This is a genomic window from Lonsdalea quercina subsp. quercina (assembly GCF_000688655.1).
Taxonomy (GTDB): domain Bacteria; phylum Pseudomonadota; class Gammaproteobacteria; order Enterobacterales; family Enterobacteriaceae; genus Lonsdalea; species Lonsdalea quercina.
This window is the reverse complement of the sequence record NZ_JIBO01000010.1, coordinates 1-115,343: the sequence shown is the minus strand read 5'-3', so window position 1 is coordinate 115,343 and position 115,343 is coordinate 1. Positions and strand designations below refer to the sequence as shown.

General features: G+C 56.6%; 106 protein-coding genes, 3 tRNA genes, 2 pseudogenes and 1 riboswitch (1 of these 112 running past the window's edge). Of the genes and pseudogenes, 50 read left to right on the top strand and 61 right to left on the bottom strand.

The window, feature by feature from the left end; genetic code table 11:
- Window positions 1-265 carry the 5' portion of a 16S rRNA pseudouridine(516) synthase RsuA gene (rsuA, locus tag RZ35_RS11200; protein WP_026743385.1) on the bottom strand. The gene continues 434 nt to the left of window position 1, outside the view, so the window shows 265 of its 699 coding nt (coding positions 1-265); it begins with the start codon at window positions 263-265; the stop codon falls past the left edge of the window.
- A gap of 240 nt (window positions 266-505) precedes the next feature.
- Between rsuA and RZ35_RS17985 the strand changes: the two genes are divergently transcribed.
- From RZ35_RS17985 to rplY, 3 genes are all read left to right on the top strand, one after another.
- Window positions 506-682, top strand: coding sequence for a hypothetical protein (locus tag RZ35_RS17985; RefSeq protein ID WP_157755384.1), 177 nt, complete (start codon window positions 506-508; stop codon window positions 680-682).
- A 2-nt stretch (window positions 683-684) separates the two neighbouring features.
- Entirely contained in the window at window positions 685-2,445 is a 1,761-nt protein-coding gene (locus RZ35_RS11195) for a DEAD/DEAH box helicase (RefSeq protein WP_026743384.1), read from the top strand.
- 138 nt (window positions 2,446-2,583) lie between these two features.
- Complete coding sequence (gene rplY, locus RZ35_RS11190; protein WP_026743383.1) at window positions 2,584-2,874, top strand: 50S ribosomal protein L25; 291 nt, start codon at window positions 2,584-2,586, stop codon at window positions 2,872-2,874.
- 295 nt (window positions 2,875-3,169) lie between these two features.
- Here rplY and RZ35_RS11185 read toward each other — a convergent pair whose 3' ends face one another.
- The 4 genes from RZ35_RS11185 to yejK all read right to left on the bottom strand — a co-directional run bounded on the left by RZ35_RS11185 (window position 3,170) and on the right by yejK (window position 8,187).
- A complete protein-coding gene (locus tag RZ35_RS11185; RefSeq protein ID WP_026743382.1) occupies window positions 3,170-4,390 on the bottom strand; it encodes an L-lactate MFS transporter in 1,221 nt (406 codons plus the stop codon).
- 136 nt (window positions 4,391-4,526) lie between these two features.
- The gene (locus tag RZ35_RS11180) at window positions 4,527-5,261 is read right to left on the bottom strand and encodes a LytR/AlgR family response regulator transcription factor (RefSeq protein WP_026743381.1); all 735 of its coding nucleotides are present in this window, start codon (window positions 5,259-5,261) and stop codon (window positions 4,527-4,529) included.
- A 23-nt stretch (window positions 5,262-5,284) separates the two neighbouring features.
- A complete protein-coding gene (locus RZ35_RS11175; protein WP_455709711.1) occupies window positions 5,285-7,024 on the bottom strand; it encodes a LytS/YhcK type 5TM receptor domain-containing protein in 1,740 nt (579 codons plus the stop codon).
- Window positions 7,025-7,176: 152 nt separating this feature from the next.
- Window positions 7,177-8,187, bottom strand: coding sequence for a nucleoid-associated protein YejK (gene yejK / locus RZ35_RS11170; RefSeq protein ID WP_026743379.1), 1,011 nt, complete (start codon window positions 8,185-8,187; stop codon window positions 7,177-7,179).
- A 177-nt stretch (window positions 8,188-8,364) separates the two neighbouring features.
- Between yejK and RZ35_RS11165 the strand changes: the two genes are divergently transcribed.
- The 4 genes from RZ35_RS11165 to RZ35_RS18095 all read left to right on the top strand — a co-directional run bounded on the left by RZ35_RS11165 (window position 8,365) and on the right by RZ35_RS18095 (window position 10,926).
- Window positions 8,365-8,592 (top strand): YejL family protein, encoded by a 228-nt coding sequence (locus RZ35_RS11165; protein WP_026740527.1) that lies wholly within the window; start codon window positions 8,365-8,367, stop codon window positions 8,590-8,592.
- A 13-nt stretch (window positions 8,593-8,605) separates the two neighbouring features.
- Complete coding sequence (yejM, locus tag RZ35_RS11160; RefSeq protein ID WP_026743378.1) at window positions 8,606-10,360, top strand: LPS biosynthesis-modulating metalloenzyme YejM; 1,755 nt, start codon at window positions 8,606-8,608, stop codon at window positions 10,358-10,360.
- Between the two features lie 78 nt (window positions 10,361-10,438).
- A tRNA-Pro gene (locus RZ35_RS11155) sits at window positions 10,439-10,515 on the top strand.
- A 258-nt stretch (window positions 10,516-10,773) separates the two neighbouring features.
- Window positions 10,774-10,926, top strand: coding sequence for an integrase arm-type DNA-binding domain-containing protein (locus RZ35_RS18095; protein ID WP_394296484.1), 153 nt, complete (start codon window positions 10,774-10,776; stop codon window positions 10,924-10,926).
- 999 nt (window positions 10,927-11,925) lie between these two features.
- Here the strand turns inward: RZ35_RS18095 and RZ35_RS11145 are convergent.
- On the bottom strand, window positions 11,926-12,690 hold the full coding sequence (locus tag RZ35_RS11145) for a class I SAM-dependent methyltransferase (protein ID WP_455709710.1): 765 nt from the start codon (window positions 12,688-12,690) through the stop codon (window positions 11,926-11,928).
- A 586-nt stretch (window positions 12,691-13,276) separates the two neighbouring features.
- On the opposite strand from RZ35_RS11145, the gene RZ35_RS18605 reads away from it, so the two are divergent.
- Window positions 13,277-13,477, top strand: a complete 201-nt coding sequence (locus RZ35_RS18605; RefSeq protein WP_081825722.1) for an ankyrin repeat domain-containing protein — start codon at window positions 13,277-13,279, stop codon at window positions 13,475-13,477.
- A 236-nt stretch (window positions 13,478-13,713) separates the two neighbouring features.
- On the opposite strand, the gene RZ35_RS11140 is transcribed toward RZ35_RS18605, so the two are convergent.
- Entirely contained in the window at window positions 13,714-14,064 is a 351-nt protein-coding gene (locus tag RZ35_RS11140; protein ID WP_026743375.1) for a hypothetical protein, read from the bottom strand.
- A 549-nt stretch (window positions 14,065-14,613) separates the two neighbouring features.
- On the opposite strand from RZ35_RS11140, the gene RZ35_RS11130 reads away from it, so the two are divergent.
- The 3 genes from RZ35_RS11130 (at window position 14,614) to yniD (ending at window position 16,798) form a co-directional block, all read left to right on the top strand.
- Window positions 14,614-15,096: a cold-shock protein gene (locus RZ35_RS11130; protein ID WP_026743373.1), complete on the top strand. Its 483-nt coding sequence runs from the start codon at window positions 14,614-14,616 to the stop codon at window positions 15,094-15,096.
- 421 nt (window positions 15,097-15,517) lie between these two features.
- Window positions 15,518-16,057 (top strand): DUF2058 domain-containing protein, encoded by a 540-nt coding sequence (locus RZ35_RS11125; RefSeq protein ID WP_026743372.1) that lies wholly within the window; start codon window positions 15,518-15,520, stop codon window positions 16,055-16,057.
- Window positions 16,058-16,567: 510 nt separating this feature from the next.
- A complete protein-coding gene (gene yniD / locus RZ35_RS18600) occupies window positions 16,568-16,798 on the top strand; it encodes a small membrane protein YniD (RefSeq protein ID WP_394296483.1) in 231 nt (76 codons plus the stop codon).
- A gap of 239 nt (window positions 16,799-17,037) precedes the next feature.
- On the opposite strand, the gene cspE is transcribed toward yniD, so the two are convergent.
- The 4 genes from cspE to ompX all read right to left on the bottom strand — a co-directional run bounded on the left by cspE (window position 17,038) and on the right by ompX (window position 19,651).
- Window positions 17,038-17,250, bottom strand: coding sequence for a transcription antiterminator/RNA stability regulator CspE (gene cspE / locus RZ35_RS11120; protein ID WP_026740534.1), 213 nt, complete (start codon window positions 17,248-17,250; stop codon window positions 17,038-17,040).
- Between the two features lie 606 nt (window positions 17,251-17,856).
- Complete coding sequence (locus tag RZ35_RS11115; RefSeq protein ID WP_026743371.1) at window positions 17,857-18,198, bottom strand: GlpM family protein; 342 nt, start codon at window positions 18,196-18,198, stop codon at window positions 17,857-17,859.
- Between the two features lie 124 nt (window positions 18,199-18,322).
- Entirely contained in the window at window positions 18,323-18,853 is a 531-nt protein-coding gene (locus RZ35_RS11110; RefSeq protein WP_026743370.1) for a rhodanese family protein, read from the bottom strand.
- Window positions 18,854-19,135: 282 nt separating this feature from the next.
- The gene (gene ompX, locus RZ35_RS11105) at window positions 19,136-19,651 is read right to left on the bottom strand and encodes an outer membrane protein OmpX (RefSeq protein WP_026743369.1); all 516 of its coding nucleotides are present in this window, start codon (window positions 19,649-19,651) and stop codon (window positions 19,136-19,138) included.
- Window positions 19,652-20,738: 1,087 nt separating this feature from the next.
- On the opposite strand from ompX, the gene dps reads away from it, so the two are divergent.
- From dps to glnQ, 4 genes are all read left to right on the top strand, one after another.
- The gene (gene dps / locus RZ35_RS11100; protein WP_026743368.1) at window positions 20,739-21,242 is read left to right on the top strand and encodes a DNA starvation/stationary phase protection protein Dps; all 504 of its coding nucleotides are present in this window, start codon (window positions 20,739-20,741) and stop codon (window positions 21,240-21,242) included.
- Window positions 21,243-21,593: 351 nt separating this feature from the next.
- Complete coding sequence (gene glnH, locus RZ35_RS11095; protein ID WP_026743367.1) at window positions 21,594-22,337, top strand: glutamine ABC transporter substrate-binding protein GlnH; 744 nt, start codon at window positions 21,594-21,596, stop codon at window positions 22,335-22,337.
- Between the two features lie 26 nt (window positions 22,338-22,363).
- Complete coding sequence (glnP, locus tag RZ35_RS11090) at window positions 22,364-23,023, top strand: glutamine ABC transporter permease GlnP (protein WP_026740540.1); 660 nt, start codon at window positions 22,364-22,366, stop codon at window positions 23,021-23,023.
- Complete coding sequence (gene glnQ, locus RZ35_RS11085) at window positions 23,020-23,742, top strand: glutamine ABC transporter ATP-binding protein GlnQ (RefSeq protein ID WP_026740541.1); 723 nt, start codon at window positions 23,020-23,022, stop codon at window positions 23,740-23,742. The genes glnP and glnQ overlap by 4 nt, the downstream gene beginning before the upstream one ends.
- An 86-nt stretch (window positions 23,743-23,828) precedes the next feature.
- Here the strand turns inward: glnQ and RZ35_RS11080 are convergent, their stop codons facing one another.
- The 4 genes from RZ35_RS11080 to dinG all read right to left on the bottom strand — a co-directional run bounded on the left by RZ35_RS11080 (window position 23,829) and on the right by dinG (window position 30,613).
- Entirely contained in the window at window positions 23,829-25,103 is a 1,275-nt protein-coding gene (locus RZ35_RS11080) for an acid phosphatase (RefSeq protein WP_026743366.1), read from the bottom strand.
- Between the two features lie 267 nt (window positions 25,104-25,370).
- Window positions 25,371-27,236 carry a M3 family metallopeptidase gene (locus RZ35_RS11075; protein WP_026743365.1) on the bottom strand — a complete coding sequence of 622 codons (1,866 nt, stop codon included), beginning with the start codon at window positions 27,234-27,236 and terminating at the stop codon, window positions 25,371-25,373.
- 171 nt (window positions 27,237-27,407) lie between these two features.
- Window positions 27,408-28,379, bottom strand: coding sequence for a DNA-binding protein YbiB (gene ybiB / locus RZ35_RS11070; protein WP_026743364.1), 972 nt, complete (start codon window positions 28,377-28,379; stop codon window positions 27,408-27,410).
- 128 nt (window positions 28,380-28,507) lie between these two features.
- The gene (dinG, locus tag RZ35_RS11065) at window positions 28,508-30,613 is read right to left on the bottom strand and encodes an ATP-dependent DNA helicase DinG (protein WP_026743363.1); all 2,106 of its coding nucleotides are present in this window, start codon (window positions 30,611-30,613) and stop codon (window positions 28,508-28,510) included.
- A 144-nt stretch (window positions 30,614-30,757) separates the two neighbouring features.
- Here dinG and RZ35_RS17380 point away from each other — a divergent pair, with 144 nt between their 5' ends.
- The 3 genes from RZ35_RS17380 to RZ35_RS18335 all read left to right on the top strand — a co-directional run bounded on the left by RZ35_RS17380 (window position 30,758) and on the right by RZ35_RS18335 (window position 31,661).
- Entirely contained in the window at window positions 30,758-31,147 is a 390-nt protein-coding gene (locus tag RZ35_RS17380; protein WP_071999791.1) for an AraC family ligand binding domain-containing protein, read from the top strand.
- 126 nt (window positions 31,148-31,273) lie between these two features.
- Window positions 31,274-31,423: a hypothetical protein gene (locus tag RZ35_RS17980; RefSeq protein ID WP_157755383.1), complete on the top strand. Its 150-nt coding sequence runs from the start codon at window positions 31,274-31,276 to the stop codon at window positions 31,421-31,423.
- Between the two features lie 130 nt (window positions 31,424-31,553).
- On the top strand, window positions 31,554-31,661 hold the full coding sequence (locus tag RZ35_RS18335; protein WP_026743361.1) for a membrane protein: 108 nt from the start codon (window positions 31,554-31,556) through the stop codon (window positions 31,659-31,661).
- A gap of 117 nt (window positions 31,662-31,778) precedes the next feature.
- Here the strand turns inward: RZ35_RS18335 and bglX are convergent, their stop codons facing one another.
- Window positions 31,779-34,085 carry a beta-glucosidase BglX gene (bglX, locus tag RZ35_RS11050; RefSeq protein ID WP_026743360.1) on the bottom strand — a complete coding sequence of 769 codons (2,307 nt, stop codon included), beginning with the start codon at window positions 34,083-34,085 and terminating at the stop codon, window positions 31,779-31,781.
- Window positions 34,086-34,408: 323 nt separating this feature from the next.
- Window positions 34,409-35,749, bottom strand: coding sequence for an aspartate aminotransferase family protein (locus RZ35_RS11045; RefSeq protein ID WP_026743359.1), 1,341 nt, complete (start codon window positions 35,747-35,749; stop codon window positions 34,409-34,411).
- A gap of 554 nt (window positions 35,750-36,303) precedes the next feature.
- Between RZ35_RS11045 and RZ35_RS11040 the strand changes: the two genes are divergently transcribed.
- Both RZ35_RS11040 and RZ35_RS11035 read left to right on the top strand, forming a co-directional pair.
- Window positions 36,304-37,080: a DeoR/GlpR family DNA-binding transcription regulator gene (locus tag RZ35_RS11040; protein ID WP_026743358.1), complete on the top strand. Its 777-nt coding sequence runs from the start codon at window positions 36,304-36,306 to the stop codon at window positions 37,078-37,080.
- Between the two features lie 110 nt (window positions 37,081-37,190).
- On the top strand, window positions 37,191-37,877 hold the full coding sequence (locus tag RZ35_RS11035; protein WP_026743357.1) for a glutathione S-transferase family protein: 687 nt from the start codon (window positions 37,191-37,193) through the stop codon (window positions 37,875-37,877).
- A gap of 26 nt (window positions 37,878-37,903) precedes the next feature.
- Here the strand turns inward: RZ35_RS11035 and pbpG are convergent, their stop codons facing one another.
- Window positions 37,904-38,869, bottom strand: coding sequence for a D-alanyl-D-alanine endopeptidase (gene pbpG / locus RZ35_RS11030; protein WP_026743356.1), 966 nt, complete (start codon window positions 38,867-38,869; stop codon window positions 37,904-37,906).
- Between the two features lie 331 nt (window positions 38,870-39,200).
- On the opposite strand from pbpG, the gene RZ35_RS11025 reads away from it, so the two are divergent.
- Complete coding sequence (locus RZ35_RS11025; protein WP_026743355.1) at window positions 39,201-39,878, top strand: epoxyqueuosine reductase QueH; 678 nt, start codon at window positions 39,201-39,203, stop codon at window positions 39,876-39,878.
- 99 nt (window positions 39,879-39,977) lie between these two features.
- Here RZ35_RS11025 and cyaB read toward each other — a convergent pair whose 3' ends face one another.
- The 3 genes and pseudogenes from cyaB to RZ35_RS18330 form a co-directional block, all read right to left on the bottom strand.
- Complete coding sequence (gene cyaB / locus RZ35_RS11020; protein ID WP_026743354.1) at window positions 39,978-40,517, bottom strand: class IV adenylate cyclase; 540 nt, start codon at window positions 40,515-40,517, stop codon at window positions 39,978-39,980.
- Between the two features lie 385 nt (window positions 40,518-40,902).
- On the bottom strand, window positions 40,903-41,838 hold the full coding sequence (dusC, locus tag RZ35_RS11015; RefSeq protein ID WP_026743353.1) for a tRNA dihydrouridine(16) synthase DusC: 936 nt from the start codon (window positions 41,836-41,838) through the stop codon (window positions 40,903-40,905).
- Between the two features lie 150 nt (window positions 41,839-41,988).
- Window positions 41,989-42,158: pseudogene (locus RZ35_RS18330) on the bottom strand (helix-turn-helix domain-containing protein); the annotation flags it as partial.
- Between RZ35_RS18330 and RZ35_RS11010 the strand changes: the two are divergent.
- Window positions 42,157-42,514, top strand: a pseudogene (locus RZ35_RS11010) (EamA family transporter); the annotation flags it as partial. The pseudogenes RZ35_RS18330 and RZ35_RS11010 overlap by 2 nt on opposite strands.
- A gap of 49 nt (window positions 42,515-42,563) precedes the next feature.
- On the opposite strand, the gene rhlE reads toward RZ35_RS11010, so the two are convergent.
- The gene (gene rhlE, locus RZ35_RS11005) at window positions 42,564-43,922 is read right to left on the bottom strand and encodes an ATP-dependent RNA helicase RhlE (RefSeq protein ID WP_026743351.1); all 1,359 of its coding nucleotides are present in this window, start codon (window positions 43,920-43,922) and stop codon (window positions 42,564-42,566) included.
- 487 nt (window positions 43,923-44,409) lie between these two features.
- On the opposite strand from rhlE, the gene clsB reads away from it, so the two are divergent.
- Window positions 44,410-45,657: a cardiolipin synthase ClsB gene (clsB, locus tag RZ35_RS11000; RefSeq protein WP_026743350.1), complete on the top strand. Its 1,248-nt coding sequence runs from the start codon at window positions 44,410-44,412 to the stop codon at window positions 45,655-45,657.
- Window positions 45,654-46,637, top strand: coding sequence for a lysylphosphatidylglycerol synthase domain-containing protein (locus RZ35_RS10995; protein WP_026743349.1), 984 nt, complete (start codon window positions 45,654-45,656; stop codon window positions 46,635-46,637). The genes clsB and RZ35_RS10995 overlap by 4 nt, the downstream gene beginning before the upstream one ends.
- A gap of 82 nt (window positions 46,638-46,719) precedes the next feature.
- Here the strand turns inward: RZ35_RS10995 and RZ35_RS10990 are convergent, their stop codons facing one another.
- From RZ35_RS10990 to moaA, 6 genes are all read right to left on the bottom strand, one after another.
- Window positions 46,720-47,430: a Bax inhibitor-1/YccA family protein gene (locus tag RZ35_RS10990; protein WP_026743348.1), complete on the bottom strand. Its 711-nt coding sequence runs from the start codon at window positions 47,428-47,430 to the stop codon at window positions 46,720-46,722.
- Window positions 47,431-47,544: 114 nt separating this feature from the next.
- Window positions 47,545-48,003, bottom strand: coding sequence for a molybdopterin synthase catalytic subunit MoaE (gene moaE / locus RZ35_RS10985; RefSeq protein WP_026743347.1), 459 nt, complete (start codon window positions 48,001-48,003; stop codon window positions 47,545-47,547).
- Window positions 48,004-48,005: 2 nt separating this feature from the next.
- Window positions 48,006-48,251: a molybdopterin synthase sulfur carrier subunit gene (gene moaD, locus RZ35_RS10980; protein ID WP_026743346.1), complete on the bottom strand. Its 246-nt coding sequence runs from the start codon at window positions 48,249-48,251 to the stop codon at window positions 48,006-48,008.
- Window positions 48,248-48,730, bottom strand: a complete 483-nt coding sequence (gene moaC, locus RZ35_RS10975) for a cyclic pyranopterin monophosphate synthase MoaC (RefSeq protein ID WP_026743345.1) — start codon at window positions 48,728-48,730, stop codon at window positions 48,248-48,250. Before moaC ends, moaD begins: the two co-directional genes overlap by 4 nt.
- Before the next feature lie 8 nt (window positions 48,731-48,738).
- A complete protein-coding gene (moaB, locus tag RZ35_RS10970; RefSeq protein ID WP_026743344.1) occupies window positions 48,739-49,251 on the bottom strand; it encodes a molybdenum cofactor biosynthesis protein B in 513 nt (170 codons plus the stop codon).
- A gap of 32 nt (window positions 49,252-49,283) precedes the next feature.
- Window positions 49,284-50,273 carry a GTP 3',8-cyclase MoaA gene (moaA, locus tag RZ35_RS10965; protein WP_026743343.1) on the bottom strand — a complete coding sequence of 330 codons (990 nt, stop codon included), beginning with the start codon at window positions 50,271-50,273 and terminating at the stop codon, window positions 49,284-49,286.
- Window positions 50,261-50,403: riboswitch (molybdenum cofactor riboswitch) on the bottom strand. Its footprint overlaps the gene before it by 13 nt.
- Before the next feature lie 324 nt (window positions 50,404-50,727).
- Between moaA and RZ35_RS10960 the strand changes: the two genes are divergently transcribed.
- The 9 genes from RZ35_RS10960 (at window position 50,728) to RZ35_RS10920 (ending at window position 59,040) form a co-directional block, all read left to right on the top strand.
- Window positions 50,728-51,660 (top strand): gluconeogenesis factor YvcK family protein, encoded by a 933-nt coding sequence (locus tag RZ35_RS10960; RefSeq protein WP_026743342.1) that lies wholly within the window; start codon window positions 50,728-50,730, stop codon window positions 51,658-51,660.
- 340 nt (window positions 51,661-52,000) lie between these two features.
- Window positions 52,001-52,717 carry a GntR family transcriptional regulator gene (locus RZ35_RS10955; protein ID WP_026743341.1) on the top strand — a complete coding sequence of 239 codons (717 nt, stop codon included), beginning with the start codon at window positions 52,001-52,003 and terminating at the stop codon, window positions 52,715-52,717.
- The gene (locus RZ35_RS10950; protein WP_026743340.1) at window positions 52,717-53,478 is read left to right on the top strand and encodes an ABC transporter ATP-binding protein; all 762 of its coding nucleotides are present in this window, start codon (window positions 52,717-52,719) and stop codon (window positions 53,476-53,478) included. The genes RZ35_RS10955 and RZ35_RS10950 overlap by 1 nt, the downstream gene beginning before the upstream one ends.
- Window position 53,479: 1 nt before the next feature.
- Entirely contained in the window at window positions 53,480-54,253 is a 774-nt protein-coding gene (locus RZ35_RS10945; protein ID WP_026743339.1) for an ABC transporter permease, read from the top strand.
- Window positions 54,254-54,257: 4 nt separating this feature from the next.
- Entirely contained in the window at window positions 54,258-55,250 is a 993-nt protein-coding gene (locus RZ35_RS10940; RefSeq protein WP_026743338.1) for an ABC transporter substrate-binding protein, read from the top strand.
- 32 nt (window positions 55,251-55,282) lie between these two features.
- Complete coding sequence (locus RZ35_RS10935; protein ID WP_455709709.1) at window positions 55,283-56,287, top strand: quinone oxidoreductase family protein; 1,005 nt, start codon at window positions 55,283-55,285, stop codon at window positions 56,285-56,287.
- A 35-nt stretch (window positions 56,288-56,322) separates the two neighbouring features.
- Window positions 56,323-56,742, top strand: a complete 420-nt coding sequence (locus tag RZ35_RS10930) for a PaaI family thioesterase (protein WP_026743336.1) — start codon at window positions 56,323-56,325, stop codon at window positions 56,740-56,742.
- Window positions 56,743-56,749: 7 nt separating this feature from the next.
- Window positions 56,750-57,541 (top strand): VOC family protein, encoded by a 792-nt coding sequence (locus RZ35_RS10925; protein WP_036153237.1) that lies wholly within the window; start codon window positions 56,750-56,752, stop codon window positions 57,539-57,541.
- Window positions 57,538-59,040: a class I adenylate-forming enzyme family protein gene (locus tag RZ35_RS10920; RefSeq protein ID WP_026743334.1), complete on the top strand. Its 1,503-nt coding sequence runs from the start codon at window positions 57,538-57,540 to the stop codon at window positions 59,038-59,040. Before RZ35_RS10925 ends, RZ35_RS10920 begins: the two co-directional genes overlap by 4 nt.
- A gap of 218 nt (window positions 59,041-59,258) precedes the next feature.
- Here RZ35_RS10920 and uvrB read toward each other — a convergent pair whose 3' ends face one another.
- From uvrB to bioB, 5 genes are all read right to left on the bottom strand, one after another.
- A complete protein-coding gene (gene uvrB / locus RZ35_RS10915) occupies window positions 59,259-61,271 on the bottom strand; it encodes an excinuclease ABC subunit UvrB (protein WP_026743333.1) in 2,013 nt (670 codons plus the stop codon).
- 650 nt (window positions 61,272-61,921) lie between these two features.
- Window positions 61,922-62,605, bottom strand: a complete 684-nt coding sequence (gene bioD, locus RZ35_RS10910) for a dethiobiotin synthase (protein WP_026743332.1) — start codon at window positions 62,603-62,605, stop codon at window positions 61,922-61,924.
- Entirely contained in the window at window positions 62,598-63,362 is a 765-nt protein-coding gene (bioC, locus tag RZ35_RS10905) for a malonyl-ACP O-methyltransferase BioC (RefSeq protein WP_026743331.1), read from the bottom strand. The genes bioD and bioC overlap by 8 nt, the downstream gene beginning before the upstream one ends.
- Window positions 63,349-64,497, bottom strand: coding sequence for an 8-amino-7-oxononanoate synthase (bioF, locus tag RZ35_RS10900; protein ID WP_026743330.1), 1,149 nt, complete (start codon window positions 64,495-64,497; stop codon window positions 63,349-63,351). Before bioF ends, bioC begins: the two co-directional genes overlap by 14 nt.
- Window positions 64,498-65,535 (bottom strand): biotin synthase BioB, encoded by a 1,038-nt coding sequence (bioB, locus tag RZ35_RS10895; RefSeq protein WP_026743329.1) that lies wholly within the window; start codon window positions 65,533-65,535, stop codon window positions 64,498-64,500.
- An 89-nt stretch (window positions 65,536-65,624) separates the two neighbouring features.
- On the opposite strand from bioB, the gene bioA reads away from it, so the two are divergent.
- From bioA to RZ35_RS10870, 5 genes are all read left to right on the top strand, one after another.
- Window positions 65,625-66,926 (top strand): adenosylmethionine--8-amino-7-oxononanoate transaminase, encoded by a 1,302-nt coding sequence (bioA, locus tag RZ35_RS10890; RefSeq protein WP_036153233.1) that lies wholly within the window; start codon window positions 65,625-65,627, stop codon window positions 66,924-66,926.
- Window positions 66,927-67,036: 110 nt separating this feature from the next.
- Complete coding sequence (locus RZ35_RS10885; RefSeq protein WP_026743327.1) at window positions 67,037-67,456, top strand: CidA/LrgA family protein; 420 nt, start codon at window positions 67,037-67,039, stop codon at window positions 67,454-67,456.
- Window positions 67,450-68,145, top strand: coding sequence for a CidB/LrgB family autolysis modulator (locus RZ35_RS10880; RefSeq protein ID WP_026743326.1), 696 nt, complete (start codon window positions 67,450-67,452; stop codon window positions 68,143-68,145). The genes RZ35_RS10885 and RZ35_RS10880 overlap by 7 nt, the downstream gene beginning before the upstream one ends.
- A 177-nt stretch (window positions 68,146-68,322) precedes the next feature.
- Window positions 68,323-69,210, top strand: coding sequence for a cytidine deaminase (gene cdd, locus RZ35_RS10875; protein ID WP_026743325.1), 888 nt, complete (start codon window positions 68,323-68,325; stop codon window positions 69,208-69,210).
- A gap of 186 nt (window positions 69,211-69,396) precedes the next feature.
- Window positions 69,397-71,094: an NAD-dependent malic enzyme gene (locus RZ35_RS10870; RefSeq protein WP_026743324.1), complete on the top strand. Its 1,698-nt coding sequence runs from the start codon at window positions 69,397-69,399 to the stop codon at window positions 71,092-71,094.
- Between the two features lie 119 nt (window positions 71,095-71,213).
- On the opposite strand, the gene gsiD is transcribed toward RZ35_RS10870, so the two are convergent.
- The 4 genes from gsiD to RZ35_RS10850 form a co-directional block, all read right to left on the bottom strand.
- Window positions 71,214-72,119 carry a glutathione ABC transporter permease GsiD gene (gene gsiD / locus RZ35_RS10865; protein ID WP_026743323.1) on the bottom strand — a complete coding sequence of 302 codons (906 nt, stop codon included), beginning with the start codon at window positions 72,117-72,119 and terminating at the stop codon, window positions 71,214-71,216.
- A gap of 8 nt (window positions 72,120-72,127) precedes the next feature.
- A complete protein-coding gene (gene gsiC, locus RZ35_RS10860) occupies window positions 72,128-73,048 on the bottom strand; it encodes a glutathione ABC transporter permease GsiC (protein WP_026743322.1) in 921 nt (306 codons plus the stop codon).
- An 87-nt stretch (window positions 73,049-73,135) separates the two neighbouring features.
- Window positions 73,136-74,677: a glutathione ABC transporter substrate-binding protein GsiB gene (gene gsiB, locus RZ35_RS10855; RefSeq protein ID WP_026743321.1), complete on the bottom strand. Its 1,542-nt coding sequence runs from the start codon at window positions 74,675-74,677 to the stop codon at window positions 73,136-73,138.
- Between the two features lie 26 nt (window positions 74,678-74,703).
- On the bottom strand, window positions 74,704-76,602 hold the full coding sequence (locus tag RZ35_RS10850) for a dipeptide ABC transporter ATP-binding protein (protein ID WP_026743320.1): 1,899 nt from the start codon (window positions 76,600-76,602) through the stop codon (window positions 74,704-74,706).
- A 326-nt stretch (window positions 76,603-76,928) separates the two neighbouring features.
- On the opposite strand from RZ35_RS10850, the gene moeA reads away from it, so the two are divergent.
- The 4 genes from moeA (at window position 76,929) to RZ35_RS10830 (ending at window position 80,464) form a co-directional block, all read left to right on the top strand.
- Window positions 76,929-78,158 (top strand): molybdopterin molybdotransferase MoeA, encoded by a 1,230-nt coding sequence (gene moeA, locus RZ35_RS10845; RefSeq protein ID WP_026743319.1) that lies wholly within the window; start codon window positions 76,929-76,931, stop codon window positions 78,156-78,158.
- Window positions 78,158-78,928, top strand: a complete 771-nt coding sequence (gene moeB / locus RZ35_RS10840) for a molybdopterin-synthase adenylyltransferase MoeB (RefSeq protein WP_026743318.1) — start codon at window positions 78,158-78,160, stop codon at window positions 78,926-78,928. The genes moeA and moeB overlap by 1 nt, the downstream gene beginning before the upstream one ends.
- Before the next feature lie 154 nt (window positions 78,929-79,082).
- On the top strand, window positions 79,083-79,682 hold the full coding sequence (locus RZ35_RS10835) for a nitroreductase family protein (protein ID WP_026743317.1): 600 nt from the start codon (window positions 79,083-79,085) through the stop codon (window positions 79,680-79,682).
- A gap of 227 nt (window positions 79,683-79,909) precedes the next feature.
- A complete protein-coding gene (locus RZ35_RS10830; RefSeq protein ID WP_026743316.1) occupies window positions 79,910-80,464 on the top strand; it encodes a flavodoxin family protein in 555 nt (184 codons plus the stop codon).
- A gap of 69 nt (window positions 80,465-80,533) precedes the next feature.
- On the opposite strand, the gene RZ35_RS10825 is transcribed toward RZ35_RS10830, so the two are convergent.
- Both RZ35_RS10825 and RZ35_RS17375 read right to left on the bottom strand, forming a co-directional pair.
- Window positions 80,534-81,469 (bottom strand): lipid kinase, encoded by a 936-nt coding sequence (locus RZ35_RS10825; protein ID WP_235195108.1) that lies wholly within the window; start codon window positions 81,467-81,469, stop codon window positions 80,534-80,536.
- A 294-nt stretch (window positions 81,470-81,763) separates the two neighbouring features.
- On the bottom strand, window positions 81,764-81,928 hold the full coding sequence (locus RZ35_RS17375; protein ID WP_036153227.1) for a YqaE/Pmp3 family membrane protein: 165 nt from the start codon (window positions 81,926-81,928) through the stop codon (window positions 81,764-81,766).
- 406 nt (window positions 81,929-82,334) lie between these two features.
- On the opposite strand from RZ35_RS17375, the gene RZ35_RS10815 reads away from it, so the two are divergent.
- On the top strand, window positions 82,335-82,526 hold the full coding sequence (locus RZ35_RS10815; protein WP_026743315.1) for a YegP family protein: 192 nt from the start codon (window positions 82,335-82,337) through the stop codon (window positions 82,524-82,526).
- Window positions 82,527-82,692: 166 nt separating this feature from the next.
- On the opposite strand, the gene RZ35_RS10810 is transcribed toward RZ35_RS10815, so the two are convergent.
- Window positions 82,693-83,727 carry a hypothetical protein gene (locus RZ35_RS10810; protein WP_026743314.1) on the bottom strand — a complete coding sequence of 345 codons (1,035 nt, stop codon included), beginning with the start codon at window positions 83,725-83,727 and terminating at the stop codon, window positions 82,693-82,695.
- 401 nt (window positions 83,728-84,128) lie between these two features.
- On the opposite strand from RZ35_RS10810, the gene RZ35_RS10805 reads away from it, so the two are divergent.
- The 3 genes from RZ35_RS10805 (at window position 84,129) to RZ35_RS10795 (ending at window position 85,840) form a co-directional block, all read left to right on the top strand.
- Window positions 84,129-84,671 carry a hypothetical protein gene (locus RZ35_RS10805; RefSeq protein WP_026743313.1) on the top strand — a complete coding sequence of 181 codons (543 nt, stop codon included), beginning with the start codon at window positions 84,129-84,131 and terminating at the stop codon, window positions 84,669-84,671.
- Window positions 84,672-84,681: 10 nt separating this feature from the next.
- Complete coding sequence (locus tag RZ35_RS10800) at window positions 84,682-85,383, top strand: isopentenyl transferase family protein (protein WP_026743312.1); 702 nt, start codon at window positions 84,682-84,684, stop codon at window positions 85,381-85,383.
- 208 nt (window positions 85,384-85,591) lie between these two features.
- Window positions 85,592-85,840 carry a DUF883 family protein gene (locus RZ35_RS10795; RefSeq protein WP_026740600.1) on the top strand — a complete coding sequence of 83 codons (249 nt, stop codon included), beginning with the start codon at window positions 85,592-85,594 and terminating at the stop codon, window positions 85,838-85,840.
- Between the two features lie 264 nt (window positions 85,841-86,104).
- Here RZ35_RS10795 and RZ35_RS10790 read toward each other — a convergent pair whose 3' ends face one another.
- The 11 genes from RZ35_RS10790 to RZ35_RS10730 form a co-directional block, all read right to left on the bottom strand.
- Window positions 86,105-87,937, bottom strand: a complete 1,833-nt coding sequence (locus RZ35_RS10790; RefSeq protein ID WP_026743311.1) for an ABC transporter ATP-binding protein — start codon at window positions 87,935-87,937, stop codon at window positions 86,105-86,107.
- An 89-nt stretch (window positions 87,938-88,026) separates the two neighbouring features.
- Entirely contained in the window at window positions 88,027-89,727 is a 1,701-nt protein-coding gene (locus RZ35_RS10785) for a gamma-glutamyltransferase family protein (protein ID WP_455709708.1), read from the bottom strand.
- A gap of 99 nt (window positions 89,728-89,826) precedes the next feature.
- Window positions 89,827-90,702: an ABC transporter permease gene (locus RZ35_RS10780; RefSeq protein WP_026743309.1), complete on the bottom strand. Its 876-nt coding sequence runs from the start codon at window positions 90,700-90,702 to the stop codon at window positions 89,827-89,829.
- On the bottom strand, window positions 90,699-91,646 hold the full coding sequence (locus tag RZ35_RS10775; RefSeq protein ID WP_026743308.1) for an ABC transporter permease: 948 nt from the start codon (window positions 91,644-91,646) through the stop codon (window positions 90,699-90,701). The genes RZ35_RS10780 and RZ35_RS10775 overlap by 4 nt, the downstream gene beginning before the upstream one ends.
- Before the next feature lie 81 nt (window positions 91,647-91,727).
- Window positions 91,728-92,984, bottom strand: a complete 1,257-nt coding sequence (locus RZ35_RS10770; protein ID WP_455709707.1) for an ABC transporter substrate-binding protein — start codon at window positions 92,982-92,984, stop codon at window positions 91,728-91,730.
- A gap of 337 nt (window positions 92,985-93,321) precedes the next feature.
- Window positions 93,322-94,062, bottom strand: a complete 741-nt coding sequence (locus RZ35_RS10765; protein WP_081825720.1) for a FadR/GntR family transcriptional regulator — start codon at window positions 94,060-94,062, stop codon at window positions 93,322-93,324.
- Window positions 94,063-95,999: 1,937 nt separating this feature from the next.
- The gene (locus RZ35_RS10750) at window positions 96,000-96,986 is read right to left on the bottom strand and encodes a 5-oxoprolinase subunit C family protein (RefSeq protein ID WP_026743303.1); all 987 of its coding nucleotides are present in this window, start codon (window positions 96,984-96,986) and stop codon (window positions 96,000-96,002) included.
- Complete coding sequence (locus RZ35_RS10745; RefSeq protein WP_026743302.1) at window positions 96,976-97,857, bottom strand: 5-oxoprolinase subunit B family protein; 882 nt, start codon at window positions 97,855-97,857, stop codon at window positions 96,976-96,978. Before RZ35_RS10745 ends, RZ35_RS10750 begins: the two co-directional genes overlap by 11 nt.
- A gap of 1 nt (window position 97,858) precedes the next feature.
- Entirely contained in the window at window positions 97,859-99,238 is a 1,380-nt protein-coding gene (locus tag RZ35_RS10740) for an acetyl-CoA carboxylase biotin carboxylase subunit (protein WP_099049269.1), read from the bottom strand.
- A 53-nt stretch (window positions 99,239-99,291) separates the two neighbouring features.
- The gene (locus RZ35_RS10735) at window positions 99,292-99,540 is read right to left on the bottom strand and encodes an acetyl-CoA carboxylase (protein WP_026743300.1); all 249 of its coding nucleotides are present in this window, start codon (window positions 99,538-99,540) and stop codon (window positions 99,292-99,294) included.
- A gap of 29 nt (window positions 99,541-99,569) precedes the next feature.
- Entirely contained in the window at window positions 99,570-100,346 is a 777-nt protein-coding gene (locus tag RZ35_RS10730; RefSeq protein WP_026743299.1) for a 5-oxoprolinase subunit PxpA, read from the bottom strand.
- Between the two features lie 171 nt (window positions 100,347-100,517).
- Between RZ35_RS10730 and RZ35_RS10725 the strand changes: the two genes are divergently transcribed.
- Both RZ35_RS10725 and RZ35_RS10720 read left to right on the top strand, forming a co-directional pair.
- A complete protein-coding gene (locus tag RZ35_RS10725; protein ID WP_026743298.1) occupies window positions 100,518-101,432 on the top strand; it encodes a LysR family transcriptional regulator in 915 nt (304 codons plus the stop codon).
- A gap of 191 nt (window positions 101,433-101,623) precedes the next feature.
- Complete coding sequence (locus RZ35_RS10720; protein WP_026743297.1) at window positions 101,624-103,219, top strand: alpha-N-arabinofuranosidase; 1,596 nt, start codon at window positions 101,624-101,626, stop codon at window positions 103,217-103,219.
- Between the two features lie 292 nt (window positions 103,220-103,511).
- Here RZ35_RS10720 and RZ35_RS10715 read toward each other — a convergent pair whose 3' ends face one another.
- Entirely contained in the window at window positions 103,512-105,206 is a 1,695-nt protein-coding gene (locus tag RZ35_RS10715; RefSeq protein WP_071999790.1) for a thiamine pyrophosphate-binding protein, read from the bottom strand.
- Between the two features lie 1,109 nt (window positions 105,207-106,315).
- Here RZ35_RS10715 and RZ35_RS10710 point away from each other — a divergent pair.
- The gene (locus RZ35_RS10710) at window positions 106,316-106,534 is read left to right on the top strand and encodes a hypothetical protein (protein WP_026743295.1); all 219 of its coding nucleotides are present in this window, start codon (window positions 106,316-106,318) and stop codon (window positions 106,532-106,534) included.
- 174 nt (window positions 106,535-106,708) lie between these two features.
- On the opposite strand, the gene RZ35_RS10705 is transcribed toward RZ35_RS10710, so the two are convergent.
- Window positions 106,709-106,784, bottom strand: a tRNA-Asn gene (locus RZ35_RS10705).
- A gap of 107 nt (window positions 106,785-106,891) precedes the next feature.
- Window positions 106,892-107,686: a DgsA anti-repressor MtfA gene (gene mtfA / locus RZ35_RS10700; protein ID WP_036153221.1), complete on the bottom strand. Its 795-nt coding sequence runs from the start codon at window positions 107,684-107,686 to the stop codon at window positions 106,892-106,894.
- A gap of 91 nt (window positions 107,687-107,777) precedes the next feature.
- On the opposite strand from mtfA, the gene RZ35_RS10695 reads away from it, so the two are divergent.
- Window positions 107,778-107,867: transfer RNA gene (locus RZ35_RS10695), tRNA-Ser, on the top strand.
- Between the two features lie 130 nt (window positions 107,868-107,997).
- On the opposite strand, the gene RZ35_RS10690 is transcribed toward RZ35_RS10695, so the two are convergent.
- The 7 genes from RZ35_RS10690 to RZ35_RS10660 all read right to left on the bottom strand — a co-directional run bounded on the left by RZ35_RS10690 (window position 107,998) and on the right by RZ35_RS10660 (window position 115,062).
- Complete coding sequence (locus RZ35_RS10690; RefSeq protein WP_235195106.1) at window positions 107,998-108,327, bottom strand: hypothetical protein; 330 nt, start codon at window positions 108,325-108,327, stop codon at window positions 107,998-108,000.
- A 170-nt stretch (window positions 108,328-108,497) separates the two neighbouring features.
- Window positions 108,498-108,914 carry a putative periplasmic lipoprotein gene (locus RZ35_RS10685; RefSeq protein ID WP_026743292.1) on the bottom strand — a complete coding sequence of 139 codons (417 nt, stop codon included), beginning with the start codon at window positions 108,912-108,914 and terminating at the stop codon, window positions 108,498-108,500.
- 318 nt (window positions 108,915-109,232) lie between these two features.
- Window positions 109,233-110,717 carry an EAL domain-containing protein gene (locus tag RZ35_RS10680; protein WP_455709706.1) on the bottom strand — a complete coding sequence of 495 codons (1,485 nt, stop codon included), beginning with the start codon at window positions 110,715-110,717 and terminating at the stop codon, window positions 109,233-109,235.
- A gap of 299 nt (window positions 110,718-111,016) precedes the next feature.
- Window positions 111,017-111,946, bottom strand: a complete 930-nt coding sequence (gene lpxL / locus RZ35_RS10675) for an LpxL/LpxP family Kdo(2)-lipid IV(A) lauroyl/palmitoleoyl acyltransferase (RefSeq protein ID WP_026743291.1) — start codon at window positions 111,944-111,946, stop codon at window positions 111,017-111,019.
- A 336-nt stretch (window positions 111,947-112,282) separates the two neighbouring features.
- The gene (locus RZ35_RS10670) at window positions 112,283-113,701 is read right to left on the bottom strand and encodes a coniferyl aldehyde dehydrogenase (protein WP_026743290.1); all 1,419 of its coding nucleotides are present in this window, start codon (window positions 113,699-113,701) and stop codon (window positions 112,283-112,285) included.
- A 26-nt stretch (window positions 113,702-113,727) separates the two neighbouring features.
- On the bottom strand, window positions 113,728-114,405 hold the full coding sequence (locus tag RZ35_RS10665) for a type 1 glutamine amidotransferase domain-containing protein (protein ID WP_026743289.1): 678 nt from the start codon (window positions 114,403-114,405) through the stop codon (window positions 113,728-113,730).
- A gap of 9 nt (window positions 114,406-114,414) precedes the next feature.
- Window positions 114,415-115,062, bottom strand: a complete 648-nt coding sequence (locus RZ35_RS10660; protein WP_051625554.1) for a TetR/AcrR family transcriptional regulator — start codon at window positions 115,060-115,062, stop codon at window positions 114,415-114,417.
- Window positions 115,063-115,343 lie beyond the last annotated feature (281 nt).

Below are 115,343 nucleotides of genomic sequence, written 5' to 3'. Positions count from 1 at the left end.
CATCCATAAAGTATAGGATAGTCGGGTGGTCCGGATCGTCGGTAGAGCAAACATAGCCCTGCGGCTTATGCAGCATGAAATATCGCGGCCCGTGCTGCTGCTCGAGGGGACGACCGTCAAACTCGACGACCTGGTCCGGCAACAGCTTGAAAGCGCCGGTTTTAACAATTTCGCCATCGACCGTCACCCGCTGCGCGCGCAGTTCGCGCGCCACCAGAGAACGGCTGAGTCCTAACTGCTGAGATAAAAATTTGTCCAATCGCATTAACGGTTTACTGCCTATATTGCATATGTGGCTGGTNAGGGCTTGGCCCTGCGTGCAGGAGCGATCCATCGTGTCGCTGTGTTCGCCGCGTCGACTGCGAATGTTGCAGTCCAACCGACTCAACGCCTACCGTTGCTCGCTCCTCTCCTGAGTAATAGGCATAATAGAAGCAATTTCGCCCCTGTCCAAGCGGCCTAACCCCTCTACACGGCCGTGAGCATATTCCAAAGGAGCCTTATTATGTCATCAATTCAGCGTCATGAAGTACTACAAATGCTGATTGCAACCAGGCGCTCCATCGCGACAACCCTTGAGTTCACCACCCTTGCCGCCGTTTCCAGTCAGCGCGTTCGTCTTGATACCCCCGCAGGAGCACTTAAGTCCAGCCAGCATTCAACTCGTTTTCGCTATCGCTAATGATGCCGTTTACCCTACGTCCCTACCAGCGCGAGGCCGTCGACGCCACGCTGGACTACTTCCGTCATCACGCATCACCCGCCGTGATCGTTCTTCCTACCGGCGCGGGCAAAAGCCTGGTGATTGCCGAGCTGGCGCGACTGGCGCGCGGACGCGTGCTGGTATTGGCTCACGTTAAAGAGCTGGTGGAGCAAAATCACGCCAAGTACCGGGCGCTGGGGCTGGAAGCCGATATTTTTTCTGCCGGGCTGCGTCAACGTCAAAGCCAGGGCAAAGTCGTCTTCGGTAGCGTTCAGTCCATCGCACGTCACCTCGCGGATTTCGATCAGGCTTTTTCGCTGCTGATCGTCGACGAGTGCCACCGCATCGGGGACGCCGACGACAGTCAATACCGCCAGATATTACGCCATCTGCAAACCGTCAATCCCCGGCTACGTCTGCTGGGTCTCACCGCAACGCCCTATCGGCTAGGCAAGGGGTGGATCTATCAATACCACTACCATGGCATGGTGCGAGGAGGCGAGAACTGCCTGTTTCGTGACTGTATCTACGAGCTGCCGCTGCGATATATGATCAAACACGGCTTTCTGGTGCCGCCTGTTCGACTGGATATGCCGGTCATTCAGTACGACTTCAGCAAACTGAAAGTTCAGAGCCACGGTTTGTTCAGCGAGGCCGATCTGAACCGGGAACTGAAACGTCAGAAGCGCGTCACCCCGCAAATTATCCGTCAAATTCAGGATTACGGCGTCGACCGCAAGGGCGTGATGATCTTCGCCGCCACGGTGGAACATGCGACCGAAATCACCGGCCTGTTGCCGGAGGGCGAAGCCGCGCTCATCAGCGGCGAAACGCCACCTGGTGAGCGCGATACCTTGATTACGGCGTTCAAACAGCAGCAGTTACGCTATCTGGTTAACGTGTCCGTGCTGACCACGGGTTTTGACGCGCCTCATGTCGATCTTATCGCCATTCTGCGCCCCACCGAATCCGTCAGCCTGTATCAGCAAATCGTCGGGCGCGGCCTGCGTCTCTCTCCGGGAAAAACCGACTGCCTGATTCTGGACTACGCGGGCAATCCCTTCGACCTCTACACACCGGAAGTGGGCGCCAGCAAGTCGCACGCGGACAGTCAGCCGGTGCAAGTCTTTTGTCCACAGTGCGGCTTTGCCAACCTGTTCTGGGGAAAATGTACGGAAGACGGTACGGTGATCGAACATTTCGGCCGCCGCTGTCAGGGATTCACCGAAGACGACGACGGCCGACGGGAGCAGTGCGATTATCGCTTCCGCTTCAAGAGCTGCCCGCACTGCGGCGCCGAAAACGACATCGCCGCCCGTCGCTGCCATCAGTGCGACGCTGTGCTGGTCGACCCGGACGATATGCTCAAAGCCGCGTTAAAGCTCCGCGACGCCTTCGTGCTGCGCTGCAGCGGCATGAGCCTGACGCCTGGTCAAGATAGCAAGGGCGACTGGCTGCGCATCACCTATCATGACGAAGACGGCGCGGAGGTCAACGAACGCTTCCGGCTGCATACGCCCGCGCAACGGAACGCCTTTGAGTATCTATTCCTGCGCGTGCATCAACGCGCCCCTGGCGTTCCTTTCGCGNGGAAAACCAGTGCCGACATCCTGCAACAACAGGAGCGACTGCGCGCCCCCGACTTCGTGGTCGCCCGCCAACAGGGAAAATTCTGGCAAATCCGTGAAAAACTGTTCGATTATCAGGGCCGCTACCGACGCGCCAATGAGCTACGCGGCTGAGCGCGCGGCGGTTTTATTTGCCCGGAGCGCCAGATTCCGCTAGAATTCCGCCCGCTTTTGCTTCGGCATAAGCAGAATCATCCAACCTGTTGCTGGGTCGCCTGTAGCAGGATCACTTTTATATAAGTAGAGAAAGCAATGATTACTATCAACGCAGAAGTTCGTAAAGAGCAGGGTAAGGGTGCGAGCCGCCGCCTGCGCACTGCCGGTAAATTCCCCGCTATCGTTTACGGTGGTACGGAAGCGCCGATCGCTATCGAACTGGATCACGATCCGGTTAAAAACCTGGAAGAGCGTACGGGTGAGCCGTTCTACACCGAAGCTCTGACTCTGGTTATCGATGGCAAAGAAACTAAAGTGAAGGTTCAGGCTGTTCAGCGCCACGTGTACAAACCTAAACTGGCTCACATCGACTTCGTACGCGTTTAATTACGTCTCGAGTCATCCCGCTGTCTCAGCGGATAAAAAACGCCGCCTCGCGGCGTTTTTTTATGGCCCCAGCTCAGCCGCCCTCCCCCGTTATCTCCCCCCTCACCGCGCACGCTAACCAGTCCACGTTTCGCATCATTGCTCCTTCCTGAGCGTCGCTTTGGTTATGTGCTGACGACGGCGAAAGCGCCGTCGCCGACATGAGGTGGGCAGAAACCTCGTTGGCAGCATGTAAGCAGACACAAAAAAGCCTCCGGCTGGAGGCTTTGAGGAAGTGTGAGACGAAGCACACGACTTAGGCGTTGCTGCTCTGCGTCACCAGCTTGGCTGACTGCGAAGGCGTTGACTTAGGCGGTCTGATCACCAGCGTAATCAGCAGAGAGATGACCGACAGCACGGTGATAGCGATGAAGGTGCTCTGAAATCCTCCCAGCTGCGCGGCGATGAAGGAACCTGACAACGCGCCCAGACCAAACCCCTGATAAATCAACCCGTAATTTTTGCTGTGGTGACGCAGGCCGAAGAAGTCGCCCACGATAGCCGGGAAGACCGTGATGTTACCACCGAAGCAGAAGGCGNCCGCGCCAGTGCACAGGAAGAAGGTCAAGTGGTTCATCGGCAGGAAGGCCATGACGGAGACAGAGATCGCCGTGACCAGCAGCGTAAAATTGATCACCCGCAGGCGGCCGACTTTGTCGGACAGCGATCCCAGTATCAGACGCCCCGCCGTGTTGCAGATCGCGATGGCGGAAACGGCGTTAGCGGCGGTGACCGCATCCAGGCCCACCATGCGTACGCCAATATCTTTGGCGATACCAATCAGATACAGACCGCTCATGCAGGCAGTGAAGAACACGACAAACAGCATCCAGGACTCTTTGACCGCCAGCATCTCGCTGACGGTAAAGTTGATGTTACCCGCGCCAGTCGCATTGGGCGCGGAAGGCTGTACCTGCGCTTCTTTGAGCAACAGAGACCCTGTCACGATTAGCGCCATCGCCATCATGCCCCACCAGAAGAACGTCTGGGAGATGCCGACATGCCCCAACAATGCGCTGTTGATGTATTTGAACAGCAGGCTGCCGGTACCGTAAGCACCGACGGAGACGCCGGCAATCACGCCCTTACGATTGGGGAACCATTTGATCAGGTTCGACAGCGTGGTGATGTAGGCCGTACCGTCGGCGAAGCCGACCACGACCCCGACCAGCAGCCAGATCGCCGTCAGCGAGGTGACGTAGGCGCTGCACATCAGAGCCAGCCCCAGCACCAGGCCGGAGATCAACGTCAGTTTGCGAATGCCGATGCGTTCCTGAATGCGGCCGGCAAACAGGGTGGCGAAAGCCAGGAAGAAGCTGGTAATGGAGAAGGTCGTGGCGACAGAACCCAGCGACCAGTTAAATTTGTCGACCAAAGGCTGGTTGTAGAGGCTCCAGGTATAAATAGTCCCCAACCCCATTTGCGCCAGGATAGTCCCGACCACAATCACTGCACGATTTACCGGTTTGGCGTTCATTCCGGATCCCTCATTAATTTTCTGGTGTTGAAATGAGCAGGTAAAGGCACCTACTGAATGACACCATTATAAAGAGGTGGCTCATCCATGAGTTTAGACAGGGCATGAACTGCTGCGTGGAGGGAATGAACTGCCGTTAAAGGCGCATCAACTGCCGGAACTCTTTGACCTTGCCCCGGCTGACCGGCACCTGGAAATCCAAATCGCTGAGCTTAAGGATGTAGGTATTGTTGAACCACGGCTCGATTTCGCGGATTTTACTCAGGTTGACGCAGTAAGAGCGATGGCAGCGAAAGAAGTAAGCTTCGGGCAGTCGGCTACAGAACTCGGTGATGTTCATGGACATCACATATTCGTCCCGCTTGGTGTAGACGAACGTCAGCTTTTCGTGCGATTCCGCATAGTAGATGTCGTGAATATTGGTCACGATAATGCGCTTATCTTTCACCAGATTGATGGTCATCGGCGCCGACCGCCCTGCGCCGCCCACGGCGGTCGTGGTTTGTTGCTGGTGCCACGCCGTCTCAAGCTTCTGAAGCATGCTGACGATGCGCGTTTCGTGATAGGGCTTCAGGATGTAGTCGAACGCTTCCAGCTCAAAGGCTTCGACCGCATGGTTTTTATAGGCGGTAATAAAGACGATCAGCGGTTTGTGGGCGAACTGACTCATATTTTTCGCCAACAACACCCCATCCAGCGAGGGAATATTAATGTCGAGGAAGACAACATCCACCTTGTGGTGCTGAAGGTATTTCAGCACGTCGAGGCCGTCATCAAAGACCCCTTCCACTTCAATCTGACTATGCTCTTTGATTAGCCAGCTTAGCTCTTGCTGGGCAAGAAACTCGTCTTCAACAATAATCGCTTTCACTAAAATATCCTGATTAACTCTGCTCAGGGAGGGAAGGCTACCGCGCTTTCCGGCAGCGACGCCCCGTTTTTACTGATGTAGAACTCGATTTCCGTACCCGGATGCAACTGCCGGATGTGCAGACCGTCGCCATACAACAGCTTGATACGGTGATGCACATTGAGCAGCCCGATTTTATTACCCGGCATTTCATTCTTGGCGACCCGTTCAATCACTTCATCGCTGATGCCGCTGCCGGTATCGCGCACCGCAACGCGAATGCGGTCGCCCACGTCCTGGATACTCAGCACGACCACGCCGTTGCCCTTACAGGGACGGACACCGTGCACGATGGCGTTTTCAATCAGCGGCTGAATCAGCAAGCTGGGAATATGACAGCTGACGTCCTCATCGATGTCGTAAATGACCGTGAGCTTGTCCCCAAAGCGCGCCTGCTCGATGGCAATGTAGTCTTTGACCTGATAAAGCTCGCTTTTGATGTCGATGAGTTCGTCGTCGTTACGCTCCAGGTTGTAGCGCAGATAGCGCGACAAATTGATAATCAGCTGACGCGCCGTATCGGGGTTTAACCGAATGGATGTGGAGATGGCATTCAGCGCGTTGAACAGAAAATGCGGGTTGATTTTGCTTTGTAAGGCTCTCAGCTCCGCCCTGTCCGCCATTTCTCTTAGCTGCTCGGCGCGAGACACTTCCAACTGCGTGGAGATAATCTGCGACAAGCCGATCGCCATCTCTTTCAATGACCAGGTGATGCGGTAGGCGTGGCGATAGTAAATCTTTAACGTCCCCGTCACCTTGCCCTTTTCCCGCAGCGGAATGACGATCATCGAGTGGATTTCCGGCGTGCGATGCGCCTCATCGTTATTTTTAATGATGATTTTTCCACTCTTCAGCGCATGGAGCGTGGTCGGGCTCAGGTCGCGATCGCCGCTGTGATACTTTTCCTCGCCGACGCCGACGTAGGTCAGTACCTGTTGGGTGTTGGTCATCGCCACCGCGTCCGCGTTGATGTCAGTGCGGATGATGTCGCACACTTTGCGCAGCGACTCGATATTCACATGCCGGAACAGCGGCAGCGTTTTATTGGCGATATCCAGCGCCAGCTTGGCCTGTCGGGCGGCGATGGCCTCTTTCTCCCCTTCTACGCTGCGCACCAGCAGCACGATCAGTCCAATGCTGACGGTGCCAAGAATCATCGGGATCGCGATATGAGCCACGATATCTAATCCTAGCGCAATCGGCCGCGTCCACAGCACCACCAGCAGCATGGTCAGCGTTTCACACAGCATGCCGCCGACGATACCGATGCTCCAATGCTTGTTGCGGGGAATACGCTGGTGGATCCAGGCGGACATAAAACCGGCTACGATGCTGGTCACCAGACAGGGCACCGACGTAATGCCGTGAATATCGATAAGGTAGCGGTGTAACCCAGCGATGATACCCGTGGTGATGCCGNCCCAGGGGCCGAACAGAATCCCCCCGGACATCACGGCCACCACGCGCACGTTCACCAGCGAACCATCGACATTAATGCCCGACCAGGTGCTGAACAACGCGAACAGGGAAAAAATCGCCGTGACCACGAACAGGTCGAATGGCGAGTGCTCATCCTGCTGCAACAGCTGCCGGAAATGGCGTGTTCGGGTCAGGAAAAAGAGGCAAATCAGCATCAACGCGGCACGATCGTACACCGCCAGCAGCATATTGAAGTTAGATTGCACGGGAATCTCACGCAATGAAAACGGATGCAGAGCCGCCATCATAAGGCAGTCTGCATCCGAGTGACAAATACCATCAAAAGACCAAGCGCGACGCCGCGCCAGGCGATGAACAAAGAGGAAATCACGCCTTCAGTACCGAAGGCGAATATCGCCAGCGAACGAGGTAAGCCTTCGCCCGCCGTTCGGCTCCGTTAGCGATCGCCGCCGCTCAGTCGTCGCTGTAGCTGGTCACGTAGGTTCGGTGGCGTGCCCTTGATGGTCAGCGTGTCGGTCGCTGCATCCCAGAAAATACGTTCGCCTAAGAGCAACGCATCGAAATTGATGCTAAGACCGCCGCCGCTACCGGCGAACTTGGTCAGCTGACGTAGCGTACTACGATCGGCCGGGAAGCTGTCTGCCAGCTCATACCCCTGCTCTGTCGTGAAAGCTTCCAGCGTCTTGTCGCCCAGGGGCGGCAGTTCCTGAGACAGGGAGGACAGTGCGATCTCTTCCCCCGNCTGCAACTGTTCGTTGCAGTAGCTGTAGACCTGCTGACGATATTCCTGACGCTCATTCTTATCCAGCGCCGCTTCAGCACAATATTCATCGACCGCCTTCAGCAAACCACGGTTCTGCGCCTTGGTGTCCAGCCCTTCCGCCGCGCCGAGAAAATCCATGAAGAAGTCGGAGACTTTTCGTCCCACGCGGCCTTTGAGGAACGTCAGATAGCGCGTGGACTCAGGATTGGTGTCCCATTCGGTCAAATCGATGCGCGCCACGATGTCGGCGTGATTGATGTCCAGATAGTGGGTATTGCTGATATCCAGTTGTTCGTTGACGCGCAGGCTGCTGCAACTGTTCAGGACAGTCACCAGCAGGTACTCCACCGCCAGATAGCGATACTGGCAAAAAAGCACGACGCCGCCGTCGGCGAACGGGTACTTCGCCAGTTCGTCGCGCAAACGGCCGGTGGCCGCACGGGTAAATGCCAGGAAGTCCTCATCGCCTTTGCGACAGGCCCGCAGCGCATCCGCCAGCTCGCTTTGCTCGTTAAACAGACCGTAAGCTTTGTTTTTGGCGCTGTATACCCGGTGCAATTCGGCCATCATGTCGTTCACGGCGTCGTTGGGGGTCAGCAGCGAGTCGCGGAGCACTAAATCCAACGTTTGCTCATCGCGCTTGATTAACTGATGCAGGGCAATCTGGTCGATATCCAGACTCATGTTAGACTCTCCTTTTAGCAAGGTGCGTATTCAAGCACCTCAGCGTAGTTGCTGCAACCTTATCCGCCGTGGTCGCATCGTCCCGTCACTGACATTGCCTAAAGCAATAAAAGTGCGGAAAACGGTGCCTCTATACGGTAATATGTTCGACTTTAACCGTCTGAGAATCACCATTTTATGCCACAATCATCCCGTTATAGTGACGAACAAGTTGAACAACTGCTGTCAGATTTGGTCAATATTCTGGAAAAACATCGCGCACCAACCGATCTTGCTTTGATGGTGCTGGGAAATATGGTCACGAACCTGCTGAATACCAGCGTCGCCCCGGCCCAACGTCAGATTCTGGCGCGTTCCTTTGCCGAAGCGCTGCAGTCTTCGGTGAAAGCTGACAACACACATTGATGTCGATCTCTTTATGGTAACCAACCGCCCGCGCTACCGCGAAAAAGTCTCCCAGATGATTAGTTGGGGACACTGGTTTGCTCTTTTCAATATTCTCCTCAGTCTGGGACTGGGTAGCCGCTACCTGTTGGTTGCCGACTGGCCTGCCTCGCTGACCGGGCGTATCTACGCGCTGGTCAGTTGGCTCGGCCACTTCAGTTTTATCGGGTTCGCGATATACCTGCTGATCCTCTTTCCCCTCACGTTCTTCGTGATGTCGCAGCGACTGCTTCGGGTAATCTCCGCCACAGTGGCGACGGCGGGACTGACTCTGCTGATCGTAGACTCCGCCGTCTTTACGCGTTTCCACCTACACCTCAACCTGACGGTATGGGAGCTGGTGACCAATCCAGACCAGAGCGAAACCGCCCGAGACTGGCAGTTGTTATTCATCAGCGTCCCCATCATTTTTATGGTGGAAATGCTGTTCGGGACCTGGTGCTGGCAAAAGCTGCGCAGCCTCAATCGGCGCAGTTTCGGCAAACCGCTGGCCGGGGTATTCATCACGGCTTTTTGCGCATCCCACATGATGTACATCTGGGCGGATGCCAATTTCTATCGCCCGATTACCATGCAGCGCTCCAATCTGCCGCTTTCCTATCCCATGACGGCTCGCCGTTTTCTGGAAAAACATGGCCTGCTGGATGCGCAGGAGTATCAGCGTCGGCTGACGCAACAGGGTAATCCGGAGGCGTTATCCGTCGAGTATCCACTCAACGACATCACTTTCCAGGATGCGGGCAGCGGTTACAACCTGCTATTGGTGGTGGTCGACAGCTTGCCGGAAAACACGCCGCAGGCGATGCCGAATTTGGCGCGCTTCGCAGAAGAGAACGTCCGCTTCAGCCATCACCTCAGCGCGGGCAGCGAACCGAATGCCGGGCTGCTCAACCTGTTCTACGGCATTTCCAGCACCTACATGGACGGCATCCTCGCCAGCAGTAAGCCGTCCGCGCTCATTAGCGCGCTCGGACAGCAGGGCTATCAGTTCAGCCTGTTCTCGTCCACCGGATTCAACAGCCCGCTTTACCGACAAGCCTTGCTCTCCGACTTCTCGTTGCCGGTAGCTTCGGCGCAAAGTGCCGACGCCATCGCGACCCAATGGCTGAAGTGGCTGGACGGACACCCGTCAGGCGCCCATTGGTTCTCCTATGTCGAGCTGAATCATAACGTCAGCGCAAATCAATCCGCCTCTGAGCAGCAGCGTCGCTACTGTCAGGATAATGCGACGCTGGACCGCCAGATTGGGCGGATGCTCGATGGCTTACGCGACAAAAACCTGCTGGATAACACCGTCGTCGTCGTGACCGCCGCCCAGAGCACGCCCGCCAACCTGATGGACAACATGCCGAAACCGATGTCGCGTTCGCTTTATCAGGTACCACTGGTGATTCACTGGCCGGGCACGCCAGCGCAGACCATCAGTAAAATGACGGACCATAAGGACGTCATGACCACGCTGATGCAGCGTTTACTGCACGTACAGACGCCGGCGAGAGATTTCTCTCAGGGCGAAGACCTGTTCACGGCAGAAAGACGAAACGCCTGGCTGACCAACGGCAGCGACAATTTGCTGTCGATTACAACGCCGGAGCAGATCATTTTGTTGGGGACGCACGGCAGTTATCGGACGTTCGATCAGGAAGGTCGAGAGCTTACGTCGGATAAACCGCAGCTGGGNCTGCTGTTGCAAGTGCTGACGGACGAAAGGCGATTCATAGCCAACTAACTGCCTAAATCTAAAGCAGTCGTGACGTTCTACTATTGCAATCAGATCTGGAAACGGTAATATGTGCCTCCACAACGTCGGCACGTAGCGCAGCTTGGTAGCGCACCGTCATGGGGTGTCGGGGGTCGGAGGTTCGAATCCTCTCGTGCCGACCAAATACATATTCCGTTAGTACCAGTTATTAACGGAAACCCCACAGAAACCCGCATTCTCTCTGAGTTTGCGGGTTTTTTGTTGCCTGTTATCTACCGGGATACCCCGTTTACAGCCGAAAGGTTAGTTATACGCTTAGTTATACCGCCCCATATAACTATAAGAGCGCACAACTACCCCTCTGACAATACCGAGATCAAAGCGCCAAACCTGCCGAGAAGGAATACACGCTACAGGATGGGGATGGGTTATCTCTGCTGGTGAAACCGAGCGGTTCTAAAATCTGGCGATTTAATTATTACCCTCCCGATACGAAGAAACGTGCATCAATCAGTTTTGGTTCATTCCCTGCGGCTTCTTTGGCAGAAGCCCGACAACAGCGTGAAGCGGCAAAGGCAAACCATGCGCCATAGTCAAAGATATTTTGACAATACTAAACGTAGTTCACGCCAATTACTTTCATAGCCAGGAACGCCAGCATCTTTCAATGTCGCAATCAGTTCATCAAAATCGACACCTGTAATCCTTATCTGCTGATCGTTGTTTTTGGCAACCGCAACGACCTGCTTTTGTGAATCGTCAAAACTAACTTCAATACNCCAGCCGTTCTCCATGTTGTAGACAATGCACATCAACACCTCAGATTCAGATAACGTACGACCAAATGCTATATCCTTTTAATCAGTCACACTGTAACAGAAGGAACGACGCCCACGCTTCATGCAGTCAAAGGTAACAATTGGCTGATTCTGTCAGGGCTTAATAAACGATAAAAAATCGTGTTCACGGCTGCCATTTTTCAGAGTGACTTTTCATTTTAGTTATATGATAAAAACCAAACTCAAAATCAAGTCAATACAAACAAATAGTTAACCTACAAATTATACTTTTCTCGTGTAATCCCAGAAAAAAACCAACCAGTGACGGTTGGTTTTTTTCGCCTGAAATTTGCCGGCGAAAAAACTCATTGACGGTTTAGCCCTCAATGCTCAGCATTCGTCTTTATCTGCACGCCATCCCCCCAACAGCAATTGAAACAGTCTTGTCGCCAACGACGCGGTATCCTCCTCTGGATTTACATAAGTTAGTCCGAGTGGATTCCGGGTTATGATTGGCGTAGCAATACCTACTCAAGCGTATCGACATTGAGTGATTGCAGGTAGACCGTCGCTTACAAATGAAGTAATGATGGTTTCCTCTCCAATGGAGCGGGTCTTTCGGTGGTGAGATAGCGAAGAAAATTATCAACGGTGGGAATGTGAAATTTATTTATGTTATTACGTCTATAGCCCTATTCGAAACGCTCTTGTACCTGCACGGGCGCATGATTCCGGTGAACTGTCGTGGGCTGCCCCGTCCACGACAGCCATATCCCTTCGTAATTGAGACAGCTCGCGCATAGGCAGCCCTTTCTATTTGATTTGGACCCAGGCGCAAGCCTGACCTAAAAACTCCACTTGTGACCTTGCATTGAAGATATCTTCTTGCAACGATGCCAATAGCCTCGCAGGGTCCATGACCTCTCCATCTGCAAACACAATCCGCTCAGGTTGGTCGGATAAACTGCATAAGGTTTCAACAGCCCAAAGACAGAGATCTTCAGCATGCCCCCCCGCGACAGGGATCTCATAAGATACATTCGGTGTTGGCAGCCCGGCTTCGTCGAATGCCTGAACAAAACGTTGTCCTATATCGTACTGTGGACAGCCGTTTCTCAAACGGAGTAGAAGCTCTGTCATCGTTCGGTCCCAAAGCGCTACCGGTGGCTTAGATTGACATTGCCTACTACAGTCAATTTCATGGAATGCCAGGTACCCCCCTGGTTTGACCCATTTCACAGCTCTCCTGAGGAAAGAAATGACGTCATCCTGAAAAAGTAAAACCGTTCGCCCCACCACGATATCGAACTGTTTTTCAAATTCATATTTCTCAAACCNCCCCTGTACGAACGAGACATTCTTCAGGCCGGTGCTGCAAGCAAAGTTTAGCGCCGCCTCGCTCTGTTCTATACCAATGACAGCCCCCCCGTCGCCAACCAATTTGGCAGCCAATTGACTGACATACCCTGAACCACAACCAATATCTAAAATATCTTGTCCATCCCTTATTTCGGCGGCTTGCAACATACGTTTGGTAATAGGGTCAAGCATTCCGGCTTGAAAAGCGATCCTTTGCATTTCTCGTTCTGAATAACCCAGAACATAGCTTTTGCATGGCATAAATACCTCCTATTTTTTATTTAAAGGCTCAATGACCAGAGTGAATCAATAATTCATTGCTGATTAATTAACAGCGTTAGTCATTATCAACCTCAAACAAATGAAACGATACCCATCTCGATTTTTATTTTGTCAGATAAAATCGAGGATTATCTAATTGCACACTCCCTTGTCTTTACTATATATCATCGATTTTTTATGGCTAGTTGTTATGAATATTTCATAAAACTTGCGAGCACCGAAATTAATCTAAGTGTGAATTATTGCGTCATTACACAGGTGTGGAGATGACGTCCTGACAGCTAAGTATCACCTGCTGTGAGACAGGTACCCCGGCCCCATCATCGTACCAATCGTCTTAAACCACGCAAAGCGCTGGTAGTGTTTAGTTAAGAGTCATTATTCGTACAGTTGAAAATTGTCCCCCTCATAATTACAGACATGATTGGAACGAGCATCTATAAAAATGACGTTCTTGGTTAAAAGAGTCATTAAACTTCGAAAAGAAGAATCTCATCCAATACCAGCGCTATGACAAACCCTCATTCGAGTTTGTTATAGACCGCTGCAGTTAGCCAGCCTGAATGGCAATAAAGAGGTCGTGGTCTTTCTTTTAAAGAAAGGCGTTGATGTCAATGTCACCGACCGTGAGGAATATAGCCCTTTAGTCAGAGCGGAAGCGAATAACCATCACGATATAGTCGCGATCTTGGATAAACATGAGGGTAAGGCGCTAAAGCGATAGGCCTATAATTGGCTCAAAACATGATGCTTCAGTAAGGCTCGCTTTCGCGGGCTTATTCCATGCGCCGGTGGTCGATATTTCTGACAGGATGAGGGGAGTATCCAAAATATGACCAGCGGTGAGCTGTTGATAATGCGCCGACGGTAGATTATTCATGCATAAAGCCCACTAAGGTGAGCTTTATGTCCTTTTTCTCTTATTAACACACGGCTTATCAGGAGCGTTGCATGTGAGACTTATTTATCCGATTCAGTGGCAAGAATTTCGCATTCCGCTTCTCTCAGACGATGCAACGTTGCTAAATCTTGGTCGTCACAATAAGTCACAAGATCTCTTAATGCCAACTCAGCATAGTTATAACCTTCATCACGAATCAGCTGGCTTTGTTTTTTAGCTAATGAGGTTATTGGCGTATCCTCGCCCATTGCGTCTAAAGCCGCCAGGCCATCAGCCTGCTCTTTAATGGCCTGCCTCGTGTATATGTTTTCGTAAAGTGCAGGATGTTCAGAAAAGAAGTCTTTCATTGTTTTCGCCGAAACAGATGACGAAAAGATAACTATCGCGGCGAATACAACTTTCTTAATCATTACTCATTCCTTTTAACATTATTATTCGTTTTCCCAGGGATATCTGTACAGCACTATCATAGTTTAACCACAGCAATGCGCTGCCGCCAGCAGGACTTAACCGCCTGGTTCGAGGAACATTAATGTAATTCACGGTCAGCTCGGACGATTGCTTGGGCACAAGAGCGCATTGTTTATGAGTTTATGATGGAGATAGCTGCCCGGCACCTCTCCCCAGGCCGGATTGACAATGATGCTCGGGGCTTTTCAAAGCAAAACCGTCGGACGATTAAGGCGTTGGTTGCAGCTTTTCTTGTTATACTTCCAAGCATCCTCCTCTTCCCCCTCTTTGACTTGAGTCGCCCCACTAACCTGTTTAGCCTCACTGAGACTTCATTCCAGCCGTTATGGATAAACTTAGTGGCCCCGTCAGTTATCACCCGTGGCTGATGCCTTTGCCTATTAGAATTATATCATTGAGACTTGGGCCAAAGGCGTAGTCTGCGTAGTCATTGTGCTTTACACTGCGCGCTGCAAAAATAGCGTAGATTAACGATCAAATAGGCGGTAATGGCGATGAATGGAACAATCACAACCTGGTTCAAAGATAAAGGCTTTGGATTTATCCAAGATGAAAATGGGGACAACCGTTATTTTCATGTCATCAAAGTCGCCAACCCTGATCTCATCAAAAAAGATGCGGCAGTGACTTTCGAACCTACCACCAACAACAAGGGGTTGTCTGCCTACGCGGTGAAAGTCATACCAGAAAGCAAATATATCTATATCGCCGGCGAGCGAGTGAAGCTCGCGTCCATCAAGTCTTTCCTGGTTTACAGTGAAGAAGTCCCTGCCGATACCCGCATCGATAAAGAAAATACGGTGCTGTCTGTCGGTGCGCTGATGGGATGTATCAGGCCGAAATCAGAAGTTAAACCGGGTGAGATGCGTCCGTTGAGAAAACTCGCGATCACTACCTTCCAGGGTTCAACGTTAATCTTCACGGAAGATGAGATAGATATAGATGCCACGGTGAAATTGCTTAAGGTCTGAACCCTCTTGCCGAATCCCTCGGCATCCGTAGGCAGAATTTCGGTATGAATGACAGCCTGAGTGGCATCATCGTCGGCACGGTGACAAACTCAGCTATCCCATAGTTTATAGTCAGGGGAAGGCTTTTATCGTATTNGGCGACCCTTTCCTCTTCGAATATATGCTGAACAGAGGCGACTCATCTCAAGGTTCGCCCCCTGCGTCCCCTGAATCTGCGGTACTCTTCAGGACACCGTGCAAGGTTGGTATTCTGCATTTTCACCCCGTTAAGGCGTAATAATCGGAAAGAGGGTATTCGACACCGCCAGCCTTCATCGTTCCGGCCAAGCTCAAGCCAAGGGGGATGAAGTCCTGCAACCTGATACAGCCTCCGAAATTACAGGTATAATCACAATATTATTTAATGGATTTAGAAACGAAGATGACCAAACTGACCTTACAAGAACAGATGCTGAAAGCGGGATTAGTGACCAGCAAAAAAATGGCCAAAGTCCAAAGGACGGCTAAAAAGTCACGAGTTCAGGCGCGTGAGGCAAGAGCGGCAGTAGAAGAAAATAAAAAAGCGCAACTGGAGCGGGATAAACAGCTAAACGAACAGCAGAAACAGGCTGCATTATCCAAAGAGTATAAAGCTCAAGTGAAGCAGCTGATTGAAATGAACAGAATCAATATCTCAAGAGGCGATATTGGCTTCAATTTCACAGATGGTAATTTAATCAAAAAAATCGTGGTGGATAAGCTGACGCAAACTCAGTTGATCAGCGGTCGTCTTGCCATCGCTCGTTTAGTCAAAGATAACAATGGCGAGAGCGACTATGCCATTATCCCCGCCAGCGTGGCCGATAAAATTGCTCAGCGCGATGCGAACAGCATCGTGTTGAATAGCGCGCTCAGCCAGGAAGAGCAGGATGAAGAAGATCCTTACGCCGACTTCAAAGTACCTGATTACTTGATGTGGTAATTGATGTCGATGAATGAAAAGCTTCTATGCGCTTTTCATTCATCCATTGAGACAGCAACAAACGCCGTGTTCTTAGGGAATAAAGTCCTCATTGTTGACCCTATCCCGTATGGCCTACCCCATTTTTACGAATCGACAAGTGATTGAATCCCCCTCCTCCACCATCAATCTCACCGGCACATGTTGCAGTTAAAACGACGGACTTAACGACAAAGAAGGCCAGTATTTCACCTGACGCCAGCGCCTGTTCCTCAAGAATGAATGAGCGCAATGTGTACGCGTGACATCGCCAGCAAAATGCCGCAACGGCGCAGCCATTTCCAGAATAGGACTTTGGTCGGCACTGATAAGAAGGGAAAAGTGAGTTTGCTTTGATCGCAGCGCCAGTTTGGTGACCTAATCGTTATCGCGCATGACATAAAGCCAGCCCCCATATAAGGAGCGGCAAGTTAACAACCTTCAATCTTCAGCTTTTTGGCATCAATCCTTATACCTTCTCCGCCGAGGGCTATGAGCACGCAGGGTGATTTCGCTTTTGACCTAACGATATATGAAATTATGACTAAAATGGCATGTAGATCTGTCGAAAGAGTTCGAATGGAGCCTCTTCTTCGCCATCAACCCTCAGGAGGATGTATGTCCCGATTATTCGCCAATAAACACTGGAAGATGGTTCTTACACTAATATTGATTATTATCGTTCTGCTGTTGTTCCGCTGGGCAGCGATCGTTTGGGGATAATTGACGTCATTCGATTCGAGAAATGCTATATAATCAGCTCACCGACATAAGCATACAAAAAGCATAAAAAAAACGCCTCATGACAATGATGACATGAGGCGTTTTTTGTGAAATTAATCAATAACGCTGGGAATATTTTTATTAATATTTATGCGTTATTCATCATTTCAGATGATGCTGATTAACCGCTCCGGGCATTCCCTTCTTCGCTATCGTAACCAACATCAACATTAAAAAGATTATTCAGCAACAACGTTGACAGCTGAAGGACCTTTTGCACCGTTTTCAACGGAGAATTCAACTTTCTGGCCTTCGTTCAGAGTCTTGAAGCTATCACCCTGGATGGCAGAGAAGTGAACGAACACGTCTTTGCTACCATTGCTCGGAGTGATGAAACCAAAGCCTTTATCAGCGTTGAACCATTTTACTAAACCAGTCATTTTATCAGACATAAATACTTCCTTTATTTTCGAGGTCGCGTTAGAGCGACAAACATGGTCTGTTAGCAGAATTTATTTATAGGCGCTTAGGAGGAGACTCACGGAAAAGAGGTATCTATGTAGGATAACGCTTGAACTGAGAACTGCTTTACTAAAATGCTTTACATAAGGTCTGTATGCCAAACCGATGAATACATTAACGCATGTACCAAAAAGTTAAGCAAGGGTTATTTTCAATTGATTGTTCACAGCATGTATTTCATCACCGAAAAATAGTCTTTTTTTGGGGGGTGTCTACTTTACACAGTCAAACTGCTTTTCTTTTCTTAACAATCAAAAAACAGCTAGCCAACCTAAAGCAGGAATAGCGGACTGACTACCTCCCAGAAGAACGTCTTCTGATACGCTATACATGACATAGCGCGGTTTTGATGCGCATCATGATGAAGAACGAGAGGTAAACAATCATGTCATTGAGCGACTGGCTGTGGAGAAAAAAATTGATTCTTTTACTGATATTCGTCGTCTTAGCAGAAGTCATCATATATTTGATGACCTCTGAGTGGTTTCCCTGGGAGTGGTAAAAATCCCCCTCCCCTTGTTCGCTCTGTTGACGGGCTACAAAGCGTGATACCAGCTCCAGATCTTGATGAGTATTGCTGCGGAAATACACCAGCAGACCACGGCGGCCGCTAGCGCCTGCGCCAACTTCATCGAATCCGTGAAATAGTAGAGCGAAATGAGATAAATCAGGTAAGGGATAACAGACCAAATGCCAAACAAGATGGTCGAGCGCAGCGCATCTAACCCGCGTTCGCTGCCAACAATATAGTGAGCAATCAGGGCGAAGGTAGGGAAAAGCGGCACGAGTCCGGCGATATAATAATTACGTGTCTTTGCTAACAGTCCAATCAGCACAACAATCAGTGCGCCAAGTACAGCTTTTAGAAGGAGCCCCATTATTATTCTCTTTTTCTTTGTATTCTAGCACGTTACCTCGAATACAACTCAACGTGAAATAGGCAAAAACAATGGCATGACGCCTGAGTTCATCCCTTAATCAATCCGCATGCACTGGCCCAGTCTATCGTTCGCGATTCCACGGCATGCGCATGAGAGCACGCGCCAAACCGCAATAGCCACTGATCCCAGCAAACAGCAGTCCAGCCCCGAAGACCCCCGCCAGCCAATAAAATGCCGGATGCATCACCTGGCCCAAAATTACCCCCGCCAACACCGTGCCGCCCGCAACGATTTGAACTTGCCGCATGATATCGACCGACGGTCGCTCGCCTTTAACAATGGGTAAGCCAGCCCGCTTCCATGCCTGCAATCCGCCGGAAAGCAAATAGGTCTGAGCCGTTCCCGCCGCCTCGGCCAGCTGTGCGCGATGCTGATGAGATCGCATCCCCGAAAGGCACAAAAAAATCACGCTGTTCGCACCTGAGAGGACTTCTCGCAGCTTATCGGCATTCAATGATGCCATCGGGCAAGACACCGAATGAGGGATGTGTTCGCGCGCGTACTCGTCGATTAGACGGATATCCACCAACACCGCGCCCATCTTTAGCAATTGTTGCGCAATTTGCGGCGTCACAGATTGAGGCGAAGGCATGAGACTCTCCTTAAAGAAGTAGGCCGTAGTACCAGTATAGGCAACAGCCAGACGGCACGATACGTGTACAAAACGTAACCCCTCTCCACTCACGAGAAAAGAGATTGGTTGGGCAAAACAAGTCAAAATAAACGGAACGAAACGCCGATGAGGGGGTCAATTTCTGTAATGGGCGGACAAAAACCGGCATAAGCTATGATACTGAAGCATAAAAAAACCCGCTCCGAAGAGCGGGTTTTACAGATACATTTACCCTAAAAAGAGGTCAATGCTTCGATACGATTAGAAACGGTAGCCTACGCCAACGTTCCAGCTGCCAATATCCACACTGCGGATACGGCTTTGTTCGTAACCTACATCCAGCGCAATATTCTGCATTGGGTTGAACTGCAGACCGGCACCGTATACAACGCCAACATCATCGTTCTTGGCGTTGGCAGTACCGTTATCAGCGTTGTGGGTGTACTTACCGCTGCTCATACCGACAACACCATAGATGCTTGCCCAGTCATTGAAGCGGAAAGCAGGACCAGCGCTGAAGCCGTAATAAGTCCCTTTCTGATAGACGTTATTTACGGTTTGGCTATCTTGCAGGTAGGTGAATGAACCGATCACACCCAGCGGTGAGTTGTCGAATTCATAACGGTATTTCAGGTTGAAACCCGGGAGCTTGTTCATAACGCCTTGAGCATCGCCCTGGGCATAACCTGCAGATACAGTACTCTCGCCAGCCATCGCAGAACCGGCACTTACGGCTAAAACACAAGCCAAAGCTGAAAGACACGCAATTTTTTTCATATACAGCCTCGAATCACTCTTATGAAAGAATATTAAAGCGCTATAAATATAACAACAAATCCGCGTTGTTGCTGAGCCACAAATACTTTTCAATTAGGTTAAACATGTAACAAGGATTTTCTTAAACAAGGTAACCTCTTAAATTTCATTGAGTTAACAATGGAAACTTTGTCATGAAAACATAAAGTGCAAAGAATTAAAAATGCAGAAAATTCTGAATCATGTCTCTCACACAAAGTTAGTCTTTAGTACACAAACAATACGTAAATTAAAGTCAGCAATGGTAAATGATTAGCAAATAATTTATCCATTAATGATTTTGTTTTTCTTTTTGAATATTTATGCCCATTCTTTATACAGTTTCTTTCCGAAAGTGACTTTTCTGACAAAGAAAGATAGCCAATGAAAAGAATTATAAGAAAAATAAGGCTTAAAACTGGCAAGCTTTTAAATTTATGCTAGCGGGTGTCTAAACAAAGTTGACTCAAGTTTCGCATGCCAAAATATTTCCCTTACAGCTAAAAGTCATGCTATCAAAAATCAGCACGAGATTTTGCTATCATTAGCACGGCTCGAGTCCTTCGACAATCGGTCAAAAACCTGCTGTTACATTCCGTACGATTTTCTAAAAATTAATTCGTCAGGGCGATTTTATTCGAGATATCGGCCTAAATCGTTGTCGGATTGGAAGCTCAATTATCTACCGGTTAAAATGTCATCTCTAATTCAGGGGCATACATCCACCGCTAAGCATACTGTCGAAACGGAAGCGGTTACTTTTAAACGGACCGTCGGCTGACAAACCACGCCTTGGGAATGACGTGCCTTATATTCACCCTGAGTCCTTATTCTAACGTGAGTGGAGGAAGAACAAAGAAAATAGCTAATGAAAAACAGGCTGTTTAGCTAGACGCACTGCAAATGATAATGTGTGTAATTTGCGATAACATTATGATGTCATTAAACTTTAACGTTAGTGTCTATCTGTTCGATAGGCAAATTTATACAACTGCTTTCGGTGGAGCTGCTATAATTACCCTCGTTGAACATCAAATCTAATGATTATTGAATTAAGAGGGCAACACTTATGCGTACAGCTAAACTGGTAAAATCCACCTCTTCAGAACTACGTTACACGCTTAACGATCAGGATGATGAAATTAAAGTTTCCACCATCAAGCTGCTGAACCAATTGGTGGTTGATTTTACTGACCTATCTCTGATCACGAAACAGGCTCACTGGAACATGCGTGGCGCGAACTTCATCGGTGTTCACGAAATGCTGGACACCTTCCGCACCACTATCGTCGACCATCTGGATACCATCGCAGAACGTGTCGTACAGCTGGGCGGCGTCGCACTGGGCACCACTCAGGCGATTAACGCAAATACGTCGCTGAAAAGCTACCCGACCGATATTCATAACGTTCAGGACCACCTGAAAGCGCTGGCGGAACGTTACGGTATCGTCGCCAACGAAACCCGTAAAGGTATTGTTTCGACCGAAGACGACGATACGGCAGACATCCTGACCGCCGCTTCGCGTGACCTGGACAAATTCCTGTGGTTCATCGAATCCAACATCGAATAATCCTTAAGGATTAATGATGCTGTTGCAGACCGCCCCTATGGGCGGTCTGCTTGTTTCTGTCGCACCCTTTTCCCCGCCCCGCAGACTTTTCGCTTCCTGAAGAATTTCTCGTCAGGATGTACAAAAAAAAACCTCAAAGCCCGAATATTTAGCCTACAGGCGAATCAACAGTTGTCACTCCAAGTCAATTAAGTTAATCATATTGGTGCAGTGTGCACATAAAACGTCTGTGACAAAAACACAGGCGGTACCGCTCCAAAACTGCTGTACATGCTGTGTGGATCCCATTCGCAGCGACAGTATTACTCCTCAAAAGCAGTGAAATACAACTGTGTTTATAGGAAACAACCAATGAAGTCATTTCTCAAAGCTTCGGTAGCCGCACTTGTGCTCGCCTGTAGCTTCAGCAGTCATTCAGCTGATAAGCCGCTGATCGTAGCAACCGATACCGCGTTTGTGCCTTTTGAGTTCAAGCAAGGCGACAAATACGTTGGATTCGATATCGACTTGTGGGACGCCATCGCCAAACAGTTGAATGTGAACTATTCCCTGAAGCCAATGGATTTCAGCGGTATTATTCCGGCGCTGCAGACCCGCAATATCGACGTCGCGCTAGCCGGCATCACCATCACCGATGCGCGCAAACGGGCGATCGATTTCTCTGACGGCTACTACGACAGCGGTTTGCTGGTGATGGTGAAAGCCGATAATCAGGCAATCAAAGGCGAGCAGGATTTGACAGATAAAGTTGTCGCCGTGAAGAGCGGCACCGGCTCCGTAGACTACGCGAAGGCCAATATCAAAACCAAAAGCCTGCGTCAGTTCCCTAACATCGACAACGCCTATATGGAGTTGGCCACGAATCGCGCCGATGCGGTGCTGCATGACACGCCCAACATCCTCTACTTCATCAAAACCGCCGGCCACGGACAGTTCAAAGCCGTCGGCGNCTCCATCAAAGCCCAGCAGTACGGCATCGCCTTCCCGAAAAACAGTGAGTTACGCGAACGGGTGAACGGTGCGCTGAAAACCCTGCGTGAAAACGGCACCTATGCAGCCATCTATCAGAAATGGTTCGGTACTGAACCTAAATAATCGCCGTTAGTTTGTGGAGAAATTTCATGCAGTTTGATTGGAGTGCCATTTGGCCTTCCCTGCCCCTTCTGATGGAAGGGGCCAAAATGACCCTGTTAATTTCAGTGTTGGGTCTGCTGGGNGGCGTCATTATTGGCGTATTCGCGGGTTTCGTGCGCGTTTACGGCAACTGGATATCCAGCCGTATCGCGCTGGTGTTTATCGAAATCATTCGCGGCACGCCGATTGTCGTACAGGTGATGTTCATCTACTTCGCATTGCCGATGATCCTGACCTCGGTTCGCATCGACCCTTTCGCCGCCGCCGTCGTCACCATCATGATTAACTCAGGCGCGTATATCGCGGAGATTACCCGCGGTTCGGTCTTGTCGATCAATAAAGGCTTCTCTGAAGCTGGCATGGCGCTGGGGCTGTCTCGCCGCGACACCTTGCGCTATGTCGTTGCTCCGCTGGCGCTGCGCCGGATGCTGCCGCCGCTGGGCAACCAATGGATTATCAGCATCAAGGATACTTCGCTGTTTATCGTCATCGGTGTTGCTGAACTGACCCGTCAGGGGCAGGAGATCATCGCGGGGAACTTCCGCGCACTGGAAATCTGGAGTGCGGTCGCCGTGATTTATCTGGTTATTACGCTGGTGCTGAGCTTCCTTCTGCGCCGTCTGGAAAGAAGACTTAAAATTATATGATTGAATTTAAAAACGTTTCTAAACACTATGGGCAAACACAGGTTCTCCATGATATCGACCTGAAAATCAATCAGGGCGAAGTCGTGGTGATTATCGGCCCGTCCGGCTCTGGGAAGTCCACCCTGCTGCGCTGCATCAACAAACTCGAAGAGATTACCAGCGGAGAGCTGGTGGTCGACGGGCTGAAAGTGAACGACCCCAAAGTGGACGAACGCCTCATCCGTCAGGAAGCCGGCATGGTCTTCCAGCAGTTCTATCTATTCCCACAGATGACCGCGCTGGAAAACGTGGCTTTCGGTCCTATTCGCGTCCGGGGCGCCAGTAAGGAAGAGGCCGAGAAGCAGGCGATGGCGCTGCTGGAAAAAGTGGGGCTGTCCGAACGGGCGCATCACTACCCGTCCGAACTCTCGGGCGGTCAGCAGCAGCGCGTGGCGATTGCACGTGCGCTGGCGGTAAAACCGAAGATGATGCTGTTCGATGAGCCTACCTCGGCGCTTGACCCGGAGCTGCGTCACGAAGTACTGACCGTCATGAAAGATCTGGCGGAAGAAGGTATGACGATGGTCATCGTCACCCACGAAGTCGGTTTCGCCCAGAAAGTCGCATCGCGCCTGATCTTCATCGATAAAGGCCGCATCGCGGAAGACGGCGAACCGGACGCGTTAATCAGTCATCCCCCCAGCGAACGTCTGCGAGAGTTCCTGCAACACGTGGCATAATCGCCAAAAACAGAACGTATCCTCGCGGATACGTTCTGTTTTTATCTCACTTATCCCTACGTCTATGCGCCACAGGCGTCCCTGTTTTATCTCTGTTTGCTGGCCAGCACGGCATCGTGCAAGTTCACGCGCTGCCAGAAGTTACCCTCGCTGCTGCCCGACAGCGGATAGCCATCCGCCTCCGCCGTTTTCAGCATCAGCGCGCGACGCTGCTCGGCGCTTAGCTCCGGCAACGGTCCTTCCAACAGGACTTCAGCGCCTTTTGGCACGCTGACCGGACGCGCGGCCACTTTGGAGGCGGGCAGTCCATAGCTCATCGTGAAGCGATAAAGCTGACGCATGGCGGGGTGAGTGTAAGGATCGTCTTTACCCTGCGGCTGCGCGCACTTCGCCAGGCTCATACCACAGGCCTGTTCCAACGCGGTACGCATCTGAGCTTTGGCCTCTGTGAACAGCTTCTTGTACTCCGGATCGTTCATCAGCGTGGCAATCTGATTCTCCGCCGTCATACGGCCGCCCATCACATCCAGCGGATAATGCACGCCCAGCACAACGCGGGAGTAACCGTAGGTCGCCGCACGGTCAATCAGCGGAACGAAGCGCTCAGGCAACATTTCCGCCAGCAGCAACGCATCATTGTAGCCGCTATTGGTGTGGCCGCTCGGGAACGCATCGCCCGAGGCGGTGTAAGGTACGGAATCATTGACGACCGCCGTATCCGGCACCAGATGGACCGCGTTTCCCGGCCGTTTAAACGGACGTGGATAATGGTAAAACTGTTTCGCCGGAGACGTGCTGACGGCGCTGGCCTTGATCAACGCCGCGGCTTTGCCCATCTCACCACGCTGATAAACGTCGATAAAGGCATTGCCTAGCCTCGGTCCAAGCGCTTCCGCCAGCGCGTAAAAATAGCGGATGTTCTCCGCATCGATCAGCGCCTTTTGCCGCAGGGCGTCTGAGGCATCCTGATTGATTCGCTCCACCGTAGCGCGATTTTGACGCAGCAACGTCGGCGTCAGCGAGTGGAACGCCGACAACAATTTGATACTGTCTTGCTCCCGCGCATTCTTCTGGAAGTCATAGTCTGCGGTTTTCAGCCACGCCATATCTGCCTGCGGTGACTGCTGTTGCGCACTCTCCAGCTGCGCCCGGGTCAGCGCCTGCGCGTTGCCGCGCAGCATGTCCTGCAAATGCGTTTGCACCCGCTTTTCGAGCGCGACGTATTCCGAGCTGGCGTTGGCTGCGGTGGTGGATTGAACCTCTATCTTCGCCACATGCAGCGTAGGTTCAGGTAAGGCGGCCGCCGCCTGAGAGAGCGTTAACGCACAGCCAACGGCGACGAAGAGAGAAGAATAGCGCATGTTATTTCCTTGCATTTCAAATAGAAGGTCAGCCGTCTTTCCCGGCATAGAAAAAACGACGCAGAAAATTTACATGGCAAACAGCCTAGATCGTCATTGTGACCGTCCCGTGACAAGGCCGACATTTCGGCCATCTGCGATACGCCGTCATCGCGTGGCGCGGCTTGGACAAAGTCTCACAAAAAGGCCAGCCTTACGGGTTGTAAGGCTGGCCGACACGACGGAAATGACGCCGGGGAGGATGGCAATAGCCACGCGGGGGGACCGTTATTTCACGACCGGGTACTCGCGTTCAATTTCAGCGGCAAATGCCTGACACATCGTCGCATCGCCCTGGCGATTATCCGCCAGCACCCGCTCGCCGTCGACGACGCGGATATGCGCCTGCAAATCGAAATCCGCCGCTGGCTGCGGACGCGCCGCTGCTGATGTCATCATCTCCTGCGCCTCCTGCCACGCCTGCTCCACCGTCATGTTGCACGCCTGAGCCAGATAGTCAGGGTTGAATCCCTCGCCCGTCAGGCTGCGCAGTGTCTCATCGTGGCTGACGCTGTTGCCCGGCTGCCAGTAATGGCGGGCCAGATCCGGGCCGATAGCGGGGNTATCCGTCAGGTAGCCATCGCGACGCAGGAAAAAGGCCCGCGTCTGCTCGACGGCCATCAGCGCCAGCAAATAGCCCTGATACGAACACGCCGACTCCATCGACAGCAGATGCGGAATGGCTATCGTCGGACGCGGACTGCCTTCAATACCGATGATGCGTTGTTCCGTTTCCCGCGCCAACCGGGTGATGGCCTCCGGCGTCAGCTGCGCATCCTCCCATTGATAAAGCTGCCACTCGAAGTAAGGCACCAGCAGGATGTGACGCTCGTTGAAGGCGCGCATCGGCTGGCGCGTGCGGATGTCTTCCTGAATCAGCGCGTCGGGGATCGTCTCACCGCTGCGGCTGCGAGCATAACGTTTCAGCCAGTCGGCATCCTGCAACAGACTATCGCAGAACATGGACTGAGTTTCCGCATACGCCATAGACGTGGGCGGGTACTCCTGCGCGAAGCACGGCGCGTTTTGACGGATATTGGCGAAGTGCGCGGCGTGCCCGCCCTCATGAAACAGCGTATTGATCCCGTGCGCCCCGCTGCCGATCTGATCCGGTTTCGCCAGGCTGGTAAAATTGATACGCGCCGGGATCCACTGTCCCTGATTCACGAACGGCGGCACAGGCTGATGCATGAAGCCGTTCTCATACTTGCCTTTTCTCACCAGCAGGTCGAGGTTCAACACCGCACCGTTGAAACCGATATGCAGCCGTTTGAAGCTGTCGACCCAACGCGCCAGCGAAGCGGCGAAGGGGAAATAGGGATCCAGCTGACGCGTCACGTCGCCTGCGCTGGCGTAGCGTATGTTCCACGGCGACAGCGCTTCCGCGCCCTTTTCCGCCGCCAGCTGTTCCAAACTGCGCTGATTGGCGTCACGCGTCTCAGCTTCGAAACGGTCGAGAATAGTGAACAGCTGCTCCGGCGTCATACGCTCGGTTTTGTTCACCTTGTAGTCGAAATAGTTGCGATAGCCCATCTGTCGGGCAAAGCGGTTGCGCAGCCGGACCAGTTCAGGGAACCCATTGTTCAGCAGCCACTGCTCCAGATCGCGCAGCGCCTCCTGCGAGCTGCGGCGATAGCTTTCGTTATCATTCGTCGCCTGATTGGTCAGCAACTCGCCCAGCGACGCGGAGACACGTTCGCCGTCGGCGTTCAGGTGAGTAGGTTGATAGGTCTGACGACGCGCGTACAAATCGCTTTCCGCCGCGATCAGCGCCTCCATCAGCGACTGGGCTTCCGGATCTTCAATCACGTTGCAGTCGAAGAAGCGATACCACCCTTGCAGTCCGTGAAGCAGCGCCTGCTGCTGCGCTGATTCAGGTAGCGCCTCCAGCGCCGAGATCTGTTCACGCAGTTCCGCCAGTTTCTGCGGTTGGGCGATAAATCGCTTATAGGCGCTTTCTGCGGCGGAAAATCGCGCCGCCNCCTCATCGTCGCCAATGCCCATATATAGCTGCCAAAACAGGTCTTCTTTCGCCTGATGGACGGCGAGGTAATCGCTATTCAGCGCGTTGAAATAATCCACTATCTGCTGCATGGCTGCTCCTTAACGTCAATGCAGGTTCGGGCGCGGCAGCCGCTTTCCGCTACCGCGCCGCCCTCATCCAATTACTGTGATTGAACGGTCGTTCTCTTCGGAATGAATCTTTCAAGCATAGGACACGGTGGCGGCACGGGCGCGAAGACCCGAGTCGTTCACGACCGNCGGTTACNCCGCCAGCCGCCGTACAACTTCGTCCACGCCCTGCGCCAGTGAATCGATTTCACCGCAGCCGACCAGGCAACAGGCCAGCTGCATGATGATCGCTTGCGGCACCGGTTGCTCGCCCGTCAGACAGGCGGACGTCCACTGCGCTGTCGCGACGGCATCGGAGGAGGCGGGCAATGCCGACCGCTCGATGATCATATCCTGGCGGGCTTGCAACAGGTGCCGCTGCTGGCGATGAATAAAATAGGTTTCAGGAAAGCGCCGGGGATTGGCATAGACTTCGCCCTCAGTGCCCGGCATCAGCAGCGCGCGTCCGTCGATATCTTCAAAAAACGTTCCGACGCGCGCGATATATTCAGGGTGTGACACGCTGGCCAGCCGCAGCGCGGCCGAAGGCGCAAACGGCGTGGCGACTTTCGCCAGCGTATGTGCGCTATTACGTACGCCCATGCGCCAGCGCATATTTAGCTGCTGTTCCATCGGCGGACATAGCACGTCGATAGGCAGGAAAACCAGCTCGCCGCGATCCAACTGCCGTTGCGCCGCCTCCCGAGACTCCGCCGGCGCTAAGCCCATCTCGTGCAGGATGGAACAGGTCGTCACGCGCGTGGGATCGGTTTTGACCCCATGCACCACCACCGGCAGACCCAGCTTATGCAGCAACAACGCCAGCAGCGGGGTCAGATTGGCCTGTCGCCGTGCGCCGTTGTAGCTGGGGATCACCACCGGCAGCGGGCGACCGACCGGCGGCGTCAGTGATAACGTCCGTGCCGTCATCGCCTGATAGAAACCGCGCATTTCCGCTTCCGCCTCGCCTTTGATACGAAAAGCGATCAGCAATCCGCCCAGTTCCAGCTCCGGAACGGCGTCGTTCAGCATCGCCTCATAGAGCGCGCGCGCCGTCTCCTGATCCAGGTCGCGGGCATGATTTTTTCCGCGCCCGACCTCTTTAATGATTTTGGTGTAATCCATGACGTTTCTCAGCGTTAATACGACTCGTTTGCAGCGAAAATAGCATGTTTTGACCGCGTTGAGCAGCGTTTGCCGCGCGACGCACAAGCGAATGCGCGGCGGCTGACCGGCGGCGATGACAGAGAAAATCAGGGCGCGGGCATATCCCGCTGTTCGATAGGGAAGACCGGCAGCGCGGCCAGCAGCTGGGCGCCGTAGCCCTTGGTCAGCAGGCGGCGATCGTAGATGATGATTTCGCCGAAGCAGGTATGGCTTCGAATCAGACGCCCCACCTGCTGGATCAGGCTGAATGACGCGCTCGGCAGACTCTGTACCACGAACGGGTGCCGCTTTAGACTTTTCAGCCATTCCCCCTCGGTCAGGATCACCGGGCTGTCGATCGGCGGGAACGCAATTTTGTGAATATGCACCTGCGAGAGCAGCTCGCCTTTCAGGTCCAACCCTTCGGAGAAGGACTGCAGCCCGATCAACACGCTGGTGTGCCCCTCTTCGACCCGTTGACGATGGAGTTCCACCAGCCGATAACGCGGCTTGTCGCCCTGCACCAACAGCATCAGCCGCAGATCGGCGACCTGGGTCAGAAACTGCTGCATCGCGCGCTGGCTGGCAAACAGCATCAGCATCCCTTTATGCGCGTCGCGCTTTAGCTCGGCGCGGAAAAAACGCGCCATTTCGGCAATATGATCCTCTTCCTGCGCCATCAACGGTTCATAGCTCATTTTGGGGATCACCAGCTTGCCCTGATCACGATGATTAAAGGGCGAATCCAGCGCGATGAACGTATCGCCGTCCTCCTCTCCCAGCCCCGTCAGTTCTTGCAACCGGGAGAAACTGTTCAGCGAACGCAGCGTGGCGGAGGTGATCACCACATGAGACAAGTTGCGCCACAGCAGGCGGTCAAGCTGATCCGAGACGCGGATGCCCGCGCAGTGCAGGTAAAGATGAAGCTGGCCGTCGCGCACTTCCCGCACCAGCCACTTAGAGACCGGCGCCTGTGAGGCCTGTTCCAGCGCGGCAAGCCGCCACAATTTGCTCTGCGACTCGAAGTATCCCAGCAGCCGACTCATGCGCAGCATCGTCTGATGCAATCGCACGACATCATGCTTGCCGGTTTTTTCAGCCAGATCGTTCAGCATATACTCCGTCAGCCCGCGCAGGCTGTCGGTCAGTTTGAACAGGCGGGAACAAAGCTCACGCATCTCATCCGGCAACTTGCCCATCGGGAAGCGGTAGTCCGCCGACGGCGAAGCAGCCGGTAAAAACAGCGTGCTCATACGCTCAAAAGACTGGATCAGCTCGCGGATCTCGGCACAGTGTTCGGCCAGCCGGTCCGGCTGGCTCAGCCGCGGCGGCGATTTGGGAGCAAACTGCGCCAGGCAAACGCCCATCTGCTGGATGAACTGGTCCAGCTGGTGCTGCACCGCGCCAATTGTCACTTCGCCCGACATCTCCAGCGCGTCGCGGGCGACGTCTGGAATATGGTGGCCCTCATCCAGCACCAGCAGCAGGTTTTTAGCGCTCGGCAGGACCGAATCGCTCTCCATGGCCGCCATCACCAGCGCGTGGTTGGTGACCACGACATCCGCGTCTTCAATCTCGCGTCGGGCCAGAAAGAAAGGACAATCGCGATAATAGTGGCAGTTGCGTCCCAGGCAGTTGGCCTTGTCGGTGCTGAGCCGACGCCACAGCCCATCGCTGAGCGTTTTCTGGTGGTGGTCGCGCAGGCCGTCCCACTTGCCGGTGTGCAGATCTTTCTCCAGCTGCGCGCAGGTCTCCCGTTCTTCACGGCTGGACGGCGCCTGTTTTTCATCCAGAAACAGCAGCAAATCACCCTGCGCTTCAGCGTCGGTCGCGAGCACGGACAGGTTGCGCGGGCAGACGTAGCGGCCCCGGCCGAAAGCCGCGGTGAAGGTCAGATCGGGGATAAATTTACGCAGCAACGGCAGGTCTTTGCTGAAAATCTGATCCTGCAACGCCACGTTGGCGGTGCTGACCACCAGCGTCTTCGTCTCCGCTCTTCCCACCGCAATACCGGGGATCAGATACGACAACGTTTTACCTACGCCGGTCGGCGCCTCTATCGCCAGATGACGCGGGTAATCGCCCGCCAACGTGCGTGCGACCTCCGCGATCATCTGCCGCTGAGGCGGGNGAGAAACGAAGTCGGGGATCTGTTCCTGCAAGGCCTTGTACCACTGGCCTATCTGCTGTTTGATTGCGGGGGAAAGGGTCATGCCTGCTCAACATCTGATTTCATTCGGCCCGTATTGTCCCACAGACCTCCCCCCTACGTCAGCCTGTAATGCCGCGACGCGGCTCGACAAAAACGCCAATACGGATTAGGTTGATGAGCCGATTCATTTTCCCTGCCGACCGCCATGCCCCCCATTCGAACCCTGCAACAGCGCTATTGGTTTTCTCCCCAATTCCCGTTTCTGGAATGTCGTTCCACCTGGCAGAGCCGGCAGCCGTATAAAGTGCATAGCCATGCACAGCTGTCCGTCGGCTGTCTGGAACGCGGCAGCACACAATGCCGCGTGGGAGAACAGACTTGTTTGCTCAACGCGGGCGACGTTGTCGTCATTCCGCCGGGCCTGCCGCATAGCTGTAACCCGCTGCCGGGGAAAACCCGCCGCTATCATAGGTGTACCTCAACGCACAATGGTGCGACCATCGGCTCAAAAGAGGTGATAATGACAGCGGATCGCTCATTAGTGACATTGTCACTTACTCATCTGGAGTGCTCTTTCAGCAGATTATGCAGATAATCAGCCGTCTTCACGCGTCACCGTTGGCCGGGATTGAAAGCGCGCTGATGTATTCACAAAACAGGCGGTTCTCTCTCAGCATGACGACGCCTCTCAGCCCGCAGGCGATGAGCAGAACGTTATAGGGTGCTGAGGGTACTGGTATGGGATGTGTCTATCGCCATGCTGATTGCGCGTCCATCGCTGCAACGTCGTCTCGCGGGCTCGATACATTGGCTGGAACGCGGCGCGGGCGTCGTGCTGTTTGGGTTGGGCGCGTACCTGCTGCTCAGGTAAAACCGCGCGCTCAAACACGCTCGCCAAACGCGTCGCTGTTTGAATGTCGAGTGATGACCCCACAAGCCGTCAGCTTGTATCCCCGGGCTGAAAATCTATAATCGCAGAGGACACATAAAAGGATAAGCGGATGAAGTTAAGCAAGCTGTGTGCAATCGGCGTATTTGGGCTGTGTGCGCTGGGAGGGATTGGCGGGGTCATGCTGGTCGGTTATATCGTCCTGACTTCCGGCACCTGACGGTCAGCCGAATGGCGTTTTACGCCCCCTCCTTCCATCACGACGCTGCCCTGAATCCAGAGAGGCATTCAGGGCAGCAGTTTTGACGGCCGCGATTTCCGGCCGCCGCGCTCTAGGTTACAGTAGCGTAAAGCGTTGGCTTTTCACCCGCTGCGAATCTAAACCAATCATCACATCGACATCGCCCGGCTCGACGACCTGTCGCAACTGCATGTTGTAGAACATCAGGTCCTGCGGCGTCACCGTAAAGCTGACGGTCTTCGTCTCTCCCGGCTGCAACATCACCTTGCGATAGCCCCGCAGCTCCTTCACCGGACGGCTTATCGAAGCGACGACATCATGCAAATAGAGCTGTACGACCGTCTCCCCCGCGCGCTTACCGGTATTTTTCACGCTGACGGAAGCCGTTACGGTGCCGTTGCGCGGCATCACCGGACGAGACAGCCGCACGTCGGACACGTCAAACGTGGTGTAGCTCAGCCCATAGCCGAAGGGATAGAGCGGCCCGTTGGCCTCATCATAATAGTGGGACGTGTACTTGCCGGGATTTTCCGGGGTATAGGGACGTCCCGTCGGCAGGTGATTGTAGTAAATCGGGATCTGCCCCACCGAACGCGGGAACGACATCGGCAGCTTGCCCGACGGGTTGTAATCGCCGAACAGCACATCGGCGATGGCGTTACCTCCCTCGGTGCCGCTGAACCAGGTTTCCAGCAGCGCATCCGCCTGCTGGTCCTCGCGCACCAGCGACAATGGCCGCCCGTTCATCAGCACCAGCACCAGCGGTTTGCCGGTCTTTTTCAACGCGTCGATCAGCATTTTTTGGCTGTCCGGCAGCGTGATATTGGCGCGGCTGGAGGCTTCATGCGCCATCCCTTGCGCTTCCCCGACCACGGCGACGACGACATCGGCCTGCTCTGCGGTTTTCACCGCCTCATCCAGCATGACCTGCGGAGTGCGCGGGTCCGTTTTCACCGCCGCTTCATACTGGTTGAGATACTGGACGATCCCCGCATGGTCCGTCACATTGGCGCCTTTGGCGTACAGCAAGCGCGCCCTGTCGCCCACGACGTTGCGCATTCCCTGATATACCGTGACCGACTGTGCGGCGACGCCCGCGGCAGACCAGCTCCCCATGATGTCGCGTTTGCTGTCGGCCAGCGGCCCGATGACCGCAATGGNGCCGCCCTTCGCCAACGGCAGCGTGTTGAGCCGGTTTTTCAGCAGCACCAGACTTTTCCGTGCGACGTCACGCGCATCCCGCCGATGCAGACGGCTTTCCGCGTTGGTGTCGGGCGGGTCAGACTCCGCCGCGCCCAGATGACGGTACGGATCCTGGAACAACCCCATATCGTATTTGACGTTCAGTACCTGACGGCAGGCGTCATCGATATCCCGTTGGCTGACCGCGCCCGTTTTCACCAGTTCGGGCAAATAGCGGATGAAATACTCATCGCTCATGCTCATGCCGATACCGGACTGCAACGCAATGCGCGAAGCGTCGCGCGGGTTGGCCGCCACGCCGTGTTTGATCAGCTCTTTAATCGCGCCGTGGTCGCTGACAGCGATCCCCGTAAAGTGCCACTGGTCCCGCAGTAACTCTTTCAGCAGCCAGCGGTTGGCCGTCGCCGGTACGCCGTTGATGCTGTTCAGGGAGACCATCACGCCGCCGCTGCCGGCATCAATCGCCGCTTTGTAGGGCGGCATATAGTCCTGAAACATGCGCTGCGGGCTCATGTCGACGGTGTTGTAATCCCGTCCGCCCTCCACCGCGCCGTACAGCGCGAAATGTTTGACGCTGGTCATCAGCGAATGGCGCGACGTGAGATCATCGCCCTGAAACGCTTTGACCATGATCCGCGCGATGTCGGCCGTGAGCCAGGTGTCTTCGCCAAACCCTTCGGAGACGCGTCCCCAGCGCGGATCGCGGGTGATATCCACCATCGGCGCCCAGGTCATGTTCAGGCCATCCTCCGTCGCTTCATAGGCGGAAACGCGCGCGGACGTGGCGATGGCGGCCTCGTCCCAGGTAGAAGCCAGCCCCAATGCGATCGGGAAAATCGTGCGCTGACCGTGCACGACGTCATAGGCGAAAAAGAGCGGGATCTTGAGGCGACTCAGCTGCATCACCTGATCCTGCATCGCACGGATATCCTGGCGAGTCACGGTATTGAAGATCCCGCCGACCTGCCCATTGCGGATCATCTCGCGGATGGCGGCCTTGGGATTATCCCTACCGACGCTGATCAAGCGGAGCTGACCTATTTTCTCCTCCGGCGTCATTTTCTTCAGCAGATCATTGACATAAACATCACGTTGTTGCGAAGAGGCGGTTAACGCCGTTGGGGGTGTCGTCGCCGTCTGTGCGGCGGCGGGATGGCAAGCAATTCCTATTGCAATCGTCAGTGAAGTCAGCCATTTCATTATGTTTACGGACCTAATCAATCCCGTTTCAGTCACGCGTGCCAGAACTCAGGATACAGTTGGGGACAGAGGAGTCATCGGCTTTTCCTCCCGAACGACCAGAGGCGATGTTCCAACCTAGCTACCTTGCGGACAATGCGGTTTTTCCGCGCTTAATGATAGTGGATTTCAATACGAAATTTTATCGGGTTGTAGGATAAATAGGAAAATTTACCTGAAAAAACAACGTGTAATAACCGGGAAAGCAGGTACGGGGAGAAGGTAAGAAAGTGTGTCGCCCAACCAAAGCCGGGCGACAAGCTGAAAATGAAAATCGCGTGAGGTTAACGACGGGCGCGCGTCAGCGCCAGGTCCAGCGCCCCCACCAGCCAGTCAATGTCCTGCGTCTGGAATGCCAGCGGCGGACGCAGCTTGAGGACGTTGCCGTACGGCCCGGCGACCGAGGTCAGCACCCGCGCTTCCCGCAGGTGTTCAATCACCGCCAGCGCCAGCGGCTTATCCGCCGCTTTCTTCTCCCGATCGCTGACCAGTTCAAAGCCGATGAACAGCCCCGCGCCGCGTACGTCGCCGACGCACTCGTGACGCTGCGCCAAGGCAGCCAGCTCCTGCTTGAGAAGCGCGCCGACGGTTCTACTGTGCTCCTGCAACCCTTCGTCGCGAATCACTTTCAGCACCGCCTGCGCGGCGGCCATCGACACCGGATTGCCCCCGAAGGTATTGAAATACGGGATCTCGTCGCTGAAGGCGGCCAGCACATCAGCCTTCGCAAACAGCCCCGAGACAGGAATGCCGTTCCCCATCGGTTTCCCCATGGTCACAATATCCGGCACGATGCCGTGACGCGCGAACCCCCAGAACGTGTCGCCGGTCCGGGCGAAACCCGGTTGGACTTCATCCGCGATAAAAATACCGCTGTTGGCATGCACGACGTCGATGGCCGGCTGAAGGAAACCGACCGGGNCCGGCAATACGCCGTCCGATGAAAAGATGGAGTCGGCCAGAAAGCCCGCAAATTTGATGCCATGCGCGGNCATGTCATCGATCTGTTTTTGAATCTCGTTGGCGAACCAGACGCCGAGATCCGGCGCTGCCACCCGGTATCTGTCCGGCGCAGGCACAAGGCGCGTGGTGGCTGCCAGGGGCTGTCCGCTGCCGAGCGCGGGAGACGCGCCCGAGGTCAGGTCGCTGGTGCCGTGGTACGCCTCCTGACTGACAATGATGCCGGTGCCGCCGCTGTAAGCGCGCGCCACGCGGATCGCCAGATCGTTGGCCTCGGAGCCGGTACACATGTACATGGCTTTGGTGATCTCAGGCGGCAAGGTGGTCAGCAGATCTTCGGTGTAATCCAGAATGCGTTCGTGCAGATAGCGGGTATGGGTATTGAGCTGGCTCATCTGCTGTTGCACCGCGTCGATCACGGCGGGATGACAATGACCGATGCTGGCGACGTTGTTGTAGACATCCAGATACTGTTTGCCGCTCGCGTCCCATAGGTACTGGCCCTCGCCGCGCACCAGATGCACCGGATTGCGGTAGAACAGGCGGTAGGATTCACCGAGCACTTTGCTGCGTTTATCGGTAAGTTGGCGGATATCCTGACTCAGCGCGTCGGCGTGTTCCGCTCGAAAGCTGTTGGTATCCATGATGGTTGAACGTGTCGCCATAAAGACTCCCCCTGAGAAATGAGCTGTGGATCAGGTCTACGCCGCCCGCAGGAGAGCCGCACTGAACGATCCGGTAGAGACCACTGTATACCAAAAGCAATAAATTACACAAATGCAAAAATATGCACTATTCTGGTGCCCTCGAATTCACAGCGGCAACTTACCGCGTCTTGCATTTATGCCTTCTTGGCAGAGGAAAACTACGCTTGATTTGTGCTTTTTCCTAAGTCAGGATCAACATATAGAATTATCTATGGCTATATGATTGATACACAGGGGCGTTACGCCGCGTATCCGTCGTACGAAATCCATAAATATGCACAAAAATGCACAACCCAATTTGATAAACTCCTCATTGCGCCTTTGAAAGCCCGCAGAAGGCCGCAAGGCCCCTGTCATAAGGGAGTGCAAANCGCGCCTTGAGTGATATTGTGCGGCCGCCGGGTCCGCGCTTCATTCCGAGGTTCAGTACGGTTTATCCGGCGCAATGGCGGAAGCTCTCCGCCCATTGTCAACACCATCAGTAGGTGCATTACTCTCAGGAAAAGAATCTCATGTTAGAAGAAACGCGGTTGCACCGTATCCGTGCATTACTGTCGACGTTAAACCAGGTCAGTACAGAGCAAATTATTCAACATCTCGGCGTTTCGCGCGAAACGGTACGGCGGGACATTCTTAAACTCGAAGCCCGGGGAATGCTGCGACGCGTACACGGAGGGATCGTCGCCACCGGTCCCGAGCCGGAACCGCCGTTATCGATACGCCGCACGGTACAAGAGAAAGAGAAACAGGCGATAGCCCGCGCCGCGGTGCAGCAACTTCAACCGGGACAAACCATTTTTGTCGATGCGGGAAGCACCACCACGCTGCTCGCGGACGAACTGCTGTCCATGCCGGGGATGACTATCATCACCAACAGCCTGAACGTCGCGCTCAAGCTGACCGCGCAGGAAGCCGAGGACCGTCTGCTGCACGACGTGATTCTACTTGGCGGCCACGTAGAGNCCGCCATTCAAGCCACCAACGGGGCGCAAACGGCCAACGAGCTGCGTCGCTACCGGGCAGACGTCGCCCTGATGTCGCCCGTCGGCATTTCCAGCGCCGCCGGCGCCAGCAGCTTCTCCCACACCGAGGCGGCCATCGCCAGCGCGATGATCGACTATGCCAAGACCTCCATCCTGCTGGCCGATCACACCAAAATCGGAGTCGTCAGCCGTGTGGTCTATGCGCCGATGTCGCAAATCGATAAGGTGGTGACTGATGCCGCGGCCGAGTTCAACCGGGACTTTTCCGCCCTGCAGGCGAGCTGCCAACAGGTGATACTGGCCTGATACCGCGCACAGCAAAATTGGCGCGTTGTGTTGTCAGCGGTCGTAAGGCATAGTGATTTTCCACCCGTGACACCCTATACCCGAATGCTATCTGCTAGTGAGGTTCCGTCATGTATCAGCTGTATATCGCCAATAAAAACTACTCGTCATGGTCGCTACGCCCTTGGGTGCTGTTGCAAGCGCTGGATATTCCGTTTGAGGAAACGCTGGTGCCTTTCTCCCCCGGCATCACTCAGCCCGCTTTCAAGACCTTTTCTCCATCGGGCAAAGTGCCCTGTCTCGTCGATGGCGCGCCGACCGTTTGGGATTCTCTGGCGATCGTGGAATATTTGGCGGAACGGCATGAAGGCGTATGGCCAGAAGACGCCGCCGCTCGGGCATGGGCGCGGTGCGCCTCGGCGGAAATGCATTCAGGATTTTCCACCCTGCGCGAAGTGTGCGGGATGAACTGCGGCATTCGCGTCAAACTGCATGAGTTCACGCCAGCGCTGCAACGCGACATTGAGCGATTGAATCAGTTGTGGGAAGAGGGATTGACCCGGTTCAAAGGACCGTTCCTGGCCGGAGCGCAGTTCAGCGCCGTCGATGCGTTTTACGCGCCGGTGATCTTTCGCGTCCAGACCTATGGCCTGCCGCTAACGCCGCTGGCAAAGCAGTACTACGCGACCCTGTTAAGTCTGCCAGCCCTGCAGGAGTGGCAGGAACAGGCCCGGCTGGAACCGTGGCGGGAGCCGCAGCACGAATCGACATGGGCGGAATACGGCAAGCTAGAGCAGGACGAGCGCAAGGCCGACTGAGTACGACGACCATGAGGCGACGACGACTACTCCTTCTTCGCCGACGTCAGCGCGATGTTCGTTGAGGAACGCTGTGACGAATTTTGTGCAATCGCCTTCTGTTTCTTATAGCTCAACGCGGCGGGCGGCACAGGACTGATCTTGCCGCTCTCCAGCCAGTTGCGCAGCCGGTTGGCATCGGCGAAGTGGGTATATTTGCCGTAAGCATCCAGTACCACCAGCGCGACAGGCCGTTGATTGATGACCGTCCTCATCACCAGACAGTGACCCGCCTCATCCGTAAAACCGGTTTTGGTCAGTTGGATGTTCCAGTCCCGACGGAAGACCAGATGGTTGGTATTACGGAACGGCAGCGTGTAGGCCGGGTTGGCGAAGGGCACCATTTTCTCATGCGTGATGCTCAGTTGACTGAGCATCGGATACTGTCGGCTGGCTACCAACAGCTTGGTCAGATCTCGCGCCGTAGACACATTTTCCGTAGACAGCCCGGTGGGTTCTACATAGTAGGTATGCATCATACCCAGCGAGCGGGCTTTAGCATTCATTGCGGTAATGAACGCCTGATAACCGCCGCGGTAATGATGGGCTAGCGTGGCGGCCGCCCGGTTTTCGGAAGACATCAGCGCCAACAGCAGCAGGTCATGACGGCTCGCTTTGCTGCCGAGACGCACGCGGGAATAGACCCCCTGCATCTCTTTCGTTTGACTGATATCCACCGTCAGCATTTCGTCGAGCGGCTGATTGGCGTCCAGCACCACCAGCGCCGTCATGAGTTTGCTGACGGACGCGATGGGCACGACGACGTCCGGGTTGCTCGAATACAACACCTTGTTATTCAGTAAATCGACCACCATCGCGCTGCCGGAGGCGATCTCCTGATGCGAAGCGGCCGATGACGCGACGACCGTTTTGGCCGCCACCGGCGAGGCGACCCAGACCGATGCGGACATCAGCACCAGACTTAACAGTGAAAGCTGTATTTTTTTATTCATTATTCAGTAGCTTATAAATTGACTTGGCGGAAAAGGTTGGGACGACCCGGGCATTATAGTGTCGGCCCTCACCCTGCGCATCCGGACAGCGGTAAAAGCTTTGTGACAAAGTTTGACAGGCCGCGCGCGGCAGTTCGCCGTATTCAGAGGCAGATTACGCTGGCATGCCCGGACGCATCCCGATAACATCATGCCCGGCTAAACGTCGCCCCGGCGACATCTTCATTTTTCGCCCGAGATCGTCGCTGACGATCGATTGTAATTGTTATTGCGATAGTTAATAATTTATCTCAATAAGGTTAATTTCTTCTCATTATTAGTGGATTGCTTTATGTCCAATGCGCACCCCGTCAAAACCTTTCAACGCCCGAAACTGGAGCTGCCCAATGAGGCGGATAAGCTACTGCTTCACTCCTGCTGCGCCCCCTGCTCCGGCGAAGTGATGGAGGCATTGAGCGCTTCCGGCATTGATTACACCATCTTTTTCTACAACCCGAACATTCATCCTCAGCGGGAGTACCTGATCCGCAAAGAGGAAAACATCCGCTTCGCCGAAAAACACGGCGTGCCCTTCGTTGACGCCGACTACGATGCGGATAACTGGTTTGAACGTGCGAAAGGCATGGAGTGGGAACCGGAACGCGGCGAACGCTGCACGATGTGTTTTGATATGCGCTTTGAACGCGCGGCGCTGTACGCGCATGAAAACGGCTTCCGCGCCATCAGCAGCTCNCTCGGCATCTCCCGCTGGAAAAACATGCAACAGGTCAACCAGTGCGGCATCAACGCAGCGCAGAAATACCCTGACGTGGTGTACTGGGATTACAACTGGCGCAAACAGGGCGGTTCGGCGCGCATGGTCGAAATCAGTAAGCAGGAGCGCTTTTACCAGCAGGAGTATTGCGGCTGCATTTATTCGCTGCGCGATGCCAATAAACACCGTAAATCACAGGGCCGGGATATTATCCGCATCGGAAAACTGTATTACGGCGACGAACCCACTTCCTGATACGTCTGGTACTTCTCTTTATGCTGGCAGACATGTGGACAGAGGGGCAAAAGACTTCGCGCTGCTCGAATGAGAGCAGCGCGCTTTCACTTTGATGAACTAATGCCCCAATAATTGGCGATAAGAGCGATATTCAATATTATCCAACTGCAATCCCAACCTTAGCGCACAATCCTGACATTTCTCGCCCAGACGATCTAAATCCAATTCGTTCTCCGTCATGCAGGATATTCCGACGTAATGCCCCAGCGACTCGATATAATCCAACGTGATTTGAAAAGTATCTAAAAAATAAATACTCCGTGTTTTATTCACTTCGAATACCTGCTGAAATCCCAGTGTTTTCAGCATACTGTCCGTGCGTTCAAACGACTCTACGTTAACCGTCTCGCTGCAGCCGGTACGCGGCCCCCTGACAATCCACAGCTTGATGCCCGACGGCACCATACTTCGTAATAACATGCTGATATTTCTACGACTTAATGATTGTTCCGCCGTATCGTAATAGATATCGCTTTCTTTATTTTCAAACACGAAAGACTCAGGATGGTGGCTAAATAACCGTTCTCGAAACGCGGCAATATCCTGAATACTGAACTTTAACGCAACCTCATATTTTCCTCTGAAATGTTCAATCACTGGCTTCCTCCGTTACAGGCAATCCTGGCTAGAAAATCATTCCCAGAAAGAAACGTGTTTTTTAGTTAATTTGTTCATTGCGGCATTGCCATGAATAACAGCGGTATTTAACCTCAAACGCCTTATTGCAAGCTAAACATCGACGAAAAAAAGCGGCGCTGACCTCCGCGCCGAATAAGGCATGGAGACAGGCTGCTGTGATGGCGCATTTGTACGCGCTATGAATATCGCGGCTATTATCAACAAAAGTCTGACTTTGCGCTAATGACGTCTGGATATAACGATCTAGGTAGAACGCCTATCACGAGAAAAAGCGAATTTAGGTCATCTTTGGGGAAACACCTTACAACGGGGTTGAAAAGACTCGCTGACAGGTTAGAAAAGATTAGTGTGCGGCATCGATAACGCGAGCGATGGCGACGGAGGACGTCAGCGCGCGGACTTCGGCAAACAGTCCGGCGGCTTCGTCGTACTCTTTGCGCAGGTAGCCAAGCCACTGTTTAATCCGCGCGACATGATACATGCCGGTATCGCCCTGCTTCTCCAGTCGCACGTATTTTTGCAGGAGCCGAACCACGTCCGGCCACGGCATGCGGGGTTCGTTATATTTGATCACCCGACTCAGGTTCGGTACGTTCAATGCTCCGCGGCCCAGCATCACCGCGTCGCATCCCGTTGCCTGCATGCAGGCCTGCGCGCTGGCATAATCCCAGATTTCGCCGTTGGCGATCACCGGGATGGACAGCCGCTGGCGGATTTCGCCAATCGCGTCCCAGTTGATGCGTTCCGCCCGATAGCCGTCCTCTTTGGTGCGCCCGTGCACCGCCAGTTCAGTGGCCCCCGCCTGCTGCACCGCATCGGCGATTTCGAAGCGGTGGCTATCCGACGCCCAGCCCAGCCGGACTTTCGCCGTCACCGGCATCGTCTCCGGCACCGCGGCGCGCATCGCTTTGACNCCCTGATAAATCAGTTCCGGATCTTTGAGCAACGTGGCTCCGCCGCCGCTGCCGTTCACCAGCTTCGACGGACAGCCGCAATTCAGATCGACGCCGTAGGAGCCTAGCTCCACCGCACGAGCCGCATTTTCGGCCAGCCACTGCGGATACTGCCCCAGTAGCTGAACGCGCACCCGCGTACCTGACGGCGTGCGGCTGGCATGTTGCAGTTCAGGACACAGGCGATAAAAGGATTTAACCGGCAGCCGTTGATCGACCACGCGCAGGAATTCCGTAATACACAGGTCGTAGTCATTCACTTCAGTCAGGAGTTCGCGGACCAGAGAGTCCAACACCCCTTCCATCGGGGCCAGCAGCACGCGCATAGATATCATTCAGCTCAGATCAATTCGGCCCGCAATGGTACTGTCAGCGGACAAGACAACGCAACGGAAAACGCAGTCCCTCACCCGCTATCACCCTCAGCCTCATTGCTGCATCACGGAAGGTGTGACGCCGTACGCGGCCCCGAAGCATTAGCTGAAGCGGCTGGGGGAACTGAACCCGCACGCCAGCGCGGTATCGCGAACCAGACGCTGCGCACGCTCGAGACGCTCCGCATCACAAACTGATGCGGCGCCATTCCCTCGCCGTGACGAAACATGCGCGCAAAGTGAAACTCGCCCAGCCCGGCTTCGGCGGCTAACGGCTGGGGCACGTGCTACGGCGCGTTAGCCGTGGGGATAGTCGGCGGGATAATGGGCTACGACTTCACGCCAGAATCGACAGCGCGCTATCTGGGATCGCTGGGCTATCTGGCCGTCGTCGGCTCGGTCATCGGCTTCGGGGCCTATTTCCTGCTGGTGGGGCGTATCGGCGCGAGTCAGGGCGTATGCCACGCTGTTGTTCCCGCTGGTGGCGCTATCGCTTTCGACGATATTCGACGGGTATGAGTGGCGAGTGAATGCAGCGATCGGTCTGGTATTGATTCTGGCGGGTGATGCGGTGATATTTTATCGTCCACGCCGTAAAACGACGCTGACGTCCCGCCCGGCGCATTGAACAGACGCGCGAACGTACAGGCGACCCGGAGGGCCGCCTGTCACACAAACTAGGCCTTGGACGCCGGTTTGTGACTCGGACGAGCGCGACGAGCCTGACCGTCACGCGCGCCGCCGGAGCGAGGCGCGCCCTGACGAGCAGGGCGTCCGCCCTCACCTGCGCCGCCGCGGTGGTTCCCCTGACGAGCACCGCCGCCGCCACGCGGAGCCGACGACGGACGACCGCCCCGGCCGCCCTGACGACCATTCTGAATCGGATCGGCCTTGATAGTCGGGTCCGGCTCATAGCCCGGAACAGCCATACGCGGGATCTCACGCTTCAGCAGGCGTTCGATATCGCGCAGCAGTTTGTGTTCGTCCACGCAGACCAGCGACAGCGCTTCACCGGTAGAGGCGGCACGCCCGGTACGACCGATACGGTGAACGTAATCTTCCGGCACGTTCGGCAGCTCATAGTTGACGACGTGCGGCAGATGGTCGATATCCAGACCACGCGCCGCGATATCGGTCGCGACCAGCACACGAATGGAACCGTCTTTGAAGTTAGCCAGCGCACGGGTGCGTGCGCCCTGGCTCTTATTACCGTGGATCGCCGCTGCGGTGATGCCGTCTTTTTCCAGCTGTTCAGCCAGATGGTTGGCCCCGTGTTTGGTGCGGGTGAAGACCAGCACCTGACGCCAGTCGTTCTGACCAATCAACTGAGACAACAGTTCGCGTTTGCGTTTTTTGTCGACCATATGCACATGCTGCGTCACCAGTTCTGACGGCGTGTTGCGACGCACCACCTCCACAGAGGCCGGGTTGTTCAGCAGGGAGTTGGCCAACCCCTTGATGTCATCAGAGAAGGTGGCGGAGAACATCAGGTTCTGACGTCGGGTCGGCAATTTCGACAGCACGCGACGAATGTCGTGGATGAAGCCCATATCCAGCATACGGTCGGCTTCGTCCAGCACCAGAACCTCGACCTGAGACAGGTCTACCGCATTCTGGTGTTCCAGATCCAGCAGTCGACCCGGGGTCGCCACCAGAATGTCCACGCCGCCGCGCAGTTTCATCATTTGCGGGTTGATGCTGACACCGCCGAACACGACCAGCGAACGTAGGCTCAGGTACTTGCTATAAGACTGGACGTTTTCGCCAATCTGCGCCGCCAGTTCACGGGTCGGCGTCAAAATCAGCGCACGAACCGGGCGACGTCCTTTCGACGTGGGTTTCGTGCTGAGCATCTGCAGCAGCGGCAACGTAAAGCCTGCCGTCTTGCCCGTACCGGTCTGAGCGCTGGCCATCAGGTCGCGGCCGGCTAATACCAACGGGATTGCCTGACTCTGTACCGGCGTCGGCTCACGATAACCCTGCTCTTCCACGGCACGTAAAATATCGGCGCTCAGGCCGAGAGATTCAAAAGACATATTGAGAACAACTCCAGATCGACCCTGACCGGACAAACGTCGGCGTAGTTTCCAGGGCGATAACAAGATGGGTTTCGGCGCGACGTTCGGTGTGCGTACGCGATGCGCTAACCCAGATGAATGGGCACAAACTACGGTGCATAACTGCCAATGATTGTATCAGGAAATGATGACTATAAGGGATTTTTCTACCTGCATCACACTTTGAGGAGGAAAACCGGCCGCCCGCCGTGTTTTTTGTTCATTAACGCTATCTCCACCCGCGCTCTCAGCGCCATTTTCCCTGTTTGCCGCACCGGACCTCCCCCGCGTCGGACGGTTGGATTATCGCCGCCTTCCCGACACCTGACGACACGCCGGAAACCGTCCGATCCTACTGAATTTAGGATGGATCTGGGCACGTCGTCTATGCCAAAGTCTATACTTTGTCACGGGCAAGCTCCCGCTCTCGACGGTTTGCCTTCCAGCTCTACCAGGAGATAAATGGATGAAAGCGACATGGCGTGATGACAATCAGTTCGAGCTGCTGATCAACGGCGACGCTTTCTACCCCAGCGTTTTTTCCGCTATTCGCCAGGCCCAGCGCCACGTGATATTGGAAACCTTCATCTGGTTCGAGGATGAGATCGGCACCGAGCTGCGCGACGTGCTGGCCGAGGCCGCGCAGCGGGGCGTCAGCGTGGATGTTCTGGCGGACGGATTTGGCTCGCACGATCTGTCCGCCGACTTTCTGGCGCCGATGATTGCGGCGGGCGTCCAAGTCCGCTTCTACGACCCTCGTCCGCGACTGCTCGGCATGCGCACCAATGTATTTCGTCGCCTGCACCGTAAAATCGTTGTGGTCGATGGCGCGGCTGCCTGGGTCGGCGGCATCAATTTCGCCGAGGACCACATGACCTATGCCGGTCCGGAAGCCAAGCAGGACTACGCCGTCAAAGTCCGCGGACCGGTGGTGCAAGACATCTATCGCTATGTAATGGATGTTTTGGTGCATGAAGAGCCGCCGAAACGCTGGTGGCGAAACCGCTTCCGACGCCCCGTCCGCAACCGCAATCCGGGCGACGCGCAGGCGCTGTTCGTCTATCGCGACAACGCCTCCCACCGCGATGACATCGAAAAACACTATCTCTCGATGCTGCGTCAGGCCAAACGTGAGGTCGTGATCGCCAACGCCTACTTTTTTCCCGGCTATCGTCTGCTGCGATCGATGCGTAAAGCCGCACGCCGCGGCGTGCGCGTGCGCCTCATCGTGCAGGGACAGCCCGATATGCCGATCGTCCTGGTCGGCGCTCGCATGCTATACCACTACCTGTTGCGCGCCGGCGTGGAGATCTACGAATATCGCCGCCGTCCGTTACACGGCAAAATCGCGTTGCAGGACGATAAGTGGACCACCGTCGGCTCCAGCAATCTGGATCCACTGAGTTTGGCCTTGAATCTGGAGGCCAATCTGATAATTCATGATCGGGCCTTTAACCGACAGCTGCGAGAACACCTGCAAGAGCTGATGACGCACGACTCCCTGCGCATCGAGGCAGACCAGTTGCCTAAACGGTCTTACTGGCGCCTGATACAGAACGTGCTGGTGTTCCACTTTTTGCGCCACTTTCCGGCATGGATAGGCTGGTTGCCTGCGCATACGCCGCGACTCAAATTGCTCAGCCCGGAAGAGACGTCGCCGACCGAGGCGACGACAAAGGAATTACCCACCCAACAGGAGATCACGCGATCATGAAGGTCAGTCGCCGCAAAAAGAAAACGCTACTCAAGAAGAGTATCGCCGCGCTGTTTCTCATTGCGGTAGTCGTGCTGCTGGTCAGCTTTGCGCAGAACGTGGATTGGACAGAGGTGCTGCATGCGATCCTGGCCTACAACCGTCAGGTGGTCTATCTCATCACTGGTCTGGTGGCAATAAGCTACCTGCTGTACGGCGTTTACGACCTGCTTGGGCGCGCCTACTGCCGCCACCCGCTTCCCCGCCTGCAGGTGCTGCTGGTATCCATGATTTGCTATGCGTTCAATTTCACGCTTGGCGCGTGGGTCGGCGGCGTAGGAATGCGCTTCCGGCTCTATTCCCGGCTGGGGCTGAAGAGCAGCACTATCACGAAAATGTTTTCCCTCAGCATCGCCACCAACTGGCTGGGTTATATCCTGCTCGCGGGCGGCGTATTCGCCTTCGGCCCGTTGCATATGCCGGGGAACTGGGTGATTGGCGACGTCGCCCTCCGTCTGATCGGCTACACGCTGCTGCTCGTGATCGTAGGCTATCTGTGGTCATGCGCCTTTTCTCACCGTCGTCGTCTGTCGTTTCGCGGCATGAAGTTCTCGCTGCCGTCGCTGAAAATGGCCTTCCTGCAACTGCTGGTTTCGTCGCTGAACTGGCTGATTATGGGCGGGATTATCTGGCTGCTGCTGGGGCAAAAAGCCGATTTTATTATGGTTTTCGGCGTCCTGCTGATCGCCAGCATTGCCTGTCTGGTCGCCAATGTCCCCGCGGGCATTGGCGTGCTGGAAGCGATATTTCTGGCGCTGTTGGCGGGCAGGCCGTTCACTCACGGGGAGATTATCGCCGCGCTGCTGGCCTATCGGGCGCTCTACTACATTGCCCCGCTGATCGTCGCGCTCGGCCCTTACCTGTGGTTGGAAGGCCGCGCCAGAAAACTGCGGACGAAGAACCTGCAAGCGCTGGCGACGCTGCCGGAAGAAACGCGCTAAGCGGTAACGCGACCTCAAGCTTCAGCACAAAAAACAGGGAGCTTAAGCTCCCTGTTTTCGTTTCATTCGCCGTGCCGTGCGATTAGCGGCGGTTGCCCAGCAGACGCAGCATCATCAGGAACAGGTTAATGAAGTCCAGATACAGCGTCAGCGCGCCGACAATCGAGTATTTACGGAAGCCGTCTTTGTCATCAGGGGACAGCTGCTCGCCGATATTTTTCAGCTTCTGCGTGTCGTAGGCAGTCAGCCCGACGAACACGATCACGCCGATGTAAGTGACAGCGCGCGTCAGCGCATCGCTTTTCAGCCAGAAGTTGACCAACGTTGCCAGCAGGATGCCGATAAGCCCCATGAACAGAATGCTGCCGAGACCGCTCAGGTCACGTTTGGTCACATAGCCGTAGAGACTCATCGCACCGAACATTCCCGCGCTGATGACGAAGGTGCTGGCGATAGAGCCGCCGCTGTAGACGATAAAGATGCTGGATAGCGTTAATCCGGTCAGCGCCGAGTAGAGCATGAACAGACCCGTCGCCACCGTTCCGCTAAGACGGTTCACCATGCCGGAAATCACGAAGACCAGACCCAGCTGCGCGATAATCAGTCCGTAAAAAGTGATCTGACTGGAGAAAACCAGATTCAGCACGGCGGGCGTATTCGCCGCATACCAGGCGACAAACGCCGTCAGCAGCAGGCCGCAGGTCATCCAACCATAAACCTGCGCCATATAGGTCTGCATGCCGGTGCCGGCACGCTGAACAATCGAGTCATTGGAACGCGGATATCGATCCATGAAGCTTCCTTTGTGTTGAGTAAACGATCCCAGGCAAATAATTGCCCTCCGACCTAAAGTTTACCACAAAATCGGCGCGCAACCGCCCAGTCTCCTATCGCCGATGAGGGCTTGTCACCGCATCCAGCGCTTGGCGGCCAGACGATCGCTGTCCCGCGAGGCTACCCACCGCTCGCCCTCGTCCGTTGACTCACGCTTCCAGAACGGCGCACGGGTTTTCAGCAGGTCCATGATGAACTCAGCGGCGTCGAATGCCGCCCCCCGGTGCGCGCCCGTCACGCCCACGAACACGATTTCATCGCCGGGATAGAGCGCGCCGATGCGATGAACGACGCTGATGCGTTGCAGCGGCCAGCGTTCACGCGCTTCCTCGACGATCTCCGCCAGCGCTTTTTCAGTCATGCCGGGGTAATGTTCCAGGGTCAGGGCGCTCACGTTCTCGCCCAGATTATGGTTGCGCACCTTGCCGGTGAAAGTGACGACCGCGCCGTCCTCATCACAGGCGGCCAGCCAAGCATACTCGTCGCCCACGCTGAATGCCGCTTCTCCGACCCGAATGCGGGTAGCTTCCATTTTCATCCCCCTGTCACCGGCGGGAAAAAAGCGACCTCGTCGCCGTCACGCAACGGATGGTCCATCGCCACCAGCGTCTGATTCACCGCCGCCAGCAGCTTGCCGTCTTCCAGCGCCAACGCCCAGCGGTCACCGCGTGCGCACAACGCCTGCCGCAGCGCGGAAACCGTTGGGAAGGTCGCTGGCAGCGTCTCGCGCTCCCTCCCCACCTGCTCCCGTACCTGAGCGAAAAACAGGACCGTGATCATGCGTCCTCCGCCCGAAAGTCGCCGGATTTACCGCCGCTTTTCGCCAGCAGCCGGACGGGGCCGATAACCATGTCTTTCTGCACCGCCTTACACATATCGTAAATGGTGAGCGCCGCCACGGAGGCGGCCGTCAGGGCTTCCATCTCCACGCCGGTCTTGCCAGTAAGACGGCACAGCGACGCGATGCGCACGCGATGGTGCGCCGGCTGCGCTTCCAGCTCTACCGCCACGTTGGTCAGCAGCAGAGGGTGACACAGCGGGATCAGGTCCCAGGTCCGTTTCGCCGCCTGAATACCGGCGATGCGCGCCGTAGCGAACACATCGCCCTTGTGATGGCGGCCTTCGATAATCATGGCCAGCGTTTCAGGAGCCATTTCTACAAAAGCTTCAGCGCGCGCTTCGCGCACCGNGTCTGCCTTGGCGGAGACATCCACCATTGCCGCTTCGCCCGCGGCATTTATGTGCGTCAGTTGCGTCATGATGATAGCTATTTTTTCAGATGTGGGTGGACATTGCAGGGCTTCTGGCGCGCATCCAACTGCTCCTGAATCACGCGTTCCCAAGCGGTGCGGCAGGCGCGAGTAGATCCGGGCATCGCAAAAATCACGGTGCCGTTAGCCAGCCCCGCCAGCGCGCGCGACTGCACCGTCGCGGTTCCGATGTCTTCATACGACACCATGCGGAACAGCTCGCCGAACCCGGCCATTTCGCGGTCAAACAGTACGCTGATGGCCTCCGGCACTTTATCGCCCTCGGTAAACCCGGTGCCGCCGTTAATCAGCACCACCTGCACGTTCTCGCTGGCGATCCAGTCAGCAACCCGGGCGCGGACCTGATACAGATTTTCCGGCACGATGGCGCTGGCGACGATGTGGTGCCCCGCTTCCAGTGCGGCTTCGCGCAAATAGTCGCCGGAGGTATCGTCGGCTTCGGTCCGACGCGAAGACACGGTCATCACCGCAATTTGCAGCGGGATAAATTCTTGACTGGGCTTACTCATACTCACTCCTTACTTCTTGGTTCAACACGGTCTCATCCGCCGATAAAAGATAAATTGGGCGTGATGCCGCTGTCGCCTTCATGCAGAAAATGCGTCTCTTTTTTCAGCCTCAGGCCGCCCGAAATGCGGTCTTGCAGCGCCGCCAGCTGGCTGTCGTCCGTCAGTAAATCCCGCAGCGGGATCCCCTGTTCGCCAAACAGGCACAGATGAAGGTTGCCTATCGCCGATACGCGCAGCCGGTTGCAACTCTGACAAAAGTTTTTCTCATACGGCATGATCAGTCCCACTTCCCCCTGATAGTCAGGGTGGGCGAACGTCTGGGCAGGCCCGTCGCTGCGCTGACGCGCCTGCGGCTGCCAGCCTTGTTGCAAGAGGCGATCGCGGATCGTCTGGCCGGAGACGTGGTGACGGCGGAACAGGTCACGCCCTTCACCGGTTTCCATCAGCTCGATGAAACGCAGTTGTATCGGGCGGGGCTTAATCCAATTCAGAAAGGTGTTCAGGCTGCCGTCGTTGACGTCCCGCATCAGCACCGTGTTGATTTTGACCTTGGGGAAGCCTGCGGCAAACGCGGCGTCGATGCCCGCCATGACCTCGCGGAACTTATCCTGTCCGGTAATGGCGTGAAATTGTCGTGCGTCGAGGCTATCTACGCTGACGTTGATGTGGCTCAGACCGGCTTCGCGCCAACGCGCCGCCTCACGCGCGAGCCGATAGCCGTTGGTGGTCATGGCGAGCGTTCGGATCGACGGGTTTTCCCGCACCGCCGCGATGATGTCGATAAAATCACGGCGTAGCGAAGGTTCGCCCCCCGTCAGCCGCACCTTTTCCGTCCCCATTGCGGCGAACGCCCGACTGACGCGGCGGATTTCATCCAGCGACAGAAAGCGAGGCGGCGGCGCGCCCTGGGGGCGGTATCCATCGGGCAGGCAGTAGGTGCAACGAAAATTGCAGACGTCCGTAATCGACAGGCGCAGGTAATAGAACTTGCGCGCAAATGCGTCGGTCAGTTGATTCACCATAAACACCTTTCCAAATACGGGAGATGCGGGCATTTCTACCGCGCACCCTGGTGGCCGAGCGGGCCACGGCCTGAACGCCCTATTACGCGACCGAGCATAACGTAGGCATTCAGGCTAGGAGTTTGGGTTTCGCTGCCGCTATGAGTGAGGCGTCAGAAAAACCGTGATTTCAGCATAGAGTCTATCGCTACTATTGGCGAATAGTCACTGAAAATGCGATGTATATATTTGTATATAGCGGGATTTCACCCGATTTCGACGATGTGGCCTGACCGGTCGGAATCTCCCCCTCGTTGCTTGCCCGACTTGCTGCCGATGTCGGGCGGCGACGCATGCGTAACGCCGCCCGCTTGCCTTTTTCTGCCCCATTTTCCTCGTGTGTGATGCGCGACTGACGGGCAGTGTGATATATATCCGCTACGTTTTTTATTTAATTTAATTGGGTGAGGCATCTATGCGTAATCTCACGTTGACCGACCTCCAGCGCGTGGTGGCTTTGGGAGGGGGGCACGGTCTGGGACGCGTCATGTCATCGCTCTCTTTTCTCGGCTCGCGCCTGACCGGCATTGTCACCACCACCGATAACGGCGGCTCGACCGGACGCATCCGCCGCTCCGAAGGCGGTATCGCCTGGGGCGATACCCGCAACTGTCTCAATCAGCTCATCACCACGCCCAGCACGGCCTCCGCGATGTTCGAATACCGCTTCGGCGGCAGCGGCGAACTGGCTGGCCACAACCTGGGTAATCTGATGCTTAAGGCGCTGGATAATCTCAGCGTTCGGCCGCTGGAGGCGATCAATCTCATCCGCAACCTGCTCCAGATTGACGCCGAACTCATCCCGATGTCCGAACAGTCGGCCGACCTGCTGGCGACGGACGCGCAAGGGCTGCCGGTGTACGGCGAGGTCGCCGTCGACCAGTTGGCGACGTTGCCGCAGGACCTGCGCCTGTTTCCCGCCGTCACCACCACGCGTGAAGCGGTGGACGCCATCGCCAACGCCGATTTGCTGCTCATCGGCCCCGGCAGTTTCCTGACCAGCCTGATGCCTTTGCTGCTGCTGGAGGATCTGACCGCCGCGCTTCACCACAGCAACGCGCCGATGGTGTATATCGCCAATCTGGATCAAGAACTCAGTCCGGCGGCCTCGCAGCTCACGGTATCGCATCAAATTGAGATGATTGAGAGCAAAGTCGGCCGCCGGATGATCGACGCCGTCATCCTGGCTCCGCAGATGAACACCACGTCCCTGACGGATCGCCTGGTGGTGCAGCAACCGCTGGCGGCGGCTGACGTTCCACATCACCATGACCGACAATTGCTGCGCGAGGCTATCGCTCAAACGCAGCGACAGCTGGCCTTGAATCTGCATCGCCAAACCGCTTGACGGTCGTTCCTCCCGTCTTCGCGCCCCCCCTCTCCGAATAAAGGNCGCCGTTATCCCGACGGCGACGGTCTTATCGCCCCGTGCTTCTCTCGCTTTCAGCGCGTACCCCTTATTTTTTTGTGCAAAAACCGTCACGGGTCCTGCGGAGGACGGGCCGCTGGTCACGTCCTGTTGATTCCGAACGGGTCTTTATCTGGGCTGCTCAGTTAAGACGTTATGTGCATATCTATCGCCATATTTCTTAGTGGTGGTTCTATTTTCCGCTTCATAGACTGGCCCTCAATTAAGCGTCCCAACACCGCGCTGTGAGCTGCTCACAGTATCCATTGAGGATCTCCAGATGGCGATATCGCAGGCGAAAGACGGCGCACCGCAATCTCAGGCCGATAGCGCGTGGGAGCGTATCCGACGCGATGTGCTGTGCTGCAAATTGCTGCCGGGCGCCATGATCACCGAACAGGCGCTGATGGCGCGTTACGACATCGGCAAGAGTACCTGCCGGGTGGCGCTGGCGCGGCTGTGTCACGAAAATCTGATCCGCTCCCGTCCGCGTAAGGGGTATCAGATTGCGCCGGTCACCGTGCAGGACGTGGAGGAGATTTTCACCCTTCGCGCTCAACTGGAGCCACTGGCCGCCCGGCTGGCGGNGGGCCGGGTCGATATTGATGAACTGCGCCGTCTGGAGGCCGCGTGTCGGGAAGAGATCCGCGCGCCGCTCTCCCGTCAAATCGACGTCTTTATGAACGCCAACAAACGCTTTCACCTGACCATCGCTCAGGCCTCCGGCAACCATCATTTAATCGCCATGCTATCGATCCTGTTGGACGAAATGGCCCGGCTGGTGGCGCTGGGTTTCAACGTGCAAGGCACCAAGCCGGAAATCAAGCACGACCATAACGCGATGATCGAGGCGTTGAGTCAGGGCGACGCCAAACGGGTGGAGCTGATCGCCCGCCGCCATATCGACACTTTTCAGGCGATGACGCTGGAAAAAGTCTACGCCACGCTGAGCCGCGACGGCGCGGTGCTTCCTCTCCTTGAGCGGAAACTTCTGTGATGAACACAGGACGGCACGACATCGCGCGCGCCTCTCCGCTTGAGGCGCGCGGCATCTGTAAAACCTTCGGCGAACTGCCGGTGCTGTCCGACGTGTCGCTGACACTCGGTCAGGGAGAAATTCTGGCGCTGCTCGGCCCCTCCGGCTGTGGGAAAAGCACCCTGCTGAACATTCTGTCCGGACTGGAAGATGCCGACAGCGGCACGCTGATGATTCAGGGCGAACCCGCCGCGCGCTTTCGGCACTGGCAGCGCATCGGCTATCTGTTTCAGGAAGATCGCCTGCTGCCCTGGCGCACCGTTCAGCAGAATGTGAATTTCGGCCTGGAGACGCTGCGCCTCCGTCCGGAGGAACGGCGTCGTCGGGTCACCGAAGCGCTGGCGCTGGTGGAGTTGTCCGCCTTCGCCCGCTACTGGCCCCATCAGCTCTCCGGCGGCATGCGCAGCCGGGTCGCGCTGGCGCGCAGTCTGGTGACGCAGCCGGAAATCCTGCTGATGGACGAACCCTTCTCCAAGCTGGACCTGCAAACACGCAGCGCCATGCACGGCGAAATCCTGCGGATCCAACGCCTGACCGGGATGGCTATCGTGCTGGTGACGCACGAAGTCGAGGAGGCCGTGGTACTGGCGAATCGGGTCATGGTATTCAAACCCAACCCCGGCCGCATCCACCATATTCAGCACATTGCGCTGTCGCGTCCGCGTCTGCCAACCAGTCAGGCGGTCAGCGAACAGGTTCGCCTGCTGCGGATGGAGGTCTGACATGATGCCCACGCGTACGCTGTCCACGCTGATAGTACAGCGCGTCATTCTGCTGGCGATGTTTCTGCTGGCGTGGTGGTTAGTGGCGCTGCGACTGCCCGCCTTCATCCTGCCGGGTCCGGAAAAAACCGCGCAGGCGCTCGCCCTACTGTGGCGGAACGGCACGCTGCCGGAGGATGTCGGCATCACGCTATCCCGCGTGGCGATGGGCTTTGGTTTCGCGACGCTGGTCGGCACGCCGTTAGGGTTGGCGCTCGGCGCAAGTCGACGTCTGGCGCAGTTCTTCGAGCCGCTATTGTCGGTGTTCAACAGCGTGTCTTCGGCCATCTGGGCGATCTTCGCCATCATCTGGTTCGGCATCTCCAACGCGACGACGGTGTTCGTGGTGTTCATGACCGCCATGCCGCTGATTCTGACCAACGTTTGGCAAGGCGCGCAAACGGTGGAGTCGCAGTACCTCGAACTGGCGCGCAGCTTCCGTATGAACCGCTGGCAGACGCTGCTGAAAATCTATCTGCCGACGATCCTGCCTTACTTCTTCTCCGGCGCGCGACTGGCCTTCGGCTTCGGCTGGCGCGTCTCGCTGGNGGCCGAGACGCTGGGGGCGTCGAACGGTATCGGCTATCGCCTGCGACAGGCGGGCGATCTGGTGCAAACCGATCAGGTCTTTGCCTGGACGGTACTGCTGGTCTCTCTCATGCTGCTGCTTGAGGGGGGCATTCTTAAACCGCTGGAACGCCGTTTGTTCCGCTGGAAAAAACTGACCCGGGAATAACAACATGAAAATTAACGTGGCCGCGGCTGTGATAGTCACGGGGGCGCTGTTCGCCCAGGCCGCCTCGGCGGCGGAGAAAGTCCGCATCGGCTACTGGACCAGCGGCGTTAGCCTTGGGTACGGCGCCGTGTTGGAAAAAACCGATTTTCTGGCGCGTCACGGCATCGACGCCGAGTTCATTCACTTTCCCGACGTGAACGCGCCGGTGAAGGCCTTGGCTTCCGGCTCTATCGATCTGGCCTTCGGCGCGCCGCTGGCCGGGATTTTCAGCACGGCCGCCGAGGGTGTGCCGGTGAAGATTTTCGCCGCCACGCAGCCCGCTGACGTGCAATTTGTCGTCCCTGAGGACTCCCCCATCAGCTCGCTTGACCAGTTGAAAGGCAAAAAGATCGGCATGTCGCCCGCCGGCTCGTCGGTGGCGGTGATCGCCAGCGCCATCCTCAGCCGCAACTACGGCATCAAACCGGCGGACTTCTCGCTGGTCGGGGGCAACGAATCACGTCTGGCGCAGTTCCTGTCGCAAAAACAGGTGGATGCCGCCGCGCTTCGTTCGGTGACGATTGGACAACTGGACGACCTGCATACCCGGTCGCTCGGCAGCTTTGCGGACGAGTGGCGAAAAATCACGCACAGCGACGCCGTGCCTTACATCGGCGTCGGCGCCGTCCGCAGCGACTTTATCGAACGGCATCCCGAGGCGGTGGCCCGGGTGATTGCCTCGCTGCGCGATACGCTGAGCTGGGGTCAGGACCATCCGCAGCAAGTGGCGCAGCTGCTGCAAACCCAGGCCAACCTGCCGCGTAAAGACGCCGAGGTCTACGTCGGCCGCTGGCAGAGCATGAACCGACTGTCGTTCGAACCAGCGGATATCGACACGCTGAAATTGCAGCACAAGGTGTTCCTTGAAAGCGGCGCCATCAAGGGCGCGTTGAAGGACAACCTGTTTGTGACCGGTCCTTATCAGCAGTCAAAAACCCTTGCCTCTCAGGCTAACTAACCGCCGACAGGAGACCCTCCGTGAGCAAAACCATGAAAGCGCTGGTGCTGGCACAGCACGGCGACCTCGACCGGCTACAGATCGTCGACACGCATCCGCGGCCGACGCCGCAACCCGGCCATGTCGTGCTGCGCGTCGGCGCGTCGTCGTTTAACTATCACGATGTGTTCACCGTACAGGGCATGCAGGGGATCTCCATACCCCTGCCGGTCGTGCCCGGTCTGGATCTGGCGGGCACGATCAGCGACATCGGAGACAACGTTGAAGGCTGGCGCGTGGGCGACCGCGTGCTGGTCAACCCGCTTAAGCCGAATGTCGGACTGATGGGCGAAATGATCGACGGCGGCATGGCCGAATATGCGCTGGCCGACGCCGCGCAGCTGATCGCCCTGCCCGACCGCGTCAGCTTCGCTCAGGCGGCGGCGCTGCCGGTCGCCTATGGCACCGCGCATCGCATGCTGATCNCCCATCGCACCGTCAAGGCGGGCGACCGCGTGCTGATCCTCGGCGCCAGCGGCGGCGTCGGCTCCGCCTGCGTGGTGCTGGCGAAACAGCTGGGCGCGGAGGTTATCGCCTGCGCGGGCAGTGACGAAAAAGGCGAGGCGCTGCGGGCGCTGGGCGCCGACCACGTTGTGAATTATCGGGAAACGGACTTCTCCCGCTGGGCGATCGCCACCTACGGCAAGCCCCAGCGACGCACCTATGAAGGCGGCGTGGACGTGGTCATCAACTTTACCGGCGGAGAGACCTGGCGGCCGTCGTTGCGCTGCCTGAAACGCGGCGGCCTGCTGCTGGTCTGCGGTGCGACCGCCGGATACGACCCGCAGGAGGATTTACGCTATGTATGGAGCTTCGAGCTGAATATCAAAGGCTCCAACAGTTTTTATAAAGAAGATTTGGTCGCCCTCATCGATAAAGTCGCCCGCGGCGACATCGACCCGCTGATCGACCGCATCGTCCCGCTGGAACAGGCGGCTGAAGGATTAAGGCTGATCCGCGATCGCGAAGTCCTCGGCAAGGTTATCGTCACGCCCTGAGGGCCATTTTCTTATTCACTATAAAGGTCATGCCCATGACGCAGTCCTCTCCCTCCTTAACGCTCGCCAACGTTCAGACCCGTCTGCTGGCCGGCCCCTACCATCAGTGGCTCGGCCTGAGCGTCATCGCCGTCGGCGATGGCGAGATTGAACTCACCGCGCGCTGGCGTGAAGAATGGGTCGTGAATACGGCGGGCGGCTACACCCACGGCGGTATTCTGGCGGCCCTCATCGACCTCACCGCCGACTGGGCGCTGGTGGCCTTTACCGGTCGCGGCGTACCCACGCTAAACCTGCACGTGGACTATCACCGTCCGGCGCGCGGCGACCTGCGCGCACGGGGTCGGGTGATCAAGCTCGGCAAACAGGTCTCCTGCGCCGAAGCCGAGCTATTCGACAGCGAGGGTCGTCTGGTGGCCAGCGGCCGCGGCCTGTATTCCACCGCAACCGCGTGAGGCCCTGATGATGACGCTCACCCTCGACCATGTGGTGCTCAACGCCCGGTTCGACACCGACCGCGCGGCGTTCCTGCTGCAACAGTTAGGCTTCACGCTCACACCGCGCGGTCGCCACTCGCTGGGGTCGATCAACCATCTGCTGATGTTCGACGGACACTATCTGGAAGTGCTCGGCCTGCCGCCGGATGAACCGCCTCAACGACGGGAACTGCTGGACGGGCCGGGCGGTCTGGACGGACTGGTGTTTGGCAGTCAGGACATCGAAGCCAGCGCCGCCAGCCTACAGCAGGCGGGGTTCGCCACCCTGCCGGTCAGCCACTTCTCGCGCCCCGTCACGCTGGACGGACGCGNACAGGCCGCGCGTTTCAGCACCGTACACCTCGCCGCTGGCCGCTTCAGCGCCGGACGCCTCTACTTCTGCCAGCACCATACGCCGGAGCTGGTCTGGCGCGACGACTGGTTGCGGCATCCGAACGGCGTCTCGCGCCTCGGGCAGTTGACCGTCGTGGGCCGCGATCCGGACGCGCTGACGCAGCAATACCGAGCGCTGGGCGCGTTGACGCCCAAATTTTCGCTGACCTTTCTAAGTCATGACACCTTCGCGCAGGGCTATTCCTCCCTGATCGCCCTCGACGTCCAGCGCGACAGCCAGTTTGCGGTGCTCCGCTTTCACGGCGGCGATCGCCGCCAGATCGCCGCAAGCGCGCGGACGCTCGGACTACCGCTCAGCGAACGGCCTGAGCAACTTGTCGTCTCGCTCCCGATGTTCAACACCCTCTTCGAGTTTCTGCCATGACCGCTCGCAACCTCGGCGCACTGAACACAGACTTGCGCGACAGCCCGCTCCCGGCGCTCATCGCCCCGCAGGACGGAGGACCCGCCCTCGCCTGCAACTATGCGCAGCTTAATCAACAGGCCGACGCGATCGGTCGCGCGCTGCTGGCGCGGGGATTTAAGCCCGGCAGCCGGGTGGCGATAGTGGCGCTGAACTCCGTGCCTTACGTCGCTGCGCTGCTTGGCATTCTGCGCGCCGGGCTGGTGGCGGTTCCGGTTAACATCAAACTGCCGGCCGACACCTTGCACGCCATTCTGCAAGACAGCGGCGCCGTGCTGGCGTTCGGTGACGACGCGCAGCGAGGCCGCCTTCCGCCCGCGCTGCCGCGTATCGCTCTTAGCGATGATGCGCTGCGCGCATTTGCCGACCCCGGACCCTTAACGCCCTATCAGGCGCGACCGCAGGATCTGGCGCTGCTGCTGTACACCTCCGGCTCCAGCGGCATGCCCAAAGGCGTGCGTCTGACGCACGACAGTCATTTGTGGGTCGTCCAGACCCGCCGTGACGCGGGCGAACTGCAAAATGAACGGCTACTGATCGCCGCGCCGTTCTACCATATGAATGCGCTGGCATTGATCTTGTCGTCTCTGGCCAGCGGCGTCAGCGCGGTGATCCTGCCGCAGTTCACCGCCCCGGCCTACATCCGCGCCATTCACGACTTCCGCTGTAGCTGGCTGACCGCCGTGCCGCCGATGATCGCCATGATGCTGCGCGAAAAAGCGCTATTGGCGAACAGCGATTTGACCTGCGTGCGGGTGGTGCGGATGGGATCGGCGCCGGTCAGCGCCAGCCTGCTTGCGCAAATTCGCCGTTTGCTGCCCGCCGCCCGCATCATCAACGCCTATGGGACGACGGAGGGCGGCCCGGTGGTTTTCGGCCCGCATCCCGAGGGGCTGGAGCCGCCCCCGCTGGCGAACGGTTATCCGCATCCACGGGTGAAAGTGCGATTAAGGGCGGCGGATGGCGCGCTGTCCGACTACGGCGTGCTGGAGATTAACAGTCCCGCGCTGATGCAGGGTTACCACCAGCGACCGGACATCACCCCACCGTTCACCTCGGACGGCTACTACCGCACCGGCGACGTATTCCGGCGCGACGAAACAGGTTTTTACACCTTTGTCGGTCGTCATGACGATATGTTTGTCTGCGGAGGGGAAAATATCTATCCGAGCGAGGTGGAGCAGTTGCTGGAGCGTCACCCGGACGTGCAACAGGCCTGCGTGGTGCCGGTGGACGATAAGATTAAAGGAGCCAAACCCGTCGCCTGGGTCATTTTACGTCAGGGCCGACAGTGTGACGAGGCGTCGCTCAAGGCCTTTGCGTTGACCCACGGCGCGGCCTATCTGCATCCCCGCCGTATCTGGCTGCTCGACCGCTTTCCACTGGCGGGCACCAACAAAATCGACCGCAGCGCGCTGAAAGCGGAGGCCGCCCGACGCATGCAAACCAATGAGCGGTAGGGGGAGCGTTAACCTTCGGTATCGTCAGGCTGACGCAGCCACAGCGAAGTCCTTCACCTTGAACGGCAGCCAGCTCTGGAGAATCGAGTACTGATCAGGCCAGCGTTCGTCGCCGACGTCGTGATCGGATTAAAGCCTGCGATAAACAGCGCATCCGTACCTGACGTTATCTTATCCATCGCGGGTCCTGTTAACCGTGCGGGTGTCATGCCCCGCTATCACGAGACCGCGATAAACTGCGCCCGCAGCGCCTGAACCTCGTCTCGCAGGCTGGCGGCGTCCTCGAACTCCAGATTCTGCGCGTGCTTAAGCATTTGCGCCTCCAGCTCGACGATTTTCTGCTCCAGCGCCTTTGGCGTCAGCAGCGCGTAGCGGGCATCCGGCTCGGCGGCCTGACGGCTTCGGCCCTTGCCCTTATTATTGGGCGACTGCCCGATCTGTAGGATATCGCCGATTTTCTTGTTGAGCTTCTGCGGCACAATGCCGTGTTGCTCGTTGTACTCTTGCTGTTTTTCTCTGCGCCGCTGCGTCTCCGAGATCGCCCTTTCCATCGACGGAGTGATCCTGTCGCCGTAAAGAATGGCTTTACCGTTCAGGTTACGCGCCGCGCGGCCGATGGTCTGGATCAGCGATCGTTCGGAACGCAGGAAGCCTTCTTTGTCCGCATCCAGTATCGCCACCAGCGAGACCTCCGGCATATCCAGCCCTTCTCGCAGCAGGTTGATCCCGACCAGCACGTCGAACTCGCCAAGCCGCAGGTCGCGGATGATCTCCACCCGCTCTACCGTGTCGATATCCGAGTGCAGGTAGCGCACGCGCTCGCCGTGCTCTTCCAGATACTCCGTCAGGTCCTCCGCCATCCGTTTCGTCAGCGTCGTCACCAATACGCGCTCGTTGATGGCGACGCGCTTGCGGATTTCCGACAGCAGGTCGTCCACCTGCGTGGCCACCGGCCGCACTTCGATAATGGGGTCCAGCAGACCCGTAGGACGCACGACCTGATCGATGACTTCGCCGCCGGACTTCTCCAGTTCATACTTGCCCGGCGTCGCCGAAACATAGATGCTCTGCGGCGCGAGGGCCTCAAACTCTTCAAACTTCATCGGCCGGNTGTCTAACGCCGACGGTAGACGGAAACCGTACTCTACCAGCGTTTCCTTGCGCGCCCGGTCGCCGCGATACATCCCGCCCAACTGCGGGATAGTGACGTGAGATTCGTCGATCACCAGCAGGCCGTCCGCCGGCAAATAGTCGAACAACGTCGGCGGCGGCTCGCCGGGACCGCGGCCGGACAGGTAGCGGGAGTAGTTCTCGATGCCGGAGCAGTAACCCAACTCGTTCATCATTTCCAGGTCGAACGTGGTGCGCTGCATCAGACGCTGTTCTTCCAGCAGTTTGTTGTTGGCGAGCATCACCTTGCGGCGGTCGGCCAACTCTGCCTTGATCTCTTCCATCGCCTGGAGGATGCGCTCGCGCGGCGTGACGTAGTGCGTCTTGGGATAAATGGTAAAACGCGGCACGTTACTGATGATCTGACCGGTCAGCGAATCAAACAACGACAGCCGCTCCACTTCGTCGTCGAACAGCTCGACACGCAGCGCTACGTCGTCCGACTCCGCCGGATAGATGTCGATGACATCGCCACGCACCCGGAAGGTGCCGCGCTGGAAAGCCTGATCGTTACGGGCATACTGCAATTCAGCCAATCGACGCAAAATATCTCGCTGACCGATCAGCATGCCTTGCGACAGGTGCAATATCATTTTCAGATACAGCGCCTTATCGCCCAGACCATAGATAGCCGAGACGGAAGCCACCACCACGACATCGCGCCGCTCCAGCAACGCTTTGGTGGCGGAGAGACGCATCTGCTCGATATGTTCGTTCACCGACGCATCTTTCTCGATGAACGTATCCGAACTCGGCACGTAGGCTTCCGGCTGATAGTAGTCATAGTAAGAGACGAAGTACTCCACCGCGTTCTCAGGGAAGAACTCCTTCATTTCGCCATACAGCTGCGCCGCCAGGGTTTTGTTGGGCGCCAGCACCATCGTCGGCCGGTTAAGGNCGGCGATGACGTTAGCCACAGTGAAGGTCTTGCCAGACCCGGTCACGCCGAGCAATGTCTGGTGTGCCAGGCCGTCTTCCAACCCCTCTTTCAGTTTGCGAATCGCTTCCGGTTGGTCGCCTGCGGGTTGGTAGGCGGAATGCAGTTTAAATTCTTTACTCATGAGCAGGGCTACCTGATTGGAGAGATGAAAAAAAGACGGTCGGTCACAATGTCGACATTCTCAGTATGGAAAGCGATCGGGATGAATGCCAGCCGCATGATACTGGATATAACAACAGCCTCAAGTCCCGTGTGCCGCTTTAGCATACTGAGATGCCCTTAGCCAGCGCGCAGTCGCATTTTATCCCCAGCTGTCATCGCAATGACATCAAAATGTCTTGAACGTTGAACGGAATATACACAACTCTTCAATGGCCTGTTAAATGACGCTTGATTTTAGTTAATTTATTGATTTATATGGTTTTTGATAAAAAGCCGAGAATACCGTCAACCCGAGTAAAACCCGCGCCAGCTCTCGGCTGAATGAGCTTTTCTAATCCTCATGCACACAGTTATCCACAGAAATGGTGGATAACTCCCACAACAGCCCGGCGGTACTGAGTTGGAGATAACGACCCAGACTCACTGTATGAAGACGCAATCATTTTTTTTAAGTTTATTTTGCCGCGTGATGGTGATCTGGCATGAGAAAAAAAGGCGCTTGAGTGTTGATTAACGTCAAAAAAAACACCCAAGCTCACCGTGAAAATATTTTTTTCAAGATGATTTTCCCTATCAATCTTTTAGCGCCTTTGGTCTTTCGGTTGCCGATTAGGCGCAAAGTACTGAAGGGTCCAGATATTGCCCCAGATTCTGCAGAGGGTCTGGATGAGTCAAATGCGGGATTTCTCCCAGCATCGGCGCGGAAATGAGCTGCTGAAGCGCCTGCAGATACTCCTGATGACGTTTCCCCGGAGGGGCGACGTCATTGGCGATCCACCCCGCCAGCGTCAGCCCGGCCTGCTGCACCGCCTGCGCGGTCAGCATGGCGTGATTAATGCAACCCAGCTTGACGCCGACGACAAGAATGACCGGCAGTTGTTCTTCCCCCACCCAGTCTGCAAAGGTCTGCCGTCCGGAAAGCGGCGTGAACCACCCGCCAGCTCCTTCCACCAGCACCCACTCCGCACGGGCCGTCAGCGCGCGCAAACCTGCGCTGAGCGCGTTGAACGCGATCGGGCGCCCCTCTTCCGCGCTGATGATATGAGGCGACGTCGGCTCGGCGAAAGCCAACGGGTTGACTTCGTCATAGGCCAACGCCAGACGGCTGTTGGCCTGCAACCACAGCGCATCCCGGTTACGTAACCCTTCCGGCGTCATCTCGCAGCCGGAGGCCACCGGCTTATAGCCCGCGGTGAGATAACCTAGGCGTCCTGCCGCCTGTAATAGCGCGGCGCTGGCGACGGTTTTGCCTACGTCGGTGTCCGTACCGGTCACGAACCAGCGCTTAGTCATGTTCTATCACTCCCAGAATTCGTTGATACGTTAGAGGGTAGCCCTGCGGCTCTCGGGGATAGACCTCCGCCAGCGCCCGCAGTCGTTCCCGATTGATCGCGCGGGAAGGTCTCCCCTCGTGCAACCAGGTCGCGCCCACGCCTTTCAGCGAACGCATCAGGCTCAGCACATCGGGGAAATAGCAGGTCAGCGGCGCGCTGACCAACCGATAGCGATAGGGCTGACAGGCCGCCTCGATCTCCGGCGCCGTCAAGAAACGATTGACCCGGCGCGAGCCATCCAGACGCAGCCATGCGTCCTCCAGCTCCGCCAGCGTGCCTTGAGCCAGCGTACAGAAAGCGACTGCGCCGCCGGGCCGCGTCACGCGGTATAGCTCGCCCAGTCCGCGAGACAGATCGTCGCACCACTGGATCGCCAGATTGCTGAAGCTCAGATCCACACTGGCCGTCGGCAACGGCAGATGTTCGATATCGCCCAGCACATAGTGTGATGCCGACGCCCGCTGCCGCGCTGCCGCCAGCATCTGCGACGACAGATCCAGCGCGGTCACGCGTTTGCCCTGGGCCTGCCAGCGGCGGCTGAAATAACCCGTCCCACAGCCTGCGTCCAGCAATTCCCCCCCGGCATAATCACCCAGCAGCGACATCAGGCGCTCCCCGCTATCACGCTGTAGTTCGGCAAAACGATCGTAGCGCGTGGCGGCGCGGCCAAACGCTCGCGCAATCGCCTGCTTATGGGGAGACTCAGCCGGCGTCATGCAACACCTCCAGCAGCCGGTCGATATCCTGCGGCGTATGACTCGCCGTCAAGGTGATACGCAGGCGAGAGGTGCCCGGCGGCACCGTCGGCGGTCGCATCGCGCCGACCCATAATCCCTGCTCCCGCAGCGTCTGAGACAACGCCAGCGTCTGACGATTGTCGCCGACGATCAGCGGTTGAATCGCGCTTTGGGACGGTTGCAACTGATAAGCCAGCCCGGCGGCGCCGCGACGAAAACGGGCGATGTTGTCCGCCAGTTTTTGTCGCAGATCATCACCTTTGCGCACCACCTCCAGCGCCGCGCTCAATGCGCAGGCCTGCGCAGGCGGCATAGAAGTGCTGTAGATAAGATGGCGAGCAAACTGAGTCAGATACTCCGCGACGTCGTGGCGACAGAGAACCGCCGCCCCGCTGGCGCCGAACGCTTTGCCAAAGGTGACGATCAGCAGCTCAGGCTGTACGCCTTGAGTCCAGCAGCTGCCGCGCCCTTGTTCGCCCAGCACGCCGATGCCGTGAGCGTCGTCGACCATCAGCCAGGCGCCGTGCCGACGACTCGCCGCCTGAAGTTCAGGCAGCGGCGCCGCATCGCCATCCATGCTGAAGATTCCTTCCGTCACCGCGAGCGTCTGCCCGTCGCACGGCGCGCGCAACAGGCGTTCCAGCCCTTCCGGCTGATTGTGCGGGAAGCGGCGCAGCGTGGCCGGGGACAACGTGGACGCCTCCAAGAGCGATGCATGGCTGAGTTTGTCGGCCAGAATGCGATCTCCCGCGTCCGCCAGCGCGGCGATCACCGCCTGATTGGCGGCATAGCCGGAGACGAACAGCAGCGCGCGATCGTAGCCGAGCCAGTCTGCCAGCTGCCGCTCCAGCGCTTCGTGTGCGACGCTGTAGCCGGTGACATGTCCCGAACCGCCGCTGCCCACGCCGAAACGCTCGGCGCCCTGCTGCCATGCGCGCACCATGCTGGGATGCCGGCTGATGCCAAGATAGTCGTTGCTGGAAAAATTCAGATAGCCGCGGCCGTGGGTCTCCAGCCAGCGCCCGCCGCCACCTTCATTCACCTGACGCTGACGGTAGGCGCCCTCCTCGCGACGCTGCGCCAGCGCCCGTTCGATACGTTGCTGCCAGCCCATTTAGACCGCCGCGTTGTAGAACTGCTCGGTGTCGGCGTTCATCAGCTGCTCGGTCAGATGTTGCTGCTGCTGGTTGTCGCCATACTCGGTGCTGGTCTGCTGCGGGTTGAGTCCCAGCTTGCGGAACAGCTGCAGGTCTTTGTCTTCCTTCGGGTTCGGCGTCGTCAACAGCTTGCAGCCGTAGAAAATCGAGTTCGCCCCGGCCATAAAACACATGGCCTGCGTCTGCTCGCTCATCTGCTCGCGCCCGGCGGACAGACGGACGTGCGACGTCGGCATCATGATGCGAGCGATGGCGATGGTACGCACGAAATCGAACGGATCGACGTCCTCGTTTTCGGCCAGTGGCGTGCCTTTGACCTTGACCAGCATGTTGATCGGCACGCTCTCCGGCGGCGTCGGCAGATTGGCCAGCTGCACCAGCAGACCGGCGCGGTCGCGCACCGTTTCGCCCAGACCGATGATCCCGCCGGAACAGACTTTGATCCCCGCCTCGCGCACTTTGCCGAGCGTATCCAGACGTTCCTGATAGGTTCGGGTGGTGATGATGCTGCCGTAGAATTCCGGCGAGGTATCGAGGTTATGGTTGTAGAAATCCAGCCCCGCTTCCGCCAGTCGCTCCGCCTGATCGCCTTGTAACGTCCCCAACGTCATGCAGGTTTCCATTCCCAGCGCTTTCACGCCGCGCACCATTTCTTCCAAATAGGGCATGTCGCGCTCATGCGGGTTTTTCCAGGCGGCGCCCATACAGAAACGGGTCGAGCCTGCGGCCTTGGCCTGACGGGCGGAAGTCATCACCTGCTCCACCTGCATCAAACGCTCGGTTTCGATGCCGGTACGATAACGGGAACTCTGGGGGCAATATTTGCAGTCTTCTGGGCAGGCCCCGGTCTTGATAGACAGCAGCGTGCTGACCTGCACCTGGCGCGGATCGAAATGCTGCCGGTGAACGGTCTGCGCCTCATACATCAGCTCCAGAAAGGGCTTATTAAACAGGTCTTGTGCCTGTTCCAACGTCCATTGAACTCGTTCTGACATCACTACAACTCCGGGTGAAAAAGATTTCGTCAGTGTAATTTATGGGGATATACTGTCAACCAAATTGAATTAGATTTAGTTGACAAGTTATGATCACTCCAGACGATCTCCAGTTTGACCAACGCCATATCTGGCATCCGTATACGTCCATGACCCAGCCCCTGCCCTGCTATCCGGTCAGCGCCGCACACGGCGTGGAGCTACAGTTGGAAGACGGCCGTAAGCTGGTGGACGGCATGTCCTCCTGGTGGGCCGCGATCCACGGCTATCACCATCCCCGCATCAATCAGGCCGTCACGGAACAGCTGGGCCAGATGTCCCACGTCATGTTCGGCGGCATCACCCATGCGCCCGCCATCGCGCTGTGTCGTCGGCTGGTGGCGATGACGCCGGATGCGCTGGAGTGCGTCTTTCTGGCGGATTCCGGCTCGGTAGCGGTCGAGGTCGCCATGAAGATGGCGTTGCAGTATTGGCAGGCGCAGGGACAGTCGCGTCGCCAGTTTGTGACGCTGCGTCACGGCTATCATGGCGATACGCTGGGCGCGATGTCGGTGTGCGATCCGCAAAATTCGATGCACAGCCTTTATCAGGGATATCTGCCGCCGCACCTGTTCGCGGATGCGCCGCAGTGTCGCTTTAATGAAGAGTGGCGGGAGGAGGACGGCGATTCGCTGACGGCGATCGTCGAACAGCACGCGGAGCGCATCGCGGCCGTGATCCTGGAGCCGATCGTACAGGGCGCTGGCGGCATGCGCTTCTATCATCCCCAGTATCTGCGTCGGGTGCGCCAGCTATGCGACCAGTACGGTATTCCGCTGATCGCCGATGAGATTGCGACCGGCTTCGGCCGCACCGGCAAACTGTTCGCCTGCGAACATGCGGGCATCACGCCGGACATTCTGTGCCTCGGTAAAGCCCTCACCGGCGGCTATATGACGCTGTCCGCGNCGCTCGCCACCCGACACATCGCCAACACCATCAGCGACGGCGAGGCGGGCTGCTTTATGCACGGACCGACCTTTATGGGGAACCCGCTGGCCTGCGCGGCCGCCAACGCCAGCCTGGCGCTGTTGGAAGAGGGACATTGGTCGTCTCAGGTCGCGGCGATTGAAGCGCAGCTGCGCGCTGAGTTATTGCCTCTGGCCGCTTCTCCGCGCGTTGCTGATGTCCGTGTTCTGGGCGCCATCGGCGTGGTGGAGACCGTCGCGCCGGTGAATATGGCGCGGCTGCAACGCTTTTTTGTTAACAAAGGTGTCTGGATACGGCCGTTTGGCAAACTGATCTACCTCATGCCTCCGTATATTATTTCAGCAGAATCCTTATCACGACTCACGAATGCGATCGCCGAAGCCTTGTCGCAGGATGAATTGTTCGACTCAACCGCGGTTTAGCGACGAAAACGCCTGGGATTCCAAACGGGGGAACCGGTGCTGCGCAACCCGTAGCACCGGCTTTCGGTTAGCGCTATCATAAATCCCCCCAGATAATCAGGAATCCTTCCATGCGTAATACGATCACACTCTGCTGGCAGTATTTACGCGCTTTCGTATTGATTTACCTGTGCCTTTACGCAGGCAATACGATATCCGCGTTACTGCCTATCACTATCCCCGGCAGCATCATTGGCATGCTGATCCTTTTCGCCCTGCTCTCTTCGCAAATCCTTCCCGCCGACTGGGTGCGACCCGGTTGTCACGTGCTGATCCGCTATATGGCATTGCTGTTCGTCCCTATCGGCGTCGGCGTGATGAGCTATTTCGATCTGTTGCGCAGCCAGTTTGGACCCATCGTCGTCTCCTGCCTGATCAGCACGCTGATTGTGATGGTGGTTGTCGGTTACTGCACCCAAATCATGCACAGAGAGAGGACGCTGCCGGGAACCCGAACCCCGCAGGCAGCTAAGGAAAAAGAGCAATGCTGACCTATTTATGGTGGTCCTTGCCGCTGACGCTGCTGGTGTTCTTCGGCGCGCGCCAGGTGGCGATTAAACTGAACATGCCGCTGCTCAATCCGCTGCTGGTGTCCATGCTCATCATTATTCCCGTCCTGCTGCTGCTACGTATTCCTTACGAACACTATTTCAAAGGCAGCGAAGTGCTGAACAACCTGTTGCAGCCCGCCGTGGTCGCGCTGGCATTCCCACTTTATGAGCAGATTCATCAAATTCGCGCCCGGTGGAAATCCATTATTACCGTCTGTTTTGTCGGCAGTCTGACCGCGATCGTCAGCGGCACGCTGGTCGCCCTGTGGCTGGGCGCAACGCCGGAAATCGCCGCGTCGGTCCTGCCGAAGTCCGTCACCACTCCCATCGCGATGGCGGTGGCCAGCTCGATAGGCGGCATTCCCGCCATTAGCGCCGTCTGCGTGATTTTCGTCGGGATCCTCGGCGCGGTGATGGGACACAGCCTGCTCAATCGGCTCAAGATTACGGTGAAGTCGGCGCGCGGACTCTCGATGGGCACAGCGTCCCACGCCCTGGGCACCGCCCGCTGCGCGGAAGTCGACTTTCAGGAAGGCGCGTTCAGTTCTCTGGCATTGGTGATCTGCGGCATTATGACGTCGCTGCTCGCCCCGTTCGTCTTCCCGCTGCTGTTGCTGATGGCGCACTAAGGTCAGGCGCGCTGACCAACCGTTGCGGGTGAGCGCCCACGAGAGTCATATCTTGATGAATATTGTCGCTCATTTTTTCATTCTATTTCATGCCATTGTGCTAATGATCACAATTTTGCGATTCAACTTCGGCTGTCCGCTATGCTTGAAAAAAGAACAATGAAAAGGGGGACGTACATGCAACCACGGTTTCACGCCGCACTCAGCCAGTTGCCCGACGCGATGCAGGCGGTGATCACGCCGATGCTCAACCGGGGAGATTTCGCCGCGTGGCTGTCCGCCGCGGACGTTGGGCGTCTCTGCCTCGCCGGTCAGGTTGATGAAGCACAGCTTGCGCTGATGCTGCTTCCGCTGGCGGCGGCCTGCGCCCACGCGCCGATCTCGCGTTTTCAGGTCGGCGCGGTCACCCAGGGTGCCAGTGGCAATCTCTATTTTGGCGCCAATATGGAATTTCCCGGCATGCCGCTGCAACAAAGCGTCCATGCGGAGCAAAGCGCCATCACCCATGCCTGGCTCCGTCATGAGCGGGCACTGCGCACGTTGACCGTCAACTATTCGCCCTGCGGCCACTGCCGTCAGTTCATCAACGAATTGAACTCCGCGTCGACACTGAGCATCAGCCTGCCCGAACGCACGCCTCGGCCCCTTTCTCACTATCTGCCCGACGCCTTCGGCCCGCGCGATCTGAATGTCGCTACGTTGCTGATGGACCCGGTTCATCACGGATTGAGTTTGTATAGCGAAGACACGTTAGTGCAAGCCGCGCTGGCGGCGGCCAATCGTAGTCATGCGCCGTACACGGAGGCCTACAGCGGCATCGCTTTGCAGACCTATTCGGGAACGATCTACATCGGCTGTTACGCTGAAAATGCGGCCTTCAACCCTAGCTTGCCGCCGCTACAGGCGGCGCTGAACCTGATGAATCTGTCCGGGGAAAAATTCGGGGATTTACGTCATGCTGTGTTAGTGGAACGTCAACAGGCCGCCACCAGTCAGCGAAGCGCCACTCAGGCCATGTTGGGGGCCTTGGGAGATGTTGATTTACGGTACGTTGTTATTGCGTGATTGTTGCCCAAGGCCAAACAGGGTGTGACCTTGCTCACTTTTTAGTTGAATGCAAGTCATATGTAATTATTTTAATTAACATTGCCTGTACATATTCAGTGGGTTCTTTAAGATTTTAAAGACACTTCATTTCGTTGCTGCACCTGAACCCATTTCTGTTACCCCTAAAAAAAAGAGCTAAAAGTCATGGAATTAGAATACGAAAGTAAACGCCCCCTCTATATACCTTATGCTGGTCCCATCCTCCTCGAATTTCCGCTACTGAACAAAGGCAGCGCTTTTACCGAAGAAGAACGATCTCATTTCAATCTGACCGGCCTGCTGCCGGAAGCGGTCGAAACCATTGAAGAACAGGCCGAACGCGCCTGGCGTCAATACGAAGGCTTTAAAACCGACATCGAAAAGCATGTCTATCTGCGTAACATTCAGGATACTAACGAGACGCTGTTTTACCGACTGCTGCAGGGTCACCTGAGTGAGATGATGCCGATCATCTACACCCCGACCGTCGGCGAAGCCTGCGAACATTTTTCCGATATCTATCGCCGTGCGCGCGGTCTGTTTATCTCCTATCCGAACCGTGAACACATCGACGATATGCTCCAAAACGCCACCAAACAGAACGTCAAGGTCATCGTGGTGACCGACGGCGAGCGTATTCTGGGTCTGGGCGATCAGGGTATCGGCGGCATGGGCATTCCTATCGGTAAGCTGTCGCTGTACACCGCCTGCGGCGGCATCAGCCCGGCCTACACCCTGCCGGTGGTGCTGGATGCCGGTACCAATAACCAACAGTTGCTGAACGACCCGCTCTACATGGGCTGGCGTCACCCGCGTATTTCCGGCGATGAATACTACGCCTTTGTGGACGAATTCATTCAGGCGGTAAAACGCCGCTGGCCGAACGTTCTGCTGCAATTCGAAGACTTCGCGCAGGGCAATGCCATGCCGCTGCTGAACCGCTACCGGGATGAAATCTGTAGCTTCAACGATGATATTCAGGGCACCGCCGCCGTGGCGCTGGGCAGCCTGATTGCCGCCAGCCGCGCCGCCGGCAGCCAGCTGCGCGACCAGACCGTCGCCTTCCTCGGGGCCGGTTCCGCCGGGTGCGGCATCGCCGAACAGATCATCGCACAGATGGTGGCCGAAGGCCTGACCGATGAAGAAGCCCGCTCACGCGTCTTCATGGTCGACCGTTTCGGCCTGCTGACCGACAAACTGCCGAACTTGCTCAACTTCCAAAGCCCGCTGGTGCAAAAGAGCGAGAAAATCGCGCATTGGGATGTCAGCAGCGACGCGATTTCTCTGCTGGAAGTGATGCAAAACGCCAAGCCGACCGTGCTGATCGGCGTTTCCGGCCAGCCGGGGCTGTTCACGGAAGAGATCATCCGTGAGATGAACAGCAACTGCGCGCGTCCTATCGTCATGCCGCTGTCCAACCCGACCTCACGCGTGGAAGCGCGTCCGGAAGATATCTTCAACTGGACCGACGGTACCGCGCTGGTCGCGACCGGCAGCCCGTTCGCGCCCGTCACGCATAAAGGCGAAATCTACCCGATCGCCCAGTGCAACAACTCCTATATCTTCCCCGGCATCGGTCTCGGCGTGCTGGCAAGCGGCGCGCGTCGCATCACCGACGGTATGCTGATGGCGGCCAGTCGCGCGCTGGCCGACTGTTCACCGTTGGCGAACGACGGCAAAGGCGGGCTGCTGCCAGAGATCGAGAAAATTCAGGAAGTGTCGCATCACATTGCGCTGGAAGTCGCCAAAATGGCGCAAGAAGACGGCGTCGCGGAAGTGACCTCCGAAGAAGCGCTGATCAAGGCGATCGAGCACAACTTCTGGCACCCGCAGTACCGCACGTACAAACGTACCTCGTTCTAATCTCACCTTGTCCGCGCCGCATTCCCGCGCGGACGCCAGACACAAAGACGCCGCGTCATGTTCGACGCGGCGTCTTTTTTTCATCTTAAAAGTCCGATGCAAACCGTTGAAAGACGTGGCTACGACTTCAGCTTAGGATCCAACGCATCACGCAAACCGTCGCCCAGCAGGTTGAATGCCAGCACCGTCAGAAAGATCGCCAGGCTGGGGAAAATCGCCACGTGAGGCGCCAGCACCATATCCGACCGCGCCTCGTTAAGCATCGCCCCCCACTCCGGCATCGGCGGCTGCGCGCCCAATCCCAAAAACGACAGGCTCGCGGCGGCGATGATCGACATCCCGATGCGCATGGTGAAATACACGACGATGGACGACACGGTGCCGGGCAGAATATGGCGCAGTACGATAGTCCAATCGGACGCTCCGATGCTGCGCGCCGACTCAATAAACGTCTGATGCTTCAACACCAGCGTGTTGCTGCGTACCAGTCGGGCAAAGGCCGGAATGCTGAAAATCGCGACCGCCGCCACCACGTTCGCCATGCCGCTGCCCATTATCGCCACGACGGCAATCGCCAGCAGGATCCCTGGGAAAGCGAACAACACATCGCAGATGCGCATGATGACGCGATCCCACACCCCTTCGTAGTACCCCGCCAGCAACCCCAGCGCCGAGCCGATCACCATACCAACCAGCACGGAACACACCCCGGACACCAGAGAAATCCGCGCGCCCAGTAGAATCCGGCTGAAAATATCCCGCCCCAGCGAATCCACGCCCAGCCAGTGCAGCGCCGACGGCCCTTCGTTCAACCGGTCATAGTCAAAGTAATTTTCCGCGTCGAACGGCGCCAGATAAGGGGCGAACACCGCCACCAGCACCAGCAGCACGACAAACAGGCCGGCGACCAGCGCCACCCGCTGTTGACAGAAGCGCCGCCAGAATTCCCGCAGCGGCGTCCGGTTTTTCTCCGCCGTCGCCGTCGGCATGGCTGATATCGCGGCGTTGCGTCGCCAGTTTTTCATTCTATCCCTCACTGATAACGAATAGCCGGATTGATGGCCGCATACAGCATATCCACCAATAGGTTGATAAGAATAAACTCCAGCGAAAACAGCAGCACTTCCGCCTGGATCACGGGGTAGTCGCGCATCTCCACGGCGTCCACCAATAATCGGCCCAATCCCGGCCAGTTGAAGACCTTCTCAACCACGATGGAGCCGCCCAGCAGAAAGCCGAACTGTAGCCCCATCATCGTCACAACGGGGATCAGCGCATTGCGCAATCCGTGTTTGACGATGACCAGCGACTCCCGCACCCCTTTGGCGCGGGCGGTGCGCATATAGTCTTCCTGCATCACCTCGACGAAGGACGCGCGGGTAAAACGGGCCATCACCGCCGCCACGGCCGCGCCCAGCGTGATGGACGGCAGGATATAGTGCCGCCAGCTGTCGGCCCCGACGGTCGGCAGCCAGCCCAATTTCACAGAGAAGACCTGCATCAACAGCATGCCCAGCGCGAAAGCCGGGAAAGAGAGTCCCGACACCGCCAGCGTCATGCCAACCCGATCCGGCCAGCGGTTGCGCCACACGGCGGAGACCATCCCCATGCTCATGCCAAACAGCGTCGCCCAGGCCATGCTGCATACCGTCAGCCAAAACGTCGGCATGAAGCGGGTGGCGATCTCTTCCGTGACCGGCCGTTTGGACACCATCGAGTGGCCGAAGTCTCCCTGCAGCACATTAGCCAGAAAATGCAAAAACTGCTGCGGCAGCGGTCGATCCAACCCCAGTTCCTGGCGCACCATCTGCACCACTTCGGCATCCGCATCCTGTCCGGCCACCAGACGCGCGGGATCGCCCGGCAGCAGGTGAACAAACAGAAACACCAGCACCATGACGATGAATAAGGTTGGGATGAGTCCCAGTAAACGTTTGAGAAAATAATTCAGCATTGACGCCTTTCCACATACGGTGTTTCGCCGCCCGGCCGATACGCCGGTCGGAAAAGCCGCCGGTCTGAAGCCGGCGGCGCAGGTTGATTATTCAGTCAGGTCGGCGTTATCAAAACTGAACGAAGTGTCCGGCATCATGTAGAAGCCGGTCAGTTTCTTGCTATTGGCTGACACCAGTTTTTCCGTCACCAGGAACGCCCAGGGCGCATCGGCCCAGATTTTGTCCTGCGCGTCGGCATAGAGTTTTTGCTTCTCGGCGCGATCCGTCGTTTTCAACGCGTTGGCGAGATCGGCGTCCACCGCCGGGTTGCTGTAGAACGCGGTGTTGAACTGCGCGGGGGGCCAGGCGGCGGTCGAGAACAGTGGGCTTAGCGCCCAGTCGGCTTCGCCGGNGGAGGCGGACCAGCCGGTGTAGAACATTCTCACCCCGCTCTCTTTAACGCCTTTGCCTTCCACTTCCGCGGCGCGCTGTCCGGCGTCCATCGCCGTTACCTGCACCTTGATGCCCACCTGCGCCAGCTGCTGCTGGGTGAACTGTAAGACTTTTTGCGCCGTGCTGTGGTTATGCGACGACCACAACGTGGTGGTGAAACCGTTGGGGTAACCGGCTTCTTTGAGCAGCTCGCGCGCCTTGGCCGGATCGTACGGCCACGGCTTATACTGCACCGCATAGTCGATGCCGGCGGGCAGCGGCCCCTCGGAAGGCACCGCATAGCCCGAAAACGCGACCTTGATTAACGCGTCCTTGTTGATGGCGTAGTTGATCGCCTGACGAACTTTAGGATTGTCGAACGGCTTTTGCGTCACGTTGAAGCTGATGTAGCGATGCAGGATCGACGGCGACGCCACCAGCGAGATAGCCTTGTCCTTTTCCAGCAGCTTGGCCTGCTCGAAGGGGATCGGATAGGCGAACTGCGCCTCGCCGGTCTGCAACAGCGCCGCGCGCGTATTGTTATCAACGATGGGACGCCACGTGATGCTGTCCAACTTCGGTAGACCGGACTGCCAGTATCCGGCGAATTTTTCCACCTTCACAAAGTCGGTCTGATTCCAGGTCACAAAGCGATATGGCCCCGTTCCGACCGGGTGGAAGCCAATCTCTTTGCCATACTGCTTCAGCGCCGCGGGCGAGATGATGACCGCCGCGGGATGCGCCAGATTGTTGACGAACGCGGAGAACGGCGTTTTCAGCGTGATTTTCACCGTCAGCGGGTCGACCACTTCAGTGCTGGCGATACTCTTGAACAGGTTGTAACGCTTAAGGTGGTTGTCCGGATTGCTGGCGCGATCGAAGTTGACCTTCACCGCTTCGGCGTTGAAGTCGCTACCGTCATGGAATTTCACCCCCGGCCGCAGTTTGATGGTATATACGGTGCCGTCGGGGCTGGCCTGATAGCTCTCCGCCAGAACGTGGGTGAGCTTCATCTCCTTATCGAAACCGAACAGCCCCTGATAGAACGACTTGGCCACCGTCTGGGACAGCGTATCGTTAGCGTCGTAAGGATCGAGCGTCGTGAAGTTGGAGGCGACGGCGATGACCGCATCCTTCGCCGCCCATACCGGCGCGGCGGTCATTGAAGCCGCGATGCCCGCCGCCAACAGCCAGCGATGCGTCTTAACTGTTTTCATGTTGTGCATTCTCCTTGTATTCCCTATCAGTAGGCGCCGGCGATACGGTGGCGGGCGACGAAGTGTCGCTCTCCCACCTGTACCAGCGGAGTCGTCGCGGGCTCATCGCCCAATGCCCGGATCGGGCTGGGTATTTCATCAATCTGTAGCGTCGATTCCTGACGACGTCGGGCAGGATCGGGGCTAGGCACCGCCGCCATCAGCTTGCGCGTATAGGGGTGCTGAGGGTTTTCGAAAACATCCTGACGCGTGCCAATCTCGACAATTTGCCCCATATACATCACCGCCACACGATGGCTGATGCGTTCTACCACCGCCATGTCGTGGGAAATAAACAAAAATGCGGTGCCGAATTCGCGCTGAATATCCATCATCAAATTGACGATCTGTGCCTGTATGGAAACATCCAACGCCGAAACGCACTCGTCCGCGATTACCACCTTAGGATTGAGCGCCAGCGCCCGTGCGATGCAAATACGCTGCCGCTGACCGCCGGAAAACTCGTGGGGATAGCGCTGCGCATGCTCCGGCAGCAGACCCACTCGCTCCAGCAGCGCGGCAACGCGCTGTTCCGCCTCCCCCCGACTGGCGACCTGATGCACCAACAGCGGCTCCATGATGGAGTACCCCACCGTCTGGCGCGGGTCCAGCGAGGCATAAGGGTCCTGAAAGATAAACTGAATATCTCGGCGCAGATGCTGCAACGCGGCCCCTTTCAGCTGGTTGATACGTCGTCCGTTAAAGGTAATCACGCCATCCTGACTGTCGACCAACCGCAGCAGCGAGCGGCCGGTGGTGGATTTACCGCAACCGGACTCGCCGACCAATGCCAGCGTTTCGCCCGGATAAAGCTCGAAGCTGACATGTTCCACGGCATGAACCTGACGGGTGATGCGGTTCAAGATCCCTGAACGAAGGGGGAATCGCGTCACCAGATTCTCAACTTGCAGAACTGGTGGCGCGCCGGCAGGTATGGTGTCCTGCGGAACCGGGGCAACTTCCTGCGAGTGCCCCGGCAACTCGAAAGGCAGTGGGAAAGGATGTCCGTTCATGGCCCCCAGGCGCGGAACGGCGGCCAGCAAGGCCTGCGTGTAAGACTCCTGCGGCGCGGAGAACAGAGGAGCGACAGCGCCGGATTCGACGCAGACGCCGCGATGCATGACCAGCACGCGGTCCGCCATTTCGGCCACCACGCCCATATCGTGAGTGATGAAGATCACCCCCATCTCCATCTCGCGTTGCAGCGAACGAATCAACGCGAGAATTTGCGCCTGAATGGTCACATCCAGCGCCGTCGTCGGCTCATCCGCAATCAATAGCTTCGGCCGGCAAGAGAGCGCCATCGCAATCATCACGCGCTGGCGCATGCCGCCGGAGAGCTGATGCGGATAGCGCTTCAGAACGTTGGCGGCTTCCGGGATCCGCACCCGATCCAGCATGTGCAGCGCCTCGCGTCGGGCGCTGGCTGTGTCCAGCCCCTGATGCAGACGCACCGACTCGGCGATTTGTTCGCCGACGGGAAAGACCGGGTTCAGGGACGTCATGGGTTCCTGAAAAATCATCGCCATATCCGCGCCGCGAATATGCCGCATCTGGGACTGGGGGATTTGACGAAGGTCGACGACCTGGCCGTCGCGACGGCGGAACAGCAGTTCGCCGCCGGAGAACGCGCCGCCCGCCTGCTCAATCAGGCGCATCAGCGCCAGTGAAGTGACCGACTTGCCGGAGCCGGACTCACCGNCGATCGCCAGCGTCTCGCCGCGATCGACGGTGAAAGATAAGTCTCGAACCGCATCTATCCGGCTTTGATGATGCATAAAATTCACGCCCAACCCGTGAACGTCGAGTACGCGCTGTGGGGGCAGCGTCCCTGCGCTACCTGCCTCGGAGGTAGGTGATCGATCTATCTGAGACGACAGTGTCATGTACGCTGAATCTCCCATAAAACTCGCTTCCCGCCGCTGTCGTTACGGGATCCTCATCGGTTTTCGACTATATTTAGCGCTGGCGTCAATGTAAAGCACAAATCAATCGGCTGGATGATAAAAAGATCTTTTATAACAAAAAGTTACTACACATAATTACGCGCTATAAGGCCAAAGAAGCCCTCTCATTCACATTTTCAACCTGCGGCGTAGCGCGCACTCATCCACTGCGTTCTCCCCTCAGGCGTTCTCTGACATAATGATGGCATAGGAACCCTGTTTTCGCCTGCGCTCCAGCCTGCGGCGCAACCCTTTGTGGAGTATTCATGAACACATCCGGCCTTATTTCCCTCGACCAGGCGCTACAGCGCATGCTGGCGCACATGACGCCGATCGCGGATACCGAGACGGTATCGATTTATCAGGCCGACGGTCGCATCGCGGCAACGCCGCTGACCTCCCCGATCAACGTGCCCCATTTCGACAACTCAGCCATGGACGGCTACGCCGTGCGCGGCGATGAAGACTTCCGCTACCCGCTGCCATTGGCGGGAAAAGCCTTCGCGGGCGCGCCGTTTGAGGGCGACTGGCCCGCAGGCAGCTGTATTCGGATTATGACCGGCGCCCCCCTTCCCTCGGGCGCCACCGCCGTCGTGATGCAGGAACACACGGAGGTGTCCGACACTGGCGTACGATTTATGCATCCGATAGCGCCGGGGCAAAATATTCGCCGCGCTGGGGAAGACATTCGTGAAAATGAGCCGGTTCTGAGCGCAGGTACGCGGCTCGGCACGGCCGAACTGCCGCTGCTGGCTTCCCTCGGCATCGCGGAAGTGAACGCCTATCGCCGACTGCGCGTCGCCGNGTTTTCGACCGGCGACGAGCTACAGCCCGTGGGGCAGCCGTTGCAGCCGGGGCAGATTTACGATACCAACCGCTTCGCGGTGCGATTGATGCTGGAACAGTTGGGTTATGACGTGGTCGACCTCGGCATTATCCCGGACGATCCGGCGGCGCTGCGTCAGGCTTTTACCGACGCCGATGCCTGCGCGGACGTCGTCGTCAGCAGCGGCGGCGTCTCCGTCGGGGAGGCTGACTACACCAAGTCGATGCTCGATGAGCTGGGCGACATCCATTTCTGGAAGCTGGCGATCAAGCCGGGTAAACCCTTTGCCTTCGGCAAGCTCCCCCACGCCTGGTTTTGCGGTCTGCCGGGGAATCCCGTTTCCGCCGCCGTGACGTTTTATCAACTGGTGCAACCGCTACTGGCGAAGCTGTCCGGCTATTCGCAGTGGCGATTGCCGGCCCGTATGCGGGTCAAAACCGCGACTCCGCTGAAAAAAACGCCGGGACGCCTCGATTTCCAGCGCGGCATCTTCTCGCGTAACGCGGACGGCGATATTGAGGTGCGCAGCACCGGTCATCAGGGATCGCATGTGTTCAGCTCGTTTAGTCAGGGCAACTGCTTTATCGTGCTCGACGCCGAGCGCGGCCCTGTCGCCGCCGGCGAGTGGGNGGAGATCGAGCCGTTCAGCCGCCTGTTGGGAGACGTGTAATGGCGACGCTGACGGATGGCGAAGCGCTGCGCTATAACCGGCAGATTGTCTTGCGCGGCTTTGACTTCGACGGCCAGGAGGCGCTGAAAGACGCCCGCGTGCTCGTCGTTGGTCTCGGGGGGCTGGGCTGTGCGGCGGCGCAATATTTGGCCGCCGCGGGCGTGGGGCACCTGACGTTGCTCGACTTCGATGCCGTCTCGCTGTCGAACCTGCAACGGCAGATTCTGCATCGCGACGACCGCATTGGTATGGCGAAAGTCGCCTCTGCCGCCGTCGAACTACACGACATCAATCCACACATCGCGGTGGAGCCGGTGGATGCCCGCCTGGACGACCCCGAGCTACAGGAGCGCATCGCCACGCACGACGTCGTCGTCGACTGCACCGATAACCTGACCACCCGCAACCAGCTCAACAGACTCTGTTTCGGGCTGAAAAAGCCGCTCGTCTCCGGCGCGGCCATTCGTATGGAAGGACAGCTCGCCGTCTTCACCTACCAGCCGGAAGCCCCCTGCTATCAATGCCTCAGTCGGTTATTCGGCGACAACGCGCCCACCTGCGTGGAAAGCGGCGTCATGGCCCCGCTGGTCGGTATTGTCGGCTCTCTTCAGGCAATGGAGACCCTGAAATTGCTGACCCACTTCGGCACCCTCAACCCGGGGAAGTTGATCATGGTAGATGCCATGACGCTACAGTTTCGCGAACTGGCCCTACCCAAAGATCCATCCTGCGAGGTGTGTGGCAGCCCGTCTTCCTGCTCTCCCCGTTGATCCACAAAATTTCGCCGTGGCGTCCTCACAGGCTGCGTACATCTTCTATCATTAGTCAGGTATCTATCCCACGGCCGCTGACCCGCATCGCACCCCCTATTCAGCGGCGCCAGAGAGATCAAGGGAACTCGTCCCTTGCAGAGAGGAATGACCTATGAGTAATGCATTTCTTGAGGCCATCAAGGCCCGTCGCTCCATTTACGCGCTCGGCCCTACGCTGCCCTTGTCGGAAGATCAGGTCACGCACACCATCATGGACGCCGTCAAACTCAGCCCATCCGCCTTTAACTCGCAGACCTCGCGGGTCGTGATTCTGTTTGGCGAGCCGCATCGCAAGGTCTGGGACATCACCCGACGACAGTTGCAAAAGATCGTGCCCGCCGAGTCTTTTGAGCCAACCGAAAAAAAGTTGGCCTCGTTCGCCGCAGGCGCCGGAACGGTTCTGTTTTTCGAAGACACCGAGGTGGTGAAAGCGTTGCAGAAGAAGTTCGCCACCTATGCGGACAACTTCCCGGTCTGGTCGGAACACTCGACCGGCATTGCGCAATTTGCCGTGTGGTCGGCGCTGGCGCAGGAACACATCGGCGCATCGCTGCAACACTACAACCCGTTGATCGACGACGATATCAAAGCCGCCTGGTCCCTACCGGAGAGCTGGCACCTGCGCGCCCAGATGCCGTTTGGCGCGATAGAACAGCCCGCGGGCGACAAAACGTTTATCCCGGATGACCAACGTTTCCGTATCTTCAAATAACGGATCGGCGCGTCGCAGGCGATCAGGCCCGCGACNTTTTTTTCACGTCCACTTTCGTCATTTTGCTCCGTCCTCCGTCTTACCGCCGACACGCCGTGAACAAAAAACCACCGATTGTGTTGTCTATTCGTGAGGACTAGTATCAATGCGTTCGTTTCTGAACATCCTGCGTATACAAAGCCTGTGCGCGTTCTGGTTTTCATTGACTGAAACAGAGAGGCAGACACATGAGTAAGATCGCTGTAGTTTATTTTTCCGGCTACGGTCACACCAAGCTTGTTGCTGAAGTGGTGGCGGAAAGCGCCGGAGCGACGTTGATTCCGATCGACAACAACGGGGAAATCGAAGAGGCGGACTGGCAGACGCTGGCGAATGCCGACGGCATCATTTTCGGCACCCCCACCTATATGGGGTCGGTCGCCTGGCAGTTTAAGAAATTTGCGGATGCGTCATCCAAAGTGTGGGCCGAACGCGGCTGGCAGGATAAAGTGTTTGGCGGCATTACCAATAGCGCCAGCCTGAACGGCGACAAGGAAGTCACCCTGATTTATCTGCAAACGCTGGCCGCGCAGCACGGCGGCATTTGGGTCAGTCTGGGACTACTGCCCGCTAATACGCAAGCATCGACTCGCAGCGACGTCAATCATCTCGGCGGCTCAGTCGGCGTGCTGGTGCAGTCTCCTGCGGACGCGGGTGCGGACGCCATCCCGACGGGCGATTTGGAAACCGCCAAACTGTATGGCGCTCGAGTCGCGGACATCACCCGCCGCCTCCACGGCTAGTCACACCCTCAACAGTTAAAACAGGGACTCCCGCTCGACGGCAGTCCCTGTTTTTTTNGGCGGCGCACGTCACTTCGGTGACGATGGCGTCGGCCCCGCGTCGGACGTCGGGGCAAATACCCGCACCGCGCTTCGGCGAATACGGAATCTCGCGGGCGTGGTGCCGACAATCTCTCCGTCGGCATTGATATCGTGTGGCCGCGACGTCTGCAACGTCAGCGCGGTGGTCGAAAAAGCGCGAACCTTACGCCAGCGGCCGTGGGTGCCGCGGCGGAGAAATGGGATCAACGCAATCATCTCCCACCAGTGGTCGATTTCGAGACTGTAGACATCGAACAGCCCATCATCCGGTCTGGCGCTTTGCTCCACCGTCATCCCCCCGCCGTAAAAACGCCCGTTGCCAACGGACACTTGCACGGTTTTGACCCGTTCGCGCTGACCGTCGTGGTCGATCTCCACGGTAAACGGCCGGCTCTGTTTCAAGAGTCGAATGGCCGCCAGCGCATAGCCCATCGTTCCCCAGCGTTTTTTCGATTTGGCCGACAGTCCGCGCGCCATTGCGGCGGAAAAGCCAATGCTGGAGACGTTGAAGAAAGGATGACCGTTCACCTCGCCCAGATCGATGGCGCGCACCGCGCCACGGGCGATGACCTCTACGGCCTGCTTAATATCGCGGGGGATCCCTAACGTCCTCGCCAGATCGTTCGCCGTTCCCAGCGGCAGAATTCCCAGCGGCAGACCGGTTTCCATCAGTGCATTAGACGCGGAGTTCAGGGTTCCGTCGCCGCCGCCGACAATGACCATATCCACATGACCGGCATGCGTGCGAATGACATCCCAGTAACGGCTGTGCTTGTCCATTTTCGGGATAACGGGATCAATGTGCTTATCGCGCAGCCATTGAGCAATGTCTTCAATTGACGTATCACCGTTACGGGCTTTTCGATTGATTAATAACAACGCACGGCAGCGATAGGTGTCCGACATCTCTTGGGTATTCGTCATAAAGCCTCTCTGACCCGCCACAGGGGGGAAAACTCGCAGAGTTAACCACAGTAAAAATCGCCGGTACAGGCTTTAGCCTGTCGTGAAAGTGATATTAGACAAAACATTACATTAGCGGATAGGACGATGACGAGGCCAATGAAAAAAGACGTCTAAGGAATCGGGGAATAATGGTGGAGAGGAAGGCATCCTTATCACATCAGGGGAATATCAGGCGTGAGCCTGTGGCAAAAAAAACGTGGCGCCACTGACGCCACGTTGGGTAAATCAAGGTTCGATTAACGGCCTCGATATTCAGGCATCCGATTTAGTCTGCACCCAGAATGCGTGAATCAGGCCCGGTATATACCCCAGCAGCGTCAGGATAATATTAATGATGAAGGCCCCGCCTAGCCCTTTGCCTAATAGCACGCCCAGCGGGGGTAAAATAATCGTGAAAACAATTCTCCAAAATCCCATTCGCTTTCTCCATTCGAGGATAGTCAAGGTAACCATAGTCGCACGACGTTAATATGCCAAATATGAGTATATCGAAGGCAGGGTTATTCGTACCGTCTTCTCACCCAGNCCTTCCGGAATAGTTAACGGACCACGGTAAACGTGGGCAAAGGTCGAAATCCTTACGGTCATATCCTGTACCCCGCTCATTGTGCCCTGCCCGTGGCCAAATTGGCGTTGCCCACCATTTTGTCGGGGCCAGGCGCCCAAACAGATTGGGAGATGAAAGTCGAAAAACCCATCCCGTCGATAAGCCCCACCCGAAAACAATCAATTTCTTTAAACATTGACTATTAATATTGATAAANCCCACTAATCAAACAATAGTTAATAGTGGACTCTATAACTGAACATTTTAGGAGGATCAATGGGTCATTACGTTATCAAGAAAAGCGCGAAGCAAACCGACCAACCTTACTACTTCACGTTAGTTGCCTCTAATGGCGAACCTATCGCCACCAGCGAGATGTATGCCTCGAAGCAGAGCGCAAAAAAAGGGATTGAATCGGTACAGAAAAACGCGCCGACGTCCGACATTCGCGACGAAACGAGCGCCTGAGTACCATACTTAAAGGCCTCTCGGGGCCTTGATCACTCTCCGTACTTTCCCGACACGCCCCCTCTTCATCATCCATTGGCATAGCCAAAAAAATGTCCGCACGATCTGCGAAAGATCGTGCGGACAGCGTCAGAATGCGCATGGCTATATTCTGATAATTACCCCATTAAACAGCGGTGTGTTTGAGATTCGTTTTCACGCCCCACAGGCCGCCAAGAACGCTAACCACCGCGCCGACCAGCAGTGCGAAGAAGGACCACAATGCGGCTTTAGCCATCATGCTGGCTGCCTCTGCGGCCTTGTCAGCGGCTTGCTGTTTGAATTCAGCGTAATGCTGTTTAGCCTGATTGATCTGCTCCTGAGCCTGGCTCAGACGTTTGTCCACTTCCTGAGCCGCTTTTTCACGGGCCTGAATCATATTGTCGACGGTTTTATCCACTTCTTGCGGCGTCATTGAGGTATTTTCAGTCAACGCTTTCTTCAGGTCGTCGCGGTTGATCCCCTTGGAAATGGTGTCCGCACGCGCTTTCAATTTATCCGTCAGCTCCTGAATCACGGCATCGCTGTTACTTGGCGCGGAAGCTAACTGTTTCACCGCCTGAGTGATTTCGTCTTTCGCTTCCATCATTTGCTGTTTCAGATAGTCCGGCTGCAACGTCGGGATATTGGATTTTTTCAGCGCGGCGGCAACGTTGTCCTGTACCTTATCGGACTGGACATCTGTATTCAGGGTGAACTGATTGAACGCGGATTTGCCCATTTCGCCCAGACCTGCGGCACCATGGCCCAGCATATTTCCAGCACCGGAGATAACCGAACCGGAGGCAGAAGCGATAGAACCCAGCACGTTTCCAGCAGTACGGACAGCGGAGCCGACCAGCATCGCGCCCAGGATCGCCGCGACGATTAGCGACGTGGCCCAAACCAGAAAACCATGGATCATACCGTCGTTACCCGCCAGGCGCCCCGCGACAAAGGCACCGACCAGCAGGCTGATGACGATCGAAACCGCGGTCCACAAACCAAAGGCCATACCCGCGCCGTTAGTTGGATTTTCAGCGTTGGGATCGACTATTGCAAACCCCATGCTGGTGCCTAACGTCGATAACAGCATAGACACGGCGAGTACCGTGACCACGCCACCGATAATACTGCCCCACGATATTGTTTTATACGGTCTGATTTCATTGGTAACGTCCATCATGACTCCTTAGATTGAAGATACGTAAGATTACAATTGCTAATGAGTATAGACATAGAATCGCTCAGTGAGTCTTGATATGTTTAACAAAATTAAACCCTCATGCATGAGGCAATACAGATAAGGAGGCGTGAGTTTGAACCACGGGGCGCAGAAGCACGAGGGACCGGCTGGAGTAATCACGGCGCAATACAGACACATCGGGCTTCAGCTGCTCAATAAGTCGATAGCGACACATTTACGACAGGTTATTTATTTTCATTTCATACGCCGTTACACGCTTGTCGATAGGTGAAATATCGGTGTTCTATTCTCTTCCTTAATGGCTAAGTTACTCTCGATATTTGTCAGGTATCGATTAATAAAGCGAGTCATTATTGCTATACAAGGATTGCATCAACATGGAAACGTTCATTCCAGCGGTCGATTCGATCGCAATCAACAGTCCGGATGATTTTGAGCTAATCGCGCTTATGGAGTTGTTGAGTTTCGAAGATATTGCATTCTCATCAATGAATTATTATCTATCCACTATGTGTCACTCAGAAGAGCCGCCGCCACCATTATTAATTTCCTCGACCGGTAACCGCCGTCTCTTTATCAATTATCAGGGACCTGTGGATAATCTTGAACCTCATGATGTCGTTTTCAAATTTGCTCATCAAATCCACTCCGTCGCCATCAGCGCCAGCGACAGAATTCAACGAATGAAAGCATTCATGCGCAGAAATATTCCTGTGTTTATTATCGAGCGTATTATTTCACCCCAAACGACCTCCCCTATAAACGTCATTGAGGGAAAAATTGAATGGCGTATTCCCTCCAGAAAAATCGGTTACAAGAGTCGCCTCTCTATTTCAAATAACTGGAAAGCAGGGGCGCTTAACCACGTTAAAGAAGTCATCAATCGTTATATGTACACCTGCTATTCTGAATATGAGTGAGGATCACGCCATGGACACGACATTACACCTCATCTGGGGACCAACAAGTACAGGGAAAACCGCGAGATCGGTTGCGATCGCGGAAAAGACCGGCGCGCCGGTCTTGGTTCTTGACCGTATTCAATGCTGCCCTGAAGTGACGATGGGCAGCGGACGTCCGACCGAACAAGAGCTGCGTGGCACCGAGCGCGTTTACTTAAGCTCTCGCCCCATTGAACAAAGCATCATCTCCGCACCACAGGCCGTCGAGCGGCTGCATCAACTGGTGGATCACTTCGCCAAGATACATCCGCTGATCATCCTTGAAGGAGGCTCCGTTTCCATATTGCAAGAAATGGTCAAACACCAAACCTGGGGTCAGCAATACGCCTGGACTTTCGAGCCGATTCCCATGCCTTCCGCCGAGCATTTCCTGAATCGCGCCAGAAAACGCATATGGGAGATGTTTTACCCCGGTGGCGGACTGAAATCGTTGCTAGATGAGATGGTACAGATCTGGGCACACCCCGAGTACCGTGACACATTGGCGGATATTGATGGCTATCGATGCATTATCAGCTATTTGCGGCAACGAGGACGCCGCGTGGATGAAATCCCCCGCATGTCACTTCATGAGCATAAACAGATGGCGGAAGACATCGCCCAGGAGTATTGGCAACATGCCGTCTGGCAGACGGACAACTTCCCTGAGATCCCCCCCTGCTGGCGCTAGGCCGTCGCCNCCGTCATTCATTTGAGGTCACCGAGCACTGCGCATGCCGTGCCCGGTGATTGTGTGCTTCACCCATACTCTGCTCTGCATTTATCTGCCTGAACCGCGTCAAAAACGCGATAAAGGATAATTAAGATGTTTCCTCCAGCATTCCTGCCAGCCTTTGCTACGCTTAATGTGACATTTAGCCACAAGTTAAGGAGCTGGTATGTTCGGAAAAGCAGAAGATAAAGTAAACGAAGCGGCTGGCGCTGCTCAGGAAACTTTCGGCGAGGCCACTGACTCACACGAGCATCAGTTCAAAGGGGCGGCAAAAAAGTACGCTTCCCAGGCCAGCTATGCTGCACGCGATGCAGCTGATGTTGTCAAAAGCCAGGTTAAATCCAACCCGATGGCAGGCGTCGCGATTGCCGCCGCGACCGGGATTGTGCTGGGATTTTTACTCGGCCGTAAGTAACGCGTCGCGTTCCTCGTCTTAGCCGCGCGCGCGGCCCGCTCAAAGGCTCTTAACAGAGCCTTTTTTAGTGGGCAAGATCAGTCTGCCGCGTTATCTCGCTCACTCCCCCAAAAGCGACATTTTGCTCAGTTTTAAATGACGTATTTCAGACCACCCGCCCCGACGTGGACACCGCCAGCCTTCCGTTGCGCGCTCCCTATAGATCGCGGAACAGATCGTCTGCGCATCGCAAATCCAATCCCTGGGATGAGGACGCCGACACCACTAGGCGTCAGACGCCATCACCCGATGTCCGGGGCCGACCTCGAGATACACGCGGGGCGGCGGCACATAGCCCACAGGTCGCACCGGGCTTTTCAACTCCTCGATCGCCGCATTGCGCCGCATGCCGCGCCGTACCGGATCCGGCACCGGCACTGCCGCAATCAACTTCTGCGTGTACGGATGCTGCGGGTTGGCAAAGATCGCCTCGCGCGGCCCGATCTCGACGATTTCGCCCAGCCGCATCACCGCCACTCGGTGGCTAACGCGCTCCACCACCGCCATATCGTGAGAGATAAACAAGAACGCGATGTTGAACTGCTCCTGCAAATCGAGCAGTAGATTGCACACCTGCGCTTTTATCGATACATCCAGCGCCGAGACGCTTTCATCCGCGATGATGACCTTGGGGTTCAACGCCAGCGCCCGGGCAATCGCCACTCGCTGACGCTGCCCGCCGGAAAACTCATGCGGGAAGCGATCCATCATGGATGCCGACAGCCCCACTTGCTCCAGCAGTTCGGCGACCTTCTGCCGCGCCTCCGACGGCGTGGCCAGCCGATGTTTAATCATCGGCTCGGCGACGGCCGCCCCCACCGTCATACGCGGGTTAAGGCTGGAGAACGGATCCTGGAAAATCATCTGCGCGCTGCGGCGCATCGTGCGCAGGCCGACGACGTCAAGGTTGAGCACATCGTAACCGTCCAGCTGAATGTCGCCGCTTTGTGGTTCGATCAGGCGAATGATGGAGCGACCGGTGGTCGATTTGCCGCAGCCGGACTCGCCCACCAGCGCCAGCGTCTCGCCCTGAAACAAATCGAACGACACATTCTCGACCGCATGTACCGCGCCGCTCGACCGCCCGAGCAGCCCCGAACGCAGAGCGAACCGCGTCACCAAATTTTTTACGGACAGCACCGGCGTCTTGCCGCTTTCCACCGTATTGGGCACGTTACCCGCAGGAATGACTGCGCCACTCTGCATGTCGATGCGAGGGAAGCGCAGCGGCCAGGGTTGCCCCACCATCGACCCCAGCGTCGGCACCGCGGCGAGCAGCGCTCGCGTGTAGGGATGTTTGCCGTGCCGGAACACCTCCGCCGTCTCGCCCGTTTCCACCTGTTCACCCCGAAACATCACCAGCGTCCGATCGGCAATCTCGGCGACCACGCCCATGTCGTGCGTGATAAACAGCACCGCCATCCCCTCCTCTTCCTGCAGGGTTTTAATCAGATCCAGAATCTGGCCCTGAATGGTGACGTCGAGCGCGGTCGTCGGCTCGTCGGCAATCAGCAGTTTGGGCTTCGAGGCCAGCGCCATCGCAATCATGACGCGCTGGCGCATACCGCCCGAGAACTGGTGCGGGTAGTCGTCAAAGCGGGCGGCGGGATTGGGGATGCGCACCTTGTCCAGCAGCCGGAGCGTTTCGGCCCGCGCGGCGACTTTGCTCATACCTTTGTGCTGCCGTAACACTTCCGAAATCTGCCGCCCGATGGTGAACACCGGGTTGAGCGACGTCATCGGTTCCTGGAAGATCATCGCGGCGTCGTTGCCGCGCACCGCGCGCATCGCCTTCTCCGGGAGCGACAAAATCTCTTTTCCGTTTAATAAAATGCGGCCTTCGATACGGCTCGAACGCGGATCGAGCAGACGCATCACCGACAGCGAAGTGACGCTTTTGCCGGAGCCGCTCTCGCCGACGACGGCGACCGTTTCACCGGCGCTGACCTCGAAGGAGATCCCACGCACGACGGTTTTCCACACGCCGTCCACCCGAAAAGAGGTGGTGAGATTCTGTACGGAAAGTACGCATTCCCGCAGCGGTTTTTGCTCATTCATGGCTCTGTCTCCCCGTGAGTGGCGGCCGTCTCCGCACACCGTATTGACCCGATTGTCTCGCTGCCTTTCACGCCGCCGGGCGTCGCACGTCATCGCCCTATCGCATACGCTTGCATCAAACGCGGCGTGGCGGCGGCGCGCAGCAGCCCGTCTTCGTCCCGGCGCGCGGCCGTTAAACGACCGATCGTCCAGGGATCGGACGCCACAATGTCATGACCGCGCGCTTTGAGGGCCGAGAGCGCGGCGTCGCCGATACTGCTTTCAATCATCACATGGCCCGGCTGACGCGTGCGCGGGTAGAACGAGCCGGGGAAATGCGCGGTGTGGAATAGCGGCAGGTCGATGGCCTGCTGCAAGNTCAATCCGTAATGGGCGTAGCGCAGGAAGAACGCCAATTGCCACTGATCCTGCTGGTCGCCGCCCGGCGTACCGAACGACAGCGTCGGCCGACCTTCATAGAGGGCGATCGACGGCGTAAGCGTGGTGCGCGGTCGCTTGCCGGGCGCCAGCGATGTCGGCAGGCCCGGTTTTAGCCAAAACATTTGAGCGCGGGAGTTCAGGCAGAAGCCCAGTCCTGGGATCACCGGCGACGACTGCAACCAGCCGCCGGACGGCGTGACTGACACCATATTGCCCTCGCGATCGATGACGTCGATATGCACCGTGTCTCCTCGTTTTTCGGTCAGATGCGACATGGTCGGTTCATACACGGCGCCGCTGCCGCGCTGCGCGGCGAGCATGCGCAGCGTCAGATCGTGTTGATCGGCGAACCCCGGCAGACGTCCCGGCCGCAGCGCCAGCGATGCCTCGGCGGCGATCAGTTTGCGGCGCTCGGCGTTATAACCGTCGGACAACAAGGTCTGCATCGGTACCGCGGCAAAGTTCGGGTCGCCGTAATAGACTTCGCGGTCCGCATAGGCCAGCTTCATGACTTCCACCACCGTATGCACAAAGTCCGGTCCCGCCGGGTCCATCGCGGCAATGTCGATGCCCTTCAGCAGCGCCAGCGACTGCAACAACACCGGCCCCTGTCCCCACGGACCGGTTTTGGCGACGGTCCAGCCGTGGTAGTCATACGTGGCGGGCGCTTCGACCGTCNCCTGCCAGTTCGCCATATCGTCGGCGGTCAATACGCCTTTGTGCCGATGGCCGCTGGCGTCCATCACCTCCGCCGTGTGCAGATAGTCCGCGATAGCCTCGGCGACAAAGCCACGATAAAAAGCATCTCGCGCCGCGTCGATACCCGCCTCGCGTCCCGGCCGGGCTTCAGACTCCCGAATAATGCGCTTCCAGGTTTCGGCCAGCACCGGATTGGTAAAGTTCGACAGCGCGGCGGGCGCCGTACCGCCGGGCAGCCATGTGTCATACGACGTCGGCCACTCTGTACGGAAGAATTCAGCCAGATCGGTGATGGTCGCCGCCACCCGCGGCAACAGCGGATGTCCATGCTCCAGATAGCTAATCGCCGGTTCCAGCACCTCACGCACGGTCAGCGTACCGTAGTCGCGCAACATCAGCATCCAGCCGTCGAATGCGCCGGGGATCACCGTCGCCAGCAGGCCGTCGCCGGGGATCAGTTCCAGCCCCTCGGCGGTGTAGTGTTCAAACGTCGCCGCCGCCGGGGCGGTACCCTGCGCGCAGATCACCTCGACCTTGTCCTTTTTCCGCGAATAGATGACGGCGGGCATATCGCCGCCGGGTCCATTCAGATGCGGTTCGACCACCTGCAACACAAAGCCGGTGGCGACGGCCGCGTCAAACGCGTTGCCGCCTTTTTCCAGAATGCTCATGCCAACCGCCGAGGCGATCCAGTGGGTGGACGTGACCACCCCGAAAGTGCCTAAAATCTCCGGACGCGTGGTAAATGCGTTCATGACGCTCTCCTTCTGTTATGAGTTTTCACGCGGGTCGAGCGCATCTCGCAAGCCATCGCCCAGCAGGTTAAAGCCAATCACCACCAGGAAGATGGCGGCCCCCGGCCACAACGCCATCCAGGGCGCCTGCGTCAGGAAGTTTTTGGCGACGTTCAGCATCGATCCCCAGCTGGGGGCAGGCGCCTGCTGACCGAGGCCGAGGAAGGACAGGCTGGCCTCCGCGATAATCGCCGTCGCCACCGTCAGCGTCGCCTGAACGATAATCGGCGGCAGAATATTCGGCAGGATGTAGCGCAGCAGAATATCGCCGTGGCCCAGTCCGATGGAGCGCGCGCCTTCGATGTAGTCCTCGGTTTTGACCGCCAGCACCTGCGAGCGCGTCAGCCGGATAAAAATCGGCATCGCGGACAGGCCGATGGCGATCATCGCATTAGTCAGGCTCGGACCGAGAAAGGCTGCCAGCGCAATCGCCATAATCAGGAAAGGCATCGCCAGAAACGCCTCGGTCACGCGGGAAATCACCTGATCGACCCAGCCGCCGAAGTAGCCGGCGATCAGACCGAAAGGGNCGCCGGTCAGCACGGCGATGGCGACGGAGATCACCCCCGCCATCAGCGAGGCCTGCGCGCCCCACACCATACGCGACAGCACGTCGCGGCCGATGTCGTCCGTCCCCAGCCAGTGCGCGGCCGACGGCGCTTTGCGGATGGCGCTCCAGCTGGTCGCCAGCGGATCGGCCAGTGGCAGCAGCGGCGCCAGCAGCGCCAACAGGGCGAAAAAGACGATGATGATGAGACCGGCGATCGAACTGCGGTTGCGCTTCATCTTCTTCCAGGCGCGGTTGCCGACTGCGGCCTGCGGCGCAACGATGACGGGTTCAGTCAGGCTCATAGCGCGCTCCTCATTCGCGGATTCAGCAGCATGGCGGCGACGTCCGCCAGCAGATTCATGACGATAAAGCCCACCGCTGTACACATCACCACGCCCTGCACCACCGCGTAGTCGCGGTTGAAGACCGCATCGACGATCAGCTTACCGAAACCGGGAATGGTGAAAATCTGTTCGGTCAGCACCGCGCCCGCCAGCAGTTCGCCGAACAGCAGCGCCGTGAGCGTGATGATAGGCGACAGCGCGTTGCGGAAAGCATGGCTCAGCACCACCTCTCGGTTGGATAGCCCTTTGGCGCGCGCCGTGCGAATGTAGTCCGCTTTCATGACCGACAGCATCGCCGAGCGCGTATGCCGCATCAACGTGGCCGCCAGCGCGGTGCCGAGCACGAAGGCCGGCATGAGCGTGGTTTGCAGGGAACGCAACGGGTCGGTGAACAACGATTCGTAGCCCGACGCAGGCAGCCAGCCTAACTGTACGGACACCAGCAAAATCAGCATGATGCCGAGCCAGAAATTGGGGATCGACAGCCCCGACAACGCCACCACGTTAGCCAGATAATCCAGCGTCGTGTTCTGCTTCACCGCCGCCAGAATACCGACCGGCACACCGATGATCAGTGCGAAAAACATCGCCATAACCGCCAGTTGGAGCGTAACCGGCAGTTTTTCGCCGATCAGATCCAGCACCGGCTGATTGGTGCGCAGCGACACCCCGAAGTCGCCCTGCGCCACCGCCCCGAGCCAGTAGAAGTACTGATACACCACCGGGTCGTTCATGCGATATTTTTCACGCAGCAGCTCCAACACCGCCGGATCGCGCTCTTCACCCGCCATCGCCAGGATCGGATCCCCCGGCAGCAGCTTTTGCAGCGAAAAAACGAAAATGGAGATAATCAGGAGCGTCGGTATCGCCACCAACAGGCGTTTGCCGATATAGATGTGCATTCGCGCGTTTCCTTATTCAAAGAGTGCCTCAACCGGGTCCGCCGAGGGGAGAACGTGCCTCCCCCGGCGACGCACGTCGGATTAGTCGCCTTTTTTGACGCCCGTCAGGCGGATCATGCCGTCGGCGGACGGCGTAAATCCGGCGATCTTTTTGGAGTAGGCATAGAGGTAGGCCTGATGACCGAGATAGATCAGCGGCAGATCGTCGTCCAGAATCTTGGTTGCGGCGTCGTACCGGGCTTTGCGCACCGCATTATCCGTGGATTCGCGCGCCTCATTCAGCAGCTTGTCGACCTCAGGATTGCAATATTTGGTGTCGTTGATGCCGCCGTCGCAGGTCACAAACGGGTGAATATTGCCGTCCGGATCCGAACGGCCGGACCAGTCGGAGCGCGACAGCACGTAGTTCCCCGCCGTCTGTTCGGACAGCAGGGTGGCGAACTCGGTCGCTTTCAGTTTGACGTTGAAACCGGCTTCGGCCGCCATGGACTGGATCACCTGCATCATCTGGGTCTGCGTGGTGTTGTTCGCGTGTTGGAGTTCGATATCGTATGTCTCATAGCCCGCCGCCTTCATCAGCGCCTTGGCCTTCGCCACGTCCCGCGCCGGAACCGGCAGATGCGAGTTATACCAAGGGCTGGTGGACGGCCACGGCTGATTGCCGGCGAGCGCCGTGCCCTCGAAGACCACCTGATTGATGGCTTCACGGTCGATAGAGAGCGAGAAGGCCTGACGCAGCCGTTTGTCCTTGCCGAAGGGGTTGTTGGCCTGCGGGCCGTTGCCAATATTGACGTACAGCGCCATATAGCCCGGTCCGATCACCTTGCCGTCGTTCAGGTTCGGGTTCTGCTGCACGGCAGCGACATCCGACGCCGAGATGCGCTCGGCCAGATCCAGCTCGCCGGACTGCAAGTTGGCTAACCGTACGGTCGTGTCCGGGATGGGGAGGAAGGTGACCTTATCGAGAAAGATGTTGCCGGCATTCCAGTAGCGGGGAAATTTTTCGAGCACGATGCGGTCCTGCTGGACGCGCTGCACGAATTTAAACGCGCCGGAGCAGATGGGTTCCGAACCAAAATTGGCCCCGAGCCGTTTGCCCGCCGTCGGGGAGATCATCGTGCCCGCGCGGTCGGACAGCTGAGCCAGCAGGCTGGCGTCGGGGCTTTTCAGCGTGAATTTCACCTGATATTCGCCGATCGCCTCCACGCGGGCGACGGAGGCCAGCTCGCTTTTGCGGCGGGACTCCGGCATCGTCATATAGCGTTGGATGTTGTACACCACCGCTTCCGCGTTAAACGGTGTGTCATCGTGGAACACCACGCCCTTACGCAGATCCATCGTCAGCGTTTTGCCGCCGTCGCCCCACAACCACTGCGTCGCCAGCTGAGGAGTGATCGACAGCGAGTTGTCGACGTCCACCAGCCGGTCGCACAGGCTGGTGTAGATAATGCGCCCGACAAAGGTGCGTGACTGGGCCGGGTCCAGTACGTCAGGGTCGTCTTGCAGGCCGATGCGTAATTCTGCCGCCTGCGCCGTCGTCGCCATCACTGCACCGGCCAGCAAGAGCCCGGNCTGTTTGATAAGTCGGTTCATGTCATGTTTCCTCTGGTCGATAGCAAAAGCCGAGAGTCGGCGCAATGAATGCAGGTCAGACGGCGCTGGCCCGCGGAAAAACTTAGCGGCGGAGCGCTTCCGCGTCGGCCGGGTCATGGCCCAACGAGGTATGGCGAATGAGCCTATCCTCCAGCGTCAGCAGATGCTGGCGCATCGCTTCGCCCGCCCTCACCGGGTCGTGGGCGGCAATCGCCTCGATGATTTCCGTATGATCGCTGTGCGAGTCGGTGGGCGACGCGTTGTGACTGCGGGCCAATGCGCGTAGCGCCTGCCAGGCCGGGTACTGCCGCACGCGGTTTACCACGTCGAACAGCGACAGGAACAGCTGATTGCCCGCACTCTGCGCAATCAATCGATGCAAAGAGCCGTCCCACAGTTCGCGCCAGTCGGCGTCGGTGCGCTCATAGATTTTGTCGCGCAGCGCCCGCATCCTTTCGATGTCCGACGGCTTGGCGCGCAGCGCGGCTAACTGCGCCAGCTGTGGTTCGATGCGCAACCGCACCTCCATGATTTCCATGAAATTGGTTCCTTTGATCAGGTTGGCCGCGTGGGTTCCCCACTGGTCTGGCTTTTGCCCGAGAAACGTGCCGGAACCCTGCTTGCGCCAGATCAGCCCTTCCGCTTCCACTACCTCCAGCGCGCGCCGCACCTCGCGTCGTCCCACCCCCCACAGCTCGGAGAGCGCCCGTTCCGTCGGCAGTTTTCCATCAGGCTCCAACGCGCTCTCGCGCAGAAGTTCACGCAGTTTCTCGAGCGCATAATGCGAATTTTCCGTTTTCCTGACGCGGGCCATGTCGCTCATTGGTTCACTCCAATTGGTAATTGGTTCAAAAAAAGCACGATGGCCGGGTCAAGTCAACACAGGAAAAAGGCGCCAAACGTGCGGCAAATAGCCGCGAAATCACTGCAATTGAGGTGGATTAGGTACAGATGATGCGGCACTGAACCGGGCGACCGGTTGAATACGTGGCGAGCGTGTATTTTTTAAGCGTTTTATATCGAGACATTTCACGCCTTTTTTTCGTTAATACATGAAAAAAACCGGCCTGCAGCGCGACGCGTTGATACCACAGCGCTGCCAAGCGGATGATTAGCAATAAGAAATGATGATGGATAGACGCGGCCGGGACCTCAGTCAGCGTCTCTGAACTCTTAGAGTTTTGCGGATGCGAGTCTTTAAGCGGACGGGCGGAAAACGCCGCCGTCTGTCGACGACGGCTCAGACCGGTCATGCGGCCGCGCGCGGCGTCGCGGCAGGCAGAAGGCGGTACAAGACGAAAGCGGTAATGAACGTGGCGGGCGCAGACCAGGACTGCCATGCCGCGTCCGCATACATCAACAGGATGCCGACGGCGACGCTCNCGCCCCAGGCGGTCAACCCTGAGAGGTTCATGTTGCGCTCCTCGTTGATGCCCGGCGCCTGACGCGAGGACATCAGGATGTAGCTCAGCGCCACGCCCACCCAGGCCACCACGAAGATCCCCTGCCAGGCTAACGCCTGCAAGATGTAGCTAAACACATCCGCCAGCATCAGCACATAGACCACCACCCCGACCAGACAGGCCCAGATAATTCGCCGGAAGCGCAGCCGGAACAACAGCCGGAAAAAGTGCTGCATATTGACCGTCGCCAGAAAATAGTTGGCGGTGTTGATGCGGGTTTGCGTCACCCAGACGAAGAACAGTCCCCACAGCCCCAGCAGGTTGAGGATCGCCACCACCACGCCGGTTTCGCTGAGTCCGTCGCTTTCCGAAAACCCGCTGACCAGATAGATGCCCGCCACGCCGTTGAGCAGAAAGGTGATGAGATAAAACGGCATGCCGAAGTTAATGCCCGCGTGGTAATCCGCATCCTTCGCCTTGCCGTAGCGAGCGTAGTCGAAGGTATACATCATCAGGATCCACACGCCCATGTAATAGGTGAAGCAGTGCCACCAGCCATAGGCCGGCGGATCGGCGGGACCGAACGCCAGCCACTGCGGGTTATAGCCGTTTTGCTGAATAGACACCGCCACGGTCAGCAGCAGCCCAAACAGGTAAAACGGCAGCAGTACACCGTTAAATTTGTCCAGCCAGTGCTGCACGCTGCCGAAGATCAGCGGCACGCTGTACAACACCACCACCAGCGCAGCGACGGCATAAGGCAACGCCGGGAAGAGGTGATTCAGCGCGAAGGCGATGACCGATCCTTCGAACACGGCGTAATAGATGGCCGTAGAGAAGAAGATTAACGTGGCGAGCGATGAACCGAGCCGACCAAACAGCGCCTGCGAAAACAAGGAGACAGACAGCCCGGTTTTTATCGCGAATCGGCTGATGAACCCATTCACCACGCCGTAACAAACGACCGACAACACCATGCCGATAATGGCGTTTTTCGCGCCCCAGCTCTGCGCGAGCGACGCGCCGACCACGATGTAAAATAGCGCGCTGCATACCGCCCACCACGCCATGGTGAGCGAGAGTTTGCCCATGCGCTCGTTGGCGGTGACCGTGCCGAACTCGGTCTCCGGGGCGGTCAGCTTCACATCAGAAAGATCTGCCATAGGGGTAACTCCTGAGTGCAAAAGAGGGAAAAACACACCTGACCGACGAACATCGGAAAAGGCCACGTTATCGCGATGAACCGCGAGTCGCAGGCAGCCCCCCATCGCCCTGCGGACCGTCGATACCGCGTGGCCCGTGACAGGACGATGAGGACGACTACGCTACCGTCACCGGCGAAGGCCGCCGGGCGGGATCAGACCGTCTGAAGGCCAATCCAGTCTCTTAACTGCGCCAGCCGCTGCTGATACTGCCGCCGGGCGGAGAGCGCCTCTTCCAACGACACCGGCACGAATCGCACCTGATGATGGGGCTGGAGCTGCGCCACCCGATCCAGATCGGCGCTGATGACCGTTCCCAGCGTCATATAACCGCCGCCGGAAACCGCGTCGCGCAGCAAAATTATCGGCTCCAGCCCGCCCGGCACCTGGACCGAGCCGATGGGGTAGCAGGCGTCAACGATATTGGACGGGTCGGAACCTGCGCCGAACGGCGGCGTACGCGGCAGGTACTCCAGCGGTTTACCGCCTTTCAGGCGATAGCCAATACGGTCCGCCTCCGTGCCGACCCGCCAGGTATCGGCGAAAAACTGTGCCGCCGCTTCATCAGTCAGGCGGTGAATGTAGAGGCCGCGAACCAGCCGCAGCGTGACCGCCTTCTCGAAGCGCGGACACAACGCTTCGGGCGCCTGCGCGCCTTCGGCTCCCACGCCGGTCGGTGCGCCGATCGGCAACCGGTCGCCCTCCTGCAACCGTCGCCCTTCCCATCCACCGAGCGCGCCCAGCGTGTAAGTGGAGCGGCTACCCAGCGCCAGCGGAACGTCGATGCCGCCCGCCACGGCGAGGTAGCTGCGGCAGCCCGCCTTGGCGAAATCAAACGTCAACACCTGACCGGGACTGACTCGAAAAGCCGTGTCCAGCGGCATTTCCGCGCCGTCCAACCTAGGCGTCATCCGCGCGCCCGTGACCGCCACCAAAACCGCTTTACCAAACGCCAGCTCCGGGCCGATCAACGTGATTTCCAGCACGGCGGCAGACTCATTGTTGCCCACCAGCAGGNTGGCCATGCGCAAGGCATAGTTGTCCATCCCACCCGAAGGCGGTATGCCGAGGTGGTAGTACCCCTCGCGGCCGGTATCCTGTACCGAGGTCGCCAGTCCGGGCTTGATAACCTTAATCGGCATACAGCACCTCCCGCAGATAGTGGGTGTAATGCGCGGCATCCGCGCTGAATTTTTCCAGTTCGAACGTCACCGGCCGGATGCGCAGGCTGAACGTCCCCGCCTCGACCTCCGCTACGGCGCGGTCGTATTCAGCGCGATCCATCGCCCGGAACTGGACGATATCGCCCGCGCGGAAAAACACCATCGACGCTTGCAGATAGTCGAGACGCTGGCTCGGGTCGTAGATCGGCGCGGGCGTAACGCCGAACAGCTGATAGCCGCCCGCGCCGCGTACCGAATAGATGCAGCCGAAGCAGCCGCCGTGGCCGAGTGACTGGCGCGGCGTGTCGGTGCGCGGCCGCAGATATTTAGGCACTTCCAGCTGTTTGGCTTCTTCCACCATCTGAAACATGAAGGGCAGCCCCGCCACAAACCCCACCATCGAGACAAACCACGGCGTGCCGCTGTGCGCGGCGATAAAATCCGCCACCTCGGCATAGCCGTTAATCGCGGCGGCATACTCCAGATCGGTCGCCTGCGGATCCTGGTGACGGTCGCGAAACCGCATCAGGGTTTCGTGCGTCCACGGGTCATTGTAAAGCACCGGGATTTCGATGATGCGCGTCGACAGCGAGGTGCCGGTGGTGGCCTGCGCCTCGGCGTTTTTTACCTGCTCCAGCACGGTCTCCGGCGCGATGATGTCGGGATTGAAGCNCACCTGAAACGACGCGTTCGCCAGACAGATATCCAGCACGCCGGGCAGCGCCTGCGACGCCAGCGCGTGCGTGATCGCCAAGCCGCGAAAGAACGCGTCGAGCGACATGGCTTCGTCGATTTCCGCAAATAAATGTTCGTCGCCACCAAAGCTGTAACGAATGGCTTTTGTCGTCATGTCATACCTCCTGAGCGGCTGCGGCGGCCCGTTCAGCCAGCCAGCGCTCCAGCGCCGTCGTGGTAAAATCAGCCGCCTGCAGGCGCGCGTCCGCCAGCAGCCATTGATGCAACGACTGGGTGGTGGTGATACCAGAGATGCGCAGTTCCGCCAGCGCGTCGGCCGCGCGGGACAGAGCCTGTGCGCGATCCTCGCCGTGGATGACCAGTTTCGCCACCAGCGAGTCGTAATACGGCGGGATACGATAGCCGGCGAACAAATGGCTTTCGACGCGTACGCCCGCGCCCTGCGGCCAATTGACGTCCGTTACCGTGCCGGGACAGGGGAAGAAATTGCGTTCCGGATCTTCTGCATTAATGCGCATCTCGCAGGCCGAACCGTTCAACGCGATCGCTTCCTGCCGTAAAGTCAGCTTTTCGCCCCCGGCGATACGCAGCATCCACTGCACCAGATCGACGCCCGTGACCATTTCCGTCACCGGGTGTTCAACCTGAATGCGGGTGTTCATTTCAATGAAGTAGAAGCGGCCGGTGGCCGAATCGAAGAGATATTCCAGCGTGCCCGCGCCCTGATAAGACAGGCTCTGCGCCAGCTTCACCGCGCTGTCGCACAGCGCCTGGCGCTGCGCGTCGGTCAACGCGGGAGACGGCGCTTCCTCGAAGAGTTTCTGGCGCCGCCGTTGCAGCGAGCACTCCCGGTCAAACAGATGCACCACCCGTTCGCCGTCGCCGAGGATCTGGACTTCAATGTGGCGGGNGTGTTCGATAAACAGCTCCAGATAGACCCGGCCGGAGCCGAAGGCGGCCTTGGCTTCCTGCTGCGCCAGCGGAAAAGCGGCTTGCAGCGCTTCCTTTGACGGCACGATGCGAATGCCTCNCCCGCCCCCGCCTGCCGCTGCTTTGATCATCAACGGATAGCCGATACGCTCGGCGGCCTGCAATGCGTCGTCGAGCGTGGTGATATCCTGCTCCGATCCCGGCACCACCGGCACGCCCGCCGCTTGCGCGGTACGACGGGCGGCGGCCTTGTCCCCCATCGACCGGATCACCGCCGCCGTCGGCCCGACGAAAATCATGCTGGCTTCACCGACGGCGGCGGCGAACGCCGCGTTTTCCGACAAAAATCCATACCCAGGATGGATGGCATCCGCGCCGCTCTCCCGCGCCGCTTGCAGCACCGCCTGCGAATTCAGATAGCTCTGGTCGGCCCTGGCCGCGCCGATGATGCGGTATTCGTCGGCCAGTTGCGCCGGCAGCGAGGCAACGTCCGCCTCGCTGCACGCCGCCACCGTTGGGATCCCCAGCGCCTGAGCGGCGCGAATGATCCTGACGGCAATTTCCCCTCGGTTGGCAATCAATAATTTATTTATCGGCATCAATATCTCCACTTCCGCGGTGATTGAAATAAACGCTCAGCGATAATAAAAACTTTTATTTAGCGATCCTTTTTAATAATGGCTATAACCTGTCCGGGTTCGACCGAATCACCACTTTCAACTTTGAATTCAATTAATTTTCCTGAATGTCCCGCCACCATTTCGGTAAATTGTTTCATGACTTCAATCAGGCCAATCACCGTATCTTCCTGAACATCATCGCCCTCTTTCGTAAAAGGCGGCATTTCGGGCGCAGGTTGCCGGTAAAAAACCCCCGGCAAAGGAGAATAAACTTCATCATTTTTCATATTAATCACTCCTGATACGGCATTATTTTTTAAAACACGCGTTGTTTTTCTGGTGCTGTAATTTCAATAGACGACGCCTTTAATAATTCGCAGGTCGCCTTTAACAACGTTTGCGCGCCCGGCGTATCGCTATGCATGCAGACCGACTCGAAAACGATAGGAATATCTTGTCCCTCGACGGTACGCACGACGCCGTCTTGACACGCGCGCAGCACCTTTTTCGCTACCTCGTCCGGGTCCAGCGCGCCCACCCGACGGGTAAAGACGATAGATCCGCTCAGGTCATAGTCGCGATCCGCATAAAACTCACAGATAACAGGGTGTTGCAATGCCTGGGCCACTCGCCATACGGCGCTGCCGTGCATGCAATACAGCAGTAAATCCGGCGCAATGCGATGCAGCGCGTCAACAAAGCATTGCGCCGAGGCCTCCTCTTTAGCCAGATGCATATAGAGCGCGCCGTGCGGTTTTATATGCTGTAACTCCATCTGATATAACCGCGCCAATTCCCGCAATGCGCCTAGCTGATAAACGATATCGTTAACGAGTTCATCCGGTTGCATGGCAATATTTCGGCGGCCAAACCCAATTAAATCGCGGTAGCCGGGATGCGCGCCGATGGCGACGCCGTAATATTTCGCCATCTCGATGGTTTTACGCATCACGGTGGGATCGCCGGCATGAAACCCGGCGGCAATATTGGCAGAACTTATGAAAGACATAATTTCTTGATCGATATTGCCGTTAATTACCCAGGACCCGAAGTCTTCGCCCATATCAGAATTTAAATCGATGTGTTTTGTCATACTATTTTATTATTGGTAGCTCATTGATTTAAAAATAATATAGGGGAAGTTTTTTACAGACGAATAGCATTATTTTCTGATAGCAAGCCATCGAAAAAAGAGATCGCTAAATGAAGCCCTATCCCGGTGACGACGCCGGACGGATTTCAGCCCCTCATACCGGAGAAGAGCATGTTGACGCTACGCCAGATTCGATACTTCGTCGCCACGGCGGAAATGGGGCAAATATCACAGGCCGCCATACATCTGAATATCTCGCAATCGGGCGTGACCAGCGCCATTCAGGAGCTGGAAGGCCTGTTGGGGAAGCCGCTGTTCCGGCGTTCGGTGCGGGGCATGACGTTGACGGAGACCGGCACCCACTTTCTGCACCATGCCTACTCCATTCTGCGCAGCGTGGACGATGCGCTGCATATTCCTTCGACGGACGACCAAATTTGCGGCCAGTTGAATCTGGCCGCCTCCTACACGGTGATGGGGTATTTCCTTCCCTATCATTTGCAGCGGCTCTCTTCCGCCTTTCCCCATCTGAATATCAATCTCTACGAGCGGGAGCGCATCGATATTGAGCGCGGTCTGCTGGATGGCTCGCTGGACATCGCGTTGGTGCTGACCGCTAACCTCACGCTCCCGGGCATCACCTCGGAAACGCTGTTTAATTCAGAGCGCCGTCTTTGGCTGCCCAGCCGTCATCCCCTGTGCGACAAACCGCATCTCACGCTCGCGGATGTCGCCAAAGAGCCGTTTATCATGCTGACCGTCGATGAAGCCGACCATAGCGCGATGCGCTACTGGGAAGAAAGCGGGCAGCGTCCCAACGTGATGCTGCGGACCAGCTCCGTCGAAGCCGTGCGCAGCATGGTAGCCGACGGGCTGGGCGTCGCCATCCTGTCCGACCTGGTCTATCGCCCGTGGTCGCTGGAAGGTAAAAGGATCGAAACCCGTGCGCTGACCGACAATCTGCATCCCATGAACGTTGGGCTGGCGTGGCGTAAAGACGCGACCTTCACTCCGTCGATGAACGCTTTCCGACTGTGGTTCCGCAGCGCCTTTCTGACGCCGCAGCTTAATTTGAACCGCCGCTGACCACGGTACAAAGTCGCCACGCCTGTGGAAACGGCGGAAGTGTGACCCGTCTAACAGCCGCGGCACGGCAATTTACGTAGCCTTCCTCCATCTCCGTTGGATTGTCACTGGCCGCCGGCCAGGCAAAACCTGAAGGGTGCTCTTACCAGAGGCCGTTCAGGTTTTTTTTTTGCGCCATCACCGAGGTGTCTATGAAAAAAATCAGGTTAACAGGAATAATGAGCGNCACGCTGGCCGCGCTGGCCCTACCGTTCGGCTCGCCGTCCGCCGCCGACCATAGCCGAATAGAAGCCACGTTACAGGCCGACCATCCCGGGCCGCCGATTTCTCGCTACATCTATGGTCAGTTTTCCGAGCATCTGGGACGAGGCATTTATGATGGTATCTGGGTCGGTCCCGACTCGCCTATCCCCAATACGCGCGGCATCAGAAACGATGTGGTCGCCGCGCTGAAAGCCATCAAAGTGCCGGTGGTTCGCTGGCCTGGGGGCTGCTTTGCAGATGAATATCACTGGCGCGACGGCATCGGTCCCCGCGACAAACGCCCGGTGCGTAAGAATAACTGGTGGGGCGGCACGCCGGAGACCAATGCGTTCGGCACGCATGAGTTCTTCGATTTCGCCGAGCAGATCGGTGCGGAGGCGTATATTTCCGTCAATGTAGCCTCGTCCACGCCGACGGAGATGCGCGAATGGATCGAATATCTCACGTCCAAAGACCGGGATAGCCTGGCCAACGAACGACGCGCTAACGGTCGGGACGCGCCCTTTGACGTGCCGTTTATCGGCATTGGCAATGAAAGCTGGGGCTGCGGCGGCAACATGACGCCCGAATACTATGCGAACGAATTACGCCGCTTTGGCGCACTGTTCCATAAAAACGGCACCAACTTCCATAACGATAACGACAATACGGCAATGCGCGTCGGGTCCGGCGCGAATAATGACGACACGAACTGGACCGACGTTGTCATGAAAAACGCCAGCGCGCATCTGGACGCCATTTCTTTGCACTTCTATACCGTGCTCACCGGCGACTGGAAGAACCGCAATCAGGCGTCCGCCACCGGTTTCCCCGATGAACAGTGGAATGCGATTTTCCAACAGACGCTACGCATGGATGACATTCTTCGCCAGCATATCGCCGTCATGGATAAGCGCGATCCGGAAAAACGCATCGGCCTGTTCGTCGACGAATGGGGTACCTGGTATAACGTCGAGCCGGGCACCTACCACGGCCATCTTTTCCAGCAGAATACGCTGCGGGACGGCATTTTGGCGGCCGCCAACTTCAACATTTTTCACCAGTATACCGACCGCGTGCGGATGACCAACATCGCGCAGACCATTAACGTGCTCCAGGCGATGATCCTGACAGCAGGCGATAAAATCGCGTTAACGCCAACCTACTATGCCTACAAAATGTATGTGCCGTTCCAGGATTCGACCGCGATCCCGTTAACGGTGAAAGCCCCTCAGCTGACCTATGGCGGGCGCACATTCCCGGCCTTTAATGTCTCCGCCGCCAGAGGGAAAGACGGCAAAATATACATCGGCGTCGCGAATATGAACCAGCACGCGGGCTACGGTCTGGCCATCAAACTGGGGGCGCTGAACGTGAAAACAGTGTCGGGAGAGGTGCTGACCAGCACGGCGTCGGATGCGCATAACGTCCCCGGTCAGGCTGAAGCCATTCATCCCGAGGTCTTTCACGGCGGCAAAATCGACGGGTCGGTACTGAATCTCACCATCCCCGCGAAATCCGTGGTGGTGGTCAGTCTGGAATAGAAGGTTAACAAGGAAGTGAGACGTCGCGGCAGACAGGACGCTAACCAAGAAAGCCTATTACCGAGGAATACGGTAATAGGCTGCCCTCGGGCACGATAGCGGCCACCCCCGGAGAGTCCTCACGAGGCGGGTAAATATGAACGCCTGAACTCGCCTCAGAGAGAACCGCGAGACCTCTCGCCCTGGATTTACGCCCTTCTCTTCGCAAAGAGGTGGTGAATAAACCTTCGTCTACGTCTCCCAGGGATGAACATCCGCAGGCTTGATGCTTAACTTCACGGTGATAACTGATTTACAGCGATTTGACGGCGTTTTGTCGTCCCAATACCGGCGGCAGCACGTCCCTGTCTATGCAGACATCTATGACCGTGGGAACCGCTTGGTTGATCGCCGTACGTAGCGAGTTTTCCAACTCGGCACGACTCGTGACACTGACACCGTTGGCCCCTAGCGCATGAGCGAACATAGCGAAATCCACCTTTGGAATCACGCAATCCAGCGCCGGATAACCAACCGAGTTCAACCCCTGCCTGCACATGTTGTAGCCGCCATCATTTAATACCACCCAAATCGCCGGGACTCGGTGATGCACTGCGGTACTGATTTCGTTATTCATCAGCATAGAACCATCGCCGATGATGCCGACGGTGACTTTCCCCGACATCGCCAGCCCGACAATGCCGCAGGCATAATGCCCCATGGTTCCCAACGCGGAATTGACCCGATAACGATTGGGCTTTTGAAACTGCAAATATCGGTTTGCCCAAACGTGCGAGTTGCCGGCATCGGACGCCACCAGACAGTCGTGTTCATCAATCGCTACTTTTTGAATGGCGGCCATGACATCGACTGGACTGACCACGCCATCGTTGCTCTTGACCGGGACTTCACGTTGAGATGATTCAAGCGGGTGAAGAGCGGTTGACCGATGAGCAAGAGGCAGCGTTTTTATTTTCTCGTAGACGCCCTGTAGAAAGGTTGTCAGTTCGGCATGGATAACTTCAGTTTCTGGAGGCAGGTTATTTTTAATATCCGCATTTTCCAGGCTGACATAAAAGACTTTAATCCCTTTTATTTTATTTTGGAGATAATGCGCGCTGGATTCCCCCAACCGCGTTCCCAAAATAACCATTGATTTTAACGACAGCTGATTAATGGCAGAAAGAAGTGCTGGCTCATCGCAACCTAAACCGGTGGAGCCCAGGTATAACGGATGGTTTTCAGGGAAGATACCTTTACCACGAGGCGTAGACATAACCGCCGTCTGGGTTTCAATGGCGAGTCGCGTTAATACATCCGACGCGTCGAGACATCCAAAGCCATTCCAGATAATGGCATCGCCCGCAGCCAAAACTTCTGCTATTTTTTGCTGATGCGCGGCCAGAGCGCCCGTATCTTGGCGAACGACCGGTGGGGGCGTATAGGATGATTTTTTGTTGTATTCCTCTTCTGCAATATCTGACTTCTGAATATTGGGAAGAATGAAGATTCCAAGTACATGGCCCTGAGAAACGTTGAAATGATTGATGGCGTCAATCGCTTCACTCAATTTTGCTTTTTCATCGATACACACGACACGATCGAAGTATCCCGAAATCCCTTCTCCTTGCAGGGCAAAGACATCCTCTACCGTCGTTTGCTGCAACCCCCACAATCCATTACTTTGCGCCGTGGTAATCGGGGCGATGAATATTACTTTAGCGCCATCAAGCTTTGCCGTTCGCGCTGCCGTTAATGCGTTGGTGATACCCGGTCCCGCGGTGGTGAAGACGGCGGCAGGCTTGTGATGATACAAGCTGTATTCAGAAGCACAAAACGTCGCGCCAGTTTCATGTCGGCAATGAATGGTTCTGATCGATGACTCTGACAGAGCCTTCCATACGGGGGATATATAAGCCCCTGAAACACCGAAGGCGACATCCACCCCGACAGTCTCTAAATGTCTGACCAGGATTTCCGCCACTGTCTTCTGTGATTTTCCTTCCATAGACGATCCTCATTTGTCGCATAATTTAAACATTACAGAATATATTTCAAAAAAAATAATTAGGCGAGGCGCACTTTATTTATTACCGCTCATCCGTCGCCAATACGCGAGGATAGGTAATAAATGCTGACGACGATCGGGAGATCGCTGAATTCCTCCTTGTTTTCAATAATCTCATTAATGTTGTCGTTTTTTCTTGTCATTAAGAAACCAGATAACTTAATTTTAAGCGAGAAAACAATGCAACAAAAATAACCGGCTGAAACTCATGGTCTAATCCACCCAAAATCTCATAAAGGCGAATATACAAATGAGTCAAAAACAGGAGTCCTCAATATATATATCTATGCCCTAATCATTCAAGTCTAAAGAGAACATAAAATCATGGCTTAATTATAATTACTCATTATTAGCGAAAACCTTTCGTAAAATGCTTAGGCATTGAAACATTCCGCAATCAAAAAAATGAAACAGGCGGAGAATTATTCGTTGTCCCCGATAGCCCAAGCCTAATACTTCTATTTTTCTGATTCACTCACTCCTGCCCGGGCAACATCTACAGAAAAAGGAGCTTAGTCATACAGATGGCTCCGTGTTGAAACCTCGATCATGTGGCTCTGCGACAGTATTGAGGTTGATTGACGTGGTCGATCGCCTATTTAGCCCCTCTGAGGACATCACGCCTTGATTCAGACGACCGCCCCAAAGAAGCGAAGCGCGATGAGAATGCGCACGCATCAAGGCTGACGTCTGTCGGTGAAAAAACTGGGTTTAGCCCAGACTGGGCAGAGGTGAAAAGCACCGAAAGGTGGGATTTAAAGGTTCTAAATATTGGCAAATTCGCCCTCAAAATACGACAAAGTTTCCACAAAAAGGACGTTTTATATGCGCACTGGCTCATCAACCCCAGACGTAGGTTATACCGACGCCGTCGCTTAAAAAAAAAAGATGTTGATGACTGAGTTGCCCATGCTCACCGACGAGATTGCAGTAAACATCGGCATTATTGGCGTGGTGTGACGGCGCGCGAAACCGGGATATAGGGGCAGCAATCCAGGGCAGGTTCCTTTACCGGGGCGGGAGCAGTCCAGGACGGCTTCTCTGAATCCATGAATATCTTCTTAGAAAAAGTCACCACAGCAACATTCAAGAGTATGCGAGAGTATGAAGGCAGCGAAACGGACATCACCGGTCCTCGGGTCCAGAAGTTTACGTTTGACGCTGCCATCAGCGTGAAAACCAAAAACTGTTCATTAACGCGTCTGGTGAACAATGATATTTACTACATGGGGTGCACCGAGAAGGATGCGGCGGCGAAGAGCGTCTAACCCTCTATTTTAACTATATTTTTCATGGAAACAGATGAATACTGAAACAGGCCGCTACTTAACCCCGGTCGAACAGGGAACCGTTTTAAAAGCCTGCCAGGCCGAGGGAAGAAACATCGCCTGATGTAATGCAAAAAGCCCGCTTAAGTTTCCTTAAGCGGGCTTTTCTCAATATGGCTCCTCTGACTGGACTCGAACCAGTGACATACGGATTAACAGTCCGCCGTTCTACCGACTGAACTACAGAGGAATCGTGTGAACGGGGCGCATAGTATCTGGGTCACTCTGGGCTGTCAACGCCAAAATCGCGTTTATATCCCAACTGATTAGCCTCTGTTCAATTCCGCGTTTTTATGCTCAATAGTTATGCGATGAGGCGGCTTTAGCTCCTTTTCGCCAGCGCTGTAGACGCTCCAGTGGCGTCTGTCGGTAGAACCGCGTGAACACGTCATAGACCACGGGAAAACGCTCATAGAGCAGTTCGGGCGCGCTAAAAAAATACTCGGACAGCACGGCGAAACACTCCGCGGGATCGGTCGCAGCATAGGGATCCATACTAGCCCCCTCTTCTCCCACCAGGTCAATCTCCTCCAGTAGTTCGCTCATCGCCCCATGGAGCGCCTGCTCCCACCGCGCTATTTCACGCAGCGGAAGCGGTGGAACGCCGCTGACTTCACGTCCGCCACGCAGATCCAGCTTATGCGCGACTTCATGGATCACCAGATTGAATCCCGACAGATCGAAGGAGTCCTGGATATCCTGTCCGTTGAGCACGATCGGCCCCTGCTCCCAACTTTGACCAGACTGGACGCTCTCCCCCGAGNGGACCAGGCCAATATCGTCCTCCCATTCGTCCGTCACGATGAACGGCGAAGGATAGATAAGGACGTCATGAAAGCTGTCGAGCCAATGGATGCCTAGCTCCATCACGGGGAGGCAAAACAAAAGCGCGATGCGTTGCCGCATCAACGCATCCAACTCAAAATGCTGCAAGGGCACCAGTCGCTTTCGCCGCAGAAACTGCTGCGCGAGGTTGACCAGCTGGCGCCGCTCGCGTTCGTCCAGCGGCGCCAGCAGTGGGATAGACAGTGCTGGCTGCCACGCGGCCCCCTCTTCAGGCGAAGGCGATGAGGTTTTCCAGTGCCACTTCATGCATATTGCTCGCTATGTCGTCACTTAGGTCTAAAGACGTGGATAGGGCTGTTAAAATGCGCCGAAAACGGGCATCATAGTCGCCCTCCGTGGAGAGATGCCGGAGCGGCTGAACGGGACGGTCTCGAAAACCGTTGAGGGAGTCATCCCTCCGAGGGTTCAAATCCCTCTCTCTCCGCCATCATTCAAGCAGTTATCCCAATCCCTTTCTGTGATAAAAATCCCGCGGAGTTAGTCCGAAAAAACCGGCGCATCGTCTCTAACGAAGCTACGCCGGCTCTTTCTGCTTATCAAGGCTTGGTTAATCGCAGTTACTGCGTACGCCACAGCCGGTACTGGCCCCAGATACCGACTTCCGTCAGATATTCCTGCTCGGTGCCGTCGGCAAGCACATCCACGGTCCGTCTCATACCCATTGACGCTACTGTGCACTCGTTACTCACTCTCAGTTTGTGCAGGCCGTTATTCAGATAGGCGGTGACGTACTGATTTTGTCTTAACAACGCAATTTCTTTGCCATCAACCGCGACCACGAACTTACAGTGACCGCCACTCCCGCTACCGATAAACTGTTTATTTCGAGTCACGGTCACTTTGGTCTGCTTGACCTGATTATTTGGCGTGATGATGGTTTGATCCAATATATATTCTGCAGGGCCATGCGGTCTGGAACATCCACTCAATATTAATACGAAAAATAGAAAAAATAGTTTTTTCATTATCATTTACCCAACATAGATGGAGAGCAGTTCATGCGCTGCTCTTATTAAGGATTTATTATTGAAGCCTATCGCAAGAGTGCAAAAAGACTTTATTGCGCTTGAGGNGTTAACTGGGCATTGGCGGCTTTGGGGTGAAGCGTATACATACCGCCGTTGAAAGGATCCACCAGCAAGTAGCCGATAAGACCGCCAAATAACAGGTTCCCGCCGATATACCATCCGTTCGCAGATGATCGAACAGGCAACGTCAGCGGCTGATAACTTTCTTTTGTGAATGTAATTAGGTAGTTTTTCCCACCAAAATAATGTCCGTTAGATTTATCCAGAACTACGTTTTGAGGCGTATTACCGGTGACGACGACTTGCCCGGTTTCATCCTGTATCGAGAATTTTGCGCCAGTGGGATGACTATCAACGTTGACCACCTGAGATCGTTCTCCAACGATAGTTGCGCATCCAGAAAGTAATATTGCTGCAGATAAAGCAAAGACTGCTAATTTTTTCATTTGCGAATGACTCTTTAACTGGTTTTATATTTAGCCTGTGTTGGCTAAAAAATATTACCAAATATTTCATGGCGAGTCATCCTAAAGCGTCACTGATATTTATTCACAATGGCGGAGGGAGTGGAAAATAATTATTGCGATATGAATCCAGCCATGATCATATTTCACAAAGAGTTCACTATGATAATTTGCGCAATTTATCGCCATTGCGTTTTCTTACAGCACCGTTAATTCCTCTTATTCCGCCTGAATCGCTCATTGTTTTACCGCATCGACGTTTGCATTGAATACAGTAACGAATTCATCCCGGCCGCCGCATTATAACAGTAACGCTTTTAGCCTTGTCGCGCTCATAGGTCGTCCATAGTACCAACCTTGTCCCACGGCGTCCTGGCAATGTTCTTTGACATAGGCGGCCTGTTCGGCCGTTTCAATCCCTTCGACAATGACGCAGGTCTTCAGCATCGACGTCATCGTAAACAGTAAATCCACCATGCGGGCGTTGACGGAGTCGGTGCCGATGGCTTCGGTAAACATTCGGTCGATCTTCAAGGCATCAAACGGCAGGCTGGAGAGATACGAAAAATTAGAGTAACCCGTACCGAAATCGTCGATGGCAATACGATATCCCTGCGCACGCAGCTCTGATAACCTTTTCGCCAGCGTCGCATAATTGGCCGTCGAACGCTCCGTGATCTCCAGAATAATTTGTTTCGGCGTCACACCAAAATGCGCGACCTGCTCATTCAGGTACGTCTGATAATCGGTGTCCAGAACGTCGGAGATATCCAGATTGATGCTGAGGTAAAACTCCGGGTTACTTAATAAAACGCTTTGCATCTCGGCAATCGAGCGCTGGGTGATATGCCGCGTGATATCACCGATAATTCCTTGTTTTTCCGCTATGGGGATAAAGACGTCGGGAGACACGAGCTGCCCCTGTTTATTTGTCCACCGGGCCAGTGCTTCGACGCCGATAATTTTTTCATCATTAAGATAAATGATCGGCTGGTAATTCACATGAAGCTTTTTACGGCTGACGGCCAGACGCAGCTGTTTGGTCATAGAACGATTAATGTCGAGCAACAGAAAAATAACCAGCGTCAGCGAGCCGCCTAATATAGCGCCCAACAACGAGATAGCCGAGATCATATAGGCAGGCATCTGTAATACGCCGGAGGCGCTCAGCCGCGCATGAATACAGATTTCATACAGTTTACTGCACAGGTAAGACTGGCGATATTGAGCGAGCCAGGAGCTTTCATAGCGGGNCGGCGTCACGCTTTTATTGCCAAAAGTCTGAAACACGTGGCTATCGTCCGCCGACGTTAACACCGCGCCGTAACCTTTCAGGGGATAAGAAAAGCTACGAAAGGCATCGGGCGATGTGAATACCACCACGTTTTTGCGGCTGGCGATATCTGTCTGAATGCGGGGATCAAAGAGGCCTCTTACGGCGGTCCAAAGCTGGGTGCCGTCCATTTTTTGAACGTCTGTTTCAGGTAGCGTGATGGGCGTTGACAGCACGCCTCGCCCGGCGGTACATAACAATTCGCCGTTCTGTATTCGGCCGAGGTCGATAATATAGCGGTATTTATAAACCATGTAGCGAAGCTGAAATAAATCATCTTCAGAGCAGAGAGGATACTTCAATGCGTAGGCTTCATTGATCGCGGTATTGGATTCCGTGACGACGTCATCGGAACGCTTCATTATGGCTTCGGCAAAATCTTGCAATTTTTTTTGATCGTTTTTTGCTATCACCCGCTGGCTCAGGAGCAACAAAATCAATATCCCCCCCATAATCCCAGCGACAACCATCGCTAGTATCATTTTATTGATTGACTTCATGTTGACTTCCCCGGCCTTGATAAATCCCAACTCGTCGCCCTTTAATCGGCATCACTTCATGGAAGTTTATTGATATATCTTTAAATCAATCCCGCGAATATCACTGTTGATGTCGCGTATTTACGGGAAATTTCCAATTTCACCGCATATCTTCACGACATATTGACCAAACGTGATCAAACGTCACAGCCGATATACTTATCAGGACAGGGGGAGTGACGCGAGGCAGCCGATGCCTCGCATGCTTCAGACTAGAGATACAGCGATGGCTCGCCCGCCGGACGCGTTTTGAAACGCCGATGCAGCCAAAGATATTGCTCCGGCGCCTTCATGATTTCACGTTCTATAGCCCGATTGATATAGGCCGCGGCGGCCAGGCTATCGTCATAGGGATAGTGCTCGAGCGCCGGGGAAACGACTAGCTGATACCCCTGCCCCGCCGGTTTACGAATGACGACGGCGGTCACCAGTTTGGGCTGAGCCAGACGCGCGATGGTGAAAGTGCCGTTTGAGGTCGCCGCCTTCTCTACGCCAAAAAACGGGACGAATACGCTGCCTTTCGGCCCGTTATCCTGATCTGGCGCGAACCACACCGTGCCACCGCGTTTGAGCGTGTGTACCATGCTGATCAGATTTTTGCGGTTCACCAGCACATTGCCCGACCGGGACCGCCCCCACTTCTGCACTCGTTCCAGAATGGCGCTGTTGTGCGGACGGTACATAACCATCATCGGTTTACAGAGGCCGAGAATACGGAAATGCAGCTCCAGCGTCATGAAATGTACGCCGATCACCATGACGCCTTTGTGCGGATCCTGCGTGTTATACAAATGCTCCAGTCCGATGATGTCGAACCATTTTTTTATGCGTTTATCCGGCCAAAACCAGGCCATCCCGGTTTCCAGCAGCGCAATGCCGAGCGACGAAAAATGCTCGGTCAATTTGATTTGTTTCTGGCGCTCGTCAATGTCAGGAAAACACAGTTCAAGGTTACGCCGGGCAATGCTGACCCGTCGTTTCAAAAAACGCATAGAACGCCGCCCCAACCAGTCGCCAAGACGCACCAGCAGGGGATAAGGCAATAGCACCAGCAGATACAACACCGCCAGACCAAACCACAGCGGCCAATGTCTGGGGTGCGCGTAACGGACGAAAAAGGGCAGTCTAGAGCGGGTCACCATAAACGCTATATCCTTCACGATCAGAACATGACAACATCATTGAATATCGGTGGCTCCAACAACTCGGACCTCTCGGTACAGAACCATCGCGTTGCATCATCGAATGTTTTGACAGTCCTGCAAGATGTTAATTCCGAGCTGAATGCGCGCAACGACACATTTCATACAACGGTCAAATAAGCCGTGGTGGCAGAAGGGAAAACACGCGCGGAGTTGTTCTGCGCGGTAGAAAGCTCAGCTTAGGTCACGACCCCACGTTGCTGAGTGATTAACGTAAGGACAGGAGAGAATGTGGGCCGCAGGAAATCCACGGCCCAAGGAAGGCGGTTCGGGCGATTAAGGTTTTAGTACGGATTCAAGCTCCGCCATTTTCGGACCATAAGGCGCGCGCATCCGCAGATTGTATTCGCCGCCGTGGCTCTGCACCACCACCGCTTTGGCATGACTAAAGCGGCGGAAGCCGTAGATGCCATGATAGGCGCCCATGCCGGACGCGCCCACGCCGCCGAACGGCACGCTTTCGATTGTGGCCTGCGTCATGATGTCGTTCACCACCAATGCGCCGGACGTCGTGCGCTCGCTGAATTCACGCTGACGCACCGGGTCCTGACCAAAGTAATAGGCCGCCAACGGACGCGGATGCGCGTTGATATAGGCAACAGCTTCTTCCGGATTAACGTAGGTTTTCAACGGTAGAATCGGTCCGAAAATTTCTTCCTGCATAACCAACATATCGTCAGTCACGTTTAACACTACCGTTGGCGGCAGCTTACGCTGCGGAAGTGCGACGCCCGATTCACCTTCAGCGGAAAGTTCGATGATCGTGGCCCCTTTTTCACGCGCATCGGCCAGCAGCTGCTGCAACCGCTGAAAGTGACGATCGCTGATGATGCCGGTGTAATCGGGGTTATCCGACAACGTTGGGAACGTTTCAGCGATAAAGGCACGCGCATGCGTCACAAATGCATCGCGAGCGGACTCTGGCAGCAGCACATAGTCCGGCGACATGCAGATCTGTCCGGCGTTAAACGTCTTGACCGTCATCACGCGCTCGGCCGCCGTCTGGATATCGGCATCGGTATCGACCATCACCGGTGACTTTCCGCCCAGTTCCAGCGTCACAGGCACCAGATTCTCCGCGGCCGCTCGCATGACGTGACGGCCGACGCTGGTGCTGCCGGTGAAGATCAGGTGATCAAAGGCCTGCGCGCTAAACGCCTTGCCGACGTCCGCATCACCCAGCACGGTCGTCACTTCCAGCGGGTCGAAGTAACGCGCGACCAAGTCCGCCAGCCGTTCAGCCGTGCGCGGCGTTAGCTCAGAAGGCTTGATCAACGCACGGTTACCGGCGGCAAGGACGCCCGCCAGCGGACGAAACGCCAGATTCAGCGGAAAGTTCCACGGACTGATAATGCCGACCACCCCAAGCGGTTGATATTGCACGCGCGCGTGCATACCCGGCCCCGGCGCGGGTTGTTCGTCAGGCTGCATCCACTGAGCCAGATTTTCGCGGGCGTAGTTCAGCGAGTTCACGGTTCCCAGAATATCCGCCATGACGGTCTGATAAGGGCTACGGTGGCCGTAGTCGGCGCGAACCGCCGCTTCCAGCTCCTGATGATGGCGAGTCAGCAACTGAATGGCGCGCTCAATACGGTCGCGGCGCAATTCACTACTGGCAGGCCCGTCCTGCACGTGCGCACGTTTCATGTCTGCGACGGTGGCGGCCAGAGAGGCCGCAGTTAATGAAGAACTCATGATTCACTCCGAAATAAAAATGCGGGTTAGGCCAGCTGCTTGAGCAAAGCCTGGGCGACCCCTTCTGAACTCGCCGGGTTTTGGCCCGTGGTCAGGAGGCCGTCGGTGACAATATGGGGCTGCCAGTCGGCGCCTTTTTCATAGCGCCCGCCCAACTGCTTAAATTCGTCTTCAATCAGGAACGGAACCACCTCAGTCAGCTGTACCGCGGCTTCTTCGCTATTCGAGAATCCGGTTACTTTGCGGCCTTTGATCAGCGGTTCGCCGTCGGCACTGCGAACGTGACGCAACGCGCCAGGCGCATGGCAGACCAGCCCCAGCGGTTTCCCTGCACGGTCGAACGCTTCAAGCAGCGAGATGGAGTCGGCACTTTCCGCCAGATCCCACAGAGGCCCATGTCCGCCGGGATAGAACACCGCGTCGAAGTCGGCCACATTGACTTCAGCCAGTTTCGCCGTACAGCTCAGCGCGTTCTGAGCGTCCGTATCCTGCCTAAAACGTTCTGTCGCGGCAGTCTGCGCTTCCGGTGCGTCGCTGACCGGATCCAGCGGCGGCTGCCCGCCCTGTGGGGACGCCAATGTGATTGCCGCACCCGCATCCTTGAAGACGTAGTAAGGGGCCGCAAACTCTTCCAACCAGAAACCCGTTTTCTTGCCGGTATTACCAAGGCGATCGTGCGACGTTAATACCATCAGAATGTTCATACAAGACTCCTAAAAAGAGGATAAAGATACGCCGCTAACCTTTTCGGCGTCCTTAAGGCCCCCTGCGGGGGGAAGTAATAATTCGGTAGTTATCAATGCCTGGTACAACGGCGCTTTATCCTTGCCCAGCTTGGACAATAGCGCGGCGCCCAGCCACAGCTGATACAGCGTTTGCGCAGTTTCCGCAGGCGGCAGGGACAATCGTAACGAACCATCCGCTTGCCCCTCGCCCACCGTCTCGGCGATACGCGCCACCAGGTGTGACACGCCGTCGCACAATGTCCGCCGCATAGCTTCGGAGAGATCGGCGACCTCCGCAGCCAGCTTGACCACCAGGCAGTGTTCAGCCCAGCCGCCCAGCAGCGGATCGTCTATCCACGCGGTCCAGTAACGCATTAATCGCTCGCGACCGCTTCCCGACTCTGCGCTGAGCAGCGTATCCAGACGCTGCTGATATTCATTGACATAATCCGCGAGCAATTCGCAACCGAACTGCTCTTTGGAAGCAAAGTAGTGATAGAACGATCCCTTAGGCACGTGGCAGGCATCCAGAATCGCTTTGAGGCCGACGCCGACAAAACCCTGACGCAACACCAATAAACGGCCGGTATCGAGGATTTGTTGACGGGTCTGTTTCGTCTTGCTTATCGAAGTCATAACACTAAGTTAACATTAAATAGACCGGTCGTCTAGTGATGAGTGGAAGTGAACTGAGAGGGGCGGATACCAGCGGACAAAGCGCCTGCCGGCTATACGCGTTAGGTTTCTGAACACAGGCGGAGTACCGCGGAAGATAGGTGGGCAACGCCAGATGATGGCAAAGGGCAAGGAGCAAATAGGCTTTGGGCTTTGGGCTTTGGGCTTTGGGCTTTGGGCTTTGGGCTTTGGGCTTTGGGCTTTGGGCTTTGGGCTTTGGGCTTTGGGCTTTGGGCTTCGGG

What these genes read in the sequence shown, in the direction of transcription:
- RZ35_RS17985 (WP_157755384.1), top strand. Translation starts at nt 506, where the DNA reads ATGTCATCAATTCAGCGTCATGAAGTACTACAAATGCTGATTGCAACC.
- rplY (WP_026743383.1), top strand. Translation starts at nt 2,584, where the DNA reads ATGATTACTATCAACGCAGAAGTTCGTAAAGAGCAGGGTAAGGGTGCG.
- RZ35_RS11165 (WP_026740527.1), top strand. Translation starts at nt 8,365, where the DNA reads ATGCCACAATCATCCCGTTATAGTGACGAACAAGTTGAACAACTGCTG.
- RZ35_RS11140 (WP_026743375.1), bottom strand. Translation starts at nt 14,064, where the DNA reads ATGATTAAGAAAGTTGTATTCGCCGCGATAGTTATCTTTTCGTCATCT.
- RZ35_RS11130 (WP_026743373.1), top strand. Translation starts at nt 14,614, where the DNA reads ATGGCGATGAATGGAACAATCACAACCTGGTTCAAAGATAAAGGCTTT.
- RZ35_RS11125 (WP_026743372.1), top strand. Translation starts at nt 15,518, where the DNA reads ATGACCAAACTGACCTTACAAGAACAGATGCTGAAAGCGGGATTAGTG.
- yniD (WP_394296483.1), top strand. Translation starts at nt 16,568, where the DNA reads ATGAGCACGCAGGGTGATTTCGCTTTTGACCTAACGATATATGAAATT.
- cspE (WP_026740534.1), bottom strand. Translation starts at nt 17,250, where the DNA reads ATGTCTGATAAAATGACTGGTTTAGTAAAATGGTTCAACGCTGATAAA.
- RZ35_RS11115 (WP_026743371.1), bottom strand. Translation starts at nt 18,198, where the DNA reads ATGGGGCTCCTTCTAAAAGCTGTACTTGGCGCACTGATTGTTGTGCTG.
- RZ35_RS11110 (WP_026743370.1), bottom strand. Translation starts at nt 18,853, where the DNA reads ATGCCTTCGCCTCAATCTGTGACGCCGCAAATTGCGCAACAATTGCTA.
- ompX (WP_026743369.1), bottom strand. Translation starts at nt 19,651, where the DNA reads ATGAAAAAAATTGCGTGTCTTTCAGCTTTGGCTTGTGTTTTAGCCGTA.
- dps (WP_026743368.1), top strand. Translation starts at nt 20,739, where the DNA reads ATGCGTACAGCTAAACTGGTAAAATCCACCTCTTCAGAACTACGTTAC.
- glnQ (WP_026740541.1), top strand. Translation starts at nt 23,020, where the DNA reads ATGATTGAATTTAAAAACGTTTCTAAACACTATGGGCAAACACAGGTT.
- RZ35_RS11080 (WP_026743366.1), bottom strand. Translation starts at nt 25,103, where the DNA reads ATGCGCTATTCTTCTCTCTTCGTCGCCGTTGGCTGTGCGTTAACGCTC.
- RZ35_RS17380 (WP_071999791.1), top strand. Translation starts at nt 30,758, where the DNA reads ATGCCCCCCATTCGAACCCTGCAACAGCGCTATTGGTTTTCTCCCCAA.
- RZ35_RS18335 (WP_026743361.1), top strand. Translation starts at nt 31,554, where the DNA reads ATGAAGTTAAGCAAGCTGTGTGCAATCGGCGTATTTGGGCTGTGTGCG.
- RZ35_RS11035 (WP_026743357.1), top strand. Translation starts at nt 37,191, where the DNA reads ATGTATCAGCTGTATATCGCCAATAAAAACTACTCGTCATGGTCGCTA.
- pbpG (WP_026743356.1), bottom strand. Translation starts at nt 38,869, where the DNA reads ATGAATAAAAAAATACAGCTTTCACTGTTAAGTCTGGTGCTGATGTCC.
- rhlE (WP_026743351.1), bottom strand. Translation starts at nt 43,922, where the DNA reads ATGTCTTTTGAATCTCTCGGCCTGAGCGCCGATATTTTACGTGCCGTG.
- clsB (WP_026743350.1), top strand. Translation starts at nt 44,410, where the DNA reads ATGAAAGCGACATGGCGTGATGACAATCAGTTCGAGCTGCTGATCAAC.
- RZ35_RS10995 (WP_026743349.1), top strand. Translation starts at nt 45,654, where the DNA reads ATGAAGGTCAGTCGCCGCAAAAAGAAAACGCTACTCAAGAAGAGTATC.
- RZ35_RS10990 (WP_026743348.1), bottom strand. Translation starts at nt 47,430, where the DNA reads ATGGATCGATATCCGCGTTCCAATGACTCGATTGTTCAGCGTGCCGGC.
- moaE (WP_026743347.1), bottom strand. Translation starts at nt 48,003, where the DNA reads ATGGAAGCTACCCGCATTCGGGTCGGAGAAGCGGCATTCAGCGTGGGC.
- moaD (WP_026743346.1), bottom strand. Translation starts at nt 48,251, where the DNA reads ATGATCACGGTCCTGTTTTTCGCTCAGGTACGGGAGCAGGTGGGGAGG.
- moaB (WP_026743344.1), bottom strand. Translation starts at nt 49,251, where the DNA reads ATGAGTAAGCCCAGTCAAGAATTTATCCCGCTGCAAATTGCGGTGATG.
- moaA (WP_026743343.1), bottom strand. Translation starts at nt 50,273, where the DNA reads ATGGTGAATCAACTGACCGACGCATTTGCGCGCAAGTTCTATTACCTG.
- RZ35_RS10960 (WP_026743342.1), top strand. Translation starts at nt 50,728, where the DNA reads ATGCGTAATCTCACGTTGACCGACCTCCAGCGCGTGGTGGCTTTGGGA.
- RZ35_RS10950 (WP_026743340.1), top strand. Translation starts at nt 52,717, where the DNA reads ATGAACACAGGACGGCACGACATCGCGCGCGCCTCTCCGCTTGAGGCG.
- RZ35_RS10940 (WP_026743338.1), top strand. Translation starts at nt 54,258, where the DNA reads ATGAAAATTAACGTGGCCGCGGCTGTGATAGTCACGGGGGCGCTGTTC.
- RZ35_RS10930 (WP_026743336.1), top strand. Translation starts at nt 56,323, where the DNA reads ATGACGCAGTCCTCTCCCTCCTTAACGCTCGCCAACGTTCAGACCCGT.
- RZ35_RS10920 (WP_026743334.1), top strand. Translation starts at nt 57,538, where the DNA reads ATGACCGCTCGCAACCTCGGCGCACTGAACACAGACTTGCGCGACAGC.
- bioD (WP_026743332.1), bottom strand. Translation starts at nt 62,605, where the DNA reads ATGACTAAGCGCTGGTTCGTGACCGGTACGGACACCGACGTAGGCAAA.
- bioC (WP_026743331.1), bottom strand. Translation starts at nt 63,362, where the DNA reads ATGACGCCGGCTGAGTCTCCCCATAAGCAGGCGATTGCGCGAGCGTTT.
- bioF (WP_026743330.1), bottom strand. Translation starts at nt 64,497, where the DNA reads ATGGGCTGGCAGCAACGTATCGAACGGGCGCTGGCGCAGCGTCGCGAG.
- bioB (WP_026743329.1), bottom strand. Translation starts at nt 65,535, where the DNA reads ATGTCAGAACGAGTTCAATGGACGTTGGAACAGGCACAAGACCTGTTT.
- RZ35_RS10885 (WP_026743327.1), top strand. Translation starts at nt 67,037, where the DNA reads ATGCGTAATACGATCACACTCTGCTGGCAGTATTTACGCGCTTTCGTA.
- RZ35_RS10880 (WP_026743326.1), top strand. Translation starts at nt 67,450, where the DNA reads ATGCTGACCTATTTATGGTGGTCCTTGCCGCTGACGCTGCTGGTGTTC.
- cdd (WP_026743325.1), top strand. Translation starts at nt 68,323, where the DNA reads ATGCAACCACGGTTTCACGCCGCACTCAGCCAGTTGCCCGACGCGATG.
- RZ35_RS10870 (WP_026743324.1), top strand. Translation starts at nt 69,397, where the DNA reads ATGGAATTAGAATACGAAAGTAAACGCCCCCTCTATATACCTTATGCT.
- gsiD (WP_026743323.1), bottom strand. Translation starts at nt 72,119, where the DNA reads ATGAAAAACTGGCGACGCAACGCCGCGATATCAGCCATGCCGACGGCG.
- gsiC (WP_026743322.1), bottom strand. Translation starts at nt 73,048, where the DNA reads ATGCTGAATTATTTTCTCAAACGTTTACTGGGACTCATCCCAACCTTA.
- moeB (WP_026743318.1), top strand. Translation starts at nt 78,158, where the DNA reads ATGGCGACGCTGACGGATGGCGAAGCGCTGCGCTATAACCGGCAGATT.
- RZ35_RS10835 (WP_026743317.1), top strand. Translation starts at nt 79,083, where the DNA reads ATGAGTAATGCATTTCTTGAGGCCATCAAGGCCCGTCGCTCCATTTAC.
- RZ35_RS10830 (WP_026743316.1), top strand. Translation starts at nt 79,910, where the DNA reads ATGAGTAAGATCGCTGTAGTTTATTTTTCCGGCTACGGTCACACCAAG.
- RZ35_RS10825 (WP_235195108.1), bottom strand. Translation starts at nt 81,469, where the DNA reads ATGACGAATACCCAAGAGATGTCGGACACCTATCGCTGCCGTGCGTTG.
- RZ35_RS17375 (WP_036153227.1), bottom strand. Translation starts at nt 81,928, where the DNA reads ATGGGATTTTGGAGAATTGTTTTCACGATTATTTTACCCCCGCTGGGC.
- RZ35_RS10815 (WP_026743315.1), top strand. Translation starts at nt 82,335, where the DNA reads ATGGGTCATTACGTTATCAAGAAAAGCGCGAAGCAAACCGACCAACCT.
- RZ35_RS10810 (WP_026743314.1), bottom strand. Translation starts at nt 83,727, where the DNA reads ATGGACGTTACCAATGAAATCAGACCGTATAAAACAATATCGTGGGGC.
- RZ35_RS10805 (WP_026743313.1), top strand. Translation starts at nt 84,129, where the DNA reads ATGGAAACGTTCATTCCAGCGGTCGATTCGATCGCAATCAACAGTCCG.
- RZ35_RS10800 (WP_026743312.1), top strand. Translation starts at nt 84,682, where the DNA reads ATGGACACGACATTACACCTCATCTGGGGACCAACAAGTACAGGGAAA.
- RZ35_RS10795 (WP_026740600.1), top strand. Translation starts at nt 85,592, where the DNA reads ATGTTCGGAAAAGCAGAAGATAAAGTAAACGAAGCGGCTGGCGCTGCT.
- RZ35_RS10790 (WP_026743311.1), bottom strand. Translation starts at nt 87,937, where the DNA reads ATGAATGAGCAAAAACCGCTGCGGGAATGCGTACTTTCCGTACAGAAT.
- RZ35_RS10775 (WP_026743308.1), bottom strand. Translation starts at nt 91,646, where the DNA reads ATGCACATCTATATCGGCAAACGCCTGTTGGTGGCGATACCGACGCTC.
- RZ35_RS10770 (WP_455709707.1), bottom strand. Translation starts at nt 92,984, where the DNA reads ATGGATCTGCGTAAGGGCGTGGTGTTCCACGATGACACACCGTTTAAC.
- RZ35_RS10765 (WP_081825720.1), bottom strand. Translation starts at nt 94,062, where the DNA reads ATGAGCGACATGGCCCGCGTCAGGAAAACGGAAAATTCGCATTATGCG.
- RZ35_RS10735 (WP_026743300.1), bottom strand. Translation starts at nt 99,540, where the DNA reads ATGAAAAATGATGAAGTTTATTCTCCTTTGCCGGGGGTTTTTTACCGG.
- RZ35_RS10730 (WP_026743299.1), bottom strand. Translation starts at nt 100,346, where the DNA reads ATGACAAAACACATCGATTTAAATTCTGATATGGGCGAAGACTTCGGG.
- RZ35_RS10725 (WP_026743298.1), top strand. Translation starts at nt 100,518, where the DNA reads ATGTTGACGCTACGCCAGATTCGATACTTCGTCGCCACGGCGGAAATG.
- RZ35_RS10715 (WP_071999790.1), bottom strand. Translation starts at nt 105,206, where the DNA reads ATGGAAGGAAAATCACAGAAGACAGTGGCGGAAATCCTGGTCAGACAT.
- RZ35_RS10710 (WP_026743295.1), top strand. Translation starts at nt 106,316, where the DNA reads ATGAATATCTTCTTAGAAAAAGTCACCACAGCAACATTCAAGAGTATG.
- lpxL (WP_026743291.1), bottom strand. Translation starts at nt 111,946, where the DNA reads ATGGTGACCCGCTCTAGACTGCCCTTTTTCGTCCGTTACGCGCACCCC.
- RZ35_RS10670 (WP_026743290.1), bottom strand. Translation starts at nt 113,701, where the DNA reads ATGAGTTCTTCATTAACTGCGGCCTCTCTGGCCGCCACCGTCGCAGAC.
- RZ35_RS10665 (WP_026743289.1), bottom strand. Translation starts at nt 114,405, where the DNA reads ATGAACATTCTGATGGTATTAACGTCGCACGATCGCCTTGGTAATACC.
- RZ35_RS10660 (WP_051625554.1), bottom strand. Translation starts at nt 115,062, where the DNA reads ATGACTTCGATAAGCAAGACGAAACAGACCCGTCAACAAATCCTCGAT.